Origin of the sequence: Duganella sp. HH101 (genome assembly GCF_001758795.1) — a bacterium.
In the GTDB taxonomy this organism is placed as follows: Bacteria; Pseudomonadota; Gammaproteobacteria; order Burkholderiales; family Burkholderiaceae_D; genus Rugamonas; species Rugamonas rivuli.
The window spans coordinates 1-95,937 of the sequence record NZ_LRON01000025.1; the positions used below are offsets into that span (position 1 = coordinate 1).

At 65.1% G+C, this 95,937-nt stretch carries 88 protein-coding genes, 3 tRNA genes and 2 pseudogenes; 61 read left to right on the forward strand and 32 right to left on the reverse strand.

Features of this window, described 5'->3' with window-relative positions; all coding sequences use genetic code 11:
- The 3 genes from DUGA2_RS27485 to DUGA2_RS27495 all read left to right on the forward strand — a co-directional run.
- The coding region (locus DUGA2_RS27485) for a SpoIIE family protein phosphatase (protein WP_168167832.1) at positions 1–574 on the forward strand (574 nt) is incomplete at its 5' end.
- Entirely contained in the window at positions 571–1,950 is a 1,380-nt protein-coding gene (locus DUGA2_RS27490) for an ATP-binding protein (RefSeq protein WP_070272581.1), read from the forward strand. The genes DUGA2_RS27485 and DUGA2_RS27490, both read left to right, overlap by 4 nt.
- Complete coding sequence (locus DUGA2_RS27495; protein WP_083296501.1) at positions 1,947–3,851, forward strand: response regulator; 1,905 nt, start codon at positions 1,947–1,949, stop codon at positions 3,849–3,851. The genes DUGA2_RS27490 and DUGA2_RS27495 overlap by 4 nt, the downstream gene beginning before the upstream one ends.
- A gap of 133 nt (positions 3,852–3,984) precedes the next feature.
- On the opposite strand, the gene DUGA2_RS27500 is transcribed toward DUGA2_RS27495, so the two are convergent.
- Together DUGA2_RS27500 and DUGA2_RS27505 are read right to left on the reverse strand one after the other, a co-directional pair.
- Complete coding sequence (locus DUGA2_RS27500; protein ID WP_070272583.1) at positions 3,985–5,076, reverse strand: Gfo/Idh/MocA family protein; 1,092 nt, start codon at positions 5,074–5,076, stop codon at positions 3,985–3,987.
- 113 nt (positions 5,077–5,189) lie between these two features.
- Positions 5,190–6,074, reverse strand: coding sequence for a LysR substrate-binding domain-containing protein (locus DUGA2_RS27505; RefSeq protein WP_070272584.1), 885 nt, complete (start codon positions 6,072–6,074; stop codon positions 5,190–5,192).
- Positions 6,075–6,195: 121 nt separating this feature from the next.
- Between DUGA2_RS27505 and DUGA2_RS27510 the strand changes: the two genes are divergently transcribed.
- Entirely contained in the window at positions 6,196–7,305 is a 1,110-nt protein-coding gene (locus tag DUGA2_RS27510) for an alkene reductase (RefSeq protein WP_070272585.1), read from the forward strand.
- Positions 7,306–7,371: 66 nt separating this feature from the next.
- On the forward strand, positions 7,372–8,040 hold the full coding sequence (locus tag DUGA2_RS27515; protein WP_070272586.1) for a FecR domain-containing protein: 669 nt from the start codon (positions 7,372–7,374) through the stop codon (positions 8,038–8,040).
- Here the strand turns inward: DUGA2_RS27515 and DUGA2_RS27520 are convergent.
- On the reverse strand, positions 8,037–9,041 hold the full coding sequence (locus DUGA2_RS27520) for a zinc-dependent alcohol dehydrogenase family protein (RefSeq protein ID WP_070272587.1): 1,005 nt from the start codon (positions 9,039–9,041) through the stop codon (positions 8,037–8,039). The two genes, DUGA2_RS27515 and DUGA2_RS27520, sit on opposite strands and share 4 nt — an antisense overlap.
- A 162-nt stretch (positions 9,042–9,203) precedes the next feature.
- Here DUGA2_RS27520 and DUGA2_RS34620 point away from each other — a divergent pair.
- A pseudogene (locus DUGA2_RS34620) lies at positions 9,204–9,308 on the forward strand (LysR family transcriptional regulator); the annotation flags it as partial.
- A 235-nt stretch (positions 9,309–9,543) separates the two neighbouring features.
- Positions 9,544–9,852, forward strand: a complete 309-nt coding sequence (locus DUGA2_RS34625) for a LysR substrate-binding domain-containing protein (protein WP_373994852.1) — start codon at positions 9,544–9,546, stop codon at positions 9,850–9,852.
- Here DUGA2_RS34625 and fur read toward each other — a convergent pair.
- Positions 9,815–10,267, reverse strand: a complete 453-nt coding sequence (gene fur / locus DUGA2_RS27530) for a ferric iron uptake transcriptional regulator (protein ID WP_070272588.1) — start codon at positions 10,265–10,267, stop codon at positions 9,815–9,817. The genes DUGA2_RS34625 and fur overlap by 38 nt on opposite strands.
- Positions 10,268–10,691: 424 nt before the next feature.
- On the opposite strand from fur, the gene DUGA2_RS27535 reads away from it, so the two are divergent.
- The 3 genes from DUGA2_RS27535 to DUGA2_RS27545 are packed head-to-tail and all read left to right on the forward strand — an operon-like array spanning position 10,692 to position 15,063.
- Entirely contained in the window at positions 10,692–11,951 is a 1,260-nt protein-coding gene (locus DUGA2_RS27535; protein WP_083296502.1) for a porin, read from the forward strand.
- An 11-nt stretch (positions 11,952–11,962) separates the two neighbouring features.
- Entirely contained in the window at positions 11,963–12,388 is a 426-nt protein-coding gene (locus tag DUGA2_RS27540; protein WP_070272589.1) for a phosphate ABC transporter substrate-binding protein, read from the forward strand.
- Positions 12,385–15,063: an EAL domain-containing protein gene (locus DUGA2_RS27545; RefSeq protein ID WP_070272590.1), complete on the forward strand. Its 2,679-nt coding sequence runs from the start codon at positions 12,385–12,387 to the stop codon at positions 15,061–15,063. The genes DUGA2_RS27540 and DUGA2_RS27545 overlap by 4 nt, the downstream gene beginning before the upstream one ends.
- Here DUGA2_RS27545 and DUGA2_RS27550 read toward each other — a convergent pair.
- The 4 genes from DUGA2_RS27550 to DUGA2_RS27565 form a co-directional block, all read right to left on the reverse strand.
- Positions 15,050–15,670, reverse strand: a complete 621-nt coding sequence (locus tag DUGA2_RS27550; protein ID WP_070272591.1) for a metalloregulator ArsR/SmtB family transcription factor — start codon at positions 15,668–15,670, stop codon at positions 15,050–15,052. The two genes, DUGA2_RS27545 and DUGA2_RS27550, sit on opposite strands and share 14 nt — an antisense overlap.
- The gene (locus DUGA2_RS27555) at positions 15,667–16,893 is read right to left on the reverse strand and encodes an MFS transporter (RefSeq protein WP_070272592.1); all 1,227 of its coding nucleotides are present in this window, start codon (positions 16,891–16,893) and stop codon (positions 15,667–15,669) included. Before DUGA2_RS27555 ends, DUGA2_RS27550 begins: the two co-directional genes overlap by 4 nt.
- Positions 16,894–16,968: 75 nt before the next feature.
- Positions 16,969–17,634 (reverse strand): VOC family protein, encoded by a 666-nt coding sequence (locus DUGA2_RS27560; RefSeq protein ID WP_229214785.1) that lies wholly within the window; start codon positions 17,632–17,634, stop codon positions 16,969–16,971.
- Entirely contained in the window at positions 17,631–17,849 is a 219-nt protein-coding gene (locus tag DUGA2_RS27565) for a DUF6500 family protein (RefSeq protein WP_070272593.1), read from the reverse strand. The genes DUGA2_RS27560 and DUGA2_RS27565 overlap by 4 nt, the downstream gene beginning before the upstream one ends.
- A gap of 80 nt (positions 17,850–17,929) precedes the next feature.
- On the opposite strand from DUGA2_RS27565, the gene DUGA2_RS27570 reads away from it, so the two are divergent.
- Complete coding sequence (locus DUGA2_RS27570) at positions 17,930–18,451, forward strand: hypothetical protein (protein ID WP_070272594.1); 522 nt, start codon at positions 17,930–17,932, stop codon at positions 18,449–18,451.
- Here DUGA2_RS27570 and DUGA2_RS27575 read toward each other — a convergent pair.
- From DUGA2_RS27575 to DUGA2_RS27590, 4 genes are all read right to left on the reverse strand, one after another.
- Complete coding sequence (locus DUGA2_RS27575) at positions 18,399–19,040, reverse strand: Vat family streptogramin A O-acetyltransferase (RefSeq protein WP_071658986.1); 642 nt, start codon at positions 19,038–19,040, stop codon at positions 18,399–18,401. The two genes, DUGA2_RS27570 and DUGA2_RS27575, sit on opposite strands and share 53 nt — an antisense overlap.
- Positions 19,041–19,087: 47 nt before the next feature.
- Positions 19,088–20,113 carry a transporter gene (locus DUGA2_RS27580; protein ID WP_070272595.1) on the reverse strand — a complete coding sequence of 342 codons (1,026 nt, stop codon included), beginning with the start codon at positions 20,111–20,113 and terminating at the stop codon, positions 19,088–19,090.
- Positions 20,114–20,186: 73 nt separating this feature from the next.
- Positions 20,187–21,026, reverse strand: a complete 840-nt coding sequence (locus DUGA2_RS27585) for an HDOD domain-containing protein (protein ID WP_070272655.1) — start codon at positions 21,024–21,026, stop codon at positions 20,187–20,189.
- A 196-nt stretch (positions 21,027–21,222) separates the two neighbouring features.
- Positions 21,223–22,506: a D-amino acid dehydrogenase gene (locus tag DUGA2_RS27590; RefSeq protein WP_070272596.1), complete on the reverse strand. Its 1,284-nt coding sequence runs from the start codon at positions 22,504–22,506 to the stop codon at positions 21,223–21,225.
- A 101-nt stretch (positions 22,507–22,607) separates the two neighbouring features.
- Between DUGA2_RS27590 and DUGA2_RS27595 the strand changes: the two genes are divergently transcribed.
- The 6 genes from DUGA2_RS27595 to DUGA2_RS27620 all read left to right on the forward strand — a co-directional run bounded on the left by DUGA2_RS27595 (position 22,608) and on the right by DUGA2_RS27620 (position 28,099).
- The gene (locus DUGA2_RS27595) at positions 22,608–23,105 is read left to right on the forward strand and encodes an Lrp/AsnC ligand binding domain-containing protein (RefSeq protein WP_008447634.1); all 498 of its coding nucleotides are present in this window, start codon (positions 22,608–22,610) and stop codon (positions 23,103–23,105) included.
- A 48-nt stretch (positions 23,106–23,153) separates the two neighbouring features.
- Complete coding sequence (locus DUGA2_RS27600) at positions 23,154–23,651, forward strand: hypothetical protein (RefSeq protein WP_070272597.1); 498 nt, start codon at positions 23,154–23,156, stop codon at positions 23,649–23,651.
- A 78-nt stretch (positions 23,652–23,729) separates the two neighbouring features.
- A complete protein-coding gene (locus DUGA2_RS27605) occupies positions 23,730–25,292 on the forward strand; it encodes a hypothetical protein (protein ID WP_229214786.1) in 1,563 nt (520 codons plus the stop codon).
- 123 nt (positions 25,293–25,415) lie between these two features.
- Positions 25,416–26,171, forward strand: coding sequence for a transporter (locus tag DUGA2_RS27610; RefSeq protein WP_070272599.1), 756 nt, complete (start codon positions 25,416–25,418; stop codon positions 26,169–26,171).
- Positions 26,172–26,281: 110 nt separating this feature from the next.
- Positions 26,282–26,755, forward strand: coding sequence for a hypothetical protein (locus tag DUGA2_RS27615; protein ID WP_070272600.1), 474 nt, complete (start codon positions 26,282–26,284; stop codon positions 26,753–26,755).
- Between the two features lie 33 nt (positions 26,756–26,788).
- On the forward strand, positions 26,789–28,099 hold the full coding sequence (locus DUGA2_RS27620) for an NAD(P)/FAD-dependent oxidoreductase (RefSeq protein ID WP_070272601.1): 1,311 nt from the start codon (positions 26,789–26,791) through the stop codon (positions 28,097–28,099).
- A 9-nt stretch (positions 28,100–28,108) separates the two neighbouring features.
- On the opposite strand, the gene DUGA2_RS27625 is transcribed toward DUGA2_RS27620, so the two are convergent.
- Together DUGA2_RS27625 and DUGA2_RS27630 are read right to left on the reverse strand one after the other, a co-directional pair.
- Entirely contained in the window at positions 28,109–28,828 is a 720-nt protein-coding gene (locus tag DUGA2_RS27625) for a sensor histidine kinase (RefSeq protein ID WP_070272602.1), read from the reverse strand.
- A gap of 80 nt (positions 28,829–28,908) precedes the next feature.
- Entirely contained in the window at positions 28,909–30,531 is a 1,623-nt protein-coding gene (locus tag DUGA2_RS27630; RefSeq protein ID WP_070272603.1) for a response regulator, read from the reverse strand.
- 226 nt (positions 30,532–30,757) lie between these two features.
- On the opposite strand from DUGA2_RS27630, the gene DUGA2_RS27635 reads away from it, so the two are divergent.
- Positions 30,758–31,147 carry a hypothetical protein gene (locus DUGA2_RS27635; protein ID WP_070272604.1) on the forward strand — a complete coding sequence of 130 codons (390 nt, stop codon included), beginning with the start codon at positions 30,758–30,760 and terminating at the stop codon, positions 31,145–31,147.
- A 27-nt stretch (positions 31,148–31,174) separates the two neighbouring features.
- Here DUGA2_RS27635 and DUGA2_RS27640 read toward each other — a convergent pair whose 3' ends face one another.
- The 3 genes from DUGA2_RS27640 to DUGA2_RS27650 all read right to left on the reverse strand — a co-directional run bounded on the left by DUGA2_RS27640 (position 31,175) and on the right by DUGA2_RS27650 (position 35,602).
- Complete coding sequence (locus DUGA2_RS27640; protein WP_008447642.1) at positions 31,175–32,149, reverse strand: diguanylate cyclase domain-containing protein; 975 nt, start codon at positions 32,147–32,149, stop codon at positions 31,175–31,177.
- Positions 32,150–32,423: 274 nt separating this feature from the next.
- Positions 32,424–34,646 carry an ATP-binding protein gene (locus DUGA2_RS27645; RefSeq protein ID WP_070272605.1) on the reverse strand — a complete coding sequence of 741 codons (2,223 nt, stop codon included), beginning with the start codon at positions 34,644–34,646 and terminating at the stop codon, positions 32,424–32,426.
- A 128-nt stretch (positions 34,647–34,774) separates the two neighbouring features.
- Complete coding sequence (locus DUGA2_RS27650) at positions 34,775–35,602, reverse strand: response regulator (RefSeq protein WP_070272656.1); 828 nt, start codon at positions 35,600–35,602, stop codon at positions 34,775–34,777.
- A 189-nt stretch (positions 35,603–35,791) separates the two neighbouring features.
- Here DUGA2_RS27650 and DUGA2_RS34630 point away from each other — a divergent pair, with 189 nt between their 5' ends.
- The 5 genes from DUGA2_RS34630 to DUGA2_RS27675 all read left to right on the forward strand — a co-directional run bounded on the left by DUGA2_RS34630 (position 35,792) and on the right by DUGA2_RS27675 (position 38,106).
- Positions 35,792–36,145, forward strand: coding sequence for a hypothetical protein (locus DUGA2_RS34630; protein WP_229214787.1), 354 nt, complete (start codon positions 35,792–35,794; stop codon positions 36,143–36,145).
- Positions 36,146–36,335: 190 nt separating this feature from the next.
- Positions 36,336–36,412, forward strand: a tRNA-Arg gene (locus DUGA2_RS27660).
- Between the two features lie 136 nt (positions 36,413–36,548).
- A tRNA-Arg gene (locus DUGA2_RS27665) sits at positions 36,549–36,625 on the forward strand.
- Between the two features lie 239 nt (positions 36,626–36,864).
- Positions 36,865–37,968, forward strand: a complete 1,104-nt coding sequence (locus DUGA2_RS27670) for an acyltransferase (RefSeq protein ID WP_071658987.1) — start codon at positions 36,865–36,867, stop codon at positions 37,966–37,968.
- Positions 37,969–38,029: 61 nt separating this feature from the next.
- Positions 38,030–38,106 (forward strand) — tRNA-Arg (locus DUGA2_RS27675).
- A gap of 62 nt (positions 38,107–38,168) precedes the next feature.
- On the opposite strand, the gene DUGA2_RS27680 is transcribed toward DUGA2_RS27675, so the two are convergent.
- Positions 38,169–39,050 (reverse strand): PEP-CTERM sorting domain-containing protein, encoded by an 882-nt coding sequence (locus DUGA2_RS27680; RefSeq protein WP_083296504.1) that lies wholly within the window; start codon positions 39,048–39,050, stop codon positions 38,169–38,171.
- A gap of 73 nt (positions 39,051–39,123) precedes the next feature.
- On the reverse strand, positions 39,124–39,330 hold the full coding sequence (locus DUGA2_RS27685) for an entry exclusion lipoprotein TrbK (protein ID WP_070272608.1): 207 nt from the start codon (positions 39,328–39,330) through the stop codon (positions 39,124–39,126).
- Between the two features lie 83 nt (positions 39,331–39,413).
- Here DUGA2_RS27685 and DUGA2_RS27690 point away from each other — a divergent pair, with 83 nt between their 5' ends.
- The 13 genes from DUGA2_RS27690 to DUGA2_RS27745 all read left to right on the forward strand — a co-directional run bounded on the left by DUGA2_RS27690 (position 39,414) and on the right by DUGA2_RS27745 (position 52,839).
- Positions 39,414–40,559, forward strand: a complete 1,146-nt coding sequence (locus tag DUGA2_RS27690) for an alpha-hydroxy acid oxidase (protein WP_070272609.1) — start codon at positions 39,414–39,416, stop codon at positions 40,557–40,559.
- A complete protein-coding gene (locus DUGA2_RS27695; RefSeq protein ID WP_070272610.1) occupies positions 40,559–41,437 on the forward strand; it encodes a class I SAM-dependent methyltransferase in 879 nt (292 codons plus the stop codon). The genes DUGA2_RS27690 and DUGA2_RS27695 overlap by 1 nt, the downstream gene beginning before the upstream one ends.
- A gap of 156 nt (positions 41,438–41,593) precedes the next feature.
- Positions 41,594–41,731 (forward strand): hypothetical protein, encoded by a 138-nt coding sequence (locus DUGA2_RS34115; protein WP_008447650.1) that lies wholly within the window; start codon positions 41,594–41,596, stop codon positions 41,729–41,731.
- 73 nt (positions 41,732–41,804) lie between these two features.
- Positions 41,805–42,779 (forward strand): TOMM precursor leader peptide-binding protein, encoded by a 975-nt coding sequence (locus DUGA2_RS27700; protein ID WP_070272611.1) that lies wholly within the window; start codon positions 41,805–41,807, stop codon positions 42,777–42,779.
- A gap of 3 nt (positions 42,780–42,782) precedes the next feature.
- Entirely contained in the window at positions 42,783–44,114 is a 1,332-nt protein-coding gene (locus DUGA2_RS27705; protein ID WP_070272612.1) for a YcaO-like family protein, read from the forward strand.
- Between the two features lie 12 nt (positions 44,115–44,126).
- On the forward strand, positions 44,127–44,975 hold the full coding sequence (locus DUGA2_RS27710; RefSeq protein ID WP_083296506.1) for a SagB/ThcOx family dehydrogenase: 849 nt from the start codon (positions 44,127–44,129) through the stop codon (positions 44,973–44,975).
- Complete coding sequence (locus DUGA2_RS27715) at positions 44,972–47,347, forward strand: ATP-binding cassette domain-containing protein (protein ID WP_070272614.1); 2,376 nt, start codon at positions 44,972–44,974, stop codon at positions 47,345–47,347. Before DUGA2_RS27710 ends, DUGA2_RS27715 begins: the two co-directional genes overlap by 4 nt.
- Complete coding sequence (locus DUGA2_RS27720) at positions 47,344–48,465, forward strand: ABC transporter permease (protein WP_070272615.1); 1,122 nt, start codon at positions 47,344–47,346, stop codon at positions 48,463–48,465. The genes DUGA2_RS27715 and DUGA2_RS27720 overlap by 4 nt, the downstream gene beginning before the upstream one ends.
- A 22-nt stretch (positions 48,466–48,487) precedes the next feature.
- Positions 48,488–49,033: a DUF2141 domain-containing protein gene (locus DUGA2_RS27725; RefSeq protein WP_141753400.1), complete on the forward strand. Its 546-nt coding sequence runs from the start codon at positions 48,488–48,490 to the stop codon at positions 49,031–49,033.
- 10 nt (positions 49,034–49,043) lie between these two features.
- A complete protein-coding gene (locus DUGA2_RS27730) occupies positions 49,044–49,718 on the forward strand; it encodes an ABC transporter ATP-binding protein (RefSeq protein ID WP_070272616.1) in 675 nt (224 codons plus the stop codon).
- Positions 49,715–50,947, forward strand: coding sequence for an ABC transporter permease (locus tag DUGA2_RS27735; protein ID WP_070272617.1), 1,233 nt, complete (start codon positions 49,715–49,717; stop codon positions 50,945–50,947). The genes DUGA2_RS27730 and DUGA2_RS27735 overlap by 4 nt, the downstream gene beginning before the upstream one ends.
- A gap of 75 nt (positions 50,948–51,022) precedes the next feature.
- Complete coding sequence (locus DUGA2_RS27740; RefSeq protein WP_070272618.1) at positions 51,023–51,691, forward strand: outer membrane lipoprotein-sorting protein; 669 nt, start codon at positions 51,023–51,025, stop codon at positions 51,689–51,691.
- Positions 51,688–52,839: a porin gene (locus DUGA2_RS27745; RefSeq protein ID WP_141753401.1), complete on the forward strand. Its 1,152-nt coding sequence runs from the start codon at positions 51,688–51,690 to the stop codon at positions 52,837–52,839. Before DUGA2_RS27740 ends, DUGA2_RS27745 begins: the two co-directional genes overlap by 4 nt.
- A gap of 52 nt (positions 52,840–52,891) precedes the next feature.
- Here the strand turns inward: DUGA2_RS27745 and DUGA2_RS27750 are convergent, their stop codons facing one another.
- The gene (locus tag DUGA2_RS27750; RefSeq protein ID WP_070272620.1) at positions 52,892–53,374 is read right to left on the reverse strand and encodes a hypothetical protein; all 483 of its coding nucleotides are present in this window, start codon (positions 53,372–53,374) and stop codon (positions 52,892–52,894) included.
- 15 nt (positions 53,375–53,389) lie between these two features.
- A complete protein-coding gene (locus DUGA2_RS27755) occupies positions 53,390–53,827 on the reverse strand; it encodes a GNAT family N-acetyltransferase (protein WP_083296508.1) in 438 nt (145 codons plus the stop codon).
- A gap of 89 nt (positions 53,828–53,916) precedes the next feature.
- On the opposite strand from DUGA2_RS27755, the gene DUGA2_RS27760 reads away from it, so the two are divergent.
- The gene (locus tag DUGA2_RS27760; protein WP_070272621.1) at positions 53,917–54,603 is read left to right on the forward strand and encodes an SDR family NAD(P)-dependent oxidoreductase; all 687 of its coding nucleotides are present in this window, start codon (positions 53,917–53,919) and stop codon (positions 54,601–54,603) included.
- A 3-nt stretch (positions 54,604–54,606) separates the two neighbouring features.
- Here DUGA2_RS27760 and DUGA2_RS27765 read toward each other — a convergent pair whose 3' ends face one another.
- Together DUGA2_RS27765 and DUGA2_RS27770 are read right to left on the reverse strand one after the other, a co-directional pair.
- The gene (locus DUGA2_RS27765) at positions 54,607–55,578 is read right to left on the reverse strand and encodes a D-2-hydroxyacid dehydrogenase (protein ID WP_070272622.1); all 972 of its coding nucleotides are present in this window, start codon (positions 55,576–55,578) and stop codon (positions 54,607–54,609) included.
- On the reverse strand, positions 55,575–56,531 hold the full coding sequence (locus tag DUGA2_RS27770) for a LysR family transcriptional regulator (RefSeq protein WP_070272623.1): 957 nt from the start codon (positions 56,529–56,531) through the stop codon (positions 55,575–55,577). The genes DUGA2_RS27765 and DUGA2_RS27770 overlap by 4 nt, the downstream gene beginning before the upstream one ends.
- 125 nt (positions 56,532–56,656) lie before the next feature.
- Between DUGA2_RS27770 and DUGA2_RS27775 the strand changes: the two genes are divergently transcribed.
- The 5 genes from DUGA2_RS27775 (at position 56,657) to DUGA2_RS27795 (ending at position 63,804) form a co-directional block, all read left to right on the forward strand.
- Entirely contained in the window at positions 56,657–56,866 is a 210-nt protein-coding gene (locus DUGA2_RS27775) for a hypothetical protein (protein WP_070272624.1), read from the forward strand.
- Positions 56,863–57,729 carry an alpha/beta hydrolase gene (locus tag DUGA2_RS27780; RefSeq protein WP_070272625.1) on the forward strand — a complete coding sequence of 289 codons (867 nt, stop codon included), beginning with the start codon at positions 56,863–56,865 and terminating at the stop codon, positions 57,727–57,729. The genes DUGA2_RS27775 and DUGA2_RS27780 overlap by 4 nt, the downstream gene beginning before the upstream one ends.
- A 144-nt stretch (positions 57,730–57,873) precedes the next feature.
- Positions 57,874–59,115 carry an efflux RND transporter periplasmic adaptor subunit gene (locus DUGA2_RS27785; RefSeq protein ID WP_070272659.1) on the forward strand — a complete coding sequence of 414 codons (1,242 nt, stop codon included), beginning with the start codon at positions 57,874–57,876 and terminating at the stop codon, positions 59,113–59,115.
- A 5-nt stretch (positions 59,116–59,120) separates the two neighbouring features.
- The gene (locus DUGA2_RS27790; protein ID WP_070272626.1) at positions 59,121–62,309 is read left to right on the forward strand and encodes an efflux RND transporter permease subunit; all 3,189 of its coding nucleotides are present in this window, start codon (positions 59,121–59,123) and stop codon (positions 62,307–62,309) included.
- Position 62,310: 1 nt separating this feature from the next.
- Positions 62,311–63,804, forward strand: coding sequence for an efflux transporter outer membrane subunit (locus tag DUGA2_RS27795; RefSeq protein WP_070272627.1), 1,494 nt, complete (start codon positions 62,311–62,313; stop codon positions 63,802–63,804).
- Positions 63,805–63,916: 112 nt separating this feature from the next.
- Here DUGA2_RS27795 and DUGA2_RS27800 read toward each other — a convergent pair whose 3' ends face one another.
- A complete protein-coding gene (locus tag DUGA2_RS27800) occupies positions 63,917–64,264 on the reverse strand; it encodes a hypothetical protein (protein ID WP_070272628.1) in 348 nt (115 codons plus the stop codon).
- 176 nt (positions 64,265–64,440) lie between these two features.
- On the opposite strand from DUGA2_RS27800, the gene ligD reads away from it, so the two are divergent.
- Entirely contained in the window at positions 64,441–66,882 is a 2,442-nt protein-coding gene (gene ligD / locus DUGA2_RS27805; RefSeq protein WP_070272629.1) for a DNA ligase D, read from the forward strand.
- A 91-nt stretch (positions 66,883–66,973) separates the two neighbouring features.
- Positions 66,974–67,663, forward strand: coding sequence for a PEP-CTERM sorting domain-containing protein (locus DUGA2_RS27810; protein ID WP_070272630.1), 690 nt, complete (start codon positions 66,974–66,976; stop codon positions 67,661–67,663).
- Positions 67,664–67,676: 13 nt separating this feature from the next.
- On the opposite strand, the gene DUGA2_RS27815 is transcribed toward DUGA2_RS27810, so the two are convergent.
- Positions 67,677–68,573 carry a Ku protein gene (locus DUGA2_RS27815; protein WP_070272631.1) on the reverse strand — a complete coding sequence of 299 codons (897 nt, stop codon included), beginning with the start codon at positions 68,571–68,573 and terminating at the stop codon, positions 67,677–67,679.
- Between the two features lie 3 nt (positions 68,574–68,576).
- The gene (locus tag DUGA2_RS27820; RefSeq protein ID WP_070272660.1) at positions 68,577–69,584 is read right to left on the reverse strand and encodes an SDR family oxidoreductase; all 1,008 of its coding nucleotides are present in this window, start codon (positions 69,582–69,584) and stop codon (positions 68,577–68,579) included.
- A 294-nt stretch (positions 69,585–69,878) separates the two neighbouring features.
- On the opposite strand from DUGA2_RS27820, the gene DUGA2_RS27825 reads away from it, so the two are divergent.
- On the forward strand, positions 69,879–71,261 hold the full coding sequence (locus DUGA2_RS27825) for a GGDEF domain-containing protein (protein WP_229214788.1): 1,383 nt from the start codon (positions 69,879–69,881) through the stop codon (positions 71,259–71,261).
- 3 nt (positions 71,262–71,264) lie between these two features.
- Here the strand turns inward: DUGA2_RS27825 and DUGA2_RS27830 are convergent, their stop codons facing one another.
- Entirely contained in the window at positions 71,265–72,401 is a 1,137-nt protein-coding gene (locus tag DUGA2_RS27830; protein WP_070272632.1) for a thiolase family protein, read from the reverse strand.
- Positions 72,402–72,490: 89 nt separating this feature from the next.
- On the opposite strand from DUGA2_RS27830, the gene DUGA2_RS27835 reads away from it, so the two are divergent.
- The 5 genes from DUGA2_RS27835 (at position 72,491) to DUGA2_RS27855 (ending at position 81,582) form a co-directional block, all read left to right on the forward strand.
- Positions 72,491–73,063 (forward strand): TetR/AcrR family transcriptional regulator, encoded by a 573-nt coding sequence (locus DUGA2_RS27835; RefSeq protein ID WP_070272633.1) that lies wholly within the window; start codon positions 72,491–72,493, stop codon positions 73,061–73,063.
- Between the two features lie 105 nt (positions 73,064–73,168).
- On the forward strand, positions 73,169–74,815 hold the full coding sequence (locus DUGA2_RS27840; protein WP_070272634.1) for a SulP family inorganic anion transporter: 1,647 nt from the start codon (positions 73,169–73,171) through the stop codon (positions 74,813–74,815).
- Between the two features lie 128 nt (positions 74,816–74,943).
- Complete coding sequence (locus DUGA2_RS27845; RefSeq protein ID WP_070272635.1) at positions 74,944–77,520, forward strand: ATP-binding protein; 2,577 nt, start codon at positions 74,944–74,946, stop codon at positions 77,518–77,520.
- A 55-nt stretch (positions 77,521–77,575) separates the two neighbouring features.
- Entirely contained in the window at positions 77,576–79,780 is a 2,205-nt protein-coding gene (locus DUGA2_RS27850) for a GGDEF domain-containing response regulator (RefSeq protein WP_070272636.1), read from the forward strand.
- A gap of 23 nt (positions 79,781–79,803) precedes the next feature.
- Positions 79,804–81,582 (forward strand): DUF885 family protein, encoded by a 1,779-nt coding sequence (locus DUGA2_RS27855; RefSeq protein ID WP_070272637.1) that lies wholly within the window; start codon positions 79,804–79,806, stop codon positions 81,580–81,582.
- A gap of 39 nt (positions 81,583–81,621) precedes the next feature.
- On the opposite strand, the gene DUGA2_RS33215 is transcribed toward DUGA2_RS27855, so the two are convergent.
- Both DUGA2_RS33215 and DUGA2_RS27865 read right to left on the reverse strand, forming a co-directional pair.
- The gene (locus DUGA2_RS33215; RefSeq protein ID WP_083296509.1) at positions 81,622–82,485 is read right to left on the reverse strand and encodes an RICIN domain-containing protein; all 864 of its coding nucleotides are present in this window, start codon (positions 82,483–82,485) and stop codon (positions 81,622–81,624) included.
- Between the two features lie 87 nt (positions 82,486–82,572).
- Positions 82,573–83,946, reverse strand: a complete 1,374-nt coding sequence (locus DUGA2_RS27865; RefSeq protein ID WP_070272639.1) for a reverse transcriptase family protein — start codon at positions 83,944–83,946, stop codon at positions 82,573–82,575.
- A 327-nt stretch (positions 83,947–84,273) separates the two neighbouring features.
- Between DUGA2_RS27865 and DUGA2_RS27870 the strand changes: the two genes are divergently transcribed.
- Positions 84,274–85,563: a DUF945 family protein gene (locus tag DUGA2_RS27870; RefSeq protein WP_070272640.1), complete on the forward strand. Its 1,290-nt coding sequence runs from the start codon at positions 84,274–84,276 to the stop codon at positions 85,561–85,563.
- A gap of 6 nt (positions 85,564–85,569) precedes the next feature.
- On the opposite strand, the gene DUGA2_RS27875 is transcribed toward DUGA2_RS27870, so the two are convergent.
- Both DUGA2_RS27875 and DUGA2_RS27880 read right to left on the reverse strand, forming a co-directional pair.
- Entirely contained in the window at positions 85,570–86,466 is an 897-nt protein-coding gene (locus tag DUGA2_RS27875; RefSeq protein WP_070272641.1) for an NAD-dependent epimerase/dehydratase family protein, read from the reverse strand.
- A gap of 115 nt (positions 86,467–86,581) precedes the next feature.
- A complete protein-coding gene (locus tag DUGA2_RS27880) occupies positions 86,582–87,271 on the reverse strand; it encodes a PEP-CTERM sorting domain-containing protein (RefSeq protein WP_070272642.1) in 690 nt (229 codons plus the stop codon).
- A 183-nt stretch (positions 87,272–87,454) separates the two neighbouring features.
- Between DUGA2_RS27880 and DUGA2_RS27885 the strand changes: the two genes are divergently transcribed.
- From DUGA2_RS27885 to DUGA2_RS27920, 8 genes are read left to right on the forward strand one after another with little or no spacing between them, the layout of a single operon-like run.
- The gene (locus DUGA2_RS27885; protein WP_070272643.1) at positions 87,455–88,324 is read left to right on the forward strand and encodes an urease accessory protein UreD; all 870 of its coding nucleotides are present in this window, start codon (positions 87,455–87,457) and stop codon (positions 88,322–88,324) included.
- Between the two features lie 8 nt (positions 88,325–88,332).
- Complete coding sequence (locus tag DUGA2_RS27890; RefSeq protein WP_070272644.1) at positions 88,333–88,635, forward strand: urease subunit gamma; 303 nt, start codon at positions 88,333–88,335, stop codon at positions 88,633–88,635.
- An 11-nt stretch (positions 88,636–88,646) separates the two neighbouring features.
- Positions 88,647–88,973: an urease subunit beta gene (locus DUGA2_RS27895; protein ID WP_070272645.1), complete on the forward strand. Its 327-nt coding sequence runs from the start codon at positions 88,647–88,649 to the stop codon at positions 88,971–88,973.
- A 1-nt stretch (position 88,974) separates the two neighbouring features.
- Entirely contained in the window at positions 88,975–90,675 is a 1,701-nt protein-coding gene (ureC, locus tag DUGA2_RS27900; RefSeq protein ID WP_070272646.1) for an urease subunit alpha, read from the forward strand.
- 6 nt (positions 90,676–90,681) lie between these two features.
- A complete protein-coding gene (gene ureE, locus DUGA2_RS27905) occupies positions 90,682–91,185 on the forward strand; it encodes an urease accessory protein UreE (RefSeq protein ID WP_070272647.1) in 504 nt (167 codons plus the stop codon).
- Positions 91,185–91,865, forward strand: coding sequence for an urease accessory protein UreF (locus DUGA2_RS27910; RefSeq protein WP_070272662.1), 681 nt, complete (start codon positions 91,185–91,187; stop codon positions 91,863–91,865). Before ureE ends, DUGA2_RS27910 begins: the two co-directional genes overlap by 1 nt.
- A 13-nt stretch (positions 91,866–91,878) precedes the next feature.
- A complete protein-coding gene (ureG, locus tag DUGA2_RS27915) occupies positions 91,879–92,523 on the forward strand; it encodes an urease accessory protein UreG (protein ID WP_070272648.1) in 645 nt (214 codons plus the stop codon).
- Entirely contained in the window at positions 92,520–93,077 is a 558-nt protein-coding gene (locus DUGA2_RS27920) for a HupE/UreJ family protein (RefSeq protein WP_070272649.1), read from the forward strand. The genes ureG and DUGA2_RS27920 overlap by 4 nt, the downstream gene beginning before the upstream one ends.
- 2 nt (positions 93,078–93,079) lie before the next feature.
- Here the strand turns inward: DUGA2_RS27920 and DUGA2_RS27925 are convergent, their stop codons facing one another.
- Positions 93,080–93,700 (reverse strand): 1-acyl-sn-glycerol-3-phosphate acyltransferase, encoded by a 621-nt coding sequence (locus tag DUGA2_RS27925; protein WP_070272650.1) that lies wholly within the window; start codon positions 93,698–93,700, stop codon positions 93,080–93,082.
- Between the two features lie 174 nt (positions 93,701–93,874).
- Between DUGA2_RS27925 and DUGA2_RS27930 the strand changes: the two genes are divergently transcribed.
- Both DUGA2_RS27930 and DUGA2_RS27935 read left to right on the forward strand, forming a co-directional pair.
- Complete coding sequence (locus DUGA2_RS27930; protein WP_070272651.1) at positions 93,875–95,248, forward strand: sigma-54 dependent transcriptional regulator; 1,374 nt, start codon at positions 93,875–93,877, stop codon at positions 95,246–95,248.
- Positions 95,249–95,499: 251 nt separating this feature from the next.
- Positions 95,500–95,937 (forward strand): annotated as a pseudogene (locus DUGA2_RS27935) (hypothetical protein); the annotation flags it as partial.

A 95,937-nucleotide genomic window follows, 5' to 3' on the forward strand; every position in this document is an offset into this window, starting at 1 on the left:
GCCCGGGTACCTGCCGCTGGCGGGCGAGACGGCCAGCGGCGACGCCTGGGCCGTGGCGCGCCAGCGCCATACGCTGACCTTGCTGATGGTGGACGGCCTGGGCCATGGGCCGGAGGCGGCCAAGGCGGCGACGGCGGCGGTGCAGGCGATGGCGCAGCAGCCCAGCCTGCGGCCGGCCGAGCAGCTGGCGGTCTGCCACCAGGCGTTGCGCACCACGCGCGGCGCGGCGCTGGCCGTGGCGCTGCTCGATCCGGCGGCCGGCCTGCTGCATTTCGCCGGCGTCGGCAACATCAGCGCCTGCATCATCGATCATGGACCGCGGCGCCAGCTGGTGTCGCACAACGGCATCGTCGGCCACAATATGCGCAAGGTGCAGGAATTCACGCTGCCGTGCGCGCCCGGCGCGCTGATCGTCATGGCCAGCGACGGCATCAGCACGCAGTGGGACCTGGACCAGTATCCGGGCCTGGCCGGCTGCGCGCCGTCGGTGATCGCGGCGGTGCTGCTGCGCGACTGCGCGCGCGGCCGCGACGACGCCAGCGTGCTGGTGCAGCGCTGTCCGGAGGCCGCATGAATACTCTGGCGCGTATCCTGCAGGTGGGCATCGACAGCGAGCCGGACGTGGTGATGGTGCGCCAGCGCGCGCGCCAGATCTTGGCGCTGCTGGGCTTTGGCGTGCAGGACCAGGTGCGGGTGGCGACGGCGGTGTCGGAAGTGGCGCGCTGCGCCTACGGCCGGCTGGCGGGCGGCCGCGCGCAATTCGCGCTCGATCTTCAGGCCCAGCCGCAGCGGCTCAGCGTGACGATACGCGCCGACGGCGGCGCGCTGCGCCCGGTGGCGCTGCCGCCCGGCGCCGAGGCCGAGTCGCCGTCGCTGCAGTTCGACAACGCCATCGTCACCGCGCAGCGGCTGATGGACGGCTGCACCGTGCAGGCCGGCGCCGAGCCGGGCCTGCAGGTGACGATGCACAAGGAACTGGGGGCGCGCCAGCAGCTCGACCACGCCGGCCTGGAGCGGCTGACGGCGGCGCTGGCGGCCAGCCCGGTGCAGAACACCTACGCCGAAATGCAGCAGCAGAACCGCGAGCTCGGCTCGGCGCTGGCCGAGCTGCGCGAGCGCCAGGACGACCTGCTGGCGCTGACGCGCGAGCTGGAGGACACCAACCGCGGCGTGGTGGCGCTGTACGCCGAGATCGAGGAAAAGGCCGAGCGCCTGCGCAAGGCCGATGAGATGAAGTCGCGCTTCCTGTCCAACACCAGCCACGAGCTGCGCACCCCGCTCAGTTCTATCCGCGCGCTGGCCAAGTTGCTGCTCGACCGCATGGACGGCGAGCTGACCGTGGAGCAGGAGCGCCAGGTCGGCTTCATCGCCAGCGCCGCCAGCGACCTGTCGGAGCTGGTCAACGACTTGCTGGACCTGGCCAAGATCGAGGCCGGCAAGGTCGAGCTGACCACCGCGCCCATCGATATCGGCAACCTGTTCAGCGCGCTCAAGGGCATGCTGCGGCCGCTGGCGCGCAGTTCGACCGTGGTCGAGCTGGTGTTCGTGGCGCCGCCGCAGCCGCAGGCGCTGCTGTCGGACGAGGGCAAGGTGGCGCAGATCCTGCGCAATTTCATCTCCAACGCCCTCAAGTTCACCGAGGTGGGGCAGATCACCGTCGAGCTGCGCGACAGCGACGATGCCGGCCATGTGACGTTCGCCGTCAGCGACACCGGCATCGGCATCAGCGCCGACAACCTGCAGCTGATCTTCGAGGAGTTCAGCCAGATCGAGCATCCGCTGCAACGCCAGTCGAAGGGAACCGGCCTGGGCCTGCCCCTGTGCCGCAAGCTGGCCACGCTGCTGGGCGGCGCGGTCGATGTGCGTAGTGAAGCCGGCGCCGGCTCCACGTTTTTCCTGCACTTGCCGCGCCAGTTCGCGCCCGGCGAGAGCGACAGGGGCAGTTTATGATGAAGGACAAGCCTGTGAGTAATAGCGATATTCTGATCCTGAACGTCGACGACAACGACGGTGCGCGCTATGTGAAGACCCGCATCCTGCAAGGCGCAGGGTTCCAGGTGGCCGAAGCGGCCAACGGCACCGACGCGCTGCTGCTGGCCAGGCGGCTGGTGCCGGCGCTGGTGCTGCTCGACGTCAAGCTGCCCGACATCAACGGCATCGAAGTGTGCCGCCAGATCAAGGCCGACCTGACCACGTCCAGCGTGCTGGTGCTGCAGACCTCGGCCGCGCTGACCGGGCGCGACGACAAGATCCGCGGCCTGGAGGGCGGCGCCGACAATTACCTGGCCGCGCCGATCGAAGCCGATGAACTGATCGCCAACGTCAACGCGCTGCTGCGCCTGCAGCGCACCCAGGCCGACCTGCGCAACAGCGAGGAACGCTTCCGCCAGCTGACCGACAACATCGAGGACGTGTTCTGGATGTTCGGCCTGTACAGCAACGAACTGCTGTACGTCAGCAAAGCCTATGAAACGATGTGGGGCCGCGCCGCGGAGCAGCTGCAGCAGCGGCCCGACGACTGGATCGAGGCGATCCATGCAGACGACCGTGCCGGCGTCGACGCGCACTGGCAGGCGGTGCAGAACGGCGGGCACTACGAGCAGGAATACCGGCTGTGCCAGCCCGACGGCGTGCTGCGCTGGGTGCGCGACCGCGCCTTCCTGGTGCGCAACGCCAGCGATGCGCCGTACCGCATCGCCCGCATCACCAGCGACATCACGCACCGCAAGGAAATGGAAAGCCTGCTGCACTCGGCCGACGAAAACAAGAACGACTTCCTGGCCACGCTGGCGCACGAGCTGCGCAATCCGCTCAGTCCGATCCGCAACGCCGTCACGCTGATGGGCGAGGCGGACGCCGGCCAGACCGAGGTCCATCGCAAGGCGCGCGAGATCATCGTGCGCCAGGTCGGGCACCTGTCGCGGCTGGTGGACGACCTGCTCGACGTGGCGCGCATCTCGGAGGGCAAGCTGACGCTGCGCCTGCAGGAAGTGGAACTGCACGCGGTGCTGGAAGCGGCGGTGGAGTCGGTGCGGCCGCTGATCGAAGCGCGCGGCCACCGCCTGCTGCTCGATGTGCCGGCGCAGGCCATCTGGCTCAACGGCGATCCGGTGCGGCTGTCGCAGGCGGTCGGCAACCTGCTGCACAACGCCGCCAAGTTCACCAACAGCGGCGGCGAATTGCGGCTTGAGGTGCGCCTGACGGCGCAGCAGACCGTGTGCATCGCGGTGCGCGACAACGGCATCGGCATCACCGGCTACAACCTGCCGCGCATCTTCAATATGTTTGCGCAGGGCGCGTCGGCGCACGACCGCGCGCACGACGGGCTGGGCATCGGCCTGTCGCTGGTGTCGACGCTGGTGCGGATGCACGGCGGCAGCGTGGCCGCCGACAGCGCCGGCATCAACCAGGGCAGCAGCTTCGTCATGGAGTTGCCGCTGCTGGCCACGGCGCCGGCCGCCGTCGCTGCGCCGGCGGCGACGCCGCCGGTGGCGGCCCGCCGGCTGCTGCTGGTCGACGACAACGTCGATTCAGCCGAAGTGATGGGCGAGCTGCTCAAGGTGATGGGCCACGAGGTCTACGTGGCGCACGACGCCGGCCGCGCCATGGAACTGGCGCGCGCCCACCAGCCGGACGCCATCATCCTCGACATCGGCCTGCCTAACATCGACGGCCACTCGCTGGCGCGCATGCTGCGCGCCGAAGCGGCGTTCGCGACGACGCGCCTGATCGCCCACACAGGCTTCGGCTCGGCGCGCGACCGCGAGAACACCACCGAGGCGGGCTTCGACTTCCATCTGGTCAAGCCGGCCAGTCTGGACGACCTGGAACGGGTGCTGCGCACGATCTAGCCAGCGCCGTCGATCGGCCACTGTACTTGCGCCGCATCGCCGGCATCAAGATCCCGCTGGATACGGCGCCTGCAGCGCAAAGGAAACTGCGCGTAGCCGCCATTGCCGGCGGCCTTGCCATGCGCAGGCGTGGCTATTTGATGCGTATCCGCTGGCCGCTGCCGCTGGAGGCTTCGATGCTGTCGATCAGGCCATGCATCGCCAGCCCGTCGGCAAAGCTTGGCGCCAGCCGGGTGCCATCCTGCACATCGCGCGCGTGGGCGGCATACAGGTTGGCCAATTCCAGCTGGCTGCCGCCCAAGTCGCTCGGCGGCAGCCAGTTGTAAATGTCCGGAACGGCCAGCACCTGCATGGGCTGCGCGTCGCCTTGCGCGCCCTCGATGACGTTGAAGGCGTTGCCGAAGCTGGTGTGGTTGGAGATTTTCAGGTCGCCCCCGGAGCCGGTCAGGTCCAGCTGCCAGCCGAAGTTATTGCGCTTGCCCGCTTCCAGATGGGCCGTCAGCACGGCGCCATTGGAGAAGCTGCCGCTCACCACCACCTGGTCCGCCAGCGTGTGCGGCATGACGGTGCCGGATTCGATCAGCGTCACCTCCTTGAACTGGTTGACCGTCAGCGCGTGGATGCTGTCCGGGTGCCCGACCATGGTGAAGACGGCGTCGAAGAAGTGGCCGCCGTAGATCGACAGCAGGCTGGAGAAATTCTCCGCCGGGACGGTGAAGTACAGCGATTGCAGGCGCCGTTTCTGGAAGTACTCGACGCTGACATGCAGCCGCACCGAGCGCAGCTCGCCGATGTAGCCGTCCCGCACGAGGTCGCGCACATAGCGGTAGTCCGGACCGAGGCGGCGCTGCAGGCCGACGATATGCCGCACGCCGGCCTGGTTGGCCAGGTCCATCAGTTCCTGCGATACGGCCTTGCTCGGGGTGAGCGGCCATTCGCTGTAGACGTCCTTGCCGGCGGCGATGGCGGCGCGTATCGCGTGCTCGTGGCTGGGGGCGGGATTGAGCACCAGTACCAGATCGACTTCGGGATGGGAGACCAGCGCCTCCAGCGTGTTCAACGCGTGCTTGATGCCGTGCTGCGCGGCGACGGCGTCGGCCTTCTCCTGGCTGCGGCTGAAGATCGCGGTGATCTCGTATTGCGGCAGCAGTTTCAAGGAAGGGATATGGCCGTACTCGGCCCAGGTGCCTGCACCGACGATGCCGACGCGGATTTTGCTGTTCATACTGGCTCCTCTGAAAAGTGTGGAGAGCCAGTGTGATGGTAGCGGTCGTGAAGATAAACAGGCCGGGGTTCCGAAGATATCGGACAGTTTGTTCCGATATCGGGCGCGTGCCGTCAGATCCGCATGTTCTGCACGACGTAGTCGATGAACACGCGCAGCTTGGGCGAGGCGTAGCGGCTGGCCGGCCACAGCATGGTGAACGTCACCGTCTGCTCCATGTAGTCGGCCAGGATGATTTGCAGGCGCCTGTCCTTCAGCTCATCCTCGATGATGAAGGTGGGCAGGAAGGCGATGCCTTCGCCCTGCAGCAGCGCGTAGGTGATCGCCTCGATGGTGCTGCAGGTCATGCGCTCGTTCAGCTGCGGTTCCGGTTCGCCGTCCGCCAGCTTGAAGGGCCAGCGCTCGATGCGGCCGCTGGCCGGGAAGCGGTGCAGCAGGCAGTGGTGCTGCGCCAGTTCGCGCGGATGCGACGGCGTGCCGTGCTTCGCCAGGTAGCCGGGTGAGGCCACCACCACCTGCGGGCAGGCGCCGATGCGGCGCGAGGCCAGGCGCGAATCGTGATGGGAGCCGGTGCGGATCACGGCGTCGTAGCCTTCTTCGATGATGTCGACCATGCGTTCGGACAGGTCGATCTCCAGTGCGATGTCGGGATAGCGGCGCATGAAACCGGTCAGCGCCGGCATCACCAGGCCGGTGAGCTGCGGCGTGCTGACGCGCAGGCGGCCGCTGGGCGTGCCGGAGAGTTCGGACAGTTCGGCTTCCGCCGCTTCCACTTCGCTGAGGATGCGGCGGCAGCGTTCCAGGAACAGCGTGCCTTCGGCGGTCAGGGTGATGCTGCGGGTGCTGCGGTGGAACAGCCGCACCGCCAGCCGCTGCTCCATGCGGGCGATGCTCTTGCCGACGGCCGACGAGGATATGCCGAGCTGCGCGCCGGCCTTGGTGAAACTGCGCGTCTCGGCGACGGCGACGAACAGTGAAATGCCGCTCAGGCTGTCCATGGCGCTCTCCCGGTTGTCATGATTGCGGAAGTATGAGTCCGATATCTTTGGAATTGCAAGCTATTTATCTTCAATTGGTAAAGCCTTACATTGGCTGTATTCCCAACCTGGAGAGCGAATCATGAACAAGCTGATGTCCCCTGTAGCAATCGGTCCTTACACTTTCAACCACCGCGTGGTACTGGCGCCGCTGACCCGCATGCGCGCCGAAGCCGGCGCCCGGCCTGGCCCGCTGATGGCCGAATACTATGCGCAGCGCGCCTCGCAGGGCGGCCTGCTGATCGGCGAGGCTACCATCGCTGCGGAAAACGGCAACGGCTACCTCGGCGCCCCCGGCCTGTACGACGACAGCCAGATCGCCGGCTGGAAGCTGGTGACGGACGCGGTGCATGCCAGGGGAGGGAAGATATTCCTCCAGCTGTACCATGCCGGCCGCCAGTCGAACAAGGATGTGCAGCCGGCAGGCAGCATACCGGTCGGCCCGTCCGAAGTGCCGCATGGCGGCGTGGCCTACACGTCGGAAGGCTGGGTGCCGAACACGCCCAACCGGGCGTTGACGATTCCGGAAATCGAAGGCCTGGTGGAGAGCTTCCGTTTGGCCGCCGTCCGTGGCCGCGAGGCGGGCTTCGACGGGGTTGAACTGCACGCCGCCAACGGTTATCTGTTCGACCAGTTCCTGCAGGACGGCAGCAACAAGCGCACCGATATCTACGGCGGCTCGTTTGAAAACCGCGCGCGCTTCCTGCTTGAGGCTACCCGGGCGGTGATCTCGGTCTGGGGCAGCGACAAGGTGGCTGTGCGCATCGGCCCGAGCGGCAGCTGGGGCGATATGTCCGACAGCGATCCGGAAGGCTTGTTCAGCTATGTGGCGGGACGGTTGTCGGAATTGAAGCTGGCCTACCTGCACCTGATCGAGCCGCGCATCGCCGGCAATGTCGAAGACGAGACGCGCAACCAGGCACCGGTGGCCGCACAGCTGATACGCCAGCACTACGCGGGCGCCATCATCGCCGCCGGCGGTTTCGACCAGCAATCGGCCGACGCGATCATCGCGGCCGGCGATGCGGACCTGGTGGCGTTCGGCCGGCACTTCATTGCCAATCCCGATCTGCCGGAGCGCTTGCGCAACGGCTGGCCGCTGAACGAGTACGACCGCGAGAGCTTCTTCGGCGGCACGGCGGCGGGCTACACCGATTATCCGTTTTACCAAGGAGAGGCGCTGGCGGCTTGAACCGTCTAATCCGAACGAATGCCGGCCGTGGTATAAAGGCCTGTTGAATTTCGCGGAAGGTGATTCATGTCGATCAAGTCTGTATTGGCTTTGCTGATGTGGTGCTGTGCTGCGCTGGCTTCGGCGGCGCAGGTGGCTGGGGTGGTGGCGCAGGCCAGCGGCCCGTTGACGGCCCGTTCGCCCAACGGGGCGGTCAGGCAGCTCAAGCTGCAATCCGAAGTGGAAAGCGGCGACACGCTGGCCACAGCCGCCGGCGCCTGGGCCACCGTCCGCTTCATCGACAACAGCGAACTCACGCTGAAGCCCGGCACCGCAATCGTCGTCGAACAGTTCTCCTTCGATGGCGACAAGCCGGAGGCAGACCGCGCGGCCTTCACGCTGGTCAAGGGCGGCCTGCGTTCGCTGAGCGGCTTGCTCGGCAAGCGTAACAAGGAAAAGTTCGCGATGAAGACTCCCAGCGCCACCATCGGCATACGCGGCACCACCTTCTTTCTGGAGTACCTGACAGGCAGGGGCGATGCCGATCCGTCGCCGGGACTGGAGCCCGGCCTCCACGTGCACGTCAGCGCGGGCGGCATTTCCCTCGTCAACGAAGCGGGCCAGTTCCAGTACGACCCCGGCCAGTTCGGCTTCATCAAGAACAACGTCACGAAGCCGGTGAAGATGTTCGCCAATCCGGGCATGCAGTTCGCGCCGCCGGCCTCGTTCGGCGAGGCCGATACGCTCAAGCCTTAGGCTTCCGCCACCTGCACCACCACCTTGCCGCGCGCCGTGCCGTCCATCAGCGCGGCGTGGGCGGCGGTGACGCCGGCCGCGTCCAGCGTGTAGGCGCCCGCATCCAGCATCACCTTCAATTTGCCGGCGGCGGCCAGCGCGCCGGCCTCCCTCATGATCGCGCCGTGATGCGCGCGGCCTTTGCCCGACAACAGCGGCAGCAGCGTGAACACGCCCGAATATGTCGCGGCGCGGAACGACAGCGGCGCCAGCGCATGCGTACCCCAGCCGAGACAACTCACCACATGCCCACCATACTGGCGCGCGGCGCGGAACGATGCGTCCAGCGTGGCGCCGCCCACCGTGTCGTAGACCACATCGTAGCCTTCGCCGCCAGTGTGCTGCTGGACGTATTGTTCGACGCTGGTGCTCTGATAGTCGATGAAGGTCGCGCCCATGTTCTCGATGACGGCGCGCTGCGCGACGCTGCCGGTGGCGTAAACTTCCGCTCCGAGCGCCACCGCCAGTTGCACCGCCATGTGGCCAACGCCGCCCGCGCCGCCATGCACCAGCACCTTCATGCCCGCGCCGACACGTGCGCGGTCGACCAGGCCTTCCCACGCGGTGATGAAGATCAGCGGCAGCGCGGCTGCTTCGCGCATCGACAACTGCCCGGGCACGTGCGCCAGCAGGTCGGCGTCCACCGCCGCGTACTGCGCCAGCGAGCCTTGCACGCCGCCTATGCCGCCCGTCATGCCAAAGACGCGGTCGCCGGGCGCGTAGCCTTGCACGCCTTCACCCACACTCTCGACGATGCCCGCGATGTCGATGCCCAGCACTGCGGGCAATTGGGTGCGAGCGTGGTCCGCCTTGCCTGCGGCGATTTTGGTATCGAGCGGATTGACGCCGCTGGCGATCACGCGCACCAGCACCTGGCCGGCTGCGGCGACCGGGCGGGCGATCTGCATATCCGACAGCGGGGCGCCAAAGGCGTTCAGTACGACGGCTTGCATGGTGTTCATGGTGCTGCTCCTTGATGGTTGGTGGATGGAGCTATTCTGCGGTCGCACGGCGGCGCGAAAAAGTGGGCGCCGTCGCATTCAGTATCCCGGGATCGTGAACAATCAGGCTAGAATCGCCCTGTAAAACAAGGAGAACATGTGGACCGTCTGGATGCACTGAAGGTGTTTTGCGCCGTCGTCGATGCCGGAGGCTTCAGCCGCGCTGCGGCCAAGCTGGGGATTTCGACATCGTCCGTGACCCACCAGATCGGCGTGCTGGAGGCGCACTTCGGCGTCAAGCTGCTGAACCGCACCACGCGCAGCATGTCGCTGACCGATGAGGGCCGCCGCTGCGTGGAGCGGGCGCGCAGCCTGCTGGCGGAGATGGATGAACTGGAAAGCAGCATGAACGACGCCCATCAGACGCCGCGCGGCAGCCTGCGGGTGGACATGCCGGACATATTGGCGCATCATCCCTTGCCTGAATTTCGTCTATCCCAAGGCCCGCCAGCTGCGGCCATGGATCTTCCAGCAGGACGGCCAGCCCTTCACCAGCACGCCGCGCGGCGCGGTGGCGATGGACCATGTGGAATCGCTGATCGAGATGGCGGTGCAGGGCGGAGGCGTGGTGCAGCACCTGTCCGTATCGCTGATCGAGCGGCTGCGCAGCGGCGCGCTGGTGCCGCTGCTGGAGCAGTGGCAGGCGCCGGGGCCGGATGTGTCGGTGCTGTACCAACAGCGGCACCAGCGCGCCGCCCGAGTCGCGGTGTTTGTCGACTTCGTCGACGCGCTGTTCAAGAACGCCGCAGCTTCCGTCCCGCCAGCGGATTGATGGTGCCGGCGCAATCGCCGCAGAAACCGTACAGCGACAGCGAGTGCTCATGCAGCACGAAATTCCGCTCGCGCGCCACGGCCTCCTGGCGCTGCTCGATTTCAGCGTCGAGGAACTCCTCCATGCGGCCGCAGTTGGTGCAGATCAGGTGGTCGTGGTGGCCGCCTTCATTCAGCTCGAACACCGAGGCCACCGATTCGAAATGCCGCCGCATCAGGATGCCGGCATCGGCAAACTGCATCAGCACCCGGTACACCGTGGCCAGGCCCATGTCGATGTTCTCCGCATGCAGCAGGCGATAGACGTCATCCGCGTTCAGGTGCTTGCTTTTCGATTCCTGAAACAGCTGCAGTATGCGCAGGCGGGGCAGGGTTGCTTTCAATCCGAGCTTGCGCAGCTCTTGAGGAATATCCATGAGTCTCTCTAATGATAATGATTCTTATTCTCATAATATCTGGAATTTATTTAATTGGCAACCGTCCCGGCGCTCCCGTGCGGACGTTGGCCCATCCTCAAGATGGTCGTCGAGACAATATAATCGGTGGCTTTATGCTACTGAAATTAATATTTAATTATTGAAATTCGTGGTTTTTCGATAGATTTTTTGGTGTTATGCTCTAATTCATCGACAGTTGCCGTAGGGCAGTATAAAGTGGCTGCATCCGATTCAGTTCTTCGGAGCGGCGCTTCAGGCTCGCGCCTCGCGCCTTGGCCGCGACCTTCCCACCTTGTTGAGTTTCTCCCCCGTCCTTGCGGACGGCGCTCGCGTCTTCGCGCGTCCTGAACACGGTGCACTTGGCAGAACAATGCCGTATGTAGACGATAGACAGGAACCACGAATGACCGTTGATTTTTCACCGCTGCGCACCGCCAGGGTCGCGTTGACCTTTAGCCTGACGATGCTCGCTTGCGCCACGGCGCAGGCCGACGACACCGCCGCCGCGCCGCTGTGGACCTTTGGCGGCTACGGCACGCTGGGTTTCGTGCACAGTAATGACAGCCAGTCCGATTTCACCGCCAACGTGCTCAATCCCGGCAACGCCGGCGCCAGCCACGAATGGAGCGCCACCGTCGACAGCCGCCTGGGCATGCAACTGGGCCTGAACCTCAACAGCCGCTGGTCGGCCGTGCTGCAGGTGGTGTCCGAGCGCACGCTGCAAAGCGGCTACGCACCGATGGTCGAATGGGCCAACATCAAATACCAGGTCACGCCGGACCTGAACCTGCGCGTGGGGCGCATCGCGCTGCCGCTGTTCCTGGCGGGCGACTACCGCAAGGCCGGCTATGCGCTGCCCTGGGTACGGCCCCCGGTCGAGCTGTACGGCGCCATCCCGATCAGCAACAGCGACGGTGTCGACGCCAGCTACCGCTGGAGCGCGGCGGGCGTTCACAACGTCACCCAGTTCTTCTTCGGCCGCACCGACATCGCGGTGACGCCGCAGGCGCATGCCACGGCGCGCGCGATGACGGGCCTGTCCAACACCACCGCCAGCGGCGCGCTGACCGTGCGCGCCAGCGCGATGACGACCGAACTGACGGTCGACCTGGCGCGCGAACTATTCGCCGGCTTGAGCCAGTTCGGGCCGCAGGGCATGGCGCTGGCCGCGCGCTACGATGTCGACGCCAAGCGCGCCGACGTGGTCACGCTGGGCGCCAGCTACGACCCGGGTGCCTGGTTCCTGATGGGCGAAGTGGGGCGCATGAACGCCCGTTCCTACCTGGGCGACAAGACCGCCGCCTACCTCAGCGCCGGCTACCGCTACGGCGACCTGACGCCGTATGCCGGTTACGCGATGTCGCGTTCGCGCACGCCGGCCCGCATCGACGGCCTGGATCTGCGCGGCCTGCCGCCACCGATGGCCGCCGCCGGCGCCCAGTTGAACGAGGGCCTGAACCAGATGCTGGCCACCATACCGCATCAGCGCGGCATCAACGTCGGCCTGCGCTGGGACGTGCGCGCCAACTACGCGCTCAAGCTGCAGTATGATCGTCTGACGCCGCTGCGCGGTTCGAACGGCACCTTCATCAACGTGCAGCCGGGCTTCCAGTCCGGCCATCCGATCAGCGTGGTCAGCGCGTCGGTCGATTTTGTATTCTGAAGGGGGAAGCCATGCGTACCCTCCGATTGATACTGCAAGTGCTGCTGGCGCTGGCCTGCGCCCATGCCGGCGCGGCCGAACTGGTGGTCATCGTCTCGGCCAGGAATCCGGTGACGGCGCTGCGCGCCGACCAGGTGGCCGACATCTTCCTGGCGCAGACCGGCCGCTTCCCCGGCGGCGAAGAAGCGATGGCGCTGGACCAGCCGGTCGGCAATCTGCTGCGCGATGAGTTCTACAGCAAGGTGGCGGCCAAGTCGCCGGCGCTGATGAAGGCTTACTGGACCAAGATGGTGTTCACCGGCCGCGGCCAGCCGCCGCGCGAGCTGTCCAGCAGCGCCGCCGTGCGCAAGATGGTGGCTGACAATCCGTCGATGATCGGCTACATCGACCGCTCGGCGCTGGACGCCAGCGTCAAGACCGTGCTGGTGGTGCGATGAAGATCCTGGGCGGCGACACGCTGCGCAAAGGCTGGTTGCAGCGCTGGCTGAGGCGCGGGCTCGATACCCACATCTCGCTGCCGCTGTTCGCCTTGCTGCTGCTGGTGGCGATCTGGGTGGTGACGTTCCACGAGATCGACGCCGAGCGGGTGCACGCGCGCGAGGCCGCCAGCGATACGCTGCGCGAAATGATGGGCACCTACGAGGCGCAGGTCGCGCGCAGCCTGGATGGCATCGACCAGACGCTGCGCGTGCTGAAATATGCGGTCGAACGCAAGGGCGCGCTGGGCGCGCTGCCGGAGCTGGGTCGCGAGGGCCTGCTGCCGCCGGGCGTGGTGTTCGTGGTCAGCATCGTCGACCGCAACGGCGTCACCGTCGCCAGCAACCCCAAGGCGCTGCCGATTTCGGTAGCCGATCAAAGCTATTTCAAGTTCCACCAGGAGCGCGACAGCGGCGCCACCTTTGTCAGCCAAGCCACGCGCGACGCCGCCAACACCGAATGGCATTTGCACTTTACGCGCCGGCTGGACGACGAGGCGGGCAATTTCGCCGGCATCGTCATTGTCGAAACCGATCCAGCCTATTTCACCAGCAGCTATGAGCGCAGCCGTCTCGGCGAGCGCGGCATGCTGGGCCTGGTGGGCAGCGACGGCGTGGTGCGCTCGCTGCGCATCGGCGACAAGCTGACCTTCGGCCAGCGCATGGAACAACTGGCCGGGGAGATCACGGTCATGGACGGTGTGCGGCGCTACCGCGGCATGCGCGAGCTGCACGGCATTGCACTGAACGTGGTGGTCGGCCTGGCGGAAAAAGAGCAGATGGCAGGCTTCGAGCGCCAGCGCCGCGAGAAGATCGCCGAAGCCTCGGTGGCCAGCACGGTGCTGGTGATCAGCACGGCCTTGCTGTGGCTGTGGTCATGGCAGGGGGCGCGCAACCGCGCCCGCGTGCGGCGCGCACAGGAAACCTATGCGGCCGCTTCGGCGGCCAGCCTGGACGCCTTCTTCGTCATGCGCGAAGTGCGCAACACCGGCGGCGAGATCATCGACTTCGTCTTCGTCGACGCTAACTCGCGCGCGGAGAAAATGACCGGCTACAGCAAAGAGCAACTGCGCCTGATGACGCTGTGCGGCATGATGCCGCAGGCGCGCGACAACGGCATGTTCGAGCATCTGGTGCATGTGACGCGGGTCGGCGGCGTGCATGAACAGGAATGGGAGAGCAATATTCCGCAACTGCGGGCGCGCTGGCTGCATCAGCAGGTGGTGCCGGTGGAAGGCGGCATCGTCGCCATCGTGCGCGACATCAGCGAACGCAAGCTGGCCGAGGAGCGCATGCAGCACCTGGCGCACCACGACACGCTGACCGGCCTGCCGAACCGCGGCATGATCGCGGACCGGCTCGACCTGACCATCGCCCAGGCGGGCCGCCACGGCGGCACGGTGCTGGTGGCGTTTATCGACCTCGATGGTTTCAAGCTGGTCAACGATGGCCTGGGCCACAACGCCGGCGACGAGCTGCTGAAGGTGGTGGCCGGACGCATGAACGGCTGCCTGCGCGCGGGCGACATGGTCGGCCGCTTCGGCGGCGACGAATTCGTGCTGGTGCTGAACGAGCCGCGCCACGGCGCCGAGGCCGCGCCGGTGCTGGAGCGCGTGCGCGAGGCGGTGCTGGCGCCGATCACGCTGAGCGGGCAGGATGTGCAAGTCAGCTGCAGCATCGGCGTGGCGGTCTATCCGAACGATGGCGCCGACGCCGAGACGCTGCTGATGCACGCGGACGCCGCCATGTACCGTGCCAAGGACATGGGCAAGAACAACTGCCAGTTCTACACCCGCGAGATGAACGTCTGCATCGAAGACAAGCTGGTCATGCTGGAAGGCCTGCGCAGCGCGCTGGACGAAGGCCAGTTCCGGCTGGAGTATCAGCCCAAGGTGGACCTGCGCACCGGCCGCGTCTTCGGCGTCGAGGCGCTGGTGCGCTGGGAGCATCCGGAGCAAGGCTGCATCGGGCCGGACCGCTTCATCCCGCTGGCCGAGGAGAGCGGCATGATCGTGGCGCTGGGCGAGTGGGTGCTGCGCACCGCCTGCCGCCAGAACAAGGCCTGGCAGGATGCGGGCCTGGCGCCGATGCTGGTCTCGGTCAACGTGTCGCCGCGCCAGTTCGAGGAACAGCGGTTGGTGGAGCGCGTAGCGCAGGCGCTGGCCGACAGCGGCCTGGCGCCGGAATGGCTGGAGCTGGAGGTGACGGAAGGCGTCATCATGCGCGACCTGCAGCAGGCCGTGGCCAAGATGGCGGAAGTGCGGGCGATGGGGGTGTCGCTGTCGATCGACGATTTCGGCACCGGCTATTCGAGCCTGTCGGCGTTGAAGTCCTTCCCGATCAGCACCCTGAAGATCGACAAGTCCTTCGTCCGCGATCTGGGCAGCAGCGACGGCGACGAGGCCATCGCCAGTTCCATCATCGACCTGGCGCACCGTCTGCGCCTGCGCGTGATCGCCGAGGGCGTGGAGACCGAGCAGCAGCGCGCCTTCCTGCGCCAGAACGGTTGCGACGAGATGCAGGGCTATCTGTTCAGCCGTCCGCTGCCGCCGGAGCAGCTGCGGCAGCTGCTGCTCAACCAGGCGTTGCCGCCGCGGTCCTCGCTGGCCGCGCTGCTCGACGCTAGAGCGGCTTGATCACGTAGACGCAGCGGCGGGCGCCGTTGAGCATATGCTCGACGCGACCCACCGAACACCCGGGACCCAGCACACGCTGGAACACGTCGAGCTCCGAGCGGCAGAATTTCTGGCACTGGCGGGCGGCGGCGCAGATCGGGCAGTGGTTCTCGATCAGCAGCATGCTGCCGTCGTCCTGGGTTTCCACTTCGGCCATATAGCCTTCCGTGGTGCGCGCCTGCACCAACGCCGTCACGCGTTGCGGCAGCGTATCCGACGCTTGCAGGTGCTGGCGGTACTGCTGCTCGCTGGCCGCTTCGCGCGCGCCGATCAGCTTATCGAGGCCGGCGTCGCCGAACAGGCCGCGCACCTGGTCGATCAGTTGCAGCGTCAGGTCGGCATGGCGGTCCGGGAAGCGCGCGTGGCCGGCATCGGTCAGCAACCAGCGCCGCGACGGGCGGCCCGGCTTGTCGGCCACTTCTTCATAAGTCACCAAGCCTTTTTCCTGCCACGATTCGAGCTGCCTGCGCGCGCCCATCGAGGTCAGGTCCAGCAGGTCGGCCAGCTGCTGCGCAGTTTGCGGGCCGCGCGTCTTCAACAGGAACAGCGTTTGTTCGGCGGTGTTCATTGCAGCGCGCCTTCCAGTTTGTCGCGGTCGTCGCGGGCCATGCTGGCGTGCCAGGTCTGCATGCGCCACGCCGACCACGCCGTCAGCATCGCGCCCAGCACCAGGATCAAACGCGTGTCGATCAAGGTGAGCACCGCGCCGACCAGGGCCATGATGATATTGGCCAGGCAGAAGGTGGTGGAGATCAGGCCCATGACGGCGCCTTGTCCGTGCGCGCCGAAACGCTCGGCACACCAGTTGGGCACGATGGCGTTGTAGATCGAATGCGGTATGCCATACAGGACGATGGCGGCGATGCCGATCCACGCATTGCTGGCCGCCAGTAGCCCAATCAGCGAGGCGGTGATCAGCGCGAAGCGGCGGGCCCGCAGCAGCGGCTCTCCCTTGAAGGGGCGGCCGGCGAACATGGTGGTGGTGGTCATCACCGCGCACATGGCGGCGGTGGTCCAGGCAATGCCGCGTGCGCCGAAGCCGGGCACTTCGACCAGCCACAGTGGATAGAACTCGTAGAATGCCGTCACGCCGCAGGTGTAGGCCAGCGTGACGATGAACAGGTTGCGCAGGTCCGGTTCGCGCAGCAGGTTCAATGAATGGCGGTCGCGGGCCACTTGCCACCACGAGGTGGTCGCCAGGGATGGCGCTTCGACAGGCAGCACCGCGGCCACCAGCACGGCCACCAGCAGCAGCGCGGCCACGGCGATCCAGAACGGCACGGTGATGCCCCACACCAGCGTCATGCCGGCCAGCAGAGGTCCGGCCAGCCAGCCCATGTAGAAGGCGCCGTTCAGCCAGGACAGCGCTTTGCGGCGCAGGTCGCCGTCGAGGCGGTCGGCCAGCATGGCGCGCGCCACCGAGCCGTTACCTTCCAGCAGGCCGGTGATGAAGCGGGCGACGATGAACAGCGGGTAGGATTCCAGCAGCAGCGCGCAGGCCGTCGCGGCATGGCCGATGGCGGCGCCGACTGCGGTGATCAGCAGCACCGGGCGGCGGCCGTAGCGGTCGGACATGGGGCCGAGCAGCGCGGAGCCGATCAGCAGGCCGAGCGGGTTGATGGTCAGCGCCAGGCCGAATAGCAGCTTGGGCGGCAGGCCGAGGAATTGGTTCAGGCCATTGCTGACGCCTGCGGCGAACAGCGGCGGCAGGATGGGGTAGGGCAGGGACGCGCCTATCGTCGAGAGCAGCGCCAGCAGGCAGGCGGCGCCGATCAGCAGGGGTGTTTTCATCGTCTTTGTTCCATTGAGGCAGTAGCGCTACTGTAGGCGCATACGGCACATAAGTAAACAAAAATGTTTACTTATTCAGAAATGCAGGAGTAGCGGCAGGTCGGGGCGGCAGTCGTGGGTTGTGCCTTGCGCGCTGTGGTCGAAGCAGATCTCCATCAGGTAGGCGTCGCCTTCGCGTAGCGTCAGCCCGGTGTCGCGGCAAGCCGCTTGCGCCGGTGCGGACAGCGTTTGCGGCGGCAGGGTCAGTGTCACCGAGGTGATGGCGGTGACGCCGGCCGGATGCTGCAAGGGCTGGCGGCGCGCTTCGGCGTAGCTGGCCGGGGCCACGCCCTTGGGCAGGTGGAACCACATCGGCTCCGATGCCGGAACGTCCGCGCCGATGTCGATCCGCATGCCGGGTGGCAGATAGGATGGCGCGTACTGCCAGCTCGGAAAGGGGGCGCTGTCGTTGTCGTTGCCGCTGGGTCGGAAGCACACGCCGAACGGGCAGGCCGGGCTGCCGTCCGCCAGGCGTTCGGCCAGCAGTGTGGGGCCGGTTTGAGCACTGCGCACTTCTTCCTCGTCGGCGATCCACAGCAGTTCGAGGAAGGCGTTGCGGAAGAAGAAGCGGCGGTTCTCCGTACCCTGGCCTGGGTGGCGGTTGCCGGAACCTTCGGCCAGGCCGAGGGCACGCAGCTGCGCGGCTTCCGGTGCGCCTACGCGGGTGCGGACGAACAGGTGATCGATCTGCATGGCGCTCATTGCTGCTGCTCGATCATGGTGCGGATCTTGACGGCCTTCTCGAAGTGGTCGAGTTTATGCGTGCGTATCCACCATTCGGCCGCTTCCATCAGCAGCTCTGGGTCGTCGTTCCGGTTGGCGAAGAAGGCGTAGAACGACAGGCCGACGGTTTCGCCCTTTTGCGCGATCTTGTCGTTGCAGACCCGGATGATTTTTTCCCTGAGTTGGTTGCGCACGTTGTGGATATCCTCTGTTTTTAGGGTCTTCACTATACCTTGATGCGCTATGATGCGGCATCACTCTTACACTGAAACACATGAAGAATTGGTTTGTCAGCCAGCGCGGCGCGTATTTTTTTCTGCTGCTCGGCATCGGCTTGATGCTGCTGTTCGTGGCGCTGGAGCGCCACTTCCCGCGCGCAGACCAGCTTAAGACTGCCGGCGGCCGGGTGACGTGGTCGCGGGCTGCGCAGGGCGGCTTGTATTTCACGCTCGGCGGCGAGGAGCGCCAGTTCGTCGTGTTCGTCAAGGGCGATGCGGACCAGCGCCTGCGGCTGGCGATCCAGGATGCCGAGGCTTATCCGATCAAGGTGCGCTACCATCCGGAGCAGGTCAGCAGCCCCAGTTTTTTGCCGGGGCGGTTTTATGCGGTGTATGGCGTGAGCGTCGGCGGCAAGGAAGTCTCCAGCCTGGCCGTCGTGCAGGGCAGCTATCGCCGCGACAACCTGGTCGCGCTGGCGATGGGCGTGCTGTTCGCGGCCTACGGCGGCCGCCGCGTGTGGAACCTCAGGAATGCGGCCGCAGTCGCTCCAGCAGATCGATATCGCCGGCCACGATGAAGGGCAGGTTGGCCGTGATGTGCTCGACCGGCCAGTCCCACCAGGCGATCGCCTGCAAGCGCGCTGCCACCTCCGGCGCAAAGCGCTCCTTGATCTGCCTGGCCGGGTTGCCGCCGACGACGGTGTAGGGCGCGACATCGCTTGTCACCACCGAACGCGATGAGACGATGGCGCCGTCGCCGATTTTCACGCCCGGCATGACCAGCACGTCGTAGCCTATCCAGACATCGTTGCCGATCACGGTGTCGCCCTTGTACGGCAGCTCGCCCGGCGCCGGCATGACTTGCTCCCAGCCGTTGCCGAAGATCTGGAACGGGTAGGTCGAGATGCCGGACAGCTTGTGGTTGGCGCCGTTCATGATGAACTTGACGCCGCGCGCCAGCGCGCAGAATTTGCCGATCACCAGCTTGTCGCCGATGAAGGGGAAGTGGTACAGCACGTTGCGCTCGAAGTTCTCCGAATCCTCCGGATCGTCATAATAGCTGTAGTCGCCGATGACGATGTTCGGATTCTTGACCGTGTTCTTGATGTAGCAGACTTGCGGGAAGCCTGCCATCGGATGCGGGTTGTTGGGTGATGGTCCGTTCATTCATTCTCCTCATGTGCAGTAGCGCGCGTCGCTGGGCCACCCCGCTCCTATGAAACGTCGCGCTGGCGGCGGAAGGCCAGCCAGCCGGCGATCAGCGTGAAGCTGGCGACGATGGCCACCACCACCCAGAAGCCTTCCGGATCCTGCGCCAGCGGCACGCCGCCGACGTTCATGCCCAGCAGGCCGGCGATGATGTTGATCGGCAGGGCCAGCACCGTCACGATGGTCAGCACGAACAGGCTGTGGTTATTGCCTTCGTTGACCAGCGCCGCGATCTCTTCCTGTATCAGCTTGATGCGCTCCTGCAGCGAAGCCATGTCCGCCAGCACCATCGAGAATTCCTCGGTCGATTCGCGCAGCTCCTGGGCGTCGATCTCGGCCACCCAGGCAGGCGGCCGTTGCAGCAATCGGAACAGCGCCGCCGGCTCGGGCGCCAGCAGCCGCTGCAAGCGCACCAGCACGCGCCGCAGCGCGCCCAGGCTGGCGCGCTTGGTCTTCAGCTTGCCTGCCAGCAGATTGTCCTCGATCTCGTCGACGGTGCTGATGGCGTTGCGGACGATCTTGATCAGCGCGTCCGCCTGGTCGCGCAGCAGGTGGATCAGCAGTTCGACCGACGAGCGTATCGGTTCGCCGTTGCGCACCGCGTTGCGCAGGCCGTCGACCGCCTTCAACGGCTTGCGCCGCGCGCTGATGACGATCTGCTTGTCGACGCTGAGCCACAGCGTGGAGATGTCGGACGGTTCGAAGGAAAAATCGTGCAGCACGTCGTTGACCACGGCGATCAGCGTGTTGTCGGCCATCTCGATGCGGGTCGAGCGCGGGCCTTCGTGCAGGCTTTCATAGAATTCTTCCGGCAGCGCGGTGTGCTCGTGCAGCCACTTTTCGCTGGCGGTGTTGGCCAGGTTGTAGTGCAGCCAGATGAACTCCTGCGGATGCTGCGCGCGCGCAGCCAGCCACTCGCGCGCGGCGTCGGCGTCCAGCGGCAGGCCCTTGCTGTCCGGCGCGCGGCCGAACAGGTAGCCGCAGACCAGACCCGATGAATCGGAACCGTAGGACAGTGGCGCATTCTGCATTCAAGATCTCCATGATGGTGGCGGCCATCAGGATAGCAAATTACGCCCGGGTGGGGTGAGATATCCTCGGCGCTCAGACCAGCAGCGCGGCGTTCATCTCGATGGCGTCGATCTTCGCTTCGGCCAGCATGGATTCGAGCTTCTGTTCGTCGATGAACAGGTCGATGGCCGAATCGGAATGCGGCGGCAGGTCGCGCTGCGCTTCCTGCAGCGGAGACTTCACCGGCGTCAGGTGGTTGGCCAGCAGCAGCGTGTCGAGCAGGGTGTCCGGCGGGATGGACATGAAGCTGTCGCGCAGGCCTTCGATGGCTTCGGCCACCGGCTCGGGGATGCACAGCTTGCGCATCACTTCGCGGGTAATGATTTCCTCGCTGGCCGAGTGCCAGTTCTCGGGATCTTCTTCCAGCAGGCCGGGGAATTCGTCGGCGCGCGAGAGCAGGTAGAAGCCGCCCACTTCGTGCACGATGGCGGCGAACAGCGCGGTGTCCGGGTTCACGCCCGTGACCTGGCGCGCGATGATGCGCGACAGCGCCGCCACGGCGATGGTGTGGTCCCACAGCTTTTCCGCCTTGGCGCGCAGCATGGGGTCGACGATCTTGCTGCCGAACTGGCGCACCACCATGGCGGCGGCCAGCGCGAACAGGTTCTGGTAGCCGATGCGCATGATGGCGCCGCGCACGTTGGTGATGACCGGTGCGCCGGAGCGGTTGAACATCGCCGAATTGGCGATGGCGACGGTGCGCGCTGCAAGCAGCGGTTCCGCCAGCACCAGGCTGATGGCCTTGTCCACCGGGCACTCCGGATCGTCGAGTGCGAGTTGTACGCGGAGTGCCGCATTGACGCTGGTTGGGAAGACCAGTTCACCACGGATGGCCAGCGCCGCGATATGGCCGAATGCTTCGAGTTTATTCATGATCAAAATTATACGCATGCGCAGCCCCAATCTCAACGCCATCATGGCGTGAGGACGGCTTCTTTTGCGTGGCAGGAGGCTGCGATGCGACAGTGTGGGGTGGTAAAGGCGGCCGCGCGGCGATGATGCAGCGGGCAGGAGAGCCGCGCGCGGCGCCGTATCAGGGGCCGCGCGCGGGGGTAAGCGTGAAACGGTATCAGGCGTTGGCCAGCTGCGGACGGCGCGCGCCGCTGTCGCGGCTGTAGCGGCTGACGGACAGGTCGTCGGACAGGATGGCCGGGCGGCGGGCCGAGATCAGGTCGGACAACAGCTGGGCCGAGCCGCAGGACATGGTCCAGCCCAGCGTGCCGTGGCCGGTGTTGATGAACAGGTTGCGCAGGCCGGTGCGGCCGACGACCGGCGTGCCGTCCGGCGTCATCGGACGCAGGCCGGTCCAGAAGCTGGCCGATGCGGTGTCGCCGGCGCCGGGGAACAGGTCGTTGACCACCATCTCCAGCGTTTCGCGGCGGCGCGGGTTCAGGCGCGTATCGAAGCCGGCGATCTCGGCCATGCCGCCGACGCGGATGCGGTCGTCGAAGCGGGTGACGGCGATCTTGTAGGTTTCGTCCAGAATGGTCGAGACCGGCGCTGCCGAGGCGTTCACGATAGGCACGGTGATCGAGTAGCCCTTCAACGGGTAGACCGGGATCTTGACCAGGTCCTTGAGCAGGCTGGTCGAGTAGGCGCCCAGCGCGACCACGTAGGAGTCGGCCGTCACCAGCTCGGCGCCGCACTGCACGCCTTTGATTTCCTCGCCGGCCTTGACCAGGCCGGTGATGTCGACGCCGTAGCGGAACTTCACGCCCAGCTGTTCGGCCATCGCGGTCAGGCGGGTGGTGAACAGTTGGCAGTCGCCGGTTTCATCGTTGGGCAGGCGCAGGCCGCCGACCAGCTTGTTCTGGTCCAGGCCCGGTTCGGCGGCGACCAGTTGTTCGCGGTTCAGCAGTTCGTAGGGCACGCCGGTTTCTTCCAGCACCTGGATGTCCTTGGCGGCGTCGTCCAGCTGTTTCTGCGTGCGGAACAGCTGGGTCGTGCCTTGCTGGCGGCCTTCGTATTCGATGCCGGTGGCGGCGCGCAGGGCTTTGAAGCAGTCGCGGCTGTACTCGGCCAGGCGCACCATGCGCTCCTTGTTGACGGCGTAGCGTTCGGCATTGCAGTTCTGCAGCATCTGCCACATCCATTGCAGCTGGAACAGGGTGCCGTCCGGGGTGATCGACAGCGGGGCGTGGCGTTGCAGCATCCATTTCATCGCTTTGAGCGGGATGCCGGGCGCGGCCCATGGGGAGGCGTAGCCGGGGGAGATCTGGCCGGCGTTGGCGAAGCTGGTTTCCAGCGCGGGACCGGGCTGGCGGTCGAGCACGGTCACGTCGTGGCCGGCCTGCGCCAGATAATAGGCGCTGGTGACGCCGATAACACCGCTACCCAAGATTACAACGCGCATGACAGTTCCCCGAATATTATTGAATACCAGATATTCCGCTATGGTATGCTTGTATCACTAGTATTTGTTACTGTATAACTTGATAAATTCAGTGGATTTTCATGCGAATTCAAAAGGAATCGGTCCGCAGCCTCGACAAACTGGACAGAAAGATATTGCGCATCCTGCAGGAGGACGGGCGGATCTCGATGAAGGACTTGAGCGAGCAGGTGGGCTTGTCGATCACGCCGGCCATTGAGCGGGTCAAGCGCATGGAGCGCGACGGGGTGATCACCGGCTACCACGCGCGCATCGATCCGCCGGCGCTGGGGGCCAAGCTGCTGGTGTTCGTGGAGATCACGCTGAACCAGAAGTCCGGCCCGGTGTTCGAGCAATTCCGGCGCGAGGTGCTGCGGATTCCGGAGGTGCAGGAATGCCATCTGGTGTCGGGCGATTTCGACTACCTGATCAAGGCGCGCATCCATGAGATGGCCGAGTACCGCAAGCTGCTCGGCGATATGCTGCTCAGCTTGCCGGGGGCGGCGCAGTCGAAAAGCTATGTCGTCATGGAGGAGATCAAGGAAACGCTGATCCTGTCGACCGAGGTGTCTCCAGGTTGAGCCGGATCAAAGTGCGGCGCTTGCGCGGTTCGGCCAGAGGCGCACAATATGAAGATGAACGGCTCATTCGACACCCTCAGTTATACCAGGCGCCTGGAGGCGGCGGGCATTCCCGCCGAACAGGCCGAGGCGCACGCGCTGGCGCTCAGCGACGTCATGCGCACGCAATGCGCGACCAAGGCCGATATGTACGACTTGCGCGAGGCGATGCTTGCGCAGGGTGGACGGTTGGATGCGCAGGGCGTCCACATGCAGACAATGCTGGAGGTCCAAGCCGCTCAGCTGCAGAAAATGCTGGAAGCCCAGGGCGCCCAGCTAAGGCAAATGATCATGGACGTGGCAGCCGAGTCGGAAAAGCGCGTTCTATTGCTGGACGCGAAAATCGATCGCGAAGTACAGCGGCTCGAAGGCGCGATCAAAGATCAGGGGAACCGCCTCGACAACGCTATGCTCAAGTACAAGAACGACCTGATGGGCTGGACGCTGGCGCTCAATATCTCGCAGATCGCCATCCTGTTCGGGGCGCTGGCCTATTTCCGTACCTAGCCGTTCGCCAGCTAACGCAGCATTCGCGCCGCTTCAGTTAAAATGCCATAACGGCATTATTTACGAAGTGGAGCAAGTGTGAACAATCAGCACGGTACTCCAGGCAGCACCCATGTGGTCAGCGTGCATACGCTGGACGAGCATATGTCCAGCGACCAGAGCTTCAGCTCGGCCTACGCGCGCGCGGTCGGCGCCATCGCCGGCAACGAAGGCAGCCTAACGCTGGCCCAGTTCGCCGCCGTCACCGACATCGCCGGCGACGGCAAATCGTCCGCCGTCTTCACCGCGCTGGTGCTCAACGCCATCGAATCGGGCGTGGACGTCGACTGGGCGCTCAATGCGCTCAGCCGCAGCAGCGGCGGCATCGACCAGGCCGCGCGCGAAAACGCCCTCAGCATGACCATCCCGCTGCTGGCGCTGCACGGCGCCGACGCCCGCGCGCTGGCGCAGCGCCTGGCCAAGGCCTTGTCTGCCCGGTTGTCGCCCGAAGACCTGAACCGGCTGCCGCCTGCCGAAGAGCGCGGCATCCTCGCCAACCTGGGCGAGCAGGCCCGCCGCCTGGTGCGCGGCCGCTCGCTGGCCGACGCCGTGGCCGACTTCGGCCGCCATACGGGGCAGCCGGTGCTGGTTGAACATGCGCGCAATTTCCAGTCCGGCGACATCGACCACCATCAACTGCGCGAACTGGTGGGCAGCACCACGGCCGCCATCGCGCACGACATCAACGTCTATCTGGAGCAGGCGCGCATGCTGTCGGTGGGGGAGGCCATGGCCGCCACGCTGATCAGCGCCGCCAACGACCTGAAGAACCAGGTGCTGCAGCGCCTGACGCTGGTGGACCAGCGCATCGCCTACGAGCGCCGCCTGCTGCTGGAGGAAATCGACAACGCCGTGCACGACGCCGGCAACGCCATCGAACTGGCGATCACCGACCGCCTCAACACCGACCAGTGGAAAGACGAGGACGTGTGGGCCAGCATGGGCCGCCAGCAGTTCGGGCAGGAGATGGAGCGGCGGCTGGACCGCATCGTGCGCCGCAAGGAGCAGGCGCTGCACCTGATGCAGGAAGACCTGCGGCTGTTCCAGCAGGCGATGCGTTTGAATCAATCGTCGGTGTTCCAGCGTCAGCACCATTCGACGCTGGCCAAGCTGATGCCGCGGCTGCGGGTGGGCACGCGCATCGTCAACAGCGTCGACACGGCGGCCAACGTCACCCTGATGAGCGGCGCGGTGGTGGCGGCCGGCACCGGCACGGCGGCCTACCTGATCGGCGCGGCGGTGGTGTTGCCGGTGGTGGCGCCGGTGGCGCCGTTTGTCGGCGGCGCCGTGCTGCTGGCGGGCGCGTTCAAATGGTTCAGCGACGGCGGCAAGCGCAAGCGCACGGAAATCCGCGACAAGCGCGCCGCCTTCGAGGCCGAACTGCGCAAGCAGCTGCAGGCGGCCGAGCTGAGTTTCAACGCCCAGCTGGACCAGGTGGCGCAAGGCTTCCACGACTCGGCGCTGCAACTGCTGACGCCCTTGCTGCTGGAGGCGGAAGCGGCCGGCCGCGTGCCCGGCATGCGCCAGCGCATCGCCGACCGCGTCATCACCCAGGCCCAGGCCGCCATCCGCCAGCTCGACACCGAGCTTTCGAAGGGATAGCGCTTGCCTACCCCGCAAGGCGCCGGCGCGTTGGGGTCTGACCCCTCGGGGTCAGACCCCGCTGTTCCGGGTTGCGCGCGCGGCATGTGCTACGCTGGCGCCATAGTCTAACCAGGAGCTGCCATGAAGACCTGTTTCGCCGCCGCCCTTAGCCTGTTGCCGCTGCTGTGCCAGGCCCAGGAGGGGCCGCCCATCACGCCTTACCGGCCGTCGGTCTCCAGTCCCGCGCAACTGCCCGCAGCCGGCCAGCTGGAGCTGGAACTGGGCGGCTTGAGCAGCAAGTCCGACGATGGCCGCCGCAACAGCCTGCCATATGCGCTGAAGCTGGGCTTCAACGAGCAATGGGGCGGGGTGCTCAGCGGCGAGAGCCTGGTGTCGGCGCCGGACGGCAACGGCGGCCGCGCGCGCGGCATCGGCGATACGCTGTTCGTGCTCAAGCGCGCCTTCGTCCTCGACGAGGGCAGCGCGCTGGGCCTGGAGCTGGGCGCCAAGGCCCCAACGGCCAGGGACAACATCGGCAGCGGCCGCGCCGACTACAGCCTGAACGGCATCTACAGCCAGGACATGGGCAGCGTGCACATGGACGCCAACCTCAACGCCACACGACTGGGCGCGCATGATGCCGGCACGGGCCGGACCCAGACCGGCTTGTCGGCTTCGTTTTCCACACCGGTCAACGAGCGCTGGGGCGTGACGGGCGAATGGTCGGGCACCCGCCGCAGCGGCGCCGACAGCACCGCGCAAGTGCTGGTGGCCCTCAGCTACAGCCCCAGCAAGCGCTTGACCGTGGATTTCGGCATGGCCCATGGATTGAACCACGCGTCGCCGGATTGGGCGTTCTTTAGCGGTGTGGTGTTGCCGTTGGCGCAACTATGGTGAGGGATTGTCGCGAATTATGTACGCTAGCGTACGGATAGTCGCTCCAGGGTTTGGTAGGATTTCAAGTGAGCAAGTTCGCTCAGCCACGATTACAAGAAAAGAAGGCAACCATGAAAGCCAAGATCCTTGCCGCCAGCTTGCTGGCATTGTCCTCCGCAGCGTTCGCCCAGGACGTCGGCGTCTCCATCAGCATCGGCCAGCCCGGCTTCTACGGCCGCCTCGATATAGGCGACTACCCGCGCCCGCAGGTGCTGTATCGTGAACCGGTGCTGGTCCAGCGTCCGGTGCGCTACGTCGAGTCCGCGCCCATCTACCTGCGCGTGCCGCCCGGCCACGCCAAGCACTGGGCCAAGCACTGCGGCGCCTACAACGCCTGCGGCCAGCGCGTGTATTTCGTCCAGGATGGCTGGTACCAGGACCAATACGTGCCGCGCTATCGCGAGCGTCATGGCGATGCCTATCACGAAGGCCGCCGCGATGAACGACGGGACGAGCGCCGCGATGATCGTCGCGACGACCGCCGCGACGACGACCACGGCAAGGGCCACGGCAAAGGCCATGGCAACGGCCACAACAAGGACTGACCACGCGGCGCCGGCCGCCTACAGGAGACACGTTTGCAGAGCAATATCTTGATCGTAGGCGGCGGGGCAGGCGGGCTGGAGCTCGCCTGCAAACTCGGCCGCAAACTGGGGCCGCAGGCGGTCACGCTGGTCGACAGCCGCCTGTTCCATATCTGGAAACCATCCCTGCACGAGGTGGCGGCCGGCACGCTGGACGTGCACCAGGAAGGCCTGTCTTACCAGATGCTGGCGCACGACAACGGCTTCACCTTCGTCTACGGGCCGATGGTGGCGCTCGACGCGGCGCAGCGGCAACTGACCGTCGGCGCCATCTACAGCGGCGCGACCGACCAGGCCGCGCGCGAAGAAGTGCTGCCGCAACGCCGCATCGGCTATGAATCGCTGGTGCTGGCGGTCGGCAGCACCTCCAATTATTTCGGCGTGCCCGGCGCGGCCGAACACACCATCTCCCTGAACGCCACCGAGGACGCCGAGCGCTTCCGCCTGACGCTGCTCAAGCTGCTGACCCAGGCCGAGCTGCAGAAAAGCACGCGCCCCGAGGCCGGCGTCGACATCGTCATCATCGGCGGCGGCGCCACCGGCGTCGAGCTGGCGGCGGAATTGCGCGAAGCCAGCGGCGTCTATGCCGCCTACGGCTTCCGCCAGTTGATCGCCGAGCGCGACGTGCGCATCACGCTGCTGGAAGGCGCGCCGCGCATCCTCGCGCCCTTGCCCGAAAAGGTATCGGCGGCGGCGCTGGAGCTGCTGCACCAGCGCGCCGTCAAGGTCGTCACCGACACCCGCGTCACCGCCATCGGCGACGATGCCGTCACGGCGGGCGACACCGTCTATCCTGCGCAGATCGTGGTGTGGGCGGCCGGCATCAAGGCGCCGGATTTGCTCGCACAGCTGGGCCTGCCGACGGTGAAGTCGGGCCAGCTCGACGTCGATGCGCGCCTGGCCGTCAAAGGCCATGCCGACATCTACGCGCTGGGCGATTGCGCCGCCTGCGCCGGGCCGGACGGCAAGCTGGTTCCGCCGCGCGCGCAGGCCGCGCACCAGCAGGCCGACTACCTGGCCGCGCACTTCCTGCGCCGCCGGCAGGGCAGGCCGCCGCAGCAACAGCCCTATGTCTATCGCGATTACGGTTCGCTGGTGTCGTTCGGCCAGACCACGTCGGTGGGCAGCCTGATGGGATCGCTGAAGGGCTTAAGCTGGTTTGTCGACGGCATGGTCGCGCGGCTGATGTACGTCAGCCTGCACCTGATGCACCACCGCGCCGTGCTCGGCACGGTGCGCACCGCCGTGCTGGCGCTGGCGCGTTTCCTGATCAAGCGCAGCACGCCGCTGGTCAAGCTGCACTAGTTCTTTAGCTCAGGCCGCTGGGGGCTTGGGCAAGACCATCGTCAGCGTGACGCCGCGTCCGGCCCCGGCCGACAGCGTCAGCGTGCCGCCCAGGTAGGCGGCCCGTTCGCGCGCCGTGCGCAGGCCGAACTTGTCGCCGATGCTTTCCAGCGCGGCCGCCACCGGCCCGCTCAGGCCGACGCCGTTATCCTTCACCGTCAGCATGACCTCATCCTCGTTGTCGTCGACGATGACGTCGACCTCGGTCGCCTGCGCGTGCGCGATGATGTTGCGCAGCGCTTCCTCCAGCGTGTGCAGCAGCACGATGCCGTGGCTGCGCGGGCAGCTCAGTTCGTCTTCGGGCAGGCTGCAGCGGGCGGCGATCTGGTGCTGCTGGCCGAACTGCTCGACCGCCTCGCTCAAGGCCACGCGCACGCCGAGGAATTCGAGCTTGTCGTTCCACAGCTTGATCTGCATCTGGCGGTTGGTTTCGACGATTTGCAGCAGCAGCTGCTTCATGTGGGCGGCGCGGTCCTGCAAGGCTGGCTCCTGCGGCATCTTCTGCATCAGCAGGCCCAGGTGCATGGTCAGCGCCGTCAGCGACGAGCCCAGGCTGTCGTGCAGCTGGCGCGACAGCGAGCGCCGTTCGTTGTCCCAGCAGGTGTGGACGTGGCCGAGCAGGTCGCTCAGGTCGGCGCTGCGCAGAGTGTCCTGCTGGCTGTGTTCTTGGTGCTGTTCTTGTGGCGACATGGTTTCTCTCAGGGCGGACTTTGCGGACTTTTGCGGATCATACCCGAGCTTTGCAAGTCATGGCGCACTCTGGCAAGCGCTCACTGCTTGACGGGCACCGGCAGGCAAGCGCCTATCACTTCCATCAGCTGATCGATGTCGACCGGCTTGACCAGATGGCGGTCGAAGCCGGCCTCCATCACGCGCCGCAGATCGTCGGCCAGGCCGTAGCCGGTCAGCGCGATCAGGCGGATGCCGGCGGTGGCGGGATCGGCGCGCAGGCGGCGCGCCACCTCGTAGCCGTCGATGCCGGGCAGGCCGATGTCGACCAGCGCCACGTCCGGCCGGCGGCGCACGGCGGCCGCCACGCCTTCGTTGCCGTCGGCCGCCGACTGCACTTCGTAGCCGTAACAGCCGAGCATCATGGTCATCATTTCGCGGCCGTCGTCGTTGTCCTCGATCAGCAGCACGCTGGGCAGGCCGTGTTCGCCGCCGGTCCCGGCCGGCTGCGGCGCCGGCGCCGCCTGGTGTTCGATGCGCGGCAGGCGCAGCGTGAAGGTGCTGCCGCCGCCGGGGCCCTTGCTGACGGCGGTGACGGCGCCGTCGTGCAGCTCGGCCAGGCGGCGCACCAGCGACAGGCCGATGCCCAGCCCGCCCTGCGAACGGTCCAGCGTGCTGGAGCCTTGCACGAACACGTCGAACACATGCGGCAGCAGGTCGGCGGCGATGCCGACGCCGGTGTCGCGCACGCTGAGCACGACGTCGTCGTTCTCGGTCCAGGTGCGCACTTCGATGCGGCCGCCGGGCGGCGTGTATTTCAGCGCGTTGTCGATCAGGTTGCTGGTGATCTGTTCCAGCCGGGTGGCGTCGCCGTCGACCCAGCCCTGGTCCAGGTCCTGCACCAGCTGGTAGTCGGCGCTGCGGCCGGTGGCGCGGTAGGTTTCCAGCGAGGCCGCGACCAGCGCCGCCAGGTCCAGCGGCGCGCGGTTGAGCAGGATCTTGCCCGACATCGCGCGCGACAGGTCCAGCAGGTCGTCGACGATGCGGCCCAGGTGCTGGCTCTGGCGCTGGATGATTTTCTTGGCGCGCGTGACGCCGTCGGTCGATACGCCGGGCAGGCCGATCAGCGAGGCCGCGCTGCTGATGGCCGACAGCGGATTGCGCAGCTCGTGGCCCAGCATGGCCAGGAACTCGTCCTTGGCGTGGTTCTGCCGCTCCGCCGACTGCCGTTCCTCGATTTCGCGCGTGAGCTTCTGGTTGGCGGCGGTCAGCTCGGTGGTGCGCAGGCTCAGCTGGCGCGCCTGCTTTTTCAATTCCTCGTTCTTCATCGCCAGCGCCACGAACACCGAGATCTTGGCGTACAGGATTTGCGGAATCACCGGCGTGAACAGGAAGTCGACGGCGCCGCGCTGGTAAGCCTTCAGCCGGTCGAGCTCGTCGGCCAGGAAGGCGGTGATGAAGATGATGGGGATGTCGGCCGAGCGCGCGCGCTGGTGGATCGCTTCGGCGGTTTCAAAGCCGTCCATGCCGGGCATGTTGACGTCCAACAGGATCACGGCGAAGTCGTGCATCAGCACCTGGCGCAGCGCCTCTTGGCCCGAGCGGGCCGCCAGCACTTCGTAGGATTCCTGTTCCGCCCATTGCGTCAGCAGGCTGGTCAGTGCGAACAGGCTGTTCGCGTCATCGTTGACCACCAGGATTTTGGGTTTTTCTGTTTTAGGCACGGGGTCTCTGCACGATGCTGAAACTGCGAAATCTTCGCGGCCTTAAAGCTGCCAGAGAAGTGGGTAGTGGACACCATTTCATCATATCAATTGCATAAATGAATGTCAAAAATGGCCGCTCAATCGAACGCGGCCGCACGGCGCCGCGCGAGTGTTCGATTCCGTACAGACCCCGCCGCCGCGGGCTGCGACAGTGGCGCAGTACCCCCACTGAAAGGAATGCATCATGAATATCGATACCGTTGTAGATAAAGAGTACCTGGGCCTGAGCTTCCGCGCACTGGCCGACGCCCCGACCAGCGCGCTGCGCGGCCTGAGCGCCAAGGATGCCAAGGCGCTGGCGCAGGCGTTCAACGTGCACACCGTGCGCGAGCTCGCCAACCTGGATTTCGTCAAATGGGCCTGCGCGATCACCACGCTGGCCGAGCATGAGCAAGCCACGCCGGAAGAGCAGGCCAAGGAAACCCTGCTGGACGGCGGCCTGGAGATGACCTTCCCGGCCAGCGATCCGGTGTCGGTGGACGCCGGCATCACGCGCATCGAAGTGGCGCCGGACAAGGTCGACGCGCATGACGACCACCAGCACGCGGGCAAGATGGAGGAAGCGGCGCACTAGGCGGCCGTCCCGTCCGGCTCCGGCTGTTCAGGCCGGGGCCGGCGACATCGCGTGCGGCTGCGGCGGCGTGCGCATCATCTGCGCGGTGCAGCTGCGGTTCTTGCCGGAGCGCTTGGCTTCGTACAGCGCGCCGTCGGCCACGGCGATCACCGAGGCCACCTGGTCGGCGTCGTCCGGATAGATGCCGATGCCGATGCTGGTCGACAGGCGCAGCGTCAGGCCGTTGATGATGTAGGGTTCGGAGACCGCCTCGATCAGCTTGGCGGCCGGCTCCTGGGTGTCGCCCAGCTGGGCGATATTGCCCATGACGATGACGAACTCGTCGCCGCCGACGCGGGCCACGGTATCTTCCCGGCGGGCGCAGCCGACCAGGCGCTGCGCCACCATTTTCAGGATCTCGTCGCCGGTGGCGTGGCCGTGGGTGTCGTTGATGGCCTTGAAGCCGTCCAGGTCCAGGTACATCACGGCGGCCTTGTTCTGCTGGCGCGTGGCGTGTTGCAGCACGGTGGCGATGCGGTCTTCCAGCAGGCGGCGGTTGGGCAGGCCGGTCAGCGGATCGTGCAGCGCCAGTTCCTGCTGCTGGCGGCTGTATTGGGCCAGCTCCTTGTACAGCAGGCGCACTTCCAGCATGTTGTGGATGCGTTTGTGCACTTCCAGCAGGTCGAACGGTTTGCTGATGAAGTCGCGCGCGCCCGCTTCCAGCGCGGCGATCTTGAAGCTCGGCTGTGCGGTCAGGGCCAGCACCGGCAGGTAGCCGCCCTGTTCGATCTCCTTCAGGCCCTTCATGACCTGGAAGCCGTTCAGGCCCGGCATCTGCAGGTCGAGCAGGATCAGGTCGTAGCACTGCTGGCGGTGCAGCGGGCAGACCTGTTCGGGCAGCATGGTGGAGGAGACGTCGGTATAGCCGGCCTCGCGCAGGATTTCCAACATCAGCTCGACGTTGTCTGCACTATCATCCACCACCAGTATCTTGGCGTTCAGGATTTCTTCTCGGCTCGGCATAATGGTCTCTGTCTGTCTCAAATCGGCCATTCCGGCCAGAAATTTATAGTCCCACGATCATAGCGCAGGCGTCCGTGTTGCGGCGCACACAAGCACATGGTATTTCCGTGTGGCAATTAATTGTACCCGTTTTTTCGTATTTTTGTAGTTTATCAACTGATCTTCAGATTGCTTGTAGGACATTGCCGCGTCTGCGAGTAGGAATAGAATAATTTCCGTGTGACAATAATATTCACAGCTATTAACACGCTGCCATCGCGGCCGGCATCGCCGCTCAGGCGTGCCGGTGGCTGGCGCCCATCGCCGCCACCTTGGCGATCAGCTCATTCGGCTCGACCGGCTTGGAAATATGCGCCAGGAAGCCGCTCGACAGCGCCTTGATGCGGTCTTCGGAGCGGGCGAAGGCGGTGAGCGCGATGGCCGGCAAATCGCCGCCGCGCGCCGGCCCCAGCGCCCGGATGCGGTCCAGCAGGCCGTAGCCGTCCACTTCCGGCATGCCGAGGTCGCTCACCATCAGGTCGGGGCGCGCATGTTGCAGCAGCGTCAGCGCCTCGGTCGCGGTGGCGGCGGTCAGCACGTCGGCGTTGCAATCGTTGAGGATACGCTTGATCAGTTCGCGCGCGTCATCCTCGTCGTCCACCACCAGCACTTGCAGGCCGGACAGGTCGTGCGCGGCCGCGCGGTGGCCGTCGGCGGCGCCCAGCGGCTCGTCGTAGCCGTGGCGGCGCGGCAGGCGCACCGTGAAGCAGGCGCCGCGGCCTTCGCCCTCGCTGTCGGCGTGCACCGTGCCGCCATGCTGTTCCACCAGGTGCTTGACGATCGCCAGCCCCAGCCCCAGGCCGCCGTGCTTGCGGGTGGCGGTGGCGTCGGCCTGGCGGAAGCGCTCGAACACATGGTCGAGGAAGGCGGGGGCGATGCCGATGCCGCTGTCGCGCACGGCGATGGCGATCTGGTCGCCTTCGCGGTGGATGTGCACGTCGATGGTGCCGCCGGGCGGCGTGAACTTGATGGCGTTGGTCAGCAGGTTCCAGAAGATTTGCTGCAGGCGGCTGGCGTCGCCGGCCACCAGGCCGGGCTTGGCGTCGAAGTGCTTGTTGATGCGGATCTGCTTGGTCTGGGCGGCGGGGCGCACGGTGTCGATGGCGGCGGCGGCGATGGCGGCCGGCGCCAGCGACAGCATTTCCAGCCGCACCTTGCCGGAGGCGATGCTGCTCATGTCGAGCAAGTCTTCGATCAGCTGGGCCTGGGCGCGGGCGTTGCGCTCGATGGTTTGCAGGCCGCGGTGCAGGTCGGCCTGGTCGCGGCTGCCGCGCCGCAGCACCTGGGCCCAGCCGAGGATGGCGGTCAGCGGCGTGCGCAGCTCGTGCGACAGCGTGGCCAGGAATTCATCCTTCATCTGGCTGGTGCGTTCGGCGTCGGCGCGCGCCTGGCGTTCGCTGTCGAGCAGGATCTTGCGCTCCTCGGCGGCGCGGCGCGAGGCGTCGTACAGGCGCGCATTGTCGATCGCGACGGCGGCCTGGGCGGCGATGCCGCCGATGATGCGTTCGGTGCGCTCGCTGAACATGTCCGGTTCCGGATGGCCGAAGAACAGGCAGCCGATCACCACGCCCGAGCGCAGCGCCACCGGCACCGCCAGGTAGCTGCGCACCGGCGGCTGGCCGGGCGGGGTGGCGCGGCAGGGATGGTCGCTGGCGTAGCGGGCGTCGGCCGGCAGGTCGTTGCTGCGCATGGCTTCCCGGCCGAGCAGGCCGTCGCCGTCCAGCGCGTCGTCCTGCGGCCGGCCGAAGCTGGCGTAGCCGGGCGGGGTGCAGCTGGACAGGGTATGCAGCACGCGCGCCTTGCCGTGGGCGTCGGCGCCGTGATAGAAGAAGGCGCCGTAGCGGGCGCCGCTGATGCTGGTGGCGGCGTCGGTCACTTCCTGCAGCAGCGGATGCAGGTCGCGGGTCGAGGCCAGCGCGTTGCCGGTGCGGTTGACCAGCTCCAGCACGGCGGTCTCGTCGCGCAGCGCTTCCTGCACGCGTTTGACCTGGTCGACGTCGGTGCTGGTGCCGAACCAGCGCAGCACGCGGCCGGCGGCGTCGTGCACAGGGTTGGCGCGCGTGAGGAACCAGCGGAATTCGCCGCTGGCGCTGCGGATCGGCACTTCCAGTTCGAACGGCAGGCCGGTGGCGCGCGACAGATCCCAGCGTTCCTGCATGGCGCCGACGCAATCGGGGGCGTAGACCCGGCGCCAGCCGTCGCCGCTCATCTGTTCCGCGGTGGTGCCGGTGTAGGCGTACCAGGGCTGGTTGTACCACACCATGGTGCCGTCCTGCTCGGCGATCCAGGCCAGCTGCGGCATCGAATCGGCCAGCGCCCGCAGTTCCAGCTGGCTCTGGCGCAGCGCTTCCCGGGCGTTCAGCAACTCCTGCTGCACGCTGGAAGAGGCCTGGAGCTCGGCGTCACCCGTCGGGGTCTGGGAGGGAATGGCGTCGGTGGGCTCGTTCGGAGGAATCATGTGGGCTTCATGCTGCCGCGATGCTGGCGCGGCCGCCGGACGGCGGCGCGTCAGGCTAACGCTGGACGTTTTACGGTGCCTTCATTGTAGCTCCATCTCCCACCATGGCTTCGCACGGTTGGTGGCGTTCAGGCCTGGGTGTTGGTCATGCGCCGCGCGACCTGCTCCAGCGCGGCTTGCAGCTGCTCGATGTCGTAGGGTTTTTGCAACGACTGGGCGGGGAATTCCAGGTGGCGGGTCAGCTCGTCGCCGTAGCCGGAGGCGAACAGCAGCTGCAGCGTCGGCGCCTGCTGCAGCGCCTTGCGCGCCAGTTCGACGCCGGACATGCCGGGCAGGCTGACGTCGGTGTACAGCACGTCGAAACTCTGGCGCGACAGTTCGGGCAGGGCGTCCTCGCCGGTGGCGGCGGCCTGCACTTCGTGGCCGAGCGCGCGCAGCGTCTCGCACACCAGGTAGCGGGCGTCGGCATTGTCCTCGACCACCAGCATGCGCAGCGGCCGCGCGGTGTCGGCCAGCGGCGCGGCCTGGGCCGGCGCCAGCGTGCACAGCACGCCGGCCACCTGGCCCGCGGCGTCGCGCACCGGCGTGTAGTACAGGTCCAGCGGCAACTGGGCGACGCCGTTGTTGCGCCACGCCGGCAGCACCACGCTGCGGTAGCTGGCGCTGTCGCCGGCCCAGCCCTGGCGGATGGCGGCGGCGTTCCAGCTCCAGGCGGCCGGCTGGATCGACGGTACGCTGCCGCCGGGCGCGCGCAGGCTCGACAGGCCTATCAGCGCCGCGTAGGCATCGTTGTACACCATGATTTGCTCGGGGCCCCACATCAGCAGCATGGCGCTGGGGGAATTGAGCAGGATGTCCACCGTCAGGCGCAACGGCAGAGGCCAGCCGGCCGGCTCGCCTAGGGCGGTGCGCGACCAGTCGGGGGAGGGCGGCGCGACGGGGGCGGATGATGTCATGCTGGGGCAACCTGTCAGTATGTTGTCTTGGAAGGCAAAGCTGACCGCATCGTACACTAAAAAAAAGCCCGCTACAGGAGCGGGCTAAATCTATTTCCTTGGAGGAGAATAGAGGAGACAGGTGAATGATGCGGCAGTGCGCAAGGTAATGCAAATTCTTTCTCATGATGAGCGAGATCACTGGCATGAATGAAGCCACGCGCAAGCCTTGAAAATCCTGGGTTTGTGAGCGAAATGTTCATGTTTTCTATCGCGCGGGCGCGCGCTGCGGATACACTGGAGGTGGAGCGGCGCGGGGCCGCGAAAGGAGGCGCGATGGCGACGGTAGTGAAGCACAGGAAGGTGAAGATTGTTGTGCTGGAACAAAACGAGCAGATCGCGGGCACCTGCCGCGAGGGCGATATCGCCATCATCAACGATCAGGCGGGCTGGTGGATCAAGTTCGTGGGCGAGGGCGGCCATATCGATTGTTATGGCGTTCCCTATCCTTCCTATAACGAAGCGTTGTGGTCGGCCAAGGCGGCGGCCGAATTCGGCACCTGACAGAGAGTGCTGGACAAGCTCGGGGAGTGTCCCTATAATGCTGCTTCTTTCGAACGGCATGCCGGTTGAAAGAGATGCAGCAAAGCAGTTAGCACGGTGGTTGATTCGGTGTTTTAAACATTGAACCGATTAAACGATAGAAAATATCGAACTTTGCAAAACGAAATTAATGCTTTATAATGTTGCTTAAGCGGCTGTAGCTCAGCTGGATAGAGTACTTGGCTACGAACCAAGGGGTCGTGGGTTCAATTCCTGCCAGCCGCACCAAAATTCGTAAGTGAAAGGGCCTGAAGAGCAATCTTCGGGCCCTTTTGCTATAAGTGTAAGGCCTTGAAACGGATTGCAAAATTTCTTCAAGGAATCCTTCGCCAAACAAGAAAACGCTGTTATAATCTTGTTTTTCGCGGCTGTAGCTCAGCTGGATAGAGTACTTGGCTACGAACCAAGGGGTCGTGGGTTCAATTCCTGCCAGCCGCACCAAAATTCGTAAGTTGAAAGGCCTGAAGAGCAATCTTCAGGCCTTTTGTCTTTTCCTTCCCCCGGGCAAGCCATTTTTCCCGCCATGCGGAATTTGTCGCGGTGCAGCAATGTTGATTTCTTGCTTGCAATTAAATCAATTTTGACGAAATAAAAAACTGTACAAAATCGCAGTCTTTTCTTGTACATTTACTTTATGTCGTATTCCCGGCTAGCGTCGTTGTTTTCTTCTGGATAAAGTTATGTTAACACTCCAACAAACCTCAGCACTGTCAAATCATCGCCCGACGGGGTTTGATTATCTTCGCGTCCTGCTTGCGGTGTGCATCGTCGCATGGCACTCGGTGTCCATCGTGTACGGGGACAAATACGTGGGCGACTTCGTCCCGCTGCGCCCTCTGATCATGTTCCTGGTCCCCAGCTTCTTTGCCCTGAGCGGCTTCCTGGTGTCGGGCAGCCTGTTCCGCACCAACCATTTGCCGACCTTCCTGACCTTGCGCGTGATCCGTATTTTCCCGGCGCTGTGCTGCGAGGTGGTGATTTCCGCCCTGATCATCGGCGCCGCGCTGACGACGCTGCCGATACAGGAATATCTGGCAAGTCCCATGGTGCACGACTACTTCCTCAATGTGCTGGGCATCATCCACTACACCTTGCCTGGCGTCTTCACCAACAATCAAACCGACTCGGTGAACGGCCAGCTGTGGACCATCCCGTTCGAGCTCGAATGCTACATCGCCATCGCCATCCTGTATCTGCTGACCTTGCATCGCCGCCCGCGCGTATTCGTGGTGGTGCTGGCGGTGCTGACGGTGCTGGCGACCGCGCGCGGCTTTACCCGCGACCTGGGGGACTACAACTTCCGGCCGACCGGGCGCTCCGTGGTGTGGGCTTTCCTGTGGGGCGTGGCGCTGTACGCGCTGCGTGAAAAAATCCGCCACAATAAATTTATTCTGGTCGCAAGCATCGCGTTTGCCTGGCTGATGCTGCAGTGGCGGGAAGGCGAGTACCTGGCCGCGCCGGCGATTGCCTATATCACCGTGTATATCGGCCTGATCGATTTCAAAAAATCGTTCGTGCTGTTTGCCAGCGACATTTCCTACGGAATTTACCTGTACGGTTTCGCGGTGCAGCAGGCGGTGTATCAGGTGCTGCCGAATTTCCGCACCTGGCACGAAAACTTCGTCATTTCGCTGGCGATCTCCATGGTGTTTGGCTATTTGTCATGGACTTTTGTCGAGTCAAAGGTAATGAACCGGAAGAACGATGCTATCCAGTTCGTTAATTCCTTTACCGACCGCGTCACCTCGATAGTGCGCGGCATTTTCGGCGTCGGCCAGCGCTGATGCAAAAAAGTGGCCAGGGCTCTTCTTGATTTGAGTTTCCCCTGCTATAATATTGTCTTTCGCGGCTGTAGCTCAGCTGGATAGAGTACTTGGCTACGAACCAAGGGGTCGTGGGTTCAATTCCTGCCAGCCGCACCAAAATTCGTAAGACGAAGGGCCTGAAGAGAAATCTTCAGGCCCTTTTTCTTTGTGCTGCCGATTTAAGCTGCGTGAGCCTTGCGGCGGCGCGCAAGTGCGCCGATCAGGCAGGCGCCGAACGCCAGCATCGCGATCTCCGACGGCTCGGGAACTGCGCTCGGAATATAGCTGGTCTGCAGCGTATAGTCGGCGGCGTAAGCGGCGTCGATGGTAATGGTCGGGGACAGATAGGCGCTGAACTTGTAATATTCCGTGGCGTACTGGTTCACATCAGGGTTGGTCGAATAGAGATAGGCCGTGCTAAGCAATTCAACGAAGTTGTTGTTATTGGGCGTGACCCACAGATCAAACGACGAATCGAAGCTATGGGACAGCGTGCTGCTGCCGCCATTCTGCGGGGTGAAATTACCGGTACCGGTGACGGTGGGAACGCCCCAGTCGAAACTGCCGGTTTGCGCGCCAAGGATATGCACGTCGTCGTCTGGTTGCCCGCTGACGCCGGTGACGAAACTGGCCTTCACTGCGATGTGAGGAGTGTTCGGCGAGAGCGAGTAGGTGTCCGGAATCAGCGGGGTGTATCCGTAATCCGCCGCAATCGATCCTTTGGTGTTGATGTGCAACAGCACCGGTTGCTGCGAGTTGCCACTGACGGACCAGCGGAAGTTCATGCCCAGATTGTTGACGCCCGCCATATGCTCGGCGGAGTTGCTGGTCGATGCCTTGAGCGCGAGGAATGGGGCGCCCGATTGATTGGCGCCAGCCGTGGCGCTGGCCAAAGCCGTTGGCGCGCTGAGGCGATTTTCGCCGAATTGGTCCGTCTGCCGATAGACATAGCCGCCCAGCGTGACTGTTGAGCCGACCAGCGCGGGCGGCATCGCGGGAACCGCCGCCTGAACCTGACTTGCTGCTGCCAACACCAGCAACGATGGAATAATGTTTTTCATGGGAACTCCGAATCTGAAGGAGTCCTAGTGTAATATTAATATTGTTTATATTGCAATATATGTCGATATCAAATCATTGTTTTTTTTCGGCGGCCTGGCTGCATTGCGCCGACAGGATCGCGCGCGTGGTCGCGTCGCTGACGCTGCGGATGGCGTCCGTCGTGCATTGTGCGGCGCCGACCTGCATGGGCACGGCCTGTCGGCCCAGGTTGCGGTAGCCGATGACGCTGATCGCCGCGGCGGCGATCAGCGTCAGCAGGGCGTTGGTTTTAGATTTCAAAAATCATCCCTTCTTTGATAGTGCTTCCATGATACACGGGCCTCGTGCGATGATAATCCGATCATCGTCCCGGAGGAGCGTGCATGACCATCATCACTACCGTTGAAGACCTGCGTGTCTTGGCCCAGAAGCGCGTGCCGCGCATGTTCTACGACTATGCTGATGCCGGCTCGTGGACCGAGTCGACCTACCGCGCCAACGTCGACGATTTCCAGACCATCAAATTCCGCCAGCGCGTGGCCGTCAACCTGGAGAACCGCACGCTGAAAAGCACCATGGTCGGCCAGGACGTGGCGATGCCGGTGGCGCTGGCGCCCACCGGCCTGACCGGCATGCAGCACGCCGACGGCGAGATCCTCGCCGCCAAGGCCGCCGAAAAATTCGGCGTGCCGTTCACGCTGTCGACCATGAGCATCTGCTCGATCGAAGACATCGCCGCCAACACCAGCAAACCCTTCTGGTTCCAGCTGTACGTGATGAAGGACCGCGAATTCATCAACCGCCTGATCGACCGCGCCAAGGCCGCGCGCTGCTCGGCGCTGGTGCTGACGCTGGACCTGCAGGTGCTGGGCCAGCGCCACAAGGACTTGCGCAACGGCCTGTCGGCGCCGCCCAAGCTGACCATCGCCAACATCGTCAACATGGCGACCAAGCCGCGCTGGGTGATGGGCATGCTGGGCACCAGGCGCCGCAGCTTCGGCAACATCGTCGGCCACGCGTCGTCGGTGTCGGACATGTCCTCGCTGTCGTCGTGGACCAGCCAGCAGTTCGACCTGAGCCTGTCGTGGAAGGACGTCGAGTGGATCAAGCAGCGCTGGGGCGGCAAACTGATCATCAAAGGCATCATGGATGCGGAAGATGCGCGGCTGGCGGTGGAAAGCGGCGCCGATGCGCTGATCGTCTCCAATCACGGCGGCCGCCAGCTGGACGGCGCGCAGTCGTCGATCGGCGCGCTGCCCGCCATCGCCGACGCCGTCGGCAAGCAGATCGAAGTGCACATGGACGGCGGCATCCGCTCCGGCCAGGACGTGATCAAGGCGCTGGCGCTGGGCGCCAAGGGCGTCTACATCGGCCGGCCTTTCCTGTACGGCCTGGGCGCGATGGGCGAGGAGGGCGTCAGCAAATGCCTGGACATCATCCGCAACGAGCTCGATCTGACGATGGCTTTCTGCGGCCTGCGCGATGTCGCCAAGGTCGATCACAACATCCTGCTGCCGGGCAGCTACTGATGAAGCAGGGCTTACATGGCGAGGGTTTGCTGCGGCAGGGCGTGGCCAGCCGCAGCGCCTTGGCGGTGGCGATGCTGCGCGCTGCCCACCAGTTGATCGACCGGCCGCTGGTGTTCGACGATCCGCTGGCGCTGGCCGTGCTCGGCCCGGAGCACGCGGAGACGGTGCGCAGCGCGCCGGAGAAATTTGACGCCGGCATCATGCGCGTGCTGCGCGCCGCGATGGCGGTGCGCAGCCGCTTCGCCGAGGATGAACGGGCGGCAGCGCTGGAGCGCGGCGTGCGCCAGTACGTCGTGCTGGGCGCTGGCCTGGACAGCTACGCCTACCGCGATCCCGCGCCCGGCCTGAGCGTGTTCGAGGTCGACCATCCCGCCACCCAGCGCTGGAAGCGCGGCTTGCTGGAGCAGGCCCGCGTGGCCGCACCGGCGTCGCTGACCTACGTGCCGGTCGATTTCGAGCGCGACGACCTGGCCGCCAGGTTGACGGCTGCCGGCTGCCGGCTGGATGAGCCGGTATTCTTTTCCTGGCTGGGCGTGACCCTCTACCTGAGCAACGACGCCGTGTTCGACACGCTGGCCTTCGTCGCCGGCCTGCCGTCCGGCAGCGGCATCGTGTTCGACTACGGCGTGGTGCCCGAGCTGCTCCATCCGATGGAGCGCATGGGCATGGCCTACTTCGCCAGGAAGTACGAGGCCGAGGGTGAACCGTGGATTTCCTTCTTCGCGCCCGAGGTGCTGGCCTGCGAATTGCGCGCGCTGGGCTTTGGCGACGTGTCCGACCATGGCGCCGATCAACTGCGCGCCCGCTATCTTGCAAGCCGCAACGACGGCCTGCAGCTGGGCGGCGGCACGCGTCTGATGCGCGCCCATGTCAAATGAATTTGGATGAATTAGAGTTATTATTCTAGTATCGTTGTATTTAATGTTAGTGCTTGCCGTGCGGCAATCGTAGCGTGCTAATCTCGATTTCGGCGGTCTCCTTATGCGCAAAACGCATGTGGAACCGCCTTTCATTCACTTCTAGAGGAAACAGAAATGGAAATCCTGATCGACACGACCTTCATCTCGATTACCGATTCGACCGAATCGGAATACCTGCAAGACGACATGAGCGGCGCCCTTGCTGATGTCAGCGTTTCGTGCTGCACCTGCTCCTGCTCCTGCTGCTGCTAATTGCCAGCAGGCGGGCGGGATGGCGGTGCTGCCGTCGTCCCGCCTTTCCGCAGCCACGACGATAGGTACCTCTATGAATGACACTCTTTACGTTTCGCCGCTGGCGGAAATCACCACGCTGGGCGACGACAAGATCGCCATGTCCGTGGTCGGCCGCCGCTTCACAGTCGAAGACAAGGTCGGCATGCTCAAGACCATCCTGGACCAGGCCGGGCAGGGCGTGCGGCTCGCCGCGTTGACGGAGTCCATGGCCGACAGCTTCCCGCCCGAGGCGGTCGAGGCGGCGGTGACGGCGCTGGTCAACACCCGTGTGCTGGTGCGCGACGACGCCCGCGCCGGCGGCGACGCCACCCATCAGCATCTGCAGCACCGGCGCGAACTCGATGCGCTGATCCCACGCGACCAGCTGGCCGCCTACGACCGCGCCAACTGGCTGCTGGTGCTGGCCGGCGAGGGCGCCTGCGCCGACGCGCTGGCCGAGGCACTGGCGCAGATGAACGTGCCGCTGCAGCGCATAGGCCGCGACGGCGAGCTGCCGGAGACAAAGGACAAACGCGCACTGCTGCTGGTGTGTTCCGATTTCGAGGACTTCTCCACCTTCCGCGCGATGAACGCCAAGGCGGTCGGACGCGGCATGGCCAGCCTCTATCTGGGCATAGACTGGAGCACGGTGCAATGCGGCCCGATGGTGATGCCGAAGGCGACCGCCTGCTACGAATGTTATTTCCACCGTGTGCGCAGCACGCGCAAATTCGTCGCCGAATTCGACGTGCGCAGCAAGCCGGAAAACATCCTGTACCACGCGCTGCCAAGCCGGCTGGCGATCCAGTTCGGCGTGGCCGAGGCGTCGCGGCTGGTGCTGCAATACCTGAGCGGCACGCTGGACAACCTGCAGCACAGCGTCTTCAGCGAGATCGACAGCCTGACCGGCGAGACCCATCGCAGCCGCGTGCTGCGCCTGCCGCGTTGCGCGTGTTGCGGCAATGCCAGCACGGCGCGGCCGGTCGGCACCGTGTTCCAGCAGTCGCTGCTGCGTCGCCGGGCTTAAGCCATGGAGCGACTATCCGACGCAGCGCGCCTGGCGCTGATTCACGAAGCGCTGGTGCACCGCCGCCACGGCATCATCACCACCTTGCTGGAAGAGACCGAGCATCCCGATGCGCGTGGCCTGTTCGTGTTCAACGCCCTGATGGTCGACGTCAAGGCGATGATGATCGACCCGTCGCGCGCCAAGCCGAACAACCCGACCAGCGACCGCGCCAGCTTGGCCGGTTCCGGCGCCGCCTTCGACCGCACCTCGGCCCTGTGGGCGGCGTTCGGCGAGGCGATCGAACGCTATTCGGCGGCCGTGCATTTCGACGACCAGCTGCATTACGCCAGCCAGGCCGAATTGGGCGCGGCGGCGGTGGGACTGGAGCGGTTCGTGCTGTTCTCGCCCGAGCAGTACGCGGCCGAGGGCTTTGAATTTTCTGCACCGGACGCCGGCGTCACCCGCGCCTGGGCGCGCGCGACCGACCTGTGCGACCCGGAGCGCGAGTGCTATGTGCCGGCACAGATGGTCTATCTCGGCATGCAGGTAAAGAACCAGCGCGAGATCGTCTTCCAATCGTCGTCGACCGGCCTGGCCTGCGGCATGGACGAGCAGCGCGCCATCCTGAGCGGCTTGTGCGAAGTGATCGAGCGCGACGCCTTTGCGGCCATGTGGCAGATGCGCTATGCGCCGCGCCGCCTGGAAGTCAGCGCATCGGCGCGTGCGGCCTTGCTGCCCGGCGTGCAGCGCGCGCTGGAGCATCCGTCGCTGGACGTGCGGCTGTGGGACATCACCACCGATGTCGGCCTGCCGGTGGTGCTGTGCCTGGCGCGCAGCCGCAACGACGGCACCATGTCGCTGGGCGCCAGCGCGCAGCTGGGCGTGGGCCAGGCGATCAACAAGGCGGTGATCGAAGCGCTGCACGGCTATTGCTGGGCAAGCTCCATCCTCGGCGCAGGTACGCCGCTGCCGGAGCGCAGCGCCATCCGCAATCCGGGCGACCACTTCGCCTACTTCCTGGAACCGTCGCGCCAGCAGATGATGGACTTCCTGTTCGAGAACGCGGAGACCATAACCAGCGGCGACGCCTCGCTGCACCAACTGGCCACGCTGGACGATCTGCTTGCCCGCTTGCGCGCCATGGACCTGCCGGCGCTGGCGGTCGATGTCACCTCCGAGGATATCGCCAGTTTGGGCTTCTGCGTGGTGCGCTCGCTGATTCCGGGCCTGCATCCGCTGCTGTTCGGCGACGGCATGTTGAGCCGCGACGAACGCCGCCTGCGCCAGATCGCCCGCCACTGGGGGCTGGCCGAGGTGCCGCCGGCGAATACCGATCCTCACCCATTCCCTTGACGCGGACCTCATATGAACCATAGTTTGCAAGAACTGCTGCCGCCGCAGGCCATGGCGGGCGATTTCGACATCGACGATCCGGCCGAGATTCTGCACGAGCAGACCAAGTTCCATCGCGCCACGCTGGCGGGGCAGGTCAAGAACATCGTCCGTTACCTGCGCCATCCGGCTTTCATCGCGCGCGGCGCGGCCGGCTACAACGTGTTCGCCTCCTGCCCGAAGATCGAGTTGCCGGAGCCTGACCTGGCGCTGGGCGAGCTGGCCGCCGCGATGGCGGGCCGCACCAGCGCACGCGGCTTCGCGCCGGCACTGAGCCTGCGCGAAGTATCAAGCCTGCTGCACCACGCACTGCGCGTGAACCGTTACCGCAGCAGCGACGCGGCGCCGCACGTCAAGCTGGCGTTCCGCGCCTATCCGTCGCCGGGCGGCCTGTATCCGACCGAGTTTTACTTCTTCCTGAACCAGGTCGAAGGCGTCGCGCCGTGCATCGCCCACTACGACGCGCGCGAGCACTGCCTGCGGGTGTTGAAGCGGCAGGACGGTGACGCTTTCGGCAGCGCCGAGGTGCGCGGCGGCGAGCAGTCCATCAAGGCGCCGCTGGTGTGCGTGATGACCAGCGTGCCGCAACGCGCCACCGCCAAATATGGACCTCGCGGTTATCGCATGGCGCTGCTCGAAGCGGGCCACGCCTCGCAGAACCTGTGCCTGGCGGCGCAGGGGCTGGGCATGGGATCGCTGGTCTACGGCGCATATTACGACGATGAACTGGCGGCGCTGCTCGATATCGACGGCGTGACTGAGACCGTGGTGTCGGTCATGCTGCTGGGCCGCGAGGCGCAGCCGGAGACCGCCGCGCCATGAACGACAACGCCATCCGTGTGCTGGGCGATAGGCCGCAGGTGGCCGGGGCCAGTCTGCGGCAGGGCGCTTTCGCGCTGCTGCGTCATGCGGCGGCGGGCGAACGCGATGCCGCGCTGGCGGAGTTGGACCAGCTGTTCGCGCTGCGCGGCCGCTTCCACGCCTATCCGCTGCTGCTCGATATGGTGGTGGGCAAGCAGCCATGGCATGCGAGCGGCTCGCTGTTCGTGCTGGATGCCGCGCCGTTGCCGCCGGCATTGCAGGCTCATTTCGAAGAGGCGATCGCCTGCTGCGCAGCCTTCCTGGAACTGCCCGCGCCGTGCATCCTGCTGAAATGCCGCGCGGAGAGCCGCGACCTGCACCTGACGATGGAGAGTTTCCCGGGACTGGCGTTGCTGCGCCTGTCCACGCTGTCGCCCGGCTACCCGGACGATCTGCGCGCGGTACAGTTCCACGAGGTGGCGCACTGCTTCCTGACTTGCGGCGTGCGCTTGCTGGATGAAGGGCTGGCGCATTTCTTCGCCAGCCGCCACGCGGGCGCCACGCTGCCGGCGGCGAATATGGAGCTGCTGCCGCCGATGCGCACACTGTTGAGCCGCAGCGCCGACAGCATGTTCTGCGAGAGCGTGGACAGCGATCTGGCGGTGTACAAATCGGCCTGCCGCGTCGGCGCCGATTTGCTGGAGGCGATCTATGCGCTGGGCGGGGCGGCGCGCGTTACGCGGCTGTTTGCCGCCGTGGCGCGGGCCGGTTCGGAAGCGCAGATCGTGCGGCTGGTGGAAGAGGCCAGCGCACAGAGTTTTCCCGCCATCGCCCGCAGCGGCGGGCCGAGCGCGGCGCAGGCTGCGCTGATCGAGCGCGCGCGCCAGGCGGTGTTCACGGCGTGGATCAACAAGAATCCGGCGGACATCGACGAGGCCATCGCCACGCTGGAGGCGGACGATGTCTATGCCGAACCGGCGCTGCTCGACAGCCTGCTTGGCGCTCGCATCAATCGCGCGCTGTTGCAGGTGAATTTTGCGACGCCGCCGACTGCCGATGAGTTGGCGCGGCTGGAGCTGCTGCTCAAGGCCGCGGAGTGTTTGCCGCAAGGACGGTTGTGGCTGTGGCGCGGCACGCATGCGATCCTGATGATATTGCTGGCCCGGCCGAATATCATCAAGGTCGCCAGCGCAGGACAGCAGGCGATCCAGGCTTTCAACAAGGCCGTGCAGCTGATACCGGACGATCCCGATTTGCTGGTGCAGCACGCGTCGCTGCTGCTGCATGCGCCGCCCGCATACGGCGGCGACCGCGATCTGGGCGTGAGCAAGCTGCGGCAGGCGATGCTGGATCCGGTCTACCGCGAACACGCACGCCAGGTCTTGCTGGAATACGGCATCGAAACGCCGGCGGAGGAATCCACCGCAGCCGCAGCGGAGCAGATTGCGCCGCCGGCGTCCGAAGTCTCCGCGCAAGCGTTCGACGCGGCGCCGGCACCCGTGCTGCTTGAATTGAGCGGCGTTGAGCTCCGCTTGTCGTCATCCTTCACGCTGCGCCCCGGCGCGCTGACGGTGCGCCGTGGTGAGCGTGTGGCCTTCATCGGCCGCAACGGCAGCGGCAAATCGATGCTGATGGAAACCCTGCTTGGCCTGCGCCGGCCGGACCGTGGCACGGTCGCACTGCATCTGGGCGATCCGCGCGAAGCGGCCACACGCCAGCGCATCGGCGGTCTGCTGCAAGGCTACGACCTGCCAGGCCAGACCAAAGTGCGGGAGATGATGGCGCTGCACCAGGCCATGTATCGCCGCACCGATGCCGCAGTCACCCGCGCACTGGGATTGGACGAACTGCGCGACCGCTACTGGCAGCAGCTCTCGCGCGGCCAGAAACAGCGCCTGATGCTGTGGATGGCGCTGGCCCACGTGCCGGAACTGGCCATCCTCGACGAGCCCTCGCTGGGCCTGGACGAATGGTTCGCCCGCGCACTGCGCGAACTGCTGGCCACATTGCCGGTGACGCTGCTGGTGATCTCGCACGCTCCATCCGACCTGCTGGGCATGGACCGCATCTGCTGCATCGACGACGGCCGCATCGTTGCCGAGGGCACGCTGGCGTCGCTGATGACGCAGCGGGTCGGCCAGTTCAAAGGCGTGCTGCGCCAGGCCTTGCCGGAATCGGCATTGGAAGCCTTGCGCGCACTGCCAGCACTGGTGCAGCCGCCGCGTGAACGCGACGGCGCCTGGGAGCTGTTCGGCGGCGCCGGTTTCGACCAGGCCTTCCGCCAGTTCATCGAACAACATCGTATCGGCACATTCAGCCTGGAGCCGGTGTCGGTAGAGGACTTCCTCGCCGACGTCACGCAAATCGCACCCACGAAGGGGCAGTCAACATGAAGATACTTCTGCATCTGATCAAAGCCGACCTGGCCATGTTCCTGCGCGGGAAGCTGGCGTTGTTCTGGACCTTTGCATTCCCCTTGCTGATGCTGGTCATGCAGATGGCCTTGTTCGGCCAGGACGTCAAGCTTGGCCCAGTGTCGCTGGCGATCGTCGATCTGGATCGCAGCACCGAGAGCGGTGCCTACCTGCGGCAGTTGCAGGCCGGCCTGCGCCAGCAGCACAGCGTGGACTTCTCACCGGTGACGACGCCCGCCAACAGCGCCGACAGCACCGCCGCGCAAGCCGACTTCGTGCTGACGGTACCCGCGGGCTTCGCCGCCAACGTGGCCGCCGGACGCACCACGGACATCGCGCTGCGCAGCGGCCATGGCGCGGGCGCCGCGTTCGACGCCGCCTACGGCCTGCTGCGCGGCTACAGCGACGCCTATAACCTCAACGGCCTGAATGCGCCGCCGCGCGTGACCTTGCCACCGCCGCCGGCCGCTGCCGAACAGGCGCTGGACTACCGCCTGTTCCTCGTCACCGGCCTCGCCGGCATGGTGATACTGTCCACCAGCCTGATGGGATTTGCCGGTCCGTTGGTGGCCGCGCGCGAGGGCGGCATGTTCCGCATGTATCAGCTGTTCCCGATGCCGACCGGCGTCGTGGTGGCCGCATGGTGCGTATCGCGGCTGCTGATCGTGCTGGCCGCCAGTCTGGCGATGTTCGTCGCCGCGTGGGCCATCTACGGCGTGCGCATCAGCGCGGACGGCCCGCAGGTCGTAGCCGCCATCGCCATGCTGGCGCTGGGTGCCGGCGCCTTCCTCGCACTGGGCCTGTTGATCGCGGCCATGACCAACAGCGTGGCCGCCGCCACCATGTTCTGCAATCTGCTGTATGTTCCGCTGCTGTTTTCGGGTAATCTCATGGTCCCGCTGGGCGGCTTGCCCAAGCTGGCCCGCGAGGCGCTGGACTGCCTGCCGTTGAACGCGATGATGTCGAGCATACGTCGCGGCCTCACCGGCGGCATGGGCTGGAGCACCGATATCTACAGCGTGGCCTTGTTGTCGGCGATGCTGGTGGCCTGCCTGGCGCTGTCGGCGCGGCGCTTCACGTGGATGCCGCGCTCCTGATTGCAGTTGAAAGAGATATGACATGAACGTACCGAATCGATCGAAAGAGCAGGATGCCCAGCAAGCCCAGGAGGCCCGGGATACGCGCAGCAAGCTGCGGCGCCTTCCGCTCATCGCCGGCATGAGCGTCATCGCCTGCGCGGGCGTGGTGCTGGCCGTGCTGTTGACACACGTGCAGAAGGCGGCCTTGGTGCAGGCGCCTGCACCCGCCGACGGCGCCAGCATCACGATCAAGTTAAGCGGCGTCGCCGGAAACAAGGGTATGGTCATGGCGGCCTTGTGCGACAAGGCGACCTTCCTCAAACGCTGCCCGTACATGCAGACGGTCGCCGCGTCGCCTGTCGTCAGTCTGGCCTTCGAAGGCGTCAAGCCCGGCATGTATGCGGCCATGCTGTTCCATGACGAAAACGGCAACGGCGAATTCGACCGTTCGCCCAACGGCATGCCGCTGGAGGGCTATGCATTTTCGCGCAACGCCAAGGGCAACTACGGACCGCCGTCCTTCGAGCAGGCGGCGTTCGAAGTCAAGGCCGGCAAAGCGGCCATCGACATCGACATGGTCTACTGAGAGGAAGCGCATGGCGGCCATACTGGAAGTTGACGCGGTATCCAAGCATTATCTGCGAGGCGGCGAGCGCATCGTGGCGTTGGACCAGGTGTCGTTCCGCATCGATCAACCCAGCGTGACAGCCATCGCCGGTCCATCAGGCAGCGGCAAGAGTACCTTGCTCGGCATGCTGGCGCGCTTCGACCGGCCGGACAGCGGCAGCATCAGCGTCGATGGCGAGCGCCTGGACTTGATTGCGGACACGCAGCTGGACCAGTATCGCAACCGCAAGCTCGGTTTCGTCTTCCAGCAATTCAACCTGGTCGGCACGCTGACGGCGCAGGAGAACGTGGAACTGGCGCTGGCGCCGCAAGCGCTGTCGCCGTCGGAACGCAGCCGCCGCGCGGTCGCCGCGCTGGAGATGGTGGGCATGGACCATCGTCTCAAGCACGAACCGTCCGAGCTGTCGGGCGGGCAGCAGCAGCGTGTGGCCATCGCGCGGGCGCTGGTCAATCGTCCCAACCTGGTCATCGCCGACGAGCCGACCGGTAATCTGGACAGCAAGACGGCGCAGCAGTTGCTGGAACTGATCGATAGTCTGAATCGACAGGTCGGCACCACTTTCGTCATCGCCACCCACGATCAGCGGGTGATGGAGATGGCGCACGGCGTGGTGCGGCTGGCGGACGGCAGGCAGGTCGCATGAGGCAGTGGCTCACGCTCGCGCTGCGCAACGTACGGCGCAATGGACGGCGTTCCTTTCTGCTGGGCGGCACGATAAGCGTCGGCACGCTGGCGTTGCTGCTGTTCGTGGCCTACATCGCGGCATCGCTCGATGGCCTGCGCGAGAGCACCATCCGCGGTGGCTTGGGACATGCGCAGCTGGCCGGTGACGGGCAGTTTGACGGCTACGCCGAGCAGCAGCTGCAATATGGACTGGAGCGGCCGGTGCTGGCGCGCGTGGAAGCGCTGCTGGCACGGGAGCCGCAGGTGCGCCGCGTGGTGCCGCGCTTGTCGTTCGCGGGTCTGGTGTCGAACGGCGCGCGCACGCTTAACTTCGAGGGCAGCGGGGTGATGCCGGACCGCGAGCGGCAAGCGTTCGGCGCCTTCCAGACCTTGGCTGCCGGAGCGCCGCTGAGCGCCAAGCCCGAAGGCCGCTATCAGGTTTTAATCGGCAAGGAGATGGCGCGGCGTCTGGCGGTCAAGACCGGCGATTCGATTACATTGATGACTACCACCGTCAACGGCAGCGTCAACGCGATGGATCTTGAAGTCGTGGGGCTGGTGGCGACAGGTATTCCGCAGGCCGATTTGTATCTGCTGCAAATGCCACTGGAAACGGCGCAGGAACTGCTGCGTACCACCAAGGTGTCCAGTGTCGCCTTGCTTTATCAGGACACTGCGCAGGCCGACGAAGTATCGGCCCGGCTGCGCGGGGCGCTGGCTGGCGCGCGAGTCGAGCTGCGCACCTGGCAGGCGCTGGCGCCGTTGTATTCGCAGGTGCTGGCCTTGTACCGCAACCAGTTCCTCGTATTTGGCGTCGTCATCTGCATCATCGTCTTCCTCGGCGTGGCGGCGATGACGCTGACCACCATTTATGAGCGGGGCAGGGAGATCGGCACCATGCGCGCCATGGGCATAGGGCACGCGCTGGTGCGGCGGCTGTTCGTCATGGAGGGCATGCTGCAAGGCCTGTTTGGCTCCTGTGCCGGCGCACTGCTGGCGTTCGCCTCCATCCTGCTGATCAATGCCGCGCATATCGAACTGGCGCCGCCGCCCGGCCGCAATGCCGGCGTGCTGCTGCAGATGTTGTGGGTGCCGTCGTACAGCGCGGCCATCGTCTGCGCCTTGCCGCTGGTGGCGATGCTGGCTGCGTGGACCATCAGCCGCCGCATTGGCCGCATGCCTATCATGTCTTCTCTTTCCATACAGTGAGCCAGCGCCATGCCATTTCAATTTGACCGTGTCCGCTGGTTTGTAGGCTGTGCTGTTTTGGCGGCAGGCCCGGTGATGGCAGCGCCATCTGCGCAGGAGATCCTGCGGCAGGTGGACCGCTACCGCATGCCGTTCGATAGTTTCGAGGCGGCGGTGCGCATCGTGCCGGTGCAGAACGGCCAGGAGCAGGAGCCAGGCACCTATGTGATACGCGGCGCGAATCACAACCAGGTGCTGGTGGAGGCGACCAGCGTCGACCAGCGCGGCCAGAAGTTCCTGACTACCGATGCCGGCATCTTCTTCTATGCGCCCCGCACCCGGCGCGCTATCCGTCTGACGCCGCTGCAAACGCTGCGGGGCAAGGCGTCGATCGGCGACCTGGCGCGCATCAGTTTCACGAACGATTACGACGCCGTGACGATGGATACGCCGCCTGCATCCTGCACCGGCGACTGCGTTGCGCTGGCGTTGAACAGCAAGAACGAAGCTGCCACCTACACGCGGATCACGCTGCTGGCGACCAAACAGCGCGGCCAGTATGTGCCGCTGAAGGCCATGCTGTATGTCGCCAGCGGCAAGCTGTTGAAGATCGCGGAGTTCGACGCGGCCACCGGTGGCCTGCCGCCGGTCACGCGCTATTTCGATCCGCAACTGCCGGCGGAGCAGACCCGCGTGGTGTACGAGAAGATCAAGACAATGGAATTCTCCGCCAGCACCTTCAACCCGCGCAGTCTGGAACAATGAGCGTTCGCCGTTCAGCGTTGATGGCGGGGCTGCTGTTGTGCGGCGGAGCGCGGGCGGACGAGGATAGCCTGGGCGGATTCGTGCTGGCCAGCCAGGAAGCCACGCGCTTGCAAGCGACGCCGCTCAACGTCGATAATTTTCTGGCGATCCCCGAGAGAAAAACCACGCTGGCCGGGCTGCTGGAAGGCCGCTTCCACGACGTGACCTGGCGTGCGCGCTTTGAAACCTGGCGCAGCGATATCGACGGGCGGCATAGCGGCTCCTCGGGAACACTGCAGGAATTGAACCGCGTGTTTCAACTGACGCCGGTGGTGACGCTATCGCTGGGCAAACGGCTGTATGCGCTCGATCCATCCTTCGTCAACCAGCCGCTGGGCTTTCTGCAAAAGCGCACGGACCTGAGCGACCCGCTCGATGAGCTGGGCCAGTCGGAAGGCCTGCCGATGGCGGTGCTGGGCTGGACCGGCTCCCAGGCCAGCCTGACGGCGATCTACAGCAAAGACGCGGCGCGGCATGCGGATGGCTACAACCGCGGCGTTGAACAGTCCATCGTCAAGCTGGGATACGAGTTCGAACAGCTGAGCGTGAGCATGCTGCTGCGTCGCGCCAGCGGAGAGCCCAGCGGCATCGGCGCGACGCTGAGCGGGGCGACAGGCGAGCACCTGTCGTGGTACGGATCGGCGTACAGTGCGCGCAACACGCGGCGCGCGACGGCCGGATTGACCTATACCTTGCGGGATTTGCCGAAGCTGCAACTCGAATATGCCTACGATGGACGCGGCATGTCCGACGGTGAGTACGCCGGGTGGCTGGCGCTGATCGATCGTAATCAATCCTTGCCGCTGCCGGATATCGCGCGCAAGGGCTTGCAGGCACAGGCCGCGCAGGTGCTGACCAGCCAGGGCGCGCGCCAGCGCTATGTCAGCGTGACGCTGGCGCAGACGGTGGGAGACTGGGAACTGGGCGGAGGTGTGTACGCCGGCCGCGACGACCACAGCGCCGTGTGGCATGGCACTGCGGACTATCGCTATTCGCCGCGCACTACATTGATGTTGTCGGTACTGCGCCAGACCGGCGACACCCGTTCCGAGCGAGGCCTGTCGCCATTAGGCAGCAGGCTTGCTTTCCGGGTGCGCCGGCTTTTCTAGTGCGATTCGATCTGCGCCAGTGTTTCGAACTTCCGACATCGATAGCTGAGGCTCAAGGGAATTGTTTTCGATATGTGTCGACCATCCCAGCCACATCGTCCGGGACCGATACGCTGCGCCGCGCCATGATTATTTGCTTGCCATCGAGCCCGGTGCACACCAGTTTGGGGCCGGCCGCTTCGTGGTGGCAGGGGATGACTGCACCGGCGCCTTTTGTTTCTCCTTTTGGCCGCAGCGGCCGAACCTGCAGCGTATCTCCGTCCAATGTCGCCGTCACTGGCCAACCCACGATGGCGCGCGGGGCGGGCTTGCCGTCGTCGATGCCGTCGATACGCCGAGGTGCCGATGCAGATCCGGCCATGATTCCAAATCCATCTGCGAGAAAATACATTTCGAGTTGTTCAGCCGTGCCTTCAAACAGGGAAGCTCCGGTAGCCCATGAGCCAGCGATGTGCGGCGGCAGGTCTTCAGCCGCATGGGCTGCCATGTGAAACGAACTGCACAGCACTACCAGCTTTAACCACGAAGTACGCATTGTGTTCCTCTCGATTTATCCAGCACTCGCCAGCAGATAATACGCGTCGTTACCTTCGACCCGCTCCCGGCTCCATCCTTGCGAGGCATAGAACCGGTCCGCCCTGGTTCCCATTCCGGTACTCAGGCGAACAAACTCGTTGCCCTGCTCGAAAAGCCACATGGTGGCGATGTTGAGCAATTGCTTGGCGATCCCTCGACCCTCGTATTCCTGCGCCATGAACAGCGCCCAGATGGAAGAATCGGTGTTGTTCGCATAGCAGAATCCGGCGATCGCGCCATCCGCTTCCGCGACCCAGCCACGGCCCAGCAATTCCAGATAATCCTCATACATTTTTTGCGTAATCCGGCTCGGATCGGAAAGCACATTTTCGCGAACAGCCAGACGGATCGTCGACATCGCAGGGATGTCATGCGCCGTCGCCTGGCGAAAAACTATTTGGGTTTGTGGCATCGCTGTCCTTATTCGGCTAATTTGGTTCCGATTTAATTATGCATTTAATATAATCTATTATTTTAGTTAACTATAAGGCTGACGTAAAGATGAAGGCAATTATTACTGGCGGCAACCGAGGTATCGGGCTTGAAATAACGAAGAAGCTGTTGAGCAAGGGGTTTGAAGTGCATGTCTTGTCCCGGTCGGGCGTCTCCGCCGCCATGGATGGTTTAACTTCGTGGACGGCAGACGTTTCTGAATACGAACAGGCGCTGCAGATTGTCGAGAAGATCGGCACGCCAGACGTCTTCATCAACAACGCGGGCATGATGAACGCGAAGACGGCCAGCGACTACGACGGCGAGGCTATCCTCCACACGCTCAACATGAACCTGATCTCCGCGGTGCGGCTGAGCGTTCATGTGGCGGAGCGGATGGCGGGCAAGGGCGGCGGCCGCATCGTCAGCATGGGGTCGATTGCCGGCGAAATCGGCCACCCGGACATCTGGTATGGCATTTCAAAAGCGGGCCTGATGAATGCGATGCGTTCGCTCGCGCGCACCTACGGCCCCAGGGGCGTGATTGCCAACTCGGTCGCGCCGGGCCCCGTCGAAACGGACATGATGAAAAACATACCGCAAGACCGAAAGGAGCGCCTGAAGGCCGCGACCATCAGCCAGCGATTCTGCCTGGCGGAGGAGGTAGCGGAAACCGTCAGCTGGCTTGCAAGCGACGCACCTGCGTTCATTAACGGTGAAGTGATCGATATGAACAACGGCACCAATTACCGATAGCCGTCAGCCGACCACGTTCCTTGGCGCACCCGCCACCCACGCCTCGATATTGTCGATCAGCTGGTCCGCCAGCACCTGCATGGCCTGCGAGCTGGCCCAGGCCGAATGCGGCGTCAGGATGAAGTTGGGCAGCCGCAGGTTGAGCAGCACGTTGTCGGCCGGCGGCGGTTCCTGCATCAGCACGTCGAAACCCGCGCCGGCGATCACGCCGGCGCGCAGGGCGTCGGCCAGCGCCGTTTCGTCCACCAGACCGCCGCGTGCGGTGTTGATCAGCAGCGCGCTGCGCTTCATGCGTATCAGCTCTTTTGCGCTGATCAGGTTGCGCGTCTTGTCGTTCAGCGGCAGGTGCAGGCTGAGGATGTCCGACGTTTCCAGCAGCTCGTCGAAACCCACTTCGCGCACGCCGTCGCCCGCCGCATCGGGCAGCGGCGAGCGCGTATGCACGATCACCTCCATGCCGAACGCCTTGGCGATGCGCGCCACCGATTTGCCCAGCGCCCCATATCCCAGCAGGCCAAGGCGGCTGCCCGCCAAGTCCGAAATCGGATGGCCGAACAGGCAGAAACGCTCGGACTTCTGCCACAGCCCCGCCTCGATATCGGCGCGGTACGCCACCAGCTGCCGCCGCAACGCCAGCATCAGCGCGAAGGTGTGCTCGGGCAGCGTGTGCACCGCGTAGTTGCGGATGTTCGAGACGACGATGCCGCGCTCGCGGCAGGCCGCCAGGTCGATGATGTCGGTACCGGTGGCGGCCACCGCGATCATCTTCAGCTCCGGCAGCTGCGCCAGTTCGGCCGCGCGCAGCGGCACCTTGTTGGTGATGGCGATGGTGGCGCGGGCGTCGCGCAGGCGCGGCATGGCGTCCGCCCCCTTGGTGGCGGCATGCTCGGACCACGCATGCGCGAACGCAGGCTTGCGGATGTTGGCGATCACGCTGTCGCGGTCGAGGAATACGATGCGGTGGGCTTCAGTCATATGGCAACCTCAAAAGGAGTCGGGCGCGTTGGCGGTGCGGCTTTCGGCAGGCGCATGCCCGGATGGTTGGAAAACAGTTCGGCGACCCATTCGACGAACACCCGCACCTTGGCCGACAGGTGGCGGTTCTGCGGGTAGACCACGTGCACCGGCAGCGGGTCGGTGCTCCAGTCGTCCAGCAGCTGTTCGAAGCGGCCGTCCTTGAGCATGGGCTCCATCATAAAGTTCGGCATCTGCAAGATGCCCAGTCCCGCCAGGCCTGCCGCAATGTAGGCATTGGTGTCGTTGACGGCGATGTGGCCGGGCAGGGCGACCTGTATCCGGTGGCCGTCGCGCGAGAAGTCCCAGTCGAACAGCTTGCCGGTGCGGGAGGAGAAATAGTTCACGCAGCGGTGGCGCATCAGCTCATCGGGATGGACCGGCCGGCCGTAGCGGTTCAGGTAGTCCGGCGTGGCGCAGGTGACGAACTGCAGGATGCCGACGCGCCGCGCGATCAGGTTGGAATCGCCCAGCACGCCGCCGCGCACCGCGCAGTCGACGCCTTCCTCGATCAAATCGATGGTGCGGTCGCTGCAGCCCAGCTCCAGCTGGATGTCCGGATAGCGCATGAAGAAGTCGGGCAGGGCGGGGATCAGCACGTCGCTGGCCAGGCCGGTGGGCGCGTCGACCCGCAGCCGCCCGCTGGGGCTGAGCCGCGTGCGCGACAGCGATTCCTCGGCCTCGCGCACGTCCGACAGGATGCGCAGGCAGCGCTCATAATAGGCGGCGCCGTCGGCCGTCACGCTGACCTGGCGCGTGGTCCGGTGCAGCAGCTTGACCGACAGCGCCGCCTCCAGCGACTGGATCAGCGTCGACACGGTGGCCTTGGGCAGCTGCATGTTGTCGGCCGCGCGCGTGAAGCCGCCGGCATCGACCACCTGCACGAACACTTCCATCGCTTGTAGTTTATTCATCTTTGAGTCCCATTGTTCGGAATCCTGAACAATCAATTCGACATTGCACTATTTATCAGATTGTAGATCAAGTTTAAGATTGCTGTACTGCACCAAGAAAGTACATTGAAGGAAAGGGGTTCAACATGAAATATCGGGATGGAATTTTTGCAACGATCGCACTGGCGCTGACTTCGGTCGCCCTGGCGGGCGTGGTCTATACCGATGCCTACTCGCAGGCGGCATCGGCCGAAGCGACCGGCGTTCGTGCCCTGACCGAAGCGGCCGCCGGCGACACCATCGCCTGCGCCGACACGGCCATGCTGTCCAGCGCCTCGGATACGGTGCAGCGATGAGCACAACCGTCGAGCCTCTGCCGCAGCTGTCGGACCTGCTCAAGGTCCGCACCCTGGAAGTACGTGGCGCGCAAGGCCCGTTGGCCGCGCGCTTGTACACCAGCGGCGAGGCCGGCGTCAAGCGCGACACCTTGACCGTGTTCTTCCATGCCGGCGGCTTCAACAGCGGCGACCTGGACGATGCCGACATCTTCCTGCGCCATATGGCCGACGACACCCCGGACAGCGCCGTGCTGGCCACCGCCTACACGCTGGCGACGGTGCAGCCTTTCCCGGCCGCCGTCGAGGACGCCCACGCCGTGCTGACCTGGGCCAAGAAGAACAAGACCAAGCTGGGCTGGACCGGCAAGCGCCTGATTGTGGCCGGCATCGAAGCCGGCGCCAACCTGGCGGCCGTCTGCGCGCTGATGTCGCGCGACCGTGGCGGCCCGGCGCTGGCCGGCCAGATCCTGGTGATGCCGATGCTCGATCCGGGCCTGAGCACCTGGTCGATGCGCGAGATGCAGAACGCGCCTGAATTGCTGGACGTGGCCGACGCCTGCGCGGCGGCCTACCGAGGCTACCTGCCGAACGCGGCAGACCGCACCCATCCATATGCCTCGCCGCTGCAGTCGAGCCGTCTGAAGAACCTGCCGCCGGCACTGATCCTGTCGGCAGAAGACGACCCGCTGCGCGACGAAGCGGAACAATATGGCGCGAAGTTGATTGCCTGTGGTGTCAAGACCACCGTCAACCGAATGCCGGCGGCGTCCCTGAGTGAAGCAGGGGCGCGCAACGAATGCGCGTGCAAGTGTTACGCGCTGGGAGAAATCGCCAGTTTCATCGCTGGCCTGGAGCGGTCCGAGACGCCGCCAGCCGCATAGGGTTTCCCAACCTTTAAGCAGTATCTGCAATCACGTCCCCACTGGCTTGCCGGCGGGGCGCTAGTACCGTGTTTTCTCGCAATTCGTTGAGGGCAACCGGTGCCGCCGTTTCTATTAATTATTTTCATATAAAAGGGAATGAACATGAAAACCATTAAACAACTCACCGTCGTAGCCCGGCCGCTGGCCGCCGCTATGGCGCTGGCGGGACTGGCCGCTTTCGGCCTCTCCGGTTGCGAAGAAGCCACCGGCAAGACAGCTGAAGCACCGGCCGCCGGTGGCCCTCCGATCTCGGCCGCAGTGGTCGTCGAGAAAACCATCACCGAGACCCAGGAGTTCTCGGGCCGCCTGGAAGCGATCGAGCAAGTGCAGATCCGTCCGCGCGTCGGCGGCTTCATCACCGCGATCAACTTCAAGCCGGGCAGCGAAGTGAAGAAGGGCGAAGTCTTGTTCGTCATCGACCCGCGTCCGTTCCAGGCTGAAGCCAACCGCGCCGAAGCGGCAGCCGGCTCGGCCCGCGCCAAGGCCGACCTGGCCAAGGTGGAACTGGTGCGCGCTGAAAAACTGCTGGCCGACAAAGCCATCGCCCAGCGCGAATACGACGCCCTGTCGTCCAGCCTGAAACAGCTGGACGCCGATGCCCGCGCCGCACAAGCGCAGTACGAGGCAGCCAAGCTGAACCTGAGCTACACCCAGGTGACGTCGCCGATCAACGGCCGCGTATCGAAAGCGGAAATCACGCTGGGCAACCTGGTCGACGCTTCGGCGGTACTGACTTCGGTGGTGTCGCTGGAGCGCATCTACGCTTCCTTCGACGGCGATGAAGACACCTATCTGCGCGTCGGCGCCGCTGCCCACCAGGGCAAGCCGGCCACCGTCAAGATCGGCCTGGCCAACGAAACCGGCTTCCCGCACGAGGGCAAGCTGGAATTCGTCGACAACCAGCTCGATCCACGCAGCGGTTCGGTGCGCATGCGCGCCACCCTCAACAACACCGACGGCGCGCTGGTGCCAGGCCTGTTCGCCCGCGTGCAGCTGGCCGGCTCCACCGGCGCCAAGTCGGCGTTGATGATCAACGACCGCGCCATCAGCACGGACCAGAACCGCAAGTTCGTGTTCGTGGTCGACAAGGACAACAAGGCAGAGTACCGCCCTGTGACCCTCGGCCCAGCCATCGATGGCCTGCGCGTGGTGCGCGACGGCTTGAAGCCAGGCGAGAAGATCGTCGTCAACGGCCTGCAGCGCGTGCGCCCTGGTGCGCCGATCACGCCAACCGTGGTCGCCATGGATTCCGATCCGCTGGCCGCCAACGTGCCGAAAACCGAAGTTAAAAAAGATGAAAAAGTAGCCGCGGTCGCGACCAAGACCGGCACTTCCAAGGAATAAAAACTATGAACATCTCTCGATTTTTTGTCGACAAGCCGATTTTTGCGGCGGTACTGTCGATCATTATCTTCGTCGCCGGCTTGATATCGATCTTCAAGCTGCCGATCTCGGAGTACCCGGACGTGGTGCCGCCATCGGTGGTGGTGCGCGCGCAATATCCTGGTGCGAATCCGAAGATCATCGCCGAAACCGTGGCCGCGCCGCTTGAGGAACAGATCAACGGCGTCGAGAACATGCTGTACATGTCCTCGCAAAACACCTCGGACGGCGCGCTGGCGCTGACCGTCACCTTCAAGATCGGCACCAACGTCGAGCAGGCTGAAACCCAAGTGCAGAACCGCGTTCAACGCGCGCTTCCGCGTCTGCCGGAAGAAGTCCGCCAGATCGGCGTGACGACCGTGAAGTCGTCGCCCAACCTGACCATGGTGGTCCACCTGCAATCGCCGAACGGCCGTTACGACGACCTGTATCTGCGTAACTATGCAGTGTTGAACATCAAGGACCAGCTGGCGCGCTTGCCCGGCATGGGCGAGGTGCAGCTGTTCGGTTCCGGCGACTACGCGATGCGTATCTGGCTGAACCCGCAGAAAGTGGCGCAGCGCGGCCTGACCGCCAGCGATGTCGTCGCCTCGATCCGCGAGCAGAACGTGCAGGTGGCGGCCGGTGTGATCGGCCAGGGCCCGACCAAGGGTGCTGACTTCCAGCTGACCGTCAACACGCAAGGCCGTTTGCAGAGCGAAGAAGAATTCGGCAACATCATCCTGAAGACCAATGCCGACGGCGCGGTAACGCTGCTGAAGGACGTGGCCCGCATGGAAATGGGTTCGAACTCGTACGCGTTGCGCTCCCTGCTGAACAACAATTCGGCGGTGGCGATCCCTATTTTCGAAGCACCTAACGCCAACGCGCTGCAGCTGTCGGCCGACGTGCGCTCGACGATGGCCCGCCTGTCGAAGGATTTCCCGGAAGGCGTCACGTACAGCGTTGTATATGACCCGACCCAATTCGTGCGCGAATCGATCCGCGCCGTGATCCACACCCTGATCGAAGCGATCATTCTGGTGGCACTGGTGGTGATCGTGTTCCTGCAAACCTGGCGCGCATCGGTCATTCCGCTGCTGGCCGTTCCGGTGTCGGTGGTGGGTACCTTCGCCGTCATGCTGGGCTTTGGCTTCTCGATCAACACGCTGTCGCTGTTCGGCCTTGTGCTGGCCATCGGTATCGTGGTCGATGATGCGATCGTGGTGGTGGAAAACGTCGAGCGGAATATCTCCAACGGACTGTCGCCGCATGACGCGACCATCCAGGCGATGAAAGAGGTGAGCGGTCCGATTATCGCTATCGCGCTGGTGCTGTGCGCCGTGTTCGTGCCGATCGCTTTCGTATCGGGTCTGTCCGGACAGTTCTACAAGCAGTTCGCGCTGACCATCGCCATCTCGACCGTGATCTCGGCATTCAGCTCGCTGACCCTGGCTCCGGCCCTGGCCGCCGTGCTGCTGCGTCCACACGATGCACCGAAAGATGCGCTGACCCGCGTGATGGACAAGATCTTCGGCCGCTTCTTCGGCTGGTTCAACCGCTTCTTCAACCGCGCTTCGAAAGGCTATGAAACCGGCGTCACCGGCGTGTTGAAACGCAAAGGCGGTTCGCTGGTGGTGTACGCCATCCTGGCCGTGGCTGCGGGCTTCATGTTCAAGATCGTGCCTCCGGGCTTCGTTCCTGCGCAGGACAAGCAGTACCTGATCGGTTTCGCACAACTGCCGGACGCCGCATCGCTGGACCGTACCGACGCCGTCATCCGCAAGATGTCGGACATCGCCAAGGAAATCCCTGGCGTGGCCGATTCGGTGGCTTTCCCTGGCCTGTCGATCAACGGCTTCACCAATGCGCCTAACGCCGGTATCGTGTTCACTCCACTGAAACCGTTCGAAGAGCGCACCAAGAAGAGCGAATCGGCTGAAGCCATCGCCGCTGAAATCAACAAACGCATGGGCGCCATCGAAGGTGCGTTCGTGATGGTGCTGCCGCCGCCGCCAGTCAATGGCCTGGGCACCACCGGTGGTTTCAAGGTGATGGTCGAAGACCGCGACAACCTGGGTTACGACGCGCTGTACAAGGCTATCCAGGCAGTGCAGATGAAGGCATGGCAGAACCCTAAACTGGCCGGCGTGTTCTCCAGCTACCAGATCAACGTGCCGCAGCTGTTCGCGGACATCGACCGCGCCAAGGCCAAGCAATTGGGCGTGCCGCTGCAAACGATCTACCAGACCTTGCAGATCAATCTGGGCTCGCTGTATGTGAACGACTTCAACCAGTTCGGCCGTACCTACCAGGTGCGCGTCCAGGCTGACCAGCAGTTCCGTTCGCACGCAGAAGACATCGCCCAGCTGAAAGTCCGCAACGACAAGGGCGAGATGATTCCTCTGTCGTCGCTGATGCGCGTGAAAGACAGCTATGGCCCGGATCGCGTACAGCGCTACAACGCCTACGTCGCAGCCGAGATCAATGGCGGCGCCGCTCCTGGCGTGTCGTCGGGTGAAGCGCAGGCTGAAATGACCAAGATCCTCAACGAGGTTCTGCCTAAAGGTATCGGCTACGAATGGACGGAACTGGTGTACCAGGACATCCTGTCCGGTAACACGATGATGTATGTGTTCCCGCTGTGCGTGCTGCTGGTGTTCCTGGTGCTGGCCGCCCAGTACGAAAGCTGGACCCTGCCGCTGGCGGTGATCCTGATCGTGCCGATGTCGATCTTCTGCGCGCTGGTTGGCGTGAAGCTGACCCACGGAGATAACAACGTCTTTACGCAGATTGCCTTGTTCGTGCTGGTTGGCCTGGCGTCGAAGAACGCGATCCTGATCGTGGAGTTTGCACGCGAACTGGAACACCACGGCCGTACCATCGTTGAAGCGGCGCTGGAAGCCTGCCGCCTGCGTCTGCGTCCGATCCTGATGACGTCGATCGCATTCATCATGGGCGTGCTGCCGCTGGTGTTCTCGCACGGTGCGGGTTCGGAAATGCGTCATGCAATGGGTGTGGCGGTGTTTGCCGGCATGCTGGGCGTGACCTTCTTCGGCCTGTTCCTGACGCCGGTGTTCTACGTCCTGCTGCGCAAGCTGGCGGTACGCCTGGAGAAGAAAAAACCTGCCGTGGCTGGCGACGCCGCTGCGGTAAAACTGGAAGGGACTCACTAATATGAACAAGCTGCATATGATCGCTAAAGGTGTGGCGCCTGTATTGGCAGCCTTGCTGATGACCGCATGCGCCGCGCCGGAATTCAAGCAGCCTGCGATGGACGTGCCGGTTGCGTTCAAGGAATCGCAGCTGCCGGCCGCCGTCAAGGTGGCGGCCGACGGCAGCACCTGGAAACAGGCGCAAGCCGCCGAAGCGCAGCCGCGCGGCGAGTGGTGGCTGGCTTTCAACGATACGGCTCTCAATGAGCTGATCGCTGAAGCCACCAAGGCCAACGCCAACCTGGCCGTGGCCGCGGCCCGCGTCAAGCAGGCCCGCGCCATCGCCGGCATCGCCGAGGCGGACCGCATTCCGCAGGTCGGCGTCAACGTTGGCGCGCAGCGGCAGCGCCAGTCCGACGTGGCGCTCGGCCTGCCGGCCGGTACGCCGGTCGCTCCGGGTAATGTGTTTTCCGCCAACCTGACGGCCAGCTACGAGGTCGATCTGTTCGGCCGCGTATCGTCGAACGTCAGCGCCGCCCGCAACGACGCCGCTTCCGTGGAAGCGACCTACCGTTCGGTGCTGCTGTCGGTGCAGGCCGACGTGGCGCAGACTTACTTCCGTCTGCGCGCCACGGACGCCGAACTGGAAACGCTGAACCGCACGGTGCAGACCCGCGAAGAAAACGTCAAGGTCAACCAGCGTCGCTTCGACCTGGGCGACATCGGCGAATTCGACCTGTCGCGTGCCAAGACCGAGCTGGCGACTTCGCGTGCCGAAGCCATCGGCCTGCAACGCCAGCGCGTGACGACCGAGCACGCATTGGCGGTCCTGCTGGGCAAACCGGCGGCCAGCTACACGGCCGGCGCCAGCCCGCTGCTCGACACGTCGCTGCTGCCGGTGATCCCGGCGGGTCTGCCGTCGTCGCTGCTGGAGCGGCGTCCGGACATCGCTGCGGCACAGCGCGCGATGGAGGCGTCCAACGCCCGTATCGGCGTCGCCAAGGCGGCGATGTTCCCGGCGCTGGCCTTGAACGCCAATGCCGGCGGCGCCTCGGGCAATACCGTGGCCGATGTGTTCAAGTGGAGCAGCCGTTCGTGGGTGCTGGGCGCGTTGATGTCGATGCCGTTGATCGATGGTGGCCGCAACAAGGCCAACATCAATCGCAGCGAAGCGGCGCTTGAGGAATCGGTTGGTACGTATCGCCAGAGCGTGCTGGTGGCTTTCGCCGAGGTGGAAGACAACCTGGCGGGCCTGCGCATCCTGGCCGGCCAGACCGCGCAGATCGAAGATGCCGTCGTTTCGGCCCGTCGTTCGGCCGATCTGGCGCAGAAGCTGTACACCGCCGGCCGCTCGAGCTACCTCGATCTGCTGGACGCGCAACGCAATCTGGCGTCGGTGGAGCGTAGTGCGGTGCAGTTGCGCGGCAATCGCGCAGTCACCACCGTGGCGCTGATCCGTGCGCTGGGCGGCGGCTGGGATGGCGCCAACGCACCGCAGAAAGTCGCTCAGCGATAAGCTGGACGGTTAATGCAAAAAAACCCGCCGGCACTGAGCGCGATCTTGAGCGCGTTCAGGCTGGCGGGTTTTTTTATGTGCGGCGGGCTGGGGGCCGCCGCGTACTGCGGAATTACTTGGTGACGACTGGAGCAGGGGTTGCTGCTGCTTCAGCTTTCACGGCCTTGGCGTGTGCCTTGGCTTTGGCTTTGTGAGCCTTGGCGTGGGCATCGGCCTTGTCGGCTTTTTCGTCGGCTTTGGCGACGGCGACATCTTTCTTGGCTTCGGCTTCTACCTTGGCGGTCTTGGCTTCGGCTTTGACTTCCGCCTTGGTTTCTTTGGCGGTGGCTTTAGCGTCGGTCTTGGCTTCTTTGGCTTCGGCCTTGGCGACGGCAGGAGCGGCTGGCGCGGTGGCTGGGGTCTGTGCAAAAGCTGCGGTAGCGAACAGGCCGGCGATCAGGGTAGCGATAAGTTTGTTCATGATGAAATCCTCATTCAGGTTGATTTAGAGCCGGGACAATTCCCGTGTCACTGAGCGAAAAACGCGGCCCGGACCGCTGCCGTTGACGGCCTTTACAATCGCTTACAAGCTCGCCAGATTGCTTACATGTTCGCCAGCGCACGGAACCGGCCGCCGCCCGGGCATACGCTGTCGGCATGGGAGACTCGCTGACAACCTACAAGTCCAAGCGCAACTTCGCGATCACGCCCGAACCGGCCGGTGGAGGCGAGGAGGGCGGGGAGGCGCTGGCCTTCGTCATCCAAAAACACTGGGCGAGCCGCTTGCACTACGATTTCCGCCTGGAGCTCGATGGCGTGATGCTGAGTTGGGCCGTCCCCAAAGGCCCCAGCTACGATACGCACGACAAGCGCATGGCCGTGCATGTGGAAGACCATCCGATTTCCTACAACGACTTCGAAGGCACGATCCCGCCCAAGCAGTACGGCGCGGGCAAGGTGATCATCTGGGACAGGGGCGTGTGGCGGCCGCTCGGCGATCCGCGCAAGGCGCTGGCGGCGGGGAGTTTGAAGTTCGAACTGGCGGGGCACAAGATGCATGGCCGCTGGACCCTGGTGCGCATGAAGGGCAAGGGCGAGAAGCAGGAACCGTGGCTCCTGATCAAGGAGAAGGACGACTACGCCCGTCCCGCCGCTGAATTCAGCGTGGTCGATGAGATGCCCGATTCCGTCAAGGCGCTGCCGCCGCCCGGCGCCGCCGTCACCGCGGCCTTGCCGGAAACGCTGTCGCCGCAGCTGGCGACCCTGGTCGACGCGCCGCCGTCCTCGCCAGAGGACTGGATATTCGAGATCAAATTCGACGGCTATCGCCTGCTGGCGCGCATCGATGGCAAGGATATCCGCCTGATCACTCGCAACGGCAACGACTGGACCCATCGCCTGACCAAGCTGCGCGACGCCCTGGCCAAAATGAAGCTGCCATCCGGCTGGTACGACGGCGAGATCGTGGTGCACGACGACCACGGCCGGCCGGACTTCGGCCTGCTGCAAAACGCCTTCGACGACGACAACCCGGCCGACATCGTCTACTTCCTGTTCGACCTCCCATTCCACGACGGCCGCGATCTGCGCGAGACGCCGCTGGAACAACGCCGCGCCATCCTGCAGGCGCTGCTCGACAAGAAGCCCGCGGATACGGTCCGCTTCAGCGCCGCAATGGACGCGCCGCCCGAGGAGATGATCGCCGCCGCATGCAGCATGGGCCTCGAAGGTATCATCGGCAAGCGCCGCGACGCCCGCTACACAAGCCGCCGCAGCGACAGCTGGATCAAACTCAAATGCGGCCAGCGGCAGGAGTTCGTCATCGGCGGCTACACCGATCCGCAAGGCTCGCGCAGCGGCTTCGGTTCGCTGCTGCTCGGCACTTACGACCAGGACGGCAAGCTCCAATACGCGGGCAACGTCGGCAGCGGCTTCGACGCCGCCACGCTGCGCGACGTGAAATCGAAAATGGACAAGCTGGCCGCTGCGCACAGTCCCTTCGCCCCCAGCCGCGAGATCGACCGCAAGGCCCACTGGCTCAAGCCGCAGCTGGTGGCGGAGGTGAGCTTCGGCGAGTGGACGCGTTCGGGTTCGATCCGCCACGCCGTCTTCAAGGGACTACGCAAGGACAAAAAATCCGGCGCCATCGTGCGTGAGGTACCGGCCCATCTCAAGGAGCACGCAGACATGCAGCCAGCAAGCACGGTGCAGGGCAAGCTGCCCGCCACACTCAAGATCACCAACCCGGACCGCGTGATCGACAAGCAAAGCGGCGCCACCAAGATCGCGCTGGTGCGCTATTACGCGCTGGTCGCGGCGCTGATGCTGCCGCACTTGAAGGGGCGCCCGGTATCGCTGGTGCGCGCGCCGGCGGGCGTCGGTGGCGAATTATTCTTCCAGAAGCACGCCGACACCGGCAAACTGCCCGGCGTCAAACACCTGAACCCCGCGCTCGATCCCGACCATGCACCGATGCTGGAGGTCTCGACCGAACGAGGCTTGCTGTCGGCCGCGCAGTGGAACGTGATCGAGCTGCACACGCAGAACGCCAACGCCGCCAGCTACGAAAAACCCAACCGCTTGGTCTTCGACCTGGACCCGGGCGAGGGCGTCAGCTGGCGGCAGGTGCAGGAAGCGGCGCAGCTGATGCGCGCCTTCCTCGATCATCTGGGGCTGCCGGCCTTCCTGAAAACCAGCGGCGGCAAAGGCCTGCATGTGGTGGTGCCGGTCAAACCGGGCTACGGCTGGGACGAGGTCAAAGCCTTCTCGCAGGCCATCGTTGCGCACATGGCGGAGCATATTCCGGAGCGCTTCGTGCTGAAGAGCGGTCCGCGCAACCGCGTCGGCAAGATTTTCATCGACTATTTGCGCAACGGGCGGGGCGCCACCACCGTGGCGGCGTGGTCGGCCCGCAGCCGGCCCGGCCTCGGCATCTCGGTGCCGCTGGCGTGGGATGAGCTGGAGGGCTTGCATGGCGCCGACCAGTGGACCATCGCCAACGTGCACTCGCGCCTTGATGTGGGCAATGCGCCCTGGGACGATTACGCGAAATCCGCCAAGGGGCTGGCGGCGGCGATGAAGATGATGGGCAAGCAGTGACAAATTCCAATGTGGAAACTATAATTTAATCTTGACAATAATTGTTGTGAATGTTTTAATGACGTCTTGATACCTGTCCAGGAACGCCCCGATGAAAAAGCTGCCCATTTTGTTAGCCGGTCTGACCATGCTCGGCTCTGCCCACGCTACCGTCTATCAATTTGATTTCACAGCCAAAATCCAGGAAATGGTCGAGTTCTCGCCGCTGGCCTTTACCGGCGGCGCGGTCGCGTCCAGCACCCTGTCGGGCAGCCTGGTTTCCGTCGGCGACAACATCACCGGCCATTTCAGCTACGATACCGAGACCGGGTTGTTCAGCAGTGCTGGCGGCAGCGCCATGTATACGGCGCCTACCGCCCAGAACAGCCTGGACGCCAGCATCGGCGGCCACAGCATCGGCCTGAGCGACGCCAGCTACAGCAGCACCAATGTGCAGGTCGCCAATAACGCGGCCATGCTGGGCGGGGCGGATGGTTTCGGCATCGCCAACGTGTCGGCCAACGCGTTTGCGTCGCAGATGATGGCGTTGAGTTTCTTCGACAAGTCCGGCCAGATCTTCAATGCCTCGACCATGCCTGGCGAGCTGGATTTCTCCGGCTTCAACCGGTCGAGTTTCTACTACACGTATTCGTCCACCGCCACCCACGCGATGATGGGGGCGAACGGTTCGCTGACCTCGCTCACCGTCACCGAAGTGCCGGTTCCGGTTCCCGAGCCTGAAGCCTATGCGATGCTGCTGGCCGGCCTGATGGCGCTGGGCTGGAAGGCCCGCCGCCGCTAAGCCTAACCCAGCGCTAAGCCGCTGAAGCGCGCGTACGGGTCGTGGCACCCGTCGCGCGCTTTGTCGTTTTGGCGGCCGGTTTCGCCTTCGATGCGGCGCCGGCTTTCGCCGGGCGCTTGCCCAGGCTGTCCTGCAGCAGCGCCACCAGGTCCACCACGTTCGACGACTTGGCCGCCCTGGCTTCCGGCTCGGCGGCGGTGATGGTCTTGGTCTGGCCGGCTTTGACTTTCTTCTTCACCAGCGCCAGTACGTCGTCCTTGTAGGTGTCGTGGTAGCGCTCCGGTTTCCACTCTTCGCTCATGCCTTCGACCAGCGACAGCGCCATCTTCAGCTCCTTGTCGCTGATGCCGGCCGCCTTCAAGGTGGCGGGCGGCAGCTTCAATTCTTCGGCGCTGCGGATTTCGGCCGCATAGCGCAGTGTGTTCAGCACGATCTTGTCGTCGACGCAGAGCAGGGCGCACAGGTGCTGCTTGGTGCGTATCACCACCGTGGCGATGCCGATCTTGCCGGCCTTGCGCAAGGTCTCGCGCAGCAGCGCATATACCTTGGCGCCGCCGCGCGACGGCGCCAGGTAGTAGGGGTGCTCGTAGTAGGTCAGCGGCACATCGGCCGCGTCGACGAAGGCCTGGATGTCGATAGTCCCCGTGGCTTCCGGATTGGCGCGCTTCAGGTCCTCGTCGGACAGCACCACGTACTCGTCCTCTTCGTATTCGTAGCCTTTGACGATGTCGTCCCAGCTGACTTCCTTGCCGGTCTTCTTGTTGTAGCGCTTGTAGCCGACCGGCGAAAAATCGCGCCGGTCGAGCATCGTCAGGTCCAGCTCGTGCTCCTGCACGGCGGAATACAGTTCGACCGGGATGTGCACCAGCCCGAAGCTGATGGCGCCTTTCCATAACGCGCGCGTCGCCATGGCTTACTCGCCCACGCTGCCGGTGATCGGCAGCACGATCCCGGTGATGTAGCTGGAGCAGCAGGGCGCCGCCAGGAACACATAGGCCGGCGACAGCTCCTGCGGCTGCGCCGGCCGCTGCATGTCGGTGCCGGCGCCGAATTGCGCCACCTTGTCGGCCGGCGCGTCGGCCGGATTGAGCGGCGTCCATACCGGGCCGGGTGCGACGGCGTTGACGCGTATGCCGTGCTCCAGCAGGTTGGACGCCAGCGACATCGTGAACGCATGGATCGCGCCCTTGGTGGTCGCATAGTCCAGCAGATGCCTGGAACCCTTCAGGCCCGTCACCGAGCCGGTGTTGATGATGGCCGCCCCCCTTTTCAGGTACGGCAGCACCGCCTTGGCCATGTGGAAGTAGCCGTAGACATTGGTCTTCATGGTCAGGTCGAAGCGGTCCTCGCTCAGGTCGGTCAGCGTTTCCGCGTGCTCCTGGAAGGCGGCGTTGTTGACCAGGATGTCGAGCCGGCCGAAGCGCTGGTGCACCTGCTCCGCGGCGCCGCGGCAGAACGACGCATCGCGCACGTCGCCCGGCAGCAGCATGCAGCTGCGCCCTTCGGCTTCGATGTAGCGCTTGGTATCGTTGGCGTCTTCCGCTTCCTCGGCCAGGTAGATGATGGCCACGTCCGCGCCTTCGCGCGCATACAGCACCGCCACCGCGCGGCCGATGCCGGAGTCGCCGCCGGTGACGATGGCCACCATGTCGGCCAGCTTGCCGCTGCCGCGATAGTCGGGCGCCAGGAATTCCGGCTTGAGCTGCATGTCCGCCTCCAGCCCCGGCTTTTCCAGGTGCTGCGCCGGCAGCGGCGTGCCGGGGTAGTCGTGTTGCGTGGTCTGCACCGGTCCCTGGCGGCCGCCGATCTGGCTGGCGCGCGGCTCCTGCTTGCTGCGTTCGTCGGCCTGGTCCTGGCGCTGCTGGATCTCGCGTTGCATGCTGCCCGCGTCGCGCTGCGGCGGGCTCTTGATGTCTGTCATGATGATCTCCTCCGAGCAGACAGTATTGGCGGCGCGGCGCGCAAAGACGGTGCGCTCATTCACATATATGCGGCAAAAGTACGACGCAAATAAGTTGCCTGAGGAAATAATCTGATCTTTAGTACAAAAAATATTGCTAATTATGAACTTTATGGCACACTACTGGGGGGATACAATTTTAATATTAAAAGCATGCGTAGGAGCAACATGATGCCGCACCGGACCAATAGCGTAGGCGTGTTTTTTAACGCCAATGGCGAGCGACGCTCGGAGTTTCAATCCTGCTGCGGAGAGATGTTCTCCCAGCTGACGATGACCGAGCATGTCGAGGCGACCGCTGCGGCGCTCGGCAAGCGCCCGGTGGATTTGCTGGTGCTGGACCTGAACGGTTACGAGCAGCTGAGCGAGCTGGCCGGTGTCGGTGCGCTGATCCGCGGCCGCGCCGGTGCGCCGGTGCTGGTGCTGTGCGCCTATGAGCACAGCGCCTGGCTGCCCGAGCTGATGACCTACGGCCAGTTCGACTACCGCATCTGCCCTGTGCTCAACGACGAGCTGCAACAGGCCGTGGAGCAGGCGCTGGCGGTGCCCGCCGATGCCGCCGCCGCGCTGCAGCAGGAGTTGCTGGACAAGGAAAAAGAACTGCGCGACCTGCTGGGCGTGCAGCGCAGCCTGCAGCGCGCGCTGAGCGGTATCGACACCATCGAATCGATGTCGGCCCAGATCTGCCTGGCGCTGTGCAATTTCCCCGGCGTGCGCCATACGGCGGTGCTGCACATGAAGGAGCGGGGCGACCTGCAACTGGTGGCGCAGGAATCGCGCAACCACCTGGACCTGGCGCGCCTGCTGCAGCGGCGCGACCGCCTGCTGCAATCGCCGCTGCGCGACGTGTTCCCGCCGCTGCTGGCGGTGTCGCGCGGCGAGATGGTGCTGCTGGACGCGCCGGAAAAAGCCGGCGATCCCGAACTGGCGATGACGCTGCACGACCGCTGCGTGCGCATGGTGCTGGCGCTGCCGCTGCGCGCCGAGCCGGGCGGCCCGGAACTGGGCGCGATCTGCCTGATGTTCGACCGTCACATCACCTTCTCGCGCGAGCAGTTCGCCTGCTTCAGCAGCCTGGCGCAGTTTGTCAGCTTCGGCCTGGGCATGAGCGAATTGAAGCACCGGAATGAAGAACTGTCCGGCCAGATTTCGCAGATGAGCACCGTCGACAGCGTGACCGGCGCCGCCAACCGCCGCGCCGGCGAGGACATGCTGGACAACGAAATCCGCCGCGCGCGCCGCTACGGCCTGCCGCTGGCGGTGCTGTCGTTCGACGTCGCCAGCTTCCATTCCGTAAACGATTTATACGGTTCGCCGGTCGGCGACCAGACGCTGCGCGTGGTGGCGGACGTGGTCAAGGGCCGGCTGCGCACCTCGGACCTGCTGGCGCGCATGCGTGGCGAAGAGTTCCTGGTGATCGCCACCCACACCACGGCGGCCGACGCCAAACGCCTGGCCGAAAAGCTGCGCGGCGCGCTGGCCGAAGCGGACCTGCCGCGCACCGCCGAGGTGGTCGTCAGCCTGGGCGTGGCCCAGGTGGGCGCGGACGAGGGCAGCGCCACTGTGCTCGACCGGCTCGATGCGTCGCTGCACCGCGCCAAGCGCGCGGGCCGCAACTGCATCGACGTGGCGGAATAAACCTTAGATCTTCTCCAGCACCGTCGCGATCCCCTGGCCGCCGCCGATGCACTGCGCGGCCATCGCGTAGCGGCCGCCGCTGCGCGCCAGCAGCGCCGCCGCCTTGCCGGTGATGCGCGCCCCGGTGGCGCCCAGCGGATGGCCGATGGCCAGGCCGCCGCCGTCGATATTCAACACCTCCGGCCTGATCCCCAGTTCGCGCACGCAGGCCAGCGCCTGCGATGCGAACGCCTCGTTAATCTCCGCCACATCGATATCGCCGGCCTGCAGGCCCGCCAGCCGCAGTGCCTTTTGCGTCGCCGGAATCGGGCCTATGCCCATCAGCGCCGGGTCGCAGCCCACCGCCGCCATCGAGACGATGCGCGCGCTCGGCGCCAGGCCGTGCCTGCGGGCGAAGGCTTCGGTCGTCACCAGCACCGCCGAGGCGCCGTCGGTCAGCGGCGACGAGGTGCCGGCTGTTACCACGCCGTGCTCGGGATCGAACACCGGCTTCAGCGCGGCCAGCGCCTCGACGGTGGTGCCGGGGCGGATGCAGCCGTCTTCGGCGATCACTTCGCCGGTGCCGGTGGCGATGGGCACGATTTCATCCTTCAGCAAACCGGCTGCGCGGGCGCTGGCCGCCTTCTGGTGCGACTGGAAGGCCAGCTTTTCCTGGTCAACGCGCGCCACCTCGTATTTGCGGGCGACGTTTTCCGCCGTATCGCCCATGCTGATGTAGGCGTCGGTCTCGGCCAGCAGCTGCGGGTTGGGGGAGAAGTTAAAGCCGCCTTGCGGCACCATCGTCATCGATTCGATGCCGACGCACAGATAGGCCTCGCCCAGTCCCGCCTCGATCTGCGCGGCGGCGATGTGGATGGCCGACATCGACGAACCGCAGAAGCGGTTGATCGTCATGCCCGGCACCTCGTGCGGAAAGCCCGCCAGCAGCGCGACGATGCGCGCCAGGTTGTTGCCCTGCGAGGATTCCGGGTAGGCGCAGCCGAGGATCACGTCGTCCAGCAGGCGCGGGTCGAGGCCGGTGCGCTGCATCAGGCCCCGCACGACCTGGGCGCCCAGGTCGTCGGGACGGACTTCGGCCAGCTTGCCTTTGCGGGCGAAGTGGAAAGGGGAACGGGCATAGGCACTGATGACAGCTTTCATGGTCCAACTCCTTTTAAATGACGATCATAATGATTGATATATTACGCTCATAATGTATGATGTCAACAGGGTTACTGAAGGAGACAGACATGAAAGTCAGCAGGGAGCAGGTGGCGCTCAACCGCGAGCGCATCGTTGAAACGGCGGCGCGGCTGTTCCGCGAAAAAGGCTACGACGGCATCGGCGTGGCCGATTTGATGAAGAGCGCAGGCCTGACGCACGGCGGCTTCTACGGCCATTTCGCCTCCAAGGAGGACTTGCTGGCCGAGGCCACGTCGCACGCGCTCAAGCGCTCGGTCGAGCGCTGGCAGGGCTACGTGCGGCAGGGCGCGGACACCGCGTTGGACAAGATCGGCGCCGGCTACCTGTCGGTTGCGCATCGCGACGGTCGCGCGAAGGGCTGTTCCGTGACCTCGCTGGGGGCGGATATTTCACGCCTCGGCCCCAAGGCGCGGCATGCGCTGACCGAAGGCGTCAGCGCCCAGCTGGCCGTGCTCGAACCGCTGATGCCCGGCGCCGGCGACGCCGACCGGCGGCGCCAGGCCGTGGCGACCTACGCCGCGCTGGTCGGCGCCATCGTGCTGTCGCGGGCGGTGGACGACGAGGCGCTGTCGCTGGAAATCCTGCAGGCGGTGCAGGCGTCGCTGCCCCAGCCCGCGTGACGCTTATGCGTTTTTCATATTACGTTATGTAAAAACGCGCTAAGGATCTGGGCCGCTCGTGCCTGATCGCGTAGACTGGCGGTTTTCAAGCACCACGGACTGACAATGCTGCATTGGTTGAAGCACTACCGGCGCGAACTGCTGGCCGGCGACATCTCCGCCGGGCTGGTGGTGGCGATGATGATGATCCCGCAAGGCACCGCCTACGCGCTAGTGGCCGGCCTGCCGCCGGTGGTGGGCATCTACGCCAGCATCCTGCCGCCCATCGTCTACGCGCTGTTCGGCAGCAGCATGACGCAGTCGGTGGGGCCGATGGCCATCATCTCGCTGATGACGGCCACCGTCATCGGCCCGCTGGCGCCGGCCGGCTCCTCCCTGGCCGCCGTGCTGGCGGCGCAGCTGGCGCTGATCTCCGGCATTGTGCTGCTGCTGTGCGGCGTGCTGCGCATGGGCTTCCTGGCCAACTTCTTTTCCCGTCCCGTGATGAGCGGCTTCACCGTCGGCTCGGCATTGGTGATCGCCTACGACCAGTTGCATACGCTGCTGGGCGCGGAGCTGCCGCACCTGCACACGCCAAGCGCCGTGATGGGCGTTACCGCGCTGGTGCTGCTGGTGCTGTCCAAACAATACCTCGCGGGCCTGCTGAAACGCTGCGGCATGCCGGCCGGCCCGGCGGACATCGCCGCCAAGCTGGCGCCGATGGTGGTGGTCCTGGGCGGCATCGTGCTGATGGCCACCACCGACCTGGCGGCCATGGGCGTGCGCACCACCGGCACCATCCCCGGCGGCCTGCCGCACCTCAACCTCGCCAGCTCCAGCGCGCACTGGAAGCCCTTGCTGCAACCGGGGCTGCTGATCGGCTTCATCATCTTCCTGATGTCGATGTCGGCCGCGCAGTCGCTGGCGCTCAAGCGCAACGAGAAGCTGGTCAGCAACCATGAGCTGATCGGCCTGGGCGCGGCCAACGTCGCCAGCGCGCTGACCGGCGGCTTCCCCGTCACCGGCAGCCTGTCGCGCTCCGCCGTCAACTTCGCGGCCGGCGCCAACACGCCGCTGGCCAGCCTGATCACCGCCGCGCTGCTGGCCTGCGCGCTGATGGCGCCCACCGGCTGGCTGGCGCTGCTGCCGCTGCCGGTGCTGGCCGCCACCATCATCGTCGCCGTGCTCGGCCTGCTGGAACTGGGCATCCTGCGCACCGCCTGGCAGTACGACCGCGGCGACGTGCTGGCCTGGGGCGCGACCTGCCTGGGCGTGCTGGTGCTGGGCGTGGAGGCGGGCGTGGTGGTCGGCGTGGCGCTGTCGATGGGCACCCTGATCTGGCGCGCCAGCCGGCCGCATATCGCGGTGCTGGGCCGCATCGCCGGCACCGAGCATTTCCGCAATGTCGAACGCTATCCGGCCGAAACCCGGCCGGAACTGCTGGTGCTGCGCATCGACGCCAATCTGTTCTTCGGTAATATGGAGGCGGTGGCCGAGCGCATCGAATGCGAGCTGGCCACCCACGCCAGCGCGCGCCACCTGGTGCTGGTGATGACGGCGGTCAGTTCGATCGACACGTCGGCGCTGTACGCGATGTCGGAGCTGAACCTGAGCCTGAAGCGGCGCGGCATCGGCCTGCACCTGGCCGAAGTGAAGGGGCCGGTGCTGGACCGCCTGCGCAACAGCGAACTGCTGCGCGAGCTGAACGGCCAGCTGTTCCTGAGCACCGCCATCGCCTGCGACCATTTGCAAACTGCCAAGGATGTTGCTTGATTTTGCAAAATCTTGCTGTTCCTGTAATTTAATCCTTTTGGGCAATAAAATGCATGGACTTCGGGTCGGTTTGAACCTATGATTTAAGTCGAAGGTATCCCGGACTAACCCTAAAGAATGGTTTTCAGATGTTGGAGCGCTTCGCCCGTCGTGCAGGAAGAGTATCGATAGCCGTGTTCGTCAGCGTGACGCTGACCGCGGTGGTGACGCTGGTATTGACTACTTTCGCCCTGTACTTCTACCAGGTCGAGCGCGCCCAGCGCTGGGAACAGCTGCACAAGACGCTGGCCAACAGCGCCGATGAGCTGGCCGCCGCGGTCGCGCTGCCGGCCTGGAACTTCGACGAAACCCAGATCGTCACCATCATGAAGAGCGGCTTGAGCAACCGCGACCTGTACGCCAGCGCCGTGGCGCCGGTGGCCAGCAACCATCCCTTCATCCTGACCCGCAACGACCAGGCGCAACTGGTCGCCACCACCCGCATGCCGGACGATCCCGAGCTGCTGTCGGTGCAGCGCGCCATCGTCGCCGGCGGCCAGAACATCGGCACCATCACCGTGTACGCCTCGCCGGCCGGCCTGATCGAGCAGCTGCGCCAGCGCCTGTACACCATCGCCGGCATGATCTTCGTGCTGGTGGTGACGCTGGTGGCCAGCTTGTACCTGCTGCTGTGGCAACTGATCCTCAAGCCGCTGACCACCATCGAACGCTACGCCGCCAACGTCAAGGCGGGCCAGAATCCGGGCGCCTTGCCGCCGCGCGACTGGTTCTTCGGCGAGCTGAAAACCCTGAACGCCTCGATCCGCGAGATGGTGCGCCTGATGGACAGCCGCTACGTCGCCATGCACGCCAGCGAGGAACGGCTGCAGATCGCGTCGAGCGCGGCGGCGATCGGCATCTGGGACTGGAACATCCCCAGCGACGAAGTGGTGTGGGACGAGCAGATGTACCGCCTGCACGGCATCGAGGGCCAGAAGGTGGAGCGGCCGTTCGAGCTGTGGCGCAGCATGATGCACCCGGACGACGCCATCCCCACCGAGGCGCTGCTGCGCCAGGCGCTCAACGGCCAGGCCGAATTCGACGTCGAGTTCCGCGTGGTGTGGGCCGACGGCTCGGTGCACTATATCAAGGGCGACGCCATGATCTTCCGCGACGCCGACGGCCATCCGGCGCGCATGGTCGGCGTCAACTACGACGTCACCGCCAGCCGCGTGGCCGAGCAGGAGCTGCGCCGCCACCGCATCCACCTGGAAGACCTGGTGGCCGAGCGCACCAATGCGCTGTCGGTCGCGGTGCTGCAGGCGCAGGCCGCCAACCAGGCCAAGAGCATCTTCCTGGCCAATATGAGCCACGAGCTGCGCACGCCGCTCAACTCCGTGATCGGCTTCTCGCGCCTGATGGCGGATTCCAAGAACATGCTGCCGGAAGAGAAGCGCAACCTGGCCATCATCCACCGCTCCGGCCAGCACCTGCTCACGCTGATCAACGACATCCTGGAACTGTCCAAGATCGAGGCCGGCCGCGCCGTGCTGCAAACCGAAGTGGTGGGCCTGGAGGACATGCTGCAGGAAGTGATGGATATGGTCAGCATGCGCGCCGGCCAGACCGGCGTGGAGCTGGAGTTGGACGCCGCCGGCCTGCCGCCCGGCGCCCGCGTGGACGGCACCAAGCTGCGCCAGGTGCTGCTCAACCTGATGTCGAACGCGGTCAAGTTCACGGTGCAGGGCAAGGTCACGCTGCGGGTGCGCGGCGCCATGCGCAATGCGCAGAACGGCGGCCGCTGCGAGCTGGAATTCGAAGTCATCGACAACGGCCCCGGCATCTCGCCGGCCGACCAGGCGCGTATTTTCGAGCCCTTCATCCAGGCCGAGGGACCGGGCGCGCATGAAGGCACGGGCCTGGGCCTGACCATCTCGCGCGAGTTCGTGCAGCTGATGGGCGGCGAGCTGACGGTGGAATCGGCGCCCGGCGCCGGCGCCACCTTCCGTTTCGCGATCTCGGTGCAGGTGGCCGACGGTGCGCCGGAAAACGGCGACGACGAAGTGGCCGCACTGGCCCCGCCGCAGCGCGGCCGCCGCATCCTGGTGGCCGACGACAACGCCGACGGCTGCGCGCTGCTGGAAAACCTGCTGCAGCCGCTGGGCTTCGAGGTGGCGGTGGTGGGCGACGGCGCCCAGGCGCTGGCGATGGTCGACGTCTGGCATCCCGACCTGGTGTTCATGGACTGGCGCATGCCGACGCTCGATGGCTTGAGCGCCACGCGCCAGATCCGCGCCAACGCCGCCGGCCCGCAGCCCAAGGTGGTGGTGCTGACGGCGTCCGCCTTCGCCGAGGAGCGGGAGGAGGCGCTGGGCGCGGGTGCCGATGAATTCATGCGCAAGCCGGTCGAACAGGACCAGTTGTACGCGGTGCTGGAGCAGCAGCTGGGCTTGCAGTTCCTGCGCCGCCATCACAGCCCCCGCCAGGCCTTGCCGTCTCCGCTCTCGCGCGATGACCTGGGCCTGCTGGAGCCGGCCCTGCGCCTGCAATTGAAGACCGCTTTGCAGGAACTGAACCTGGCGCGCGTGGCGCTGCTGCTGGCGCCATTGCCGCAGGAACTGGGGGAAGTGGTGGAGCGCATCGAGCACATGATACGGCTGCACCAGTACCCGCAGCTGTGCGCATTGCTGGACGAGGCGGGTAACGAACTGGAGGCGCAAGCCTGACGGGTATATCATAGTGGCAGTCAATGTGGCAGCAAACCAGGCGAGAGAGTTTTACATGCATCGGGATTTGTCGGAACAACACACCAAGGGCGAAGTGCTGATCGTGGAGGACACGCCGGCCTCGCTCAAACTGCTGAGCGACCTGCTGACCGAAGCGGGCTACTACGTGCGTCAGGCGCCGAACGGCGAACTGGCGCTGTGGACCGCGCAGTCACGCCCGCCGGAGCTGATCCTGCTCGACGTCCGCATGCCCGGCATCGACGGTTTCGAGGTGTGCCGCCGTCTGAAGGCTTCGCCGGAACTGAACCAGGTGCCGGTGATCTTCCTGTCGGCCCAGCATGACACCGACGACAAGGTGCGCGGCTTCGCGCTGGGCGCCGTCGACTTCATCGCCAAGCCTTTCCAGGCCGAGGAAATCCTGGCCCGCACCGACGCCCATGTGCGCCTGGGCCGCGCCCAGCAGGCGCTGGCCGCCGAGCGCGCGCTGCTGGAAGAGCGCGTGGTCGAGCGCACGACCGAACTGGCCGCGCTGGCCGCCTCGCTGGAAAAGGAGGTCGAGCAGCGCCGCGCCAACGAGGAATTCATGCGGCTCTCCAGCCAGGTGTTCGAAGCCACGCAGGACGCCATCGTCGTCACCGACCGCGATGCGCGCATCGTCGCCACCAATCCCGCCTTCACGCAGATCTCCGGCTACAGCGCGGAAGAAGTGGTGGGGCAGAGCGTGGCGCTGCTGCACGCCGGCGAACCGGACGCCAAATCCTTCGAATCGATGGCGCAGTCCATCGCCAAGACCGGCCACTGGTCGGGCGAGATACTCGCGCGCCGCAAGAACGGCGACACCTATCCGGGCCTGCTGAGCGCCTCGGTGGTGCGGGACGAGCAGGGCCACGTGATCAACCACGTGGCGGTGTTCATGGACCTCACCGAGCGCAAGGCCGAGCAGCACCTGATCGATTTCCTGTCCAACCACGATGCGCTGACCGGCCTGCCGAACCGCCTGCTGGCGCGCCAGCGCTTCGAACAGACGCTGGCCACGGCCAAGCGCGAGCACCGCTGCGTGGCCGTCATGTGCCTGGACCTGGACCGCTTCAAGAGCATCAACGACTCCTATGGCCACGACGTCGGCGACAAGGCCTTGCAGGTGGTGTCCAAGTTCCTCAACGAGACGGTGCGCGAAGGCGACACCGTGACCCGCCAGGGCGGCGACGAATTCCAGATCATCGTGTCGGACGACGCCCAGCTGGGCGCGACGATGGCGCTGGCGCAGAAGATCCTGGCCGGCCTGCGCAAGGAGCTGGTGATCGACGGCCAGCAGATCACCGTCACCTCCAGCATCGGCATCGCCGTCAGCCTGACCGACGGCGACAGCTTCGATGAGCTGGTGCGCAACGGCGACACGGCGCTGTTCCGCGCCAAGGAGATCGGCCGCGACAACTACGCCTTCTTCACCGAACGCATGGACGCGGAGATCCGCGACAAGCTGGCGATCCAGGGCCAGCTGCGCGGCGCCATCGCGCGCGACGAATTCGAAGTGCACTACCAGCCGCAGATGTGCCTGAAGACCGGCGCCATGGTGGGCGCGGAAGCGCTGCTGCGCTGGGATAACGCGGTGCTGGGCAAGGTGCCGCCCAACCGCTTCATCCCGCTGGCCGAGGAGTACGGGCTGGTGAACTCGATCGGCGAATGGGTGCTGGAGAGCGTGTGCGCGCAGATCAAGGTGTGGCACGACCAGGGCCTGGGCGACATCAAGGTGGCGGTCAATCTGGCCGCCGGCCAGTTCGCCAACGACGCCACGGTGCCGTATGTGGAAAGCACGCTGCGCAAGTTCGGCGTCGCGCCCGAGTACCTGGGCCTGGAGATCACCGAAGGCACGGTGATGGGCGATCCGAACAAGGCGGTGGCGGCGCTGCGCCGGCTGAAGGACATCGGCGTCAGCATCTCGCTGGATGACTTCGGCACCGGCTATTCCAGCCTCAGTTACCTGAAGCGCTTCCCGATCGACGTGCTGAAGATCGACAAGTCCTTCGTCGACGACGTCACCACCAGCGCCAACGACGCCGCCATCGCGCTGTCGGTGATCTCGCTGGCGCACAACCTGAATATGCGCGTGATCGCGGAGGGCGTCGAAACGCGCGAGCAGGTGCAGTTCCTGACCGAACGCGGTTGCGACGAGATGCAGGGCTACTTCTTCAGCCGTCCCGTCAACGCCGACGCCTTTACCGCGCTGCTGCGCGAACGCCGTAATCTGCTGGACATGTGATCAACCCTTCCCACTGGAGTGTTATGGAAAAGAAGTTCAGCGCCGCTATCGCCGGCGCATGGATGTTGTTAGCCGTCGCCACCGTGAATGCACAAGCCGCCGCGCCGGCCGTCAAGCCCGGTCCCGCCGACGCGCAGTTCAAAGCCATCTACACCCAGGAGTGGAAGTGGCGCATCAGCCAGAAACAGGAAGAAGAGGAAGATGACGACAACGGCGTCTCTTCGTCGCTGCCGCGCATCGACGCCGCCACCCAGAAGAGCCGCCTGGCGTACTGGCAGGGCGTGATGAAAAAGTTGAATGGCATTTCGCAGGACAAGCTGTCGGCGCCGGAGCGCATCAACTACCAGGTCTACAAGGCGCAGATCGCCGCGCTGATCGCCGGCCAGGTGTTCCGCGAGTATGAAAAGCCGCTGAACGCCGATTCGGCCTTCTGGTCCAACATGGCGTCGGGCGCGCGCAAGCCGCTGACCAACGAGAAGCAGTACCGCGACTACCTCAAGCAGCTGGCCGACACGCCGCGCTACTTCAACGAAGAGATGGACAATATGCGCGCCGGCGCGGCGCGCGGCTTCACGCCGCCGAAAGTCACGCTGATCGGCCGCGACGCTTCGATCACCTCCGTCACCGACGCCAAGACGCCGCAGGACACGGTGTTCTACCTGCCGTTCAAGGCCATGCCGGCGACGATGCCGGCGGCGCAGCAGGAAGCGCTGCGCGCCGAAGGCGTGAAGGCGATCCAGGCTTACATACTGCCGTCGTACCAGAAGCTGCTCAAGTTCATGCGCGAAGAGTATGTGCCGAAGGCCCGCGAGGAGCTGGCGGCCGAGAGCCTGCCGGACGGTAAAGCCTACTACCAGTCGAAGATCGTCGAGTTCACCACGACGGCGATGAGCGCGGACCAGATCCACAAGATCGGCCTGAGCGAAATGGCCAAGATCCGCGCCGAGATGCATGACGTGATCAAGCAGACCGGCTTCGAAGGCGACCTGCCGGCTTTCCTGCAGTTCCTGCGCACCGATTCGCGCTTCTACGCCAAGACGCCGGAAGAGCTGCTGATGCGCTCCGCCTGGGTGGCCAAGAAGTTCGACGCCAAGGTCGGCCAGTACTTCGGCTACCTGCCGCGCCGCCGCTTTGCCGTGATCCCGGTGCCGGACGACCAGGCGCCGTTCTACACTTCCGGCCGTGGCGGTCCCGGCGTCTACCTGGTCAACACCTACAACCTGCCGGCGCGCGCGTTGTACTCGATGCCGGCGCTGACGCTGCACGAATCGGCGCCGGGCCACGCCTTCCAGATGCCGGTGGCGATGGAGCAGAAGGGCCGTCCGCCTTTCCGCAACGCCTATATCTCGGCCTACGGCGAGGGCTGGGCGCTGTACTCGGAGCGCCTGGGCGTGGAGATGGGCATGTATGAAACGCCGTACGAGGTGTTCGGCATGTTGAGCTACCAGGCCTGGCGCGCGTCGCGCCTGGTGGTCGACACGGGCATCCACAGCAAGGGCTGGACCCGCAAGCAGGCGCAGGACTACCTGCACGACAACACCGCGCTGTCGGATCATGAGATCGAGACGGAGGTGGACCGCTACATCTCCTGGCCGGGGCAGGCGCTGTCCTACTACCTGGGTGAGATGAGCATCATCAACGCGCGCAAGAAGGCCGAGGCGGCGCTGGGCGCCAAGTTCGACATCCGCGCCTTCCACGACACCGTGCTGCAACTGGGCTCCGTGCCGCTGCCGGTGCTGGAGGCGCGCATCGACCTGTTCATCGCCGAAGGCGGCAAGAGCCCGTATCCTAACCTGGACTAGTTTTACAATTCAAAACGGCAGGGTGGGGCGGTATGCGCCTCAGCGCGCGGGTGTGACTTCCCACTTCTGCTGTTTTGAATTATTGCAGCTCCAGACCTGGACCTTTGCCCCGTTGTTGAAACGGTCTGGTGCATGAACATCGAGGCACTTCCCTCCATCGTTCCGTAGCGCCACCGGCTTGTCCAGCCTATCATCCGGCAATTTCTCCATATGCTGCTGGTGCCACCGCTGTTGCACCAGCTGGTTGCAATCCCACACCTGGATGGGCGTCCCGTCGTCTCCTGTCCTTGCCGCTTGCACATCGAGGCACTTGCCCGCGAGACTGATTATCGCGCCCACTTCTTTATCAAGCACCCATGTTTGCTGGGGAGAGCCGTTGCAGGTCCAGACCTGTACTCTTCCGCCATTCTTTGCCTGGTCCGGGGCATGGACGTCCAGGCACAGCTCGCTTTCCGCGCGAATATTCATCGGCTCAGGAGCATCGAGGCGAGGATGCCCGCAAGGCACGCCTCTCGTCCCGCAGGAAACGAACTTCTTCGAAATCCAAGGGCCGCATCTGGATGATGCCGCTGTTCGCTTTGTGCACGCCTGCATCGAGACTGTGTAAACGGCCCCCTTGACTCTGCCCCCTTTCCAGGTGTCGCTGCTTCTCGCAATCGACGCTTCGCGCTGAATGCTCCCACCGCCTCCTGCCCAGGCGATGTTGTAGTGAGTACGGTGGCAAGCCGGATCGCTCCCCGCCCACGTGACCGTGGCGCTGGTGCTGTCGGCCGAAACTCCCAGAATGCCGATCTCGTCAGGCACTTCGCAAATCGTGGCCTTAGCCGGATTTGCCGGCAGCAAGTTCGCAAGGAGGAGGAGGAGATGGAACCGTATTTTCGTTGGTGTCGAATTCGAGGTCATGGCAGTTCCTTTCGCAAGCCAGGGATAGATCAGGGGGCACGATGCCGCCCTAAACTATGGCACTGACCATCCTCGCTTTGCTTGTCTTTAGTCAGGCCATGCTACTGCCGCCAGCAGCCGTTGCAACTTGATGGCCCGGCTTGCGTTGACCATTTTCACATACGAAATCCTGCCCGCCAGGTAGGCGCGGAAGTCGGGATGGGCGTCGCGGTTCTGCGAAGCCGGCCCGTGCCGCACGCAGTTCGTCAGCGTGGCCTTGAGCCTGTCGTATTCATCGCGCGCGATGTTGGGATGCGCGTTGACGACAACGCCCGTCACCTGCTGGCGCGTCCCTTCGCGCATCAGCCGCGTCTTGCGGGTGTTGATGCGGAATCCTTCTTCAAGCGCAATCGCGGCGACCTGGATATGAAAGCGTTCGGCGGCGCGCGCAAAATCGCGGTCGCCGGAAAACGCCAGGTCGTCGGCATAGCGGCTGTACGACGCGCCCATCGCCAGCGCCAGCGCTTCGAGGCGCACGTCGAGGCGGTATGCGCATAGATTGGCCAGCGCCGGGGAACAGGGGGAGCCTTGCGGCAGGTGAGGGGACTTCAAGGCCTGGCGCTCCGCCCACGGGACCGAAGCGCCATCGCGGGTATCGCGAAAGACGCCATGCGGTGCGCGGTTGACGCACACGCGCGCCAGCGCTCCGGCGACCTTGTCCGGGTAGCCCAGCTTTTCGAACACCGCATGGATGCGCGACAGTGGAACGCTCGGGAAAAAATCCTTCAAATCCATGCGGATGACGACGCGCTGGCCTGCGTGCAGCGCAGCGTGCGTCAGGCAGGAATGGCCGCGCCTGAAACCGTGCGCGGCCGGATGCGGCGGCAGCAGATCCAGGATCTGGCGCAGTATCTTTTGCTGGATGCGGCGCAGCCGTTCTTTGGGAATCTCGATCAGGCGCAGGCCGCCGCTGCGCTTGGGCACCCAGCGATAGTGATAGTGCTGCAGGCGCGATTCCTTGTCCCCGGCAAGGCGCCATTGGTCGGCGAACCAGTCGAGCGCGCCGATAGGCTCATCCAGCCAGGCTGCAAGGTCGCCGACGGTGGGCAGCTCCGGCAGCGCGAGCGCGGCGAGCCAGGCATCCTTGGGCGGGCGGATAGGCGGATCGATGCAGTAGCGGCGTATTGGCGGCAGTTCCATCGGCTCCGGCGCTTCCTCGTCGCCATCGTCGACATCGTCGTTATCCTCGTTATCGTCGCCACCGTTGCTAAGCAGTTGCAGCAGGATGCCGGCGATCTCGTGCCGGCTGAAGTAGTAGAAGTTCTCGCCCGTCCGTTCAATGAGCGCTGCGCAGACCTCGGACGCCCATGGCGGCGGCGCACCGAAAACACGGCCGCATGCCGCGATCAGGCTGTCCAGGTTGCGCTCGGAAGCGAGCATCGTATCGGCCAGCGCCAACACGGTAAGTTTTTTGATGGTCATTCGTAGTGAAAAGGAGCGGAGAGCCTTCAACGAGTCTCGTGATGCGTGAGCAGTCTTGCGTGGAAACGCAACGCGGCTCATGCGGCGAAGTGCTGAACATTAAACATCCCACGGGGTAGCCCCGTAGAGGCTGTCCCTGCACGAGGCAAAGACAGGCCGGCTTGAAGGTTCCGCCCCGCCGACACGGTAGCGGAGTTTTAATTAAAAATCAACGGTGAACGCAAGCTAACCGATATGTCATTCTAAAGTGACAAAGCGCGTATATTTGGGCGAAACCCGGTGTGTACAATCGCGGCCCCACAATAACAACTTCCTCCGGGCAACACGTTGAAAATATCGATCACCGCAGCAACCATCGCCGGCGCCTTGCTGGTGCCTGCTTCCGTTTATGCCTCCGATCCTGTGTCGCTGGTCGCCAAATCCTCCCTCATGGAGACCGGCACTGCCGCCGCCGATGAAATGAACCGGGCGATGGGCGGCCAACGCGACGCCGTGAAGCGTATGGAGATCTACGCGAAGCACGAGTTCTCGCCGGCGCTGCGGCCCAAGCTGAAAGCGGTCTTCGGCAACGAGCGCCCGTTCCCGGTGGTGCGCAGCGCAGGTCCGAAGGGGCAGGTGATCTACACCTCGAAGCTGATGCCGCATGCATATCTCGACGAGAACGGCACGGCGTTCTCATGGTCCGAGCTCAATAGCCGATCCGTCGCCAACAAGGCTGGAACGACGCTCGATACGAAGATGTCCATGCCCTCGCTGTCCGTCGTCGGCACGGCCACCGCCGCCATGCTGGAAAACCTGAGCGGCGACTTCAAAGAGATGCGCGGCCCGGGCGGCATATGGTACGGCGACTTCAAAGCCAAACTCGGCTCGCTGGTGATACGCGAGGCGGACGCCGGCGGCGTGGATCTCAAGGAGAGGGTGCGGTTTGAAGATCTCGCGTGCTACACCGGCATCAACCGTCGCGGCAAGAAGGTCGATGTAGTGTACGCCTCCTCGATTCAATCCATCCGTTTCGGCGGCGAGCGTGTCGATCGCGCCAATCTGGCCATCCGCGTCGTCAACCTGCCGGCGCAGGCGATGGCGGACGTGGAGAAGGAGCTGGACAAAGTACAGCACAGTGGCCTGCCGGACGACGCGCAGTTGCTGGTGATGACGAAGTCGATGCTGGGCTTTGCCAAAAGCCTGCTGATAAAAGGCGTCAGCATCATGGTCGACGACATCAGCGCAAGCTATCGCGGCAATACGGCGTCGATCAAGGGGCGCATCGATTTCGACAAGCTGGTGCAGGCCGACCTGACGTCGCCGACGGAGTTTGCCAACAAGATTATCGCGCGCCTCGACGTGCGCGTACCGGTGGCGATGGTGAACGATGTATCGCGCGCGGTGGCGATCAGGCAGGTGGATGCGTCGGCGCCCAATGCGGCCGAGCAGGTCGAAACGGCGGCTAAAAATATGGCCGCCGTGGTGCTCGGCAAGCTGGTCAACGAGGGCTTTGTTCTGGTCGACAAAGGCGAACTTCGTTCGACGTTCGAACTCAAAAACGGCAAAGTCACCTTTAACGGCAAGAGCGCCGCCGTTCCCGGCGTGCCGGCGCCAGCCGCAGCGCCGGCCCCGTAGCAAGCCTCAGGCGCGCAGCATGTCGCCCGCGATCCAGTCCAGCACTGGCGGGCGATGCGGCGCCCAGCCCAGCTGCTGGCGTGCGCGCTCACCGCGCACGCGGCTGTTGGAGCCCAGTCCGTACGAGGCCATTTCATGGCCCCATTCTTCCCTGGCCTGCTCCAGCGGCCAGTCCTGCGGCTCGCCCAGTTTCAGCGCGTGGGCGATGGCCGCGCTCATGTCGCGGAACGAGGCCTCGCCGCTTTCGACGAAGTAGAACGCTCCCGCTTCGGTTTTTTCCAACGCCAGCAGGTACAGGTCGACCACGTCGTCGATGTGGACGTTGGACCAGATGTTCAAGCCGCGCCCCACATGGCGCACGATGCCGCTCTTGCGCGCCTGCTTGAGCAGGCGTGGCAGCTGCACGCTGTCGCGCGGCAGCGCGCCGTGGCCGTAGATCAGCGTATTGCACAGTACCGCCGAGCGCACGCCACGGCCGGCGGCGGCCAGCACCAGGTCGTCGATGGCGACGCGCGCGGCCTTGTCGGCGGTGGGGGCGGGGAGTTGGTCTTCGAGGTAGATGCGGTCGGTGCCTTCGCCGCCGGAGGCGTCGCCGACGATGCTGGAACCGCTGGTGTGCAGGAATACCTTGCCGGAGCCGGCCAGGGCGTCGATGAAGGCTTCGACGGCTGCGCGGTTGTCGCTGCTGGCGGCGTTGATGACGGCGTCGGCCGCCTGCGCTTGGGCGATCAGCAGGTCGCGATCGTTCAAGGTGCCGACCACGCCGGCCACGCCGATGCTGGCCAGCTCTGCCAGCTGTTCCGGCTTGCGCACCAGGCCCGTGACCTGATGGCCTGCGCGCACCAGTCCCGCTGCGATGGAACCGCCGATGAAGCCTGCTGCGCCGGTGACGAATATTTTCATACTGTTCTCACTTAATCAAATCGATAAGCAAACAGTATGGGGATGAACGCCGCGCGCAAAAAGGCCGCGCGGCGCAAAGTACTATTGATTACGGCGCAAGGATCAAGCTGAAGTCTTAGGCTTGGGCTTCGCGCTGCTTGCGCTTGGCGACCACGCCCAGCAGGGCCAGGCCGCCCAGCAGCATGGCGTAGGCATCGGCTTCCGGCACCGGTGCGGCGGCCACGGCGAAGGACAGGTTGTCCGCATAGCCGTCGTTGTAGGATCCGGCGTTGCGGGTCAGGTCCAGCGTGATGCCGACGTTGAGCGTGCCGACCGGGATATAGCCCTGGGCGTCGCGCAGCAGCAGGCCGGTGTGGTTGCCGCGGTCCGAGTTGGAGACCGGGCCCACGCTGGCGCTGGACAGCGCTACGCCGCCGGCGCCGTAGAAGGTCGCGGTCAGCTTGGCGTTGTCGTTCTGCGACTCGTAGCCGCCCAGCCAGGCCGACAGGTCGTAGCGCGAGGCGCCGGTGTTGATCGCCGCCGCCAGCGACGACAGGTCGATGGTCTGGCTGGCGGTCGACAGCGCCGCGTAGCCGCCGCCGAAGAAATAGGTGCCACGGTCGGCCGGGCCTGGATCGGCCGGGAAGGGGAAGCCGCCGGCGGCGCCGTACTGGACGACTTCGAACTGCGGCGTGGCGTTCCAGCCGGCGACGCCGTTTTCGGCATTGCCGTTAGCGATCAGATTGGAGCCGAAGGTGCCGGCCTGTGCGGCCGGAGCCAGTGCCAGGGCAACCGTCACGGCGGCTGCAAAAGAGGTGAATCGCATGGTGGTCCTTAAACGGGGATAAAAAGCGGTGCTTATTTTACAATCAAAATAGACAAAAGTAAAACCCGGCCGCAGGCCTGGCTGCACCGCCGTGGTGCGAAACGCTCGCTTTGGTGCGAAAAATGTCCTTACGCCGTCTGTAGTCCATGATTCCGCTGGCACGACGATTGCATTACGTTCGTCATGCCCGATACCACCGCATCCAGAGAACTCGCCGCCGGCCACAGCGCCTGGCAGGCCAGCCTCACCCTGGGCTTTGCCGACGACGCCGGCACCACGCGGCTGTTCGACAATCGCCACTACGGCCCGCTGCGCGTGCAGAAGGCGCTGTATCCCGAAGACCCCAAGGTGTGTCACGCCATCGTCGTCCATCCGCCCGGCGGCGTGGTCGGCGGCGACCAGCTGTCGATAGCGGTCGGCGTCGGCCCGCGCGCGCACGCTTTCATCGCCACGCCCGGCGCGGCCAAGTGGTACAAGGCCAATGGCAAGGTATCGCGCCAGTGCGTGCGCCTGAACGTGGGCGCGGACGCCGCACTCGAATGGCTGCCGCAGGAAACGATCTTTTTTGATACCGCTAACGTGGTGCTGGAGCAGCACGTCGAACTGGCCGCCGGCGCCACTTATCTGGGCTGCGAAATTCTCTGCATGGGCCGGCGCGGTTCCGGCGAAAGCTTCAACACCGGCACCGTGACCCAGCGCAGCAGCATCCGCCGCGACGGCAAGTTGATCTGGTGGGAGCAGGGCGCGATGCTGGGCGGACGGCTGGACAGCCCGCTGGCGCTGGACGGCAAGAGCGTCTGCGCCACGCTGGTCGCCGCCGGCAAGCCGCCGGCGGCCGCCGTGCTGGCCGCGCTGCTGGCCGACATCCGCGCCGATATTGCCGCCGACGGCGACCACCTGTTCGGCATCACCCACACCAAGGGCGTGCTGGTCGCACGCCACCTGGGCGACGACAGCGAAACCGCGCGCCGCCTGATGCTGATTGTATGGCGCCGTTTGCGCCCGCACCTGCTGGGCCGCGCGGCCGTCACGCCGCGCATCTGGCAAACCTGAGAACCACCATGGACCTGACACCAAGAGAAAAAGACAAGCTGCTGATCTTCACCGCCGGCATCGTGGCGGAGCGCCGCCTCGCGCGCGGCCTGAAGCTGAACTATCCGGAAGCGGTGGCGCTGATCACCTGCGCCATCATGGAAGGCGCGCGCGACGGCAAGACCGTGGCGCAGCTGATGTCCGACGGCACCCGCATCCTGAGCCGCGCCGATGTGATGGAAGGCATACCGGAGATGATCCCGGACATCCAGGTCGAAGCCACTTTCCCCGACGGCAGCAAGCTTGTTACCGTCCACAACCCCATCCCCTAAAGGAGGTCATCATGATCCCAGGTGAATATCTGCTCGAAGAGGGCGAGATCGGCCTCAATGAAGGCCGCGCCACCGCGACTGTCGTGGTGACGAACCAGGGCGACCGGCCGGTGCAGGTCGGATCGCATTTCCATTTTTTCGAAGTCAATACGGAGCTCAAGTTCGAGCGCTGGAAGGCTTACGGCATGCGCCTGAATATCGCCGCCGGCACCGCCGTGCGTTTCGAGCCGGGCCAGCAGCGCACGGTGGAACTGGTGAAGCTGGGCGGCGAGCAAAAGGTCTATGGCTTCAACGGCAAAGTCATGGGCAAGCTCGATCCGAATCCACCGAAGGGCTGACATGGCTACAATCTCGCGCCGCGCCTACTCCGAAATGTTCGGCCCCACCAAGGGCGACCGCATTCGCCTGGCCGATACCGAACTGTTTATCGAGATCGAACACGATTACGCCACCTACGGCGAGGAAGTCAAATTCGGCGGCGGCAAAGTGATCCGCGACGGCATGGGCCAGTCGCAGCGCGTGGCCGCCGACGTGATGGACACGGTGATCACCAACGCGGTGATCGTCGACCACTGGGGCATCGTCAAGGCGGACATCGGCCTGAAAAGCGGCATGATCGCCGCCATCGGCAAGGCCGGCAATCCGGATATCCAGCCGAATGTGACGATGGCCATCGGCGGCGCCACCGAGATCATCGCCGGCGAAGGCATGATCGTCACGGCCGGCGGCGTCGACACGCACATCCACTTCATCTGTCCGCAGCAGATCGAGGAAGCGCTGATGAGCGGCGTGACCACGATGATAGGCGGCGGCACCGGCCCGTCGGCGGGCACCTCGGCCACCACCTGCACGCCGGGGCCGTGGCACCTGCATGCGATGCTGGGCGCGGCCGACGCCTTCCCGATGAACCTGGGCTTTCTCGGCAAGGGCAATGTCTCGCTGCCGGAGCCGCTGGAAGAACAGGTGCGCGCCGGCGCGATAGGCCTCAAGCTGCACGAGGACTGGGGCAGCACGCCCGCCGCCATCGACAACTGCCTGTCCGTGGCCGACCGCATGGACGTGCAGGTCGCCATCCACAGCGACACCCTCAACGAAGGCGGCTACCTGGCCGACACGCTGGCCGCGTTCAAGGACCGCACCATCCACACCTTCCACACCGAGGGCGCGGGCGGCGGCCATGCGCCGGACATCATCGCGGCGGTGGGCGAAGCCAACGTGCTGCCGTCGTCGACCAATCCCACCCGGCCGTTTACCGTCAACACGCTGGACGAGCACCTGGACATGCTGATGGTCTGCCACCACCTCGATGCCGGCATCGCCGAGGACGTGGCATTCGCCGAATCGCGCATCCGCCGCGAGACCATCGCGGCCGAGGACATCCTGCACGACATCGGCGCGATCTCGATGATGTCGTCCGACTCGCAGGCCATGGGCCGGGTAGGCGAAGTGGTGATGCGCACCTGGCAGACCGCGCACAAGATGAAGGTGCAGCGCGGCCCGCTGGCGCCGGATTCGTCGCGCAACGATAACTTCCGCGTCAAGCGCTACATCGCCAAGTACACGATCAACCCGGCCATCACGCACGGCATCGCGCACGCGGTGGGTTCGCTGGAGGTGGGCAAGATCGCCGACCTGGTGCTGTGGAAGCCGGCCTTCTTCGGCGTCAAGCCGCAGACGATTTTAAAAGGCGGCATGATCGCCGCCGCGCAGATGGGCGACCCGAACGCCTCGATCCCGACGCCGCAGCCGGTGCACTACCGGATGATGTTCGGCGCCTTCGGCGGCGGCTTGAAGAAGTCGTTCACCTTTGTGTCGCAGGCGGCGTTCGACGCCGGCATCGGCGAGCAGCTGAAGTTGAACAAGACGCTGATCGTCGCGAAGAATATGCGCGCGCTGCGCAAGTCCGACATGATCCACAACGGCGCCACGCCGAAGATGAGTGTCGATTCCGAAACCTATGAAGTGCGCGCCGACGGCGAGCTGCTGGTCTGCGAAGCCGCAGCCACGCTGCCGATGGCGCAGCGCTATTTCCTGTTCTGAGAACTTATGCTGACACTGCACACCAAAATCCCAAGCGCGGACATCATTGCGGCCCAACTGGTGCTGCCCTACGAACTGCGCGAGAAGTGCCGCCTGCGGGCGACGCTCGACACCGGCGAGGACGTCGCCGTGTTCACCGTGCGCGGCACCGTGCTGCGCGACGGCGACCTGCTGACCGGCGAGGACAAGCGCGTGGTCAAGGTGGTGGCCGCACCGGAGCCGACCTACAAGATCACCTGCGCCGATGCGCACACCTTGCTGCGCTGCGCTTTCCACCTGGGGAACCGCCATACGCAGGCGCAGGTCGGCGACGGCTTCCTGCGCATCCGCGCGGATGCTGTGCTGAAGGAGATGCTGGCCGGGCTGGGGGCGACGGTGCTGGAGGAGCGGGCGGCGTTCGAGCCGGAGTCCGGCGCATACGGCGGCGGGCACTCGCACCATCACGACGGCAATCCGCTGGCGCCTATACCGCTGCGGCAGAAGATACACCGTCCCGGCGACACGGCATGATGCAAGCCGCAGCGCTGCTCAACCTCCTGCAATTCGCCAGTCCGGCCCTGCCGATCGGCGCGTACAGCTATTCGCAGGGGCTGGAGGCGGCGCTGGAATCGGGCAAGGTCCGCAACGCCGACACCGCGCGCGTCTGGATACTGCGCCATCTGCATGAAGTGGTGGCGCAATGGGAAGCGCCGGTGTGCTGGCGCCTGATGCAGGCGTGGTCGCGGCGCGACTGGCTCGCAGTCTCGGAGTGGAGCGAACGCTTCATCGCCTCGCGCGACAGCGCCGAGTTCCGCGCCGAGACCATCCAGATGGGCTACTCGCTGACCAAGCTGGTGGCGGAACTGGGCATCGTCGACGCCGAGATGCTGGCGCAGCTGCAGGGCGAACCGGAAGTCGCGCTGCCGACCGCCTTCGCCTGCGCCGTCGCCGCCCTGAACATCCCGCACGACGCCGCATTGCTGGCGATGCTGTTCGCGTGGGCCGAGAACCAGGTGCTGGTCTGCGTCAAATCCGTGCCGCTGGGGCAGGTGGCGGGCCAGCGCATCCTGCTGTCGCTGCGGGCCGACATCGAGGCCGCCGCCCGCCACGCGCAAACGGTGGGCGACGACGACATGTGCAACTGGGCGCCGGGCCTGTCGCTGCTGTCGATGCAGCACGAAGTGCAGTACAGCCGCTTATACCGATCTTAATGAGAGAACCACTATGACTCCAAATTCGAACCCCCTGCGCGTCGGCATCGGCGGCCCGGTAGGCTCCGGCAAGACCGCCTTGTGCGAGATGCTGTGCAAGGGCATGCGCGACCATTTCGACATGGCCGTCATCACCAACGACATCTACACCAAGGAAGACATGGAGATCCTGCTGCGCGCGGACGCGCTGCCGGCCGAGCGCCTGATGGGTGTGGAGACCGGCGGCTGCCCGCACACGGCGATCCGCGAAGACGCGTCGATTAACCTCGAAGCCATCGCCCGCATGCAGGCCGACTTCCCCAATCTTGATCTGATACTGGTCGAATCGGGCGGCGACAACCTGGCCGCCACCTTCAGCCCGGAGCTGTCGGACCTGACGATCTACGTGATCGACGTGGCCGGCGGCGAGAAGATTCCACGCAAGGGCGGCCCCGGCATCACCCGTTCCGATCTGCTCATCATCAACAAGACCGACCTGGCGCCGCACGTCGGCGCCGACCTCGATGTGATGGCGCGCGACGCCAAACAGCAGCGCGGTGCGCGGCCGTTCGTGTTCACCAATCTGCGCAGCGGCGACGGCGTGCAGGCCGTCATCGATTTCATCCGCGAACAAGGCCTGCTCGGCCAAACCCCACACTTTGCACAGGAGATCCAATGAAGAACAAACGCATCGCGGCGCTTGCCGCACTGGTACTGGTCAGCGCCGCCGCATCGGCCCACCCGCAGGCGGGCGGCGCGCACACGCATGGCTTCTTCGACGGGTTCGTCCATCCGTTCACCGGCCTGGATCATTTGCTGGCGATGCTGGCGGTGGGAATCTGGAGCGCGCGCCAGTCCGGCGCGCGATGGCTGCCCGCGACCTTCCTCGGCATGCTGCTGTTCGGCGTATTGACCGGAGTGGCCGGCCTGGCGATACCGGGGCTGGAGGCGGGCATCGCGCTGACGGTGGCCTTGATGGGCGTGTCGATCGCGGTGGCTGCGCGCCTGCCTGCGGCGATGGGAGCGGTGATGGTTGGCGCGTTCGCGCTCTTGCACGGCAACGCGCACGGCCACGAACTGCCGGAGGTGGCCAGCGCCATGGGCTTGCTGGCGGCTAGCGCGCTGCTGGTCTACGGGGGAAGGGTGCTGGGCCACGTGAGCCCGGCGCTGGCGCTGAAGGTATCAGGCGCCGCGATTGCCGCCGCCGGCGTGATGCTGGCGGCGACGGTCTGAGTTTAGCCGCGCGTTTCGGTGCGGCGCTCTTGCAGCACGATGGGTGCCGCGTTCTTCGGATACAGGCCCTGGTGGCCTTCGAAGCCGGCGCGGATGGCGGCCATATCGGCCTCCTGGTCGCCGGTCAGGAATACGTGGTCGACCAGGCCAAGCGTCTTGTTCGGATAGTCGATATACACCAGCACCAGCGGCACCTTGGCCTCCAGCGCCAGATGATAGAAGCCGCTCTTCCAGTTGGGGCGATAGCCGCGCGTGCCTTCGGGCGTGATGCCGACCCAGTACCAGTCGGCCGCGTTCATGCGCTGCGCCTGCAGCTTGATGGTGCCGCTCGGCGTGCCGCGCTCGACCGGCTCGCCGCCCAGCGCGCGGAACCATTTGCCCAGCACGGGCAGTTTGAACAGCGAATCCTTGGCCAGCCAGCGGAACGGCAGGTTCAGCGCCCATTTGCCGAACAGGCCGACCATGAAGTCCCAGTTGGACGTATGCGGATAGATCACGGCGATGCCGCGCGGGCCGGGCAATGGGCGATACAGCATGCGCCAGCCGAACAGGCCCAGTACCCGCAGGGCGGTGCGCTGGCCCCAGCTCGGCAAATCAGCCGGCTTCAGTTGAAAATCGCTCATGTACTTTATCCCGTCTTTGTTTTTAACTTATTTTCACTATTGACAGGCTGGCATACCCCTCGTCAAAAAAACTGCGCAGGCATTCTATATTGATGCCGAGGTCGCGGCAAGCTCCTTCTATTTTTACTGAAATTGAAAGCTTGAACTTTCCGCATGCTTTTTCGTCCAACCGTCATGACGAAAAAAACCATACTCTGCATAACAATCGGGAATCTCGCCATACCGGCAACGCTGAGCGCAGCAGTACAGGGATGGGACGTATGCAGTGCGGCGACGCTGGCCGAGGCCCGCCGCCAGTTGAAGGTGCGCCCGCTGCTGGTGGGCGTGCTGCTGGTGGAGGAGCATGACGAGCAGCTGTGCGCGGCGATGGACGGTTTCCTGCACGAGCACTGGGATATGCACTGGATCGCGCTGCTGCATCCGCCCGCGCTGGAGTCGGCGGCCTGGCGGCGGCTGGTGCATGACCACTGCCGCGACTTTCACACCTGGCCGCTGGACGTGCAACGCTTGCGCCACACGCTGGGCCACGCGCACGGCCTGGCGGCGCTGTACCGCGCGGCCGATGGTCGCGACCGCATCCAGCCCGTGCCGGCGTTGACGGGAGAGTCCTCCGCCATCGCCGGCCTGCGGCGGCAGATCGTCAAGGTGGCGGGCGCCAGTGCGCCGGTGCTGATCTGGGGCGAAAGCGGCAGCGGTAAGGAGCTCGTCGCGCAGGCCGTGCACGCCCATTCGCCGCGCCGCGCCGGCCCGTTCGTGCCGATCAACTGCGGGGCGATTCCGGCCGCGCTGATCCAGTCCGAACTGTTCGGTTACGAGCGCGGCGCCTTTACCGGCGCGGCGCGCGAGAAGCGCGGGCTGATCGAGGCGGCGCAGGGCGGCTCCATCTTCCTGGACGAAATCGGCGACCTGCCGATGGAGCTGCAAGCCAACCTGCTGCGCTTCCTGCAGGAGAAGACCATCTACCGCCTGGGTTCCACCCACAGCATCGCGGTCGACGTGCGGGTGATCGCGGCGTCGCACGTCAACCTGGCGCAGGCGGTGGCGCGCGGCGCCTTCCGCGAAGACCTGTACTACCGGCTCAATGTGCTGGCGCTGGATGTGCCGCCGCTGCGCGAGCGCAAGGAAGACCTGCTGCCGCTGGCCGAACATTTTTTCCGTACTTATTCCAGCGAGCGGGCGCCGCGCGTCAAGGGCTTCAGCGGCCGCGCGGCGCAGGCGATCCGCGACTACGACTGGCCCGGCAATGTGCGCGAGCTGCTCAACCGCGTGCGGCGCGCGATGGTGATGGCCGAGGGGCGGCTGATCCTGCCGCAGGATCTGGGGCTGAGCACGGACCAGGCGGCGCGCGAAACGGCGCCGCTGGACGACGCCCGCATCCGCGCCGAGCGCGACGCCATCGACGCCAGCCTGCAGCGGGCCGGACGCAACATCACGCTGGCCGCGCGCGATCTTGGTGTATCGCGCATGACGCTGTACCGGCTGCTGGCCAAGCACGGCATACCGGCGCCGTCGCGTGTTTGTTACACCGCCGGCTCGCCGTCGAAATAGCGGCGCTTCGCTGTGGCGATGAACTGAACGCAGCTGCGGCGCTGTCACAGCGGTGTGACGCTCAGCGCCGGAACGTGGGCGGCAGCGTCCGCGCCGCACCGGCGGCGCTGGCGAATTCTCCAGCGATATCAACGGTTTGCGCGAACGGCGCAGGTGGTGGCATCAAGTTTGCGAAAGGACGGTGAGCCGGGAGATCGGTCCCCTGGCACCCATTCGATTAACCGTACACTTTGTTTAGGTAGGGAGCAGCTATGAAAAAAACTTTGATCAGCGCAGCCATCGCGCTGGCGTTCGGCGCCAGTGCGGCGTACGCGCAAACCACTACGCCGCCGACGACGGCGCAGTCGGGCGCGGGCGCGCATGCCAACGATTCGTCGTTGGCGTTGCAGGACAGCAGCAACAAGAACAACAATAACAACAGCACCGGCGGCACGGCGGCCAGCGCGATCGGCGCCGCGGCGGCCAACAACGGCGGCACAGCCACATCCTCGCTCACCAACGCGTACAACACGTCGACGGCCACCGCCACCAGCGCGCTGACCGGCACCGTCACCGGCAATACCGTGCATGACATCGGCAACCGCGCCGACAACAGCGGCAGCAGCACGGGCGGCGCCGGCGCCGGCGGCACCGGCGGCGCGGCCACTGCGGGCGCGGCCACCGGCACCGGCGGCTATGGCGGCGCCGGC

Coding starts and splice junctions, on each gene's coding strand:
- DUGA2_RS27850 (WP_070272636.1), top strand. CDS start 77,576: ATGCATCGGGATTTGTCGGAACAACACACCAAGGGCGAAGTGCTGATC.
- DUGA2_RS27545 (WP_070272590.1), top strand. CDS start 12,385: ATGAAGATCCTGGGCGGCGACACGCTGCGCAAAGGCTGGTTGCAGCGC.
- DUGA2_RS27830 (WP_070272632.1), bottom strand. CDS start 72,401: ATGAAAGCTGTCATCAGTGCCTATGCCCGTTCCCCTTTCCACTTCGCC.
- DUGA2_RS27725 (WP_141753400.1), top strand. CDS start 48,488: ATGAACGTACCGAATCGATCGAAAGAGCAGGATGCCCAGCAAGCCCAG.
- DUGA2_RS27810 (WP_070272630.1), top strand. CDS start 66,974: ATGAAAAAGCTGCCCATTTTGTTAGCCGGTCTGACCATGCTCGGCTCT.
- DUGA2_RS27560 (WP_229214785.1), bottom strand. CDS start 17,634: ATGAGCGCCATGCAGATCGATCACCTGTTCGTCCGCACCCGCGTAGGC.
- DUGA2_RS27930 (WP_070272651.1), top strand. CDS start 93,875: ATGACGAAAAAAACCATACTCTGCATAACAATCGGGAATCTCGCCATA.
- DUGA2_RS27680 (WP_083296504.1), bottom strand. CDS start 39,050: ATGAAAAACATTATTCCATCGTTGCTGGTGTTGGCAGCAGCAAGTCAG.
- fur (WP_070272588.1), bottom strand. CDS start 10,267: ATGGATATTCCTCAAGAGCTGCGCAAGCTCGGATTGAAAGCAACCCTG.
- DUGA2_RS27585 (WP_070272655.1), bottom strand. CDS start 21,026: ATGAATAAACTCGAAGCATTCGGCCATATCGCGGCGCTGGCCATCCGT.
- DUGA2_RS34630 (WP_229214787.1), top strand. CDS start 35,792: ATGAAGCCACGCGCAAGCCTTGAAAATCCTGGGTTTGTGAGCGAAATG.
- DUGA2_RS27490 (WP_070272581.1), top strand. CDS start 571: ATGAATACTCTGGCGCGTATCCTGCAGGTGGGCATCGACAGCGAGCCG.
- DUGA2_RS27650 (WP_070272656.1), bottom strand. CDS start 35,602: ATGACATCATCCGCCCCCGTCGCGCCGCCCTCCCCCGACTGGTCGCGC.
- DUGA2_RS27875 (WP_070272641.1), bottom strand. CDS start 86,466: ATGAAAATATTCGTCACCGGCGCAGCAGGCTTCATCGGCGGTTCCATC.
- DUGA2_RS27895 (WP_070272645.1), top strand. CDS start 88,647: ATGATCCCAGGTGAATATCTGCTCGAAGAGGGCGAGATCGGCCTCAAT.
- DUGA2_RS27645 (WP_070272605.1), bottom strand. CDS start 34,646: ATGATTCCTCCGAACGAGCCCACCGACGCCATTCCCTCCCAGACCCCG.
- DUGA2_RS27575 (WP_071658986.1), bottom strand. CDS start 19,040: ATGAACGGACCATCACCCAACAACCCGCATCCGATGGCAGGCTTCCCG.
- DUGA2_RS27745 (WP_141753401.1), top strand. CDS start 51,688: ATGAGCGTTCGCCGTTCAGCGTTGATGGCGGGGCTGCTGTTGTGCGGC.
- DUGA2_RS27550 (WP_070272591.1), bottom strand. CDS start 15,670: ATGAACACCGCCGAACAAACGCTGTTCCTGTTGAAGACGCGCGGCCCG.
- DUGA2_RS27740 (WP_070272618.1), top strand. CDS start 51,023: ATGGCAGCGCCATCTGCGCAGGAGATCCTGCGGCAGGTGGACCGCTAC.
- DUGA2_RS27690 (WP_070272609.1), top strand. CDS start 39,414: ATGACCATCATCACTACCGTTGAAGACCTGCGTGTCTTGGCCCAGAAG.
- DUGA2_RS27750 (WP_070272620.1), bottom strand. CDS start 53,374: ATGCGTACTTCGTGGTTAAAGCTGGTAGTGCTGTGCAGTTCGTTTCAC.
- DUGA2_RS27770 (WP_070272623.1), bottom strand. CDS start 56,531: ATGAATAAACTACAAGCGATGGAAGTGTTCGTGCAGGTGGTCGATGCC.
- DUGA2_RS27495 (WP_083296501.1), top strand. CDS start 1,947: ATGATGAAGGACAAGCCTGTGAGTAATAGCGATATTCTGATCCTGAAC.
- DUGA2_RS27790 (WP_070272626.1), top strand. CDS start 59,121: ATGAACATCTCTCGATTTTTTGTCGACAAGCCGATTTTTGCGGCGGTA.
- DUGA2_RS27735 (WP_070272617.1), top strand. CDS start 49,715: ATGAGGCAGTGGCTCACGCTCGCGCTGCGCAACGTACGGCGCAATGGA.
- DUGA2_RS27800 (WP_070272628.1), bottom strand. CDS start 64,264: ATGAACAAACTTATCGCTACCCTGATCGCCGGCCTGTTCGCTACCGCA.
- DUGA2_RS27710 (WP_083296506.1), top strand. CDS start 44,127: ATGAACCATAGTTTGCAAGAACTGCTGCCGCCGCAGGCCATGGCGGGC.
- DUGA2_RS27695 (WP_070272610.1), top strand. CDS start 40,559: ATGAAGCAGGGCTTACATGGCGAGGGTTTGCTGCGGCAGGGCGTGGCC.
- DUGA2_RS27520 (WP_070272587.1), bottom strand. CDS start 9,041: ATGAACACCATGCAAGCCGTCGTACTGAACGCCTTTGGCGCCCCGCTG.
- DUGA2_RS27780 (WP_070272625.1), top strand. CDS start 56,863: ATGAGCACAACCGTCGAGCCTCTGCCGCAGCTGTCGGACCTGCTCAAG.
- DUGA2_RS27700 (WP_070272611.1), top strand. CDS start 41,805: ATGAATGACACTCTTTACGTTTCGCCGCTGGCGGAAATCACCACGCTG.
- DUGA2_RS27840 (WP_070272634.1), top strand. CDS start 73,169: ATGCTGCATTGGTTGAAGCACTACCGGCGCGAACTGCTGGCCGGCGAC.
- DUGA2_RS27505 (WP_070272584.1), bottom strand. CDS start 6,074: ATGGACAGCCTGAGCGGCATTTCACTGTTCGTCGCCGTCGCCGAGACG.
- DUGA2_RS27730 (WP_070272616.1), top strand. CDS start 49,044: ATGGCGGCCATACTGGAAGTTGACGCGGTATCCAAGCATTATCTGCGA.
- ureC (WP_070272646.1), top strand. CDS start 88,975: ATGGCTACAATCTCGCGCCGCGCCTACTCCGAAATGTTCGGCCCCACC.
- DUGA2_RS27610 (WP_070272599.1), top strand. CDS start 25,416: ATGAAGACCTGTTTCGCCGCCGCCCTTAGCCTGTTGCCGCTGCTGTGC.
- DUGA2_RS33215 (WP_083296509.1), bottom strand. CDS start 82,485: ATGACCTCGAATTCGACACCAACGAAAATACGGTTCCATCTCCTCCTC.
- DUGA2_RS27535 (WP_083296502.1), top strand. CDS start 10,692: ATGACCGTTGATTTTTCACCGCTGCGCACCGCCAGGGTCGCGTTGACC.
- ureG (WP_070272648.1), top strand. CDS start 91,879: ATGACTCCAAATTCGAACCCCCTGCGCGTCGGCATCGGCGGCCCGGTA.
- DUGA2_RS27880 (WP_070272642.1), bottom strand. CDS start 87,271: ATGCGATTCACCTCTTTTGCAGCCGCCGTGACGGTTGCCCTGGCACTG.
- DUGA2_RS27515 (WP_070272586.1), top strand. CDS start 7,372: ATGTCGATCAAGTCTGTATTGGCTTTGCTGATGTGGTGCTGTGCTGCG.
- ligD (WP_070272629.1), top strand. CDS start 64,441: ATGGGAGACTCGCTGACAACCTACAAGTCCAAGCGCAACTTCGCGATC.
- DUGA2_RS27635 (WP_070272604.1), top strand. CDS start 30,758: ATGAATATCGATACCGTTGTAGATAAAGAGTACCTGGGCCTGAGCTTC.
- DUGA2_RS27855 (WP_070272637.1), top strand. CDS start 79,804: ATGGAAAAGAAGTTCAGCGCCGCTATCGCCGGCGCATGGATGTTGTTA.
- DUGA2_RS27580 (WP_070272595.1), bottom strand. CDS start 20,113: ATGCAGAATGCGCCACTGTCCTACGGTTCCGATTCATCGGGTCTGGTC.
- DUGA2_RS27785 (WP_070272659.1), top strand. CDS start 57,874: ATGAAAACCATTAAACAACTCACCGTCGTAGCCCGGCCGCTGGCCGCC.
- DUGA2_RS27640 (WP_008447642.1), bottom strand. CDS start 32,149: ATGCCGAGCCGAGAAGAAATCCTGAACGCCAAGATACTGGTGGTGGAT.
- DUGA2_RS27815 (WP_070272631.1), bottom strand. CDS start 68,573: ATGGCGACGCGCGCGTTATGGAAAGGCGCCATCAGCTTCGGGCTGGTG.
- DUGA2_RS27715 (WP_070272614.1), top strand. CDS start 44,972: ATGAACGACAACGCCATCCGTGTGCTGGGCGATAGGCCGCAGGTGGCC.
- DUGA2_RS27595 (WP_008447634.1), top strand. CDS start 22,608: ATGCGAATTCAAAAGGAATCGGTCCGCAGCCTCGACAAACTGGACAGA.
- DUGA2_RS27765 (WP_070272622.1), bottom strand. CDS start 55,578: ATGACTGAAGCCCACCGCATCGTATTCCTCGACCGCGACAGCGTGATC.
- DUGA2_RS27795 (WP_070272627.1), top strand. CDS start 62,311: ATGAACAAGCTGCATATGATCGCTAAAGGTGTGGCGCCTGTATTGGCA.
- DUGA2_RS27555 (WP_070272592.1), bottom strand. CDS start 16,893: ATGAAAACACCCCTGCTGATCGGCGCCGCCTGCCTGCTGGCGCTGCTC.
- DUGA2_RS27775 (WP_070272624.1), top strand. CDS start 56,657: ATGAAATATCGGGATGGAATTTTTGCAACGATCGCACTGGCGCTGACT.
- DUGA2_RS27760 (WP_070272621.1), top strand. CDS start 53,917: ATGAAGGCAATTATTACTGGCGGCAACCGAGGTATCGGGCTTGAAATA.
- DUGA2_RS27920 (WP_070272649.1), top strand. CDS start 92,520: ATGAAGAACAAACGCATCGCGGCGCTTGCCGCACTGGTACTGGTCAGC.
- DUGA2_RS27890 (WP_070272644.1), top strand. CDS start 88,333: ATGGACCTGACACCAAGAGAAAAAGACAAGCTGCTGATCTTCACCGCC.
- ureE (WP_070272647.1), top strand. CDS start 90,682: ATGCTGACACTGCACACCAAAATCCCAAGCGCGGACATCATTGCGGCC.
- DUGA2_RS27705 (WP_070272612.1), top strand. CDS start 42,783: ATGGAGCGACTATCCGACGCAGCGCGCCTGGCGCTGATTCACGAAGCG.
- DUGA2_RS27845 (WP_070272635.1), top strand. CDS start 74,944: ATGTTGGAGCGCTTCGCCCGTCGTGCAGGAAGAGTATCGATAGCCGTG.
- DUGA2_RS27615 (WP_070272600.1), top strand. CDS start 26,282: ATGAAAGCCAAGATCCTTGCCGCCAGCTTGCTGGCATTGTCCTCCGCA.
- DUGA2_RS27720 (WP_070272615.1), top strand. CDS start 47,344: ATGAAGATACTTCTGCATCTGATCAAAGCCGACCTGGCCATGTTCCTG.
- DUGA2_RS27510 (WP_070272585.1), top strand. CDS start 6,196: ATGAACAAGCTGATGTCCCCTGTAGCAATCGGTCCTTACACTTTCAAC.
- DUGA2_RS27885 (WP_070272643.1), top strand. CDS start 87,455: ATGCCCGATACCACCGCATCCAGAGAACTCGCCGCCGGCCACAGCGCC.
- DUGA2_RS27865 (WP_070272639.1), bottom strand. CDS start 83,946: ATGACCATCAAAAAACTTACCGTGTTGGCGCTGGCCGATACGATGCTC.
- DUGA2_RS27570 (WP_070272594.1), top strand. CDS start 17,930: ATGAAGAATTGGTTTGTCAGCCAGCGCGGCGCGTATTTTTTTCTGCTG.
- DUGA2_RS27600 (WP_070272597.1), top strand. CDS start 23,154: ATGAAGATGAACGGCTCATTCGACACCCTCAGTTATACCAGGCGCCTG.
- DUGA2_RS27540 (WP_070272589.1), top strand. CDS start 11,963: ATGCGTACCCTCCGATTGATACTGCAAGTGCTGCTGGCGCTGGCCTGC.
- DUGA2_RS27755 (WP_083296508.1), bottom strand. CDS start 53,827: ATGCCACAAACCCAAATAGTTTTTCGCCAGGCGACGGCGCATGACATC.
- DUGA2_RS27670 (WP_071658987.1), top strand. CDS start 36,865: ATGTTAACACTCCAACAAACCTCAGCACTGTCAAATCATCGCCCGACG.
- DUGA2_RS27910 (WP_070272662.1), top strand. CDS start 91,185: ATGCAAGCCGCAGCGCTGCTCAACCTCCTGCAATTCGCCAGTCCGGCC.
- DUGA2_RS27590 (WP_070272596.1), bottom strand. CDS start 22,506: ATGCGCGTTGTAATCTTGGGTAGCGGTGTTATCGGCGTCACCAGCGCC.
- DUGA2_RS34115 (WP_008447650.1), top strand. CDS start 41,594: ATGGAAATCCTGATCGACACGACCTTCATCTCGATTACCGATTCGACC.
- DUGA2_RS27835 (WP_070272633.1), top strand. CDS start 72,491: ATGAAAGTCAGCAGGGAGCAGGTGGCGCTCAACCGCGAGCGCATCGTT.
- DUGA2_RS27820 (WP_070272660.1), bottom strand. CDS start 69,584: ATGACAGACATCAAGAGCCCGCCGCAGCGCGACGCGGGCAGCATGCAA.
- DUGA2_RS27925 (WP_070272650.1), bottom strand. CDS start 93,700: ATGAGCGATTTTCAACTGAAGCCGGCTGATTTGCCGAGCTGGGGCCAG.
- DUGA2_RS27825 (WP_229214788.1), top strand. CDS start 69,879: ATGTTCTCCCAGCTGACGATGACCGAGCATGTCGAGGCGACCGCTGCG.
- DUGA2_RS27500 (WP_070272583.1), bottom strand. CDS start 5,076: ATGAACAGCAAAATCCGCGTCGGCATCGTCGGTGCAGGCACCTGGGCC.
- DUGA2_RS27625 (WP_070272602.1), bottom strand. CDS start 28,828: ATGTCGCCACAAGAACAGCACCAAGAACACAGCCAGCAGGACACTCTG.